General features: G+C 68.2%; 91 protein-coding genes, 1 tRNA gene and 2 pseudogenes (1 of these 94 running past the window's edge). 48 read left to right on the top strand and 46 right to left on the bottom strand.

Translation table 11 applies throughout. The features are described from left to right. Positions 1–415, bottom strand: the start of a protein-coding gene (locus tag AC1DK4_RS06000; protein WP_441614624.1) for a gamma-glutamyltransferase family protein. It extends 1415 nt beyond the left edge of the window; 415 of the gene's 1830 nt are visible here — the first part of the coding sequence; it begins with the start codon at positions 413–415; its stop codon lies beyond the left edge, outside the window. A 122-nt stretch (positions 416–537) separates the two neighbouring features. Here AC1DK4_RS06000 and AC1DK4_RS05995 point away from each other — a divergent pair, with 122 nt between their 5' ends. Continuing rightward, positions 538–1488, top strand: coding sequence for a LysR family transcriptional regulator (locus AC1DK4_RS05995; protein ID WP_441614622.1), 951 nt, complete (start codon positions 538–540; stop codon positions 1486–1488). A 78-nt stretch (positions 1489–1566) separates the two neighbouring features. On the opposite strand, the gene AC1DK4_RS05990 is transcribed toward AC1DK4_RS05995, so the two are convergent. From AC1DK4_RS05990 to AC1DK4_RS05905, 18 genes are all read right to left on the bottom strand, one after another. Beyond that, positions 1567–1884 carry a hypothetical protein gene (locus tag AC1DK4_RS05990; protein WP_441614620.1) on the bottom strand — a complete coding sequence of 106 codons (318 nt, stop codon included), beginning with the start codon at positions 1882–1884 and terminating at the stop codon, positions 1567–1569. 237 nt (positions 1885–2121) lie between these two features. Then, positions 2122–2256: a hypothetical protein gene (locus tag AC1DK4_RS05985; protein WP_441614618.1), complete on the bottom strand. Its 135-nt coding sequence runs from the start codon at positions 2254–2256 to the stop codon at positions 2122–2124. Next, the gene (locus AC1DK4_RS05980; protein WP_441614616.1) at positions 2253–2621 is read right to left on the bottom strand and encodes a 4Fe-4S binding protein; all 369 of its coding nucleotides are present in this window, start codon (positions 2619–2621) and stop codon (positions 2253–2255) included. The genes AC1DK4_RS05985 and AC1DK4_RS05980 overlap by 4 nt, the downstream gene beginning before the upstream one ends. After that, a complete protein-coding gene (locus tag AC1DK4_RS05975; RefSeq protein WP_441614614.1) occupies positions 2618–4276 on the bottom strand; it encodes an FAD-dependent oxidoreductase in 1659 nt (552 codons plus the stop codon). Before AC1DK4_RS05975 ends, AC1DK4_RS05980 begins: the two co-directional genes overlap by 4 nt. A gap of 120 nt (positions 4277–4396) precedes the next feature. Next, positions 4397–4738: an FKBP-type peptidyl-prolyl cis-trans isomerase gene (locus tag AC1DK4_RS05970; protein ID WP_477131437.1), complete on the bottom strand. Its 342-nt coding sequence runs from the start codon at positions 4736–4738 to the stop codon at positions 4397–4399. 343 nt (positions 4739–5081) lie between these two features. Continuing rightward, entirely contained in the window at positions 5082–5756 is a 675-nt protein-coding gene (locus AC1DK4_RS05965) for a hypothetical protein (RefSeq protein ID WP_441614610.1), read from the bottom strand. A 15-nt stretch (positions 5757–5771) separates the two neighbouring features. Continuing rightward, entirely contained in the window at positions 5772–7166 is a 1395-nt protein-coding gene (locus AC1DK4_RS05960) for a selenium-binding protein SBP56-related protein (protein WP_441614608.1), read from the bottom strand. A 310-nt stretch (positions 7167–7476) separates the two neighbouring features. Next, positions 7477–8550, bottom strand: a complete 1074-nt coding sequence (gene selD / locus AC1DK4_RS05955; protein WP_441614606.1) for a selenide, water dikinase SelD — start codon at positions 8548–8550, stop codon at positions 7477–7479. Positions 8551–8558: 8 nt separating this feature from the next. Beyond that, entirely contained in the window at positions 8559–9680 is a 1122-nt protein-coding gene (locus tag AC1DK4_RS05950) for a transglutaminase-like domain-containing protein (RefSeq protein WP_441614604.1), read from the bottom strand. A 634-nt stretch (positions 9681–10314) separates the two neighbouring features. After that, the gene (locus tag AC1DK4_RS05945) at positions 10315–10560 is read right to left on the bottom strand and encodes a hypothetical protein (RefSeq protein ID WP_441614602.1); all 246 of its coding nucleotides are present in this window, start codon (positions 10558–10560) and stop codon (positions 10315–10317) included. 340 nt (positions 10561–10900) lie between these two features. Then, positions 10901–10996 (bottom strand) — tRNA-Sec (locus tag AC1DK4_RS05940). Next, positions 10975–12930 carry a selenocysteine-specific translation elongation factor gene (gene selB / locus AC1DK4_RS05935; RefSeq protein WP_477131436.1) on the bottom strand — a complete coding sequence of 652 codons (1956 nt, stop codon included), beginning with the start codon at positions 12928–12930 and terminating at the stop codon, positions 10975–10977. The genes AC1DK4_RS05940 and selB overlap by 22 nt, the downstream gene beginning before the upstream one ends. After that, positions 12927–14378 carry an L-seryl-tRNA(Sec) selenium transferase gene (gene selA / locus AC1DK4_RS05930; protein ID WP_441614598.1) on the bottom strand — a complete coding sequence of 484 codons (1452 nt, stop codon included), beginning with the start codon at positions 14376–14378 and terminating at the stop codon, positions 12927–12929. The genes selB and selA overlap by 4 nt, the downstream gene beginning before the upstream one ends. After that, complete coding sequence (fdhE, locus tag AC1DK4_RS05925; protein ID WP_441614596.1) at positions 14375–15343, bottom strand: formate dehydrogenase accessory protein FdhE; 969 nt, start codon at positions 15341–15343, stop codon at positions 14375–14377. The genes selA and fdhE overlap by 4 nt, the downstream gene beginning before the upstream one ends. An 81-nt stretch (positions 15344–15424) precedes the next feature. Beyond that, positions 15425–16066 carry a formate dehydrogenase subunit gamma gene (locus AC1DK4_RS05920; RefSeq protein WP_441614594.1) on the bottom strand — a complete coding sequence of 214 codons (642 nt, stop codon included), beginning with the start codon at positions 16064–16066 and terminating at the stop codon, positions 15425–15427. Positions 16067–16077: 11 nt separating this feature from the next. Beyond that, entirely contained in the window at positions 16078–17034 is a 957-nt protein-coding gene (gene fdxH / locus AC1DK4_RS05915; protein ID WP_477131435.1) for a formate dehydrogenase subunit beta, read from the bottom strand. A 13-nt stretch (positions 17035–17047) separates the two neighbouring features. Further along, entirely contained in the window at positions 17048–20116 is a 3069-nt protein-coding gene (gene fdnG / locus AC1DK4_RS05910; protein ID WP_441614590.1) for a formate dehydrogenase-N subunit alpha, read from the bottom strand. Between the two features lie 639 nt (positions 20117–20755). Next, positions 20756–20914 carry a hypothetical protein gene (locus tag AC1DK4_RS05905; protein WP_441614588.1) on the bottom strand — a complete coding sequence of 53 codons (159 nt, stop codon included), beginning with the start codon at positions 20912–20914 and terminating at the stop codon, positions 20756–20758. A 551-nt stretch (positions 20915–21465) separates the two neighbouring features. Here AC1DK4_RS05905 and AC1DK4_RS05900 point away from each other — a divergent pair. Next, a complete protein-coding gene (locus AC1DK4_RS05900) occupies positions 21466–21936 on the top strand; it encodes a GDP-mannose mannosyl hydrolase (RefSeq protein WP_441614586.1) in 471 nt (156 codons plus the stop codon). Between the two features lie 45 nt (positions 21937–21981). Here AC1DK4_RS05900 and galU read toward each other — a convergent pair whose 3' ends face one another. Continuing rightward, the gene (gene galU, locus AC1DK4_RS05895; RefSeq protein ID WP_441614584.1) at positions 21982–22974 is read right to left on the bottom strand and encodes a UTP--glucose-1-phosphate uridylyltransferase GalU; all 993 of its coding nucleotides are present in this window, start codon (positions 22972–22974) and stop codon (positions 21982–21984) included. A gap of 281 nt (positions 22975–23255) precedes the next feature. Here galU and AC1DK4_RS05890 point away from each other — a divergent pair, with 281 nt between their 5' ends. Together AC1DK4_RS05890 and AC1DK4_RS05885 are read left to right on the top strand one after the other, a co-directional pair. After that, positions 23256–23840: a phosphatase PAP2 family protein gene (locus AC1DK4_RS05890; protein WP_441614582.1), complete on the top strand. Its 585-nt coding sequence runs from the start codon at positions 23256–23258 to the stop codon at positions 23838–23840. Between the two features lie 67 nt (positions 23841–23907). Further along, positions 23908–25866, top strand: coding sequence for a hypothetical protein (locus AC1DK4_RS05885; RefSeq protein WP_441614580.1), 1959 nt, complete (start codon positions 23908–23910; stop codon positions 25864–25866). Positions 25867–26146: 280 nt separating this feature from the next. Here AC1DK4_RS05885 and AC1DK4_RS05880 read toward each other — a convergent pair. From AC1DK4_RS05880 to AC1DK4_RS05865, 4 genes and pseudogenes are all read right to left on the bottom strand, one after another. Further along, positions 26147–26581, bottom strand: a pseudogene (locus AC1DK4_RS05880) (IS3-like element ISAzo10 family transposase); the annotation flags it as partial. A 41-nt stretch (positions 26582–26622) separates the two neighbouring features. Beyond that, complete coding sequence (locus AC1DK4_RS05875) at positions 26623–27765, bottom strand: acyltransferase family protein (RefSeq protein ID WP_441614578.1); 1143 nt, start codon at positions 27763–27765, stop codon at positions 26623–26625. A gap of 142 nt (positions 27766–27907) precedes the next feature. Further along, positions 27908–28597, bottom strand: a complete 690-nt coding sequence (locus tag AC1DK4_RS05870) for a DapH/DapD/GlmU-related protein (RefSeq protein ID WP_441614576.1) — start codon at positions 28595–28597, stop codon at positions 27908–27910. Positions 28598–28761: 164 nt separating this feature from the next. Then, positions 28762–29970 carry a glycosyltransferase family protein gene (locus AC1DK4_RS05865; protein WP_441614574.1) on the bottom strand — a complete coding sequence of 403 codons (1209 nt, stop codon included), beginning with the start codon at positions 29968–29970 and terminating at the stop codon, positions 28762–28764. A gap of 336 nt (positions 29971–30306) precedes the next feature. Between AC1DK4_RS05865 and AC1DK4_RS05860 the strand changes: the two genes are divergently transcribed. The 17 genes from AC1DK4_RS05860 to AC1DK4_RS05780 all read left to right on the top strand — a co-directional run bounded on the left by AC1DK4_RS05860 (position 30307) and on the right by AC1DK4_RS05780 (position 54230). Further along, positions 30307–31572, top strand: coding sequence for an oligosaccharide flippase family protein (locus AC1DK4_RS05860; protein ID WP_441614751.1), 1266 nt, complete (start codon positions 30307–30309; stop codon positions 31570–31572). Next, positions 31572–32648 (top strand): glycosyltransferase family 4 protein, encoded by a 1077-nt coding sequence (locus tag AC1DK4_RS05855; RefSeq protein ID WP_441614749.1) that lies wholly within the window; start codon positions 31572–31574, stop codon positions 32646–32648. The genes AC1DK4_RS05860 and AC1DK4_RS05855 overlap by 1 nt, the downstream gene beginning before the upstream one ends. Before the next feature lie 109 nt (positions 32649–32757). Beyond that, entirely contained in the window at positions 32758–33447 is a 690-nt protein-coding gene (locus tag AC1DK4_RS05850) for a PIG-L deacetylase family protein (RefSeq protein ID WP_441614572.1), read from the top strand. A 686-nt stretch (positions 33448–34133) separates the two neighbouring features. Further along, the gene (locus AC1DK4_RS05845) at positions 34134–35141 is read left to right on the top strand and encodes a GlxA family transcriptional regulator (RefSeq protein WP_441614570.1); all 1008 of its coding nucleotides are present in this window, start codon (positions 34134–34136) and stop codon (positions 35139–35141) included. A 148-nt stretch (positions 35142–35289) separates the two neighbouring features. After that, positions 35290–36807 carry a mannose-1-phosphate guanylyltransferase/mannose-6-phosphate isomerase gene (locus AC1DK4_RS05840; RefSeq protein WP_441614568.1) on the top strand — a complete coding sequence of 506 codons (1518 nt, stop codon included), beginning with the start codon at positions 35290–35292 and terminating at the stop codon, positions 36805–36807. 226 nt (positions 36808–37033) lie between these two features. Next, entirely contained in the window at positions 37034–38413 is a 1380-nt protein-coding gene (locus AC1DK4_RS05835) for an undecaprenyl-phosphate glucose phosphotransferase (protein ID WP_441614566.1), read from the top strand. Between the two features lie 56 nt (positions 38414–38469). After that, positions 38470–40695, top strand: a complete 2226-nt coding sequence (locus tag AC1DK4_RS05830) for a polysaccharide biosynthesis tyrosine autokinase (RefSeq protein WP_441614564.1) — start codon at positions 38470–38472, stop codon at positions 40693–40695. 84 nt (positions 40696–40779) lie between these two features. Then, the gene (gmd, locus tag AC1DK4_RS05825; protein ID WP_441614562.1) at positions 40780–41898 is read left to right on the top strand and encodes a GDP-mannose 4,6-dehydratase; all 1119 of its coding nucleotides are present in this window, start codon (positions 40780–40782) and stop codon (positions 41896–41898) included. 53 nt (positions 41899–41951) lie between these two features. Further along, positions 41952–42941, top strand: a complete 990-nt coding sequence (locus tag AC1DK4_RS05820; protein WP_441614560.1) for a GDP-L-fucose synthase family protein — start codon at positions 41952–41954, stop codon at positions 42939–42941. Positions 42942–42960: 19 nt separating this feature from the next. Next, positions 42961–44136 (top strand): glycosyltransferase family 4 protein, encoded by a 1176-nt coding sequence (locus AC1DK4_RS05815; RefSeq protein ID WP_441614558.1) that lies wholly within the window; start codon positions 42961–42963, stop codon positions 44134–44136. Between the two features lie 91 nt (positions 44137–44227). Then, on the top strand, positions 44228–45532 hold the full coding sequence (locus AC1DK4_RS05810) for a glycosyltransferase WbuB (protein ID WP_441614556.1): 1305 nt from the start codon (positions 44228–44230) through the stop codon (positions 45530–45532). A gap of 212 nt (positions 45533–45744) precedes the next feature. After that, positions 45745–47193 (top strand): hypothetical protein, encoded by a 1449-nt coding sequence (locus tag AC1DK4_RS05805; protein ID WP_441614554.1) that lies wholly within the window; start codon positions 45745–45747, stop codon positions 47191–47193. Next, the gene (locus AC1DK4_RS05800; protein WP_441614552.1) at positions 47190–48431 is read left to right on the top strand and encodes a glycosyltransferase; all 1242 of its coding nucleotides are present in this window, start codon (positions 47190–47192) and stop codon (positions 48429–48431) included. Before AC1DK4_RS05805 ends, AC1DK4_RS05800 begins: the two co-directional genes overlap by 4 nt. A 138-nt stretch (positions 48432–48569) precedes the next feature. Next, positions 48570–50321, top strand: coding sequence for an FAD-dependent oxidoreductase (locus AC1DK4_RS05795; protein ID WP_441614550.1), 1752 nt, complete (start codon positions 48570–48572; stop codon positions 50319–50321). Positions 50322–50509: 188 nt separating this feature from the next. Then, on the top strand, positions 50510–51322 hold the full coding sequence (locus tag AC1DK4_RS05790; protein WP_441614548.1) for a Crp/Fnr family transcriptional regulator: 813 nt from the start codon (positions 50510–50512) through the stop codon (positions 51320–51322). Next, complete coding sequence (locus tag AC1DK4_RS05785; RefSeq protein ID WP_441614546.1) at positions 51319–53757, top strand: polysaccharide biosynthesis tyrosine autokinase; 2439 nt, start codon at positions 51319–51321, stop codon at positions 53755–53757. Before AC1DK4_RS05790 ends, AC1DK4_RS05785 begins: the two co-directional genes overlap by 4 nt. 278 nt (positions 53758–54035) lie before the next feature. After that, entirely contained in the window at positions 54036–54230 is a 195-nt protein-coding gene (locus tag AC1DK4_RS05780; protein ID WP_441614544.1) for a hypothetical protein, read from the top strand. Between the two features lie 51 nt (positions 54231–54281). On the opposite strand, the gene AC1DK4_RS05775 is transcribed toward AC1DK4_RS05780, so the two are convergent. Then, a complete protein-coding gene (locus tag AC1DK4_RS05775; protein WP_441614542.1) occupies positions 54282–55007 on the bottom strand; it encodes a response regulator in 726 nt (241 codons plus the stop codon). A 389-nt stretch (positions 55008–55396) separates the two neighbouring features. On the opposite strand from AC1DK4_RS05775, the gene AC1DK4_RS05770 reads away from it, so the two are divergent. Next, positions 55397–56035: a response regulator gene (locus AC1DK4_RS05770; protein ID WP_441614540.1), complete on the top strand. Its 639-nt coding sequence runs from the start codon at positions 55397–55399 to the stop codon at positions 56033–56035. Positions 56036–56132: 97 nt separating this feature from the next. Here the strand turns inward: AC1DK4_RS05770 and AC1DK4_RS05765 are convergent, their stop codons facing one another. After that, positions 56133–59573: an ATP-binding protein gene (locus AC1DK4_RS05765; RefSeq protein WP_441614538.1), complete on the bottom strand. Its 3441-nt coding sequence runs from the start codon at positions 59571–59573 to the stop codon at positions 56133–56135. A gap of 422 nt (positions 59574–59995) precedes the next feature. Between AC1DK4_RS05765 and AC1DK4_RS05760 the strand changes: the two genes are divergently transcribed. Together AC1DK4_RS05760 and AC1DK4_RS05755 are read left to right on the top strand one after the other, a co-directional pair. Further along, positions 59996–60727 carry a glutathione peroxidase gene (locus AC1DK4_RS05760; protein WP_441614536.1) on the top strand — a complete coding sequence of 244 codons (732 nt, stop codon included), beginning with the start codon at positions 59996–59998 and terminating at the stop codon, positions 60725–60727. A gap of 207 nt (positions 60728–60934) precedes the next feature. Further along, entirely contained in the window at positions 60935–62359 is a 1425-nt protein-coding gene (locus AC1DK4_RS05755; protein ID WP_441614534.1) for a dihydrolipoyl dehydrogenase, read from the top strand. 394 nt (positions 62360–62753) lie between these two features. Here the strand turns inward: AC1DK4_RS05755 and AC1DK4_RS05750 are convergent, their stop codons facing one another. From AC1DK4_RS05750 to arsN2, 4 genes are all read right to left on the bottom strand, one after another. After that, positions 62754–63545, bottom strand: a complete 792-nt coding sequence (locus AC1DK4_RS05750; protein ID WP_477131434.1) for a fumarylacetoacetate hydrolase family protein — start codon at positions 63543–63545, stop codon at positions 62754–62756. Positions 63546–63652: 107 nt separating this feature from the next. Next, positions 63653–64096: a BLUF domain-containing protein gene (locus tag AC1DK4_RS05745; RefSeq protein ID WP_441614530.1), complete on the bottom strand. Its 444-nt coding sequence runs from the start codon at positions 64094–64096 to the stop codon at positions 63653–63655. Positions 64097–64169: 73 nt separating this feature from the next. Next, positions 64170–64895: a GTP cyclohydrolase I gene (gene folE / locus AC1DK4_RS05740; RefSeq protein ID WP_441614528.1), complete on the bottom strand. Its 726-nt coding sequence runs from the start codon at positions 64893–64895 to the stop codon at positions 64170–64172. A gap of 213 nt (positions 64896–65108) precedes the next feature. Beyond that, entirely contained in the window at positions 65109–65537 is a 429-nt protein-coding gene (gene arsN2 / locus AC1DK4_RS05735) for an arsenic resistance N-acetyltransferase ArsN2 (protein WP_441614526.1), read from the bottom strand. A gap of 331 nt (positions 65538–65868) precedes the next feature. Here arsN2 and AC1DK4_RS05730 point away from each other — a divergent pair, with 331 nt between their 5' ends. Beyond that, positions 65869–67632, top strand: coding sequence for a hybrid sensor histidine kinase/response regulator (locus AC1DK4_RS05730; protein ID WP_441614524.1), 1764 nt, complete (start codon positions 65869–65871; stop codon positions 67630–67632). Positions 67633–68005: 373 nt separating this feature from the next. Further along, positions 68006–68302, top strand: coding sequence for a nicotinamide mononucleotide transporter (locus tag AC1DK4_RS05725; RefSeq protein WP_441614522.1), 297 nt, complete (start codon positions 68006–68008; stop codon positions 68300–68302). Between the two features lie 42 nt (positions 68303–68344). Here AC1DK4_RS05725 and AC1DK4_RS05720 read toward each other — a convergent pair whose 3' ends face one another. The 3 genes from AC1DK4_RS05720 to AC1DK4_RS05710 all read right to left on the bottom strand — a co-directional run bounded on the left by AC1DK4_RS05720 (position 68345) and on the right by AC1DK4_RS05710 (position 72771). Further along, positions 68345–69613: an arsenic transporter gene (locus AC1DK4_RS05720; RefSeq protein ID WP_441614520.1), complete on the bottom strand. Its 1269-nt coding sequence runs from the start codon at positions 69611–69613 to the stop codon at positions 68345–68347. 122 nt (positions 69614–69735) lie between these two features. Next, a complete protein-coding gene (locus AC1DK4_RS05715; RefSeq protein ID WP_441614518.1) occupies positions 69736–71793 on the bottom strand; it encodes a penicillin-binding protein 1A in 2058 nt (685 codons plus the stop codon). 9 nt (positions 71794–71802) lie between these two features. Beyond that, positions 71803–72771 (bottom strand): alpha/beta hydrolase, encoded by a 969-nt coding sequence (locus tag AC1DK4_RS05710; protein ID WP_441614516.1) that lies wholly within the window; start codon positions 72769–72771, stop codon positions 71803–71805. A 164-nt stretch (positions 72772–72935) separates the two neighbouring features. Between AC1DK4_RS05710 and AC1DK4_RS05705 the strand changes: the two genes are divergently transcribed. Then, positions 72936–73190: a hypothetical protein gene (locus tag AC1DK4_RS05705; protein ID WP_441614514.1), complete on the top strand. Its 255-nt coding sequence runs from the start codon at positions 72936–72938 to the stop codon at positions 73188–73190. Positions 73191–73228: 38 nt separating this feature from the next. Here AC1DK4_RS05705 and AC1DK4_RS05700 read toward each other — a convergent pair whose 3' ends face one another. After that, entirely contained in the window at positions 73229–73636 is a 408-nt protein-coding gene (locus AC1DK4_RS05700; RefSeq protein WP_441614512.1) for a VOC family protein, read from the bottom strand. A gap of 227 nt (positions 73637–73863) precedes the next feature. On the opposite strand from AC1DK4_RS05700, the gene AC1DK4_RS05695 reads away from it, so the two are divergent. Then, positions 73864–75786 carry a sigma-54-dependent Fis family transcriptional regulator gene (locus AC1DK4_RS05695; protein ID WP_441614510.1) on the top strand — a complete coding sequence of 641 codons (1923 nt, stop codon included), beginning with the start codon at positions 73864–73866 and terminating at the stop codon, positions 75784–75786. A gap of 108 nt (positions 75787–75894) precedes the next feature. Here AC1DK4_RS05695 and AC1DK4_RS05690 read toward each other — a convergent pair whose 3' ends face one another. The 4 genes from AC1DK4_RS05690 to AC1DK4_RS05675 all read right to left on the bottom strand — a co-directional run bounded on the left by AC1DK4_RS05690 (position 75895) and on the right by AC1DK4_RS05675 (position 80200). Next, complete coding sequence (locus AC1DK4_RS05690; RefSeq protein ID WP_441614508.1) at positions 75895–76287, bottom strand: DUF779 domain-containing protein; 393 nt, start codon at positions 76285–76287, stop codon at positions 75895–75897. A gap of 20 nt (positions 76288–76307) precedes the next feature. Further along, positions 76308–77339, bottom strand: a complete 1032-nt coding sequence (adhP, locus tag AC1DK4_RS05685; RefSeq protein ID WP_441614506.1) for an alcohol dehydrogenase AdhP — start codon at positions 77337–77339, stop codon at positions 76308–76310. A gap of 122 nt (positions 77340–77461) precedes the next feature. After that, the gene (adh, locus tag AC1DK4_RS05680; protein ID WP_441614504.1) at positions 77462–78982 is read right to left on the bottom strand and encodes an aldehyde dehydrogenase; all 1521 of its coding nucleotides are present in this window, start codon (positions 78980–78982) and stop codon (positions 77462–77464) included. A gap of 270 nt (positions 78983–79252) precedes the next feature. Beyond that, the gene (locus tag AC1DK4_RS05675) at positions 79253–80200 is read right to left on the bottom strand and encodes a LysR family transcriptional regulator (protein WP_441614502.1); all 948 of its coding nucleotides are present in this window, start codon (positions 80198–80200) and stop codon (positions 79253–79255) included. A 195-nt stretch (positions 80201–80395) separates the two neighbouring features. Between AC1DK4_RS05675 and AC1DK4_RS05670 the strand changes: the two genes are divergently transcribed. Continuing rightward, positions 80396–83965 (top strand): indolepyruvate ferredoxin oxidoreductase family protein, encoded by a 3570-nt coding sequence (locus AC1DK4_RS05670; protein WP_441614500.1) that lies wholly within the window; start codon positions 80396–80398, stop codon positions 83963–83965. Between the two features lie 170 nt (positions 83966–84135). On the opposite strand, the gene AC1DK4_RS05665 is transcribed toward AC1DK4_RS05670, so the two are convergent. Further along, entirely contained in the window at positions 84136–84453 is a 318-nt protein-coding gene (locus tag AC1DK4_RS05665) for a YnfA family protein (protein ID WP_441614498.1), read from the bottom strand. Then, a complete protein-coding gene (locus AC1DK4_RS05660; RefSeq protein ID WP_441614496.1) occupies positions 84450–85451 on the bottom strand; it encodes a 5'-nucleotidase in 1002 nt (333 codons plus the stop codon). Before AC1DK4_RS05660 ends, AC1DK4_RS05665 begins: the two co-directional genes overlap by 4 nt. A 402-nt stretch (positions 85452–85853) precedes the next feature. Here AC1DK4_RS05660 and mdeB point away from each other — a divergent pair, with 402 nt between their 5' ends. Further along, positions 85854–88538 (top strand): alpha-ketoglutarate dehydrogenase, encoded by a 2685-nt coding sequence (gene mdeB / locus AC1DK4_RS05655; RefSeq protein ID WP_441614494.1) that lies wholly within the window; start codon positions 85854–85856, stop codon positions 88536–88538. Between the two features lie 118 nt (positions 88539–88656). Here the strand turns inward: mdeB and AC1DK4_RS05650 are convergent, their stop codons facing one another. Continuing rightward, complete coding sequence (locus AC1DK4_RS05650; RefSeq protein WP_441614492.1) at positions 88657–89943, bottom strand: acyltransferase family protein; 1287 nt, start codon at positions 89941–89943, stop codon at positions 88657–88659. A 206-nt stretch (positions 89944–90149) separates the two neighbouring features. Beyond that, positions 90150–90374: a hypothetical protein gene (locus tag AC1DK4_RS05645; RefSeq protein ID WP_441614490.1), complete on the bottom strand. Its 225-nt coding sequence runs from the start codon at positions 90372–90374 to the stop codon at positions 90150–90152. A 440-nt stretch (positions 90375–90814) separates the two neighbouring features. On the opposite strand from AC1DK4_RS05645, the gene AC1DK4_RS05640 reads away from it, so the two are divergent. The 3 genes from AC1DK4_RS05640 to AC1DK4_RS05630 all read left to right on the top strand — a co-directional run bounded on the left by AC1DK4_RS05640 (position 90815) and on the right by AC1DK4_RS05630 (position 94926). Continuing rightward, entirely contained in the window at positions 90815–91714 is a 900-nt protein-coding gene (locus AC1DK4_RS05640) for a LysR family transcriptional regulator (protein ID WP_441614488.1), read from the top strand. A 152-nt stretch (positions 91715–91866) separates the two neighbouring features. Continuing rightward, positions 91867–93837 carry an aconitase family protein gene (locus AC1DK4_RS05635; protein ID WP_441614748.1) on the top strand — a complete coding sequence of 657 codons (1971 nt, stop codon included), beginning with the start codon at positions 91867–91869 and terminating at the stop codon, positions 93835–93837. Between the two features lie 96 nt (positions 93838–93933). Beyond that, a complete protein-coding gene (locus AC1DK4_RS05630; protein WP_441614486.1) occupies positions 93934–94926 on the top strand; it encodes a Bug family tripartite tricarboxylate transporter substrate binding protein in 993 nt (330 codons plus the stop codon). Between the two features lie 42 nt (positions 94927–94968). On the opposite strand, the gene AC1DK4_RS05625 is transcribed toward AC1DK4_RS05630, so the two are convergent. Next, complete coding sequence (locus tag AC1DK4_RS05625) at positions 94969–95862, bottom strand: LysR substrate-binding domain-containing protein (RefSeq protein ID WP_477131433.1); 894 nt, start codon at positions 95860–95862, stop codon at positions 94969–94971. Positions 95863–95977: 115 nt separating this feature from the next. On the opposite strand from AC1DK4_RS05625, the gene AC1DK4_RS05620 reads away from it, so the two are divergent. The 6 genes from AC1DK4_RS05620 (at position 95978) to AC1DK4_RS05595 (ending at position 101696) form a co-directional block, all read left to right on the top strand. Beyond that, positions 95978–98080 (top strand): FUSC family protein, encoded by a 2103-nt coding sequence (locus AC1DK4_RS05620; RefSeq protein ID WP_441614482.1) that lies wholly within the window; start codon positions 95978–95980, stop codon positions 98078–98080. After that, a complete protein-coding gene (locus AC1DK4_RS05615) occupies positions 98074–98286 on the top strand; it encodes a DUF1656 domain-containing protein (RefSeq protein WP_441614480.1) in 213 nt (70 codons plus the stop codon). The genes AC1DK4_RS05620 and AC1DK4_RS05615 overlap by 7 nt, the downstream gene beginning before the upstream one ends. Continuing rightward, on the top strand, positions 98283–99212 hold the full coding sequence (locus tag AC1DK4_RS05610; RefSeq protein WP_441614479.1) for an efflux RND transporter periplasmic adaptor subunit: 930 nt from the start codon (positions 98283–98285) through the stop codon (positions 99210–99212). The genes AC1DK4_RS05615 and AC1DK4_RS05610 overlap by 4 nt, the downstream gene beginning before the upstream one ends. Beyond that, a complete protein-coding gene (locus AC1DK4_RS05605; RefSeq protein WP_441614477.1) occupies positions 99209–100663 on the top strand; it encodes an efflux transporter outer membrane subunit in 1455 nt (484 codons plus the stop codon). Before AC1DK4_RS05610 ends, AC1DK4_RS05605 begins: the two co-directional genes overlap by 4 nt. 267 nt (positions 100664–100930) lie before the next feature. After that, entirely contained in the window at positions 100931–101272 is a 342-nt protein-coding gene (locus AC1DK4_RS05600; protein ID WP_441614475.1) for a hypothetical protein, read from the top strand. Positions 101273–101450: 178 nt separating this feature from the next. Continuing rightward, entirely contained in the window at positions 101451–101696 is a 246-nt protein-coding gene (locus AC1DK4_RS05595; protein WP_441614473.1) for a hypothetical protein, read from the top strand. 276 nt (positions 101697–101972) lie between these two features. Here AC1DK4_RS05595 and AC1DK4_RS05590 read toward each other — a convergent pair whose 3' ends face one another. Both AC1DK4_RS05590 and AC1DK4_RS05585 read right to left on the bottom strand, forming a co-directional pair. Next, positions 101973–102404: a VOC family protein gene (locus AC1DK4_RS05590; RefSeq protein ID WP_441614471.1), complete on the bottom strand. Its 432-nt coding sequence runs from the start codon at positions 102402–102404 to the stop codon at positions 101973–101975. 20 nt (positions 102405–102424) lie between these two features. Further along, positions 102425–102589, bottom strand: coding sequence for a nuclear transport factor 2 family protein (locus AC1DK4_RS05585; RefSeq protein WP_441614746.1), 165 nt, complete (start codon positions 102587–102589; stop codon positions 102425–102427). 170 nt (positions 102590–102759) lie between these two features. Between AC1DK4_RS05585 and AC1DK4_RS05580 the strand changes: the two genes are divergently transcribed. Next, the gene (locus AC1DK4_RS05580; protein WP_441614744.1) at positions 102760–103479 is read left to right on the top strand and encodes a TetR/AcrR family transcriptional regulator; all 720 of its coding nucleotides are present in this window, start codon (positions 102760–102762) and stop codon (positions 103477–103479) included. 38 nt (positions 103480–103517) lie between these two features. Here AC1DK4_RS05580 and AC1DK4_RS05575 read toward each other — a convergent pair. Continuing rightward, positions 103518–104054, bottom strand: a pseudogene (locus AC1DK4_RS05575) (molybdopterin dinucleotide binding domain-containing protein); the annotation flags it as partial. Positions 104055–104296: 242 nt separating this feature from the next. On the opposite strand from AC1DK4_RS05575, the gene AC1DK4_RS05570 reads away from it, so the two are divergent. From AC1DK4_RS05570 to AC1DK4_RS05535, 8 genes are all read left to right on the top strand, one after another. After that, entirely contained in the window at positions 104297–104788 is a 492-nt protein-coding gene (locus AC1DK4_RS05570) for a nitrate reductase associated protein (protein ID WP_441614469.1), read from the top strand. Between the two features lie 236 nt (positions 104789–105024). Beyond that, on the top strand, positions 105025–106050 hold the full coding sequence (locus tag AC1DK4_RS05565) for an AraC family transcriptional regulator (protein WP_441614467.1): 1026 nt from the start codon (positions 105025–105027) through the stop codon (positions 106048–106050). Positions 106051–106300: 250 nt separating this feature from the next. Continuing rightward, entirely contained in the window at positions 106301–107119 is an 819-nt protein-coding gene (ppk2, locus tag AC1DK4_RS05560) for a polyphosphate kinase 2 (RefSeq protein WP_441650417.1), read from the top strand. Positions 107120–107191: 72 nt separating this feature from the next. Further along, positions 107192–107761, top strand: a complete 570-nt coding sequence (locus AC1DK4_RS05555) for a GNAT family N-acetyltransferase (protein ID WP_441614463.1) — start codon at positions 107192–107194, stop codon at positions 107759–107761. Between the two features lie 90 nt (positions 107762–107851). After that, complete coding sequence (locus AC1DK4_RS05550; protein WP_441614461.1) at positions 107852–108889, top strand: hypothetical protein; 1038 nt, start codon at positions 107852–107854, stop codon at positions 108887–108889. A 363-nt stretch (positions 108890–109252) separates the two neighbouring features. After that, the gene (locus AC1DK4_RS05545) at positions 109253–110449 is read left to right on the top strand and encodes an efflux RND transporter periplasmic adaptor subunit (RefSeq protein WP_441614742.1); all 1197 of its coding nucleotides are present in this window, start codon (positions 109253–109255) and stop codon (positions 110447–110449) included. Next, the gene (locus AC1DK4_RS05540; protein ID WP_477131432.1) at positions 110446–113625 is read left to right on the top strand and encodes an efflux RND transporter permease subunit; all 3180 of its coding nucleotides are present in this window, start codon (positions 110446–110448) and stop codon (positions 113623–113625) included. Before AC1DK4_RS05545 ends, AC1DK4_RS05540 begins: the two co-directional genes overlap by 4 nt. Next, positions 113622–115145 carry an efflux transporter outer membrane subunit gene (locus tag AC1DK4_RS05535; protein ID WP_441614457.1) on the top strand — a complete coding sequence of 508 codons (1524 nt, stop codon included), beginning with the start codon at positions 113622–113624 and terminating at the stop codon, positions 115143–115145. Before AC1DK4_RS05540 ends, AC1DK4_RS05535 begins: the two co-directional genes overlap by 4 nt. Positions 115146–115343: the final 198 nt, after the last annotated feature.

Raw genomic sequence — 115343 nt, 5'->3', positions numbered from 1 at the left:
CATAGGCGATGGCCGGCGCCAGTACGTCGGCCAGCGGCCAGGTGCCGTAGTCGCGCAGCATGGTGAGCCAGGCACCGAAGGCGCCGGGCACGGTGGCGGGCAGCAGGCCGATGCCGGGCACCAGGTCCAGTCCCATGGCGCGCAGCGCGGCGGGATCGGCCAGTGCCGGGGCGGGGCCCTGCCCGCAGATCGAGCGCACCGCGCGTTCGCGTTCGCTCCACAGCAGGATGGGCACCTCGCCGCCGGGTCCGTTGAGATGAGGCTCCACCACCTGCAGCACGAAGCCGCCCGCCACGGCCGCATCGAAGGCGTTGCCGCCGCGCTCGAGCACACTCATGGCGGTCTGCGACGCCAGCCAGTGGGTGGACGAGGCGACGCCGAAGGTACCGACGATTTCCGGGCGGGTGGTGAACATGGGGGCTCCGAGACGAGGTGGCGAAGGGGGTGATACCCGGCAAGTATAGAAGTCCCGGATAACCAATTGCAGCCGATTAATTATTGTTGTATGAAAGATTGGTTATATATGGAGGACCCGCCATGCCGACCGCCGCCGACCAGCTCCAGCACAACCTGATCTCGCGCCTGCGCCTCAAGCATCTCGCGCTGCTGCTGGCGCTGGACCGGCAGCGCTCGGTTTCGCGCGTGGCGGCGGAGATGGATCTGTCCCAGCCCGCCGTGACCAAGGCGCTGCGCGAGATCGAGGAGATCTTCATGGTGCCGCTGTTCGTGCGTTCGCGGCGCGGCCTGGAGCCCACCGATACCGGCGCGGCGGTGCTGGCGCACGCGCGGCTGGCGATGGCGGACACCGAGGCGCTGGGGCGCGAGCTGGCCGTGATCGGCGCCGGCCTGCACGGGCGGCTGCGCATTGGCGTGATTCCCTATGTGGCGCCGGTGGTGCTCGACGCGGCCTGCTCGCATGGCCTGCAGCAGCAGCCGCGCGCGGCAGTGCTGGTACGCGAAGGCACCACGGACGAACTGGTGGCGGCGCTGCGCGCGCACGAGCTGGACTGCGTGATCGCGCGCTCCTTCTACGCGCCCGGCGACGATATCGTGCAGGCGCCGCTGTACCGGGAGGAGCCGGCGCTGGTGGTGCCGGTGGCGGCCGCGGCGCGCCTGGCGCGCGGCAAGCTGGACTGGCAGCGCCTGGCTGCGCTGGACTGGATCCTGCCGCCCGGGCACACGCCGATCCGGCGAACCATCAATACGCTGTTCGCGACCGCCGGCGCGGTGCCGCCCACGCCGATGGTGGAGACCTATTCGATCAAGACTATTGCCACGCTGCTGCGCACCCAGCCGCGTGCCATCACCATCGTGCCGCGTGCCGTCGCGGCCGAACTGGCGGCCACCGGCAGCGCTGCGGTGCTGCCGCACAACCTGACCTGGGACCTGCCCGCGGTGGGCGCGATGTGGCTGCGCCGCAGCGGGCAGAGCGAGCCGCTGCTGGCGCTGGTGCGTGCGCTCCAACTGGCCGTCCCGGCAAGGGGATAGGCCGCGGGCCGCGGACGGAAAAACGGCGCCGGGATCAACCGGCGCCGCGTGCGCAGCGGGAGAAGCCTGCGGCGCGCTTCAGGCCTTGGCGCCTTCGGTGAAGACATCGACCTTGCCGCTGCGGGCGCCTTCGGTGTACGGGTCGAAGCTGCGTGCCGGCGCGGCCGAGACGCCGCTGCGGTCCAGGCCGGCGATGCGGGCGCCTTCGGTGAACGGATCGAGCTTGCCGCTGCGGGCGCCATCGGTGAAGGCGTCGTGCGTGCGGAAATCGTAGCCGTACTTGTCGCCGGCTTGGAGATCGCGGGCGGAAGCGGCGTGGGCGTTGCCGGTGGCGGCGAAGGCGGCGAACGACAGCACGAGGGTGGAAGCGAGCTTGAGGGCGAAGGTCTTGGTCATGATGGGCTCCAGTATCTGAAAATTCGTTGAATTTCGTTGATTGTTCGTTTGCATCTGCCAGGACGCTGCCGCAGTGTTTTTGCTTGTTTGCGTGCTGTCCATGTCACGAACTATAGGGGAGTCATCCAGGCCTAAGAGCGCACTTATCAGGATTTATTGTTCAGAATTTTTGAATATGGGTTTTCAGGGGATACGGCATCAACGAGCGGCATCAACGACTGGCATCAACGACTGGCATCAACGGCCGGCATCGTCACGGCCCGCCGCGTCCTTTTCCTTGCCAAGGCGCGGCGGATAGAGCGGGTGCCGCAGCGCCGCGTAGACCAGCACGGCGGTGGCAATGGCGGTGATCCAGTCGATCAGGTCCATCATGGCGTTCCCCGGCGGGCGCCGGCTGCGCGCGGGGCTGGACGGGCCAGGCCGAGCAGCGCGTGGCTGCCGTCCTGCGCGGCGGTCGGCTCTCGCCCCTTGCCCCAGCCAACTGCCGCGCGATAGCTGCCGGCGTGGTGCGGCGGCGCCGCCGCGGTGTGGTCCGCCGGCTGGCATGCATCCGCCAGGGGCGCCACATAGAGCGCATCCTCGGGGCAGTACAGCTCGCACATGAAGCAGGTCTGGCAGTCATGCTGCCGCGCGATCGACGGTACGTTGCCGGGGACGATGGCGAAGACATTGGTGGGGCACACGCGCACGCAGATATTGCAGCCAGTGCAGCGCGCGCTGTTCAGCAGTTCGATCATGCCGCGGCTCTCCACCCGGACTCCGTCCCGCCACCGGGCTCGTCGCGCACGGCTTCGCGCGTGGTCCACACCGCGTCCAGGCCGCCGCTGACCAGGCGATAGCGCTGGCTCGCATCGAGCCCGGGATGATCGGTGCGCCGGTGCATGCCGCGCGTCTCCGTGCGAGCCAGCGCGCTGCGGTACATCCAGCGCGCGGTGGCCAGCATGGCGGTGGCTTCGCGCGTGCGCAGCGCCCGTTCGCCGTCGCGTTGCGGCGCGCGCTGGCCCCACTGATGCCAGAGCGCATCGAGCCGCGTGAGCGAATCGGCCAGGGTCTCGCCGTGGCGGAACCAGTTGCGCGCATAGGGAAAGACCTCGGCCTGCACGGCGGCGACCAGTACCTGCGGATCGGGGCCGGGAGCGGGCCCGGCGGGCAGGACCTGTGCGCCGTCGCCGGCGCCGGCACCGCGCAAGGGTTCGCCCGCAGCCGCGGGCGCGTCTTGCGCGAACGCAGCCGCACCTTGGCCGGCCCACCAGCCGGACGACATTGCCCATGCCGCGTTGTGGCTACCGCCGCCGGTGAAGCCGCCGCAGATCAGTTCGCGCGTGGCGGCGTCGCCGGCGGCGTAGAGGCCGGGCACGCTGGTGGCGCATTGCGCGTCGGCAATGCGCAGGCCACCGGTGCCGCGCACCGTGCCTTCCAGCCTCAGCGTGACCGGGAAGCGCTGGGTAAAGGGATCGATGCCGAGCCGGTCGAACGGCAGGAAGAAGTTCGGCTGCGCGCTGCGCATCCACGCCCGCACCTTGGCGTCGGCGCGGTCGAGCCGTGCGTGCACGGCCTGCGTCTGCAAGGCGCGCGCGATCACGCCGCGCCCATGCGCCGAGCCCGCGCCTTCGAGTTCCTGGCCCTGCGCGTCGTAGAAGGTGGCCCACTGGTAGAACAGCGATTTGGTCACCGAGGAGAAGGCGGGCCCGAGCCCGTACGCGTTGGAGAATTCCATGCCCGACAATTCGGCGCCGGCTTCCACGGCCATCAGGTGGCCTTCGCCGGTCAGCACGTTGCACCCCAGCGCGCGGCTGAGGAACGCGCAGCCACCGGTGGCGATCACCACCGCGCCGGCGTGCACGCGCCATTGCGCGGCCTGCCCCTCGCGTGGCTGCCGGTGCAGGCCGCGCGCGCCGCGCACCCTGCCGCCGGCGTCGACCAGCAGTTCCAGCGCGGGGCTATGGTCCAGGAGGCGGCCGCCCGCCGCCTTGACGCGCTTGCGCATCAGGCGCATGTACTCGGGCCCCTGCAGCGAATTGCGCCGGCTTTGCCCGTTCTCGTCGCGCGGGAAGGGATAGCCCCATTCGGCAAGGCGTTCCAGTCCGGTCCAGGTGCGGTCCAGCACGCGGTCCATCCACGCCGGCTCCGCCAGCTCGCCGCCCAGCGTGTAGCGGCTGGCCCTGGCCGCCGCACGCGCCGCGGGTTCGGGCGCGACATGCCAGATCGCCGTGCCGGCCGCGGCGGTGGCGCCCGATGCGCCGCAGTATCCCTTGTCGGCCAGCACCACGCGCGCGCCGCGTTCGGCCGCGGCAATCGCTGCCCAGGTGCCGGCGGGCCCACCGCCGATCACCAGGACATCGGCTTCGAGCGAATGGATATCGGCGCGCTGTTCGCGCTCTCTGGATGGCATGCGACGGTTCCTCCGGATCGTGGTGTACCGGAGGACAGTAGCCACGGCGCGCCGCGCGCACAACGAAGGATTGGTGAGAACCTTATGCGGTTGTCGCGGGAGGCAGGTCCGCCGCGACGGTCAGTCATCCCGCGTCAACACCTCCAGCAGCTCGATCTCGAACACCAGGTTCGAATTCGGCCTGATATGTTCGCCCACCTGCCGCTCGCCGTAGGCGAGGTGCGCCGKGACGAACAGCCTGCGCCTGCCGCCGGTCTTCATGCCCATCAGCCCGATGTCCCAGCCCTTGATGACGCGGCCGGTGCCGATCACGCACTGGAACGGCTTGCCGCGGTCGTGCGAGGAATCGAACTTGGTGCCGTCTTCGAGGTAGCCGGTGTACTGGGTGGTGATCAGGGCGCCCTTGACCACGGCCTTGCCGGTGCCGGCTTCGATGTCTTCGATCTTCAGTTCGGTGCTCATTGCGTTGTCTTGCCTTGTCTTGCCTTGTCGTGCCCTTTCGATGCGCCGGTGCGTGCGCTATGCGGCGAAGGCCGCTGCCGCGCCCAGCGTGGCGCGGAACGGCGGTTTCCACGAAAGGATGTGTTGCGTCATGAGGGGGCCGATACTACTACGTGTTCTCCGCCGGCTCGGGCGGCAAGCATTGCGAGCGCAACCTCAGGCCGGACCATATGCAGGCCATCTGCATGTGGTTCCTGCCGGACCCTGCGCTCGTACTGCGAAGCGAAGGCACGGCAGTACGCCGCGGCAGGCTACCCGGCGGATACCGGCGGATTGCTCTGGGCGAGCCGGGCGCCCTGCTCGCTCATGCCAGCAGCAATATCGTGCCGCAGCCGACCAATGCCGCCGTCCAGACCTTGTCCAGGTTGATCCAGCCGGTACGCAGGAAGGCCACGCCAACGCGGTCGTACACCAGCAGCGCCACGGTGCCGATGGCTAGCAGCATGGCCAGCGTATGCAGGCCCAGCGCCAGCAGCGCGGGCACCAGCGCGCCGCCCGTGGCGGTGGCGGCGCCGCACAGCGGCAGCATCACCGGCACCAGCATCAGTCCCGCGCCGTGCGCGCCCGCCATCAGGAACGACCACAGTGCCAGCCCGGCCATGCCGGCCTGCATGCCCACGCGCGGGTGCCGGCGGTGCCCGCGCAGCGCGTGCCACGCGGCCCAGCCGACCAGCACCGCGCCGCCGGCGCGCGCCAGCCAGGCCGGGTCCAGCAGGCTGCCCAGGGTCAGCGTGGCGGCCAGTACCAGCGCGACCGCCAGCGCATGGCCGAGCGCGATCGGCAGCAGCGCCAGCAGCACCACCTTGCGGCGCCCGCGATGGAGCCCGAGCGCGACCGCGAACAGCCAGCCCATGGCGGGATTGATGCCGTGGAACAGCCCTAGCGCGGCGACCGCGAGCCACGGCCACCAGAGCGGCCACAGCGCGGCCCATTGCGCGGCGAGATGCGTCTGCGGCGCGATGGCCGCACCGGTGAACATGGCGGCTCCGGGCCGTTATGGATAGCAGTACGAGTCCGACGAGCAGTCGCCGCCCTCCAGCCGCACCTGGTGCGGCCGGTGGCCCGCCGGCCAGCGCAGGAAGAAGCGCGGATCGAACGCGATGCCGCCGTCGGGCGCGGCATCGAGCTTGACCATCCAGCCGTCGATGCCTTCCGGGTAGAACTGCGCATCCACCGCGCCGTACAGCGAGTTGGTGAAATAGACGCGGCGGCCGTCGCGGCTGATCTCCACCATCTGCGGGCCGCCGTTGAGCGCGGCGCCACCGGCGCCCGGATGCGTGGCGCGCGAGACGATGCCGCCGATGCGCACGCGTCCGGTCTGCTTCGGCGCGAACGGGTCGGAGACGTCGTACTGCAGCAGGTCGCCGGTGCCCCAGCACGAGACGTAGAGGAAGCGGTCGTCCATTGACAGGTCGATGTCGCTCACCAGCGGCGGCACCGCCTTGAAGCCCTTGAGGATGGGCGGCAGCAGGTCGGGGTCGGCGGGCTCGGCCGGGATATCGATGATCTTGCGCACGGCCCATTTGTCGCCGTCGCGGTACCAGGTCCAGATCGACGAGGACAGGTCCTTGAGGCTGATCACGCAGTTGACGAAGCCGTAGGCCTTGGTGGGGTTGTGCGCGGGACGCAGCTCGAACACCAGCTGGTACTCCTCGCCAAAATCGATCTCCTGCAGATGCTTGCGCTTGTTGAGATCCCAGAAATGCAGGCGGCGCCCGTAGCGCGAGCCGAGCAGGATCTCGGGCACCAGGCCGTCTTCGATCATGTCCGGCGTGCCCCATTCGCTGGTGACCAGCGTGTCGTAGCCGAGATGCCACCAGCCGTCGTAGGCGAACTGCTGCGGGCCGCGCTCCACTTCCCATTGCCCGAGGGGGTCGAAACTCTGCTGGTCCAGCAGCATGATGCCGCCCGGCCCCTTGCCTTCGCCATTGCCGAGTGCCGTCAGGAAGATGCCGCCGGGGCCACAGTGCACTGTGTGCGGGCGCGAATAGCCGGTGCGCTCGGCCAGTTCGCCCGGCTCGATCACCTTGGCGATGGCGGGCCGCAGCGGATCGGGCCTGGTGTCGATGATGTACACGCGCGAGGAGCGCAGGCCAGGCACCACCAGGTAGCGCCGTTCCATATGCGGGTGCGGCGCGTTCGGGCAGAGGCAGGAGGAACAGGCGTTCCAGCCGAAGTGATGCAGTTCGTCGCCGGCATTCGGCATGGTCACCTGCCCGACGATGGTGGCGTAGGACGGCGAGGCCGGGTCCGTATCCACCACCGCGATGCCGTCGGGCTGGCTGCGCGTGGGATCGAACATCGCCACATAGGCGAGTGATTCGGGCGGCGCCTTCGCTGCGAGGCGGGGCGACGGGTAAAAGCTGGGGTCGGGCTTCCAGGTTGCCATGATGCGCCTCCTTGTGCCTATGCCGTATATCCCCGCCTGGCCCCGCATGCCGCGCGCGTGCGCTTGACCGGCTGGACAGGGGCGGGATTTGAACTATAGGACACATCGGGGCGCAACCCGAACGCGCCGGTCCAAAGCGAAGCGCTGCACCACAAGCTGTGCCATACGCCCGGCGGCAGTTTCGGCCTGCCACACACGGAGGTGCATGCCATCCGCGCGTGCCCGGCAAAGCCGCGACCCGGCAACGCTTGCAGGACCCGTTCGACGGTTTGCGGCCGCGGTAGCCGCGCGCCGCTACGCGACCATGCCACTACGCCACGGTCACGCGGGCCGGTCCGCCGGTGGTCTCGCCGATCACGGCGGCGTGCTGGAAGCCCTCGTCGCGGAAGAGCGCAAGAACGTCGTCCACCGTGGCCGGATCGCACGCGACCAGCAAGCCGCCGCTGGTCTGCGGATCGGTGAGCAGGGCCTTCTGCGCGGCGCCGATCTGCGGCAGCAGTGTCACCTCGCCGCCGTAGCTGGCCCAGTTGCGCCCCGATGCGCCGGTGATCACGCCGTCCGCGGCCAGCGCGGCCACCCCGGGCAGCAGCGGGATCCGCTCCATCGCCAGGCGCGCGCCCACGCCGCTGCCGCGGCAGACTTCCAGCAGATGYCCGAGCAGGCCGAAGCCCGTCACGTCGGTGAGCGCATGCACGCCCGCCATGCCGGCCAGCAGGCGGCCCGGGGTATTGAGTCGCGTGGTGCTGGCGATCAATTCGCGGTAGCCGTGCGCATCCAGTCTTTCCTTCTTGATGGCGGCCGACATGATGCCCACGCCGAGCGGTTTGCCGAGCACAAGCACATCGCCGGGCCGCGCGCCGCAATTGCGCTTGACGTGGTCGGGATGCACCAGGCCCATCACGACCAGGCCGTAGATCGGCTCGACCGCATCGATGGTATGGCCACCCGCAATGGGGATGCCCGCCTGCGCGCAGATCGATTCGCCGCCGGCCAGGATGGTGCCGATGACCTCGGGCGGCAGCTTGTCCACCGGCATGCCGACCAGCGCCAGCGCCATGATCGGCGTGCCGCCCATGGCGTAGACATCCGAGATGGCGTTGGCCGCGGCAATGCGGCCGAAGTCGTAGGGGTCGTCCACCACGGGCATGAAGAAATCCGTGGTGGCGATCAGCGCCTGGGTGTCGTTGAGCTTGTAGACGGCGGCGTCGTCGCTGGTCTCTATGCCCACCATCAGGGCGGGCGGGGCCGGCAAGCCCCGCGCGTTCTTCAGGATCTCGGAGAGAACGGCGGGCGCGATCTTGCAGCCGCACCCGCCGCCGTGGGAAAAGGCCGTCAGCTTGATCGCCGTGCTGGCCGGCCGTTTGGGCATCGTCTCTTGCGTCATGAGTCTCCCTATGCAATCCGTCGTGAAGCGATGCGGTAGCCGAACGCAGCGGGATCGACGCTGTCCAGCGTGCCGGCGACGCTCTCGCCGTTCGGGTACATCAGGAACGGAACCGGGGCCTCCTTGCTGCCAGGCAGCGCCACGTCATGGCCGTGGTTGTAGGCCACCCAGTTCATTTCCCACGCGCCGAACAGCATCGCGCGCGCCGAGCGCACCTTCCAGTGCGTCATCGGCAGCCCGCCGGGCGCCTCCTCGAGCGCGACCTTGCGCACATCGGCGGGGTCTACCGGCACCCAGCCGTAGCCGGCGTTGTAGAACTCGGCCCGGCAATGCTGCGCCTTGGAGATGTCGCCGGCCTTGCCCATGGCCTTGAAGCCGTAGGCGGAGGTGTCCACGCGCACGCCGTAGGCATCGCGCGCCGGTATGCCGGAGGCGCGCGCCAGCGCCACGAACAGGCCGTTGATGTCCGCGCACTTGCCGTTCATGATGCCGCCGGTGCGCAGCATGGCCTGCACGTCGCCCACGCCGCAGCCGCGCACGCTGGCTTCGCGGCAGGTGTGGTCGATCACCCATTCGTAGAGCGCGCGGGCGCGCGTCATGTCGTCCGGCGCGCCGGCCGTGATCTGCAGCGCGGTGGCCTTGACGATGCCGTCGGTGGGCAGCAGCCGCGTGGGCCGGAGGTATTCGCGCAGGGTGGCGGCCGATTCGCGCGGCGCGCGCGCCGAAGGCGGCTGGCCAAGGTCGGTCTTGCGGTCGCGCAGGGCCACCACATTGGTCAGCGTGGCATGCAGCGGCTTGCCCTCGACGGCGTCCGGGCCGGGCCAGCGCAGCGCCAGCATGCGCGCGTCGTAGCCGGGCGCGAGGGTATCCCGGGCCATGGCGCCAGGGGCACTCCAGGTGGTGGACAAGGTTCGCTGGTAGTCATCGATGCGCGCGGCGGTCATCGGCACCCACACGCTGGCCGGCGCCGCGGCCGCGGGCAGCGTGACCTCGGTGGTCACTTCATAGATGCGCCAGCCTTCGGCCGCGGGCAGCGCCTCGGCGCCTTGCGCGCCGGCGCGGGCCAGGCCGGCTGTGCTCGCAAGGACGGGCGCGGCCGCGCCCGCTTTCAGGAAAGAACGACGGTCCATTTGCACTCCTCCCACTCAAAGCCAGGGCAATGCGCGGCAATATGCCTGCCCAATGCATAGTAGGCCGGCGCGGCACAAGCGGGGAGCACAACATGATGCGCACGCATGCTGCGGCACAGCAAATGAAAAGCGGGCGAGGAGTAGGGAGAGGAGTAAGCAGAATAGTAAGAGTAAGCATAGGCCAGCTCGGCCTAAGCCGTGCACGCCGCTGTTTCGGTGGGCGGAGGAGTTCGCCGCTAAATCCGAAGTTCCACCAGCGAATGTCTCTTCCTGGCCCGGCAAGCGACCTCCACCAGTCGTGAGCCGGTCGGCTCTTACCACAAGCGAGCTGAGCGATTCCAGGAGCGGCCCAGCGCCAAATGGATGCGCCAAGGCAACGCAGAACTGCCAACTCCACGCATCGCTAGCGAGCCCCCAAACTTCACGTTCAGGGAGAGCATGCAGATTGTCGATGCTCCTGACGTGATTGTCGAAGGACTGTTCCTTGGCCGAGAGCGGACCTCCGCTGGCAACTGCCAATTGTCCGTCCTGCCTGCATGGGTCGCTACTCGGCTGCCTTTGCCCTCCGCGCCCGGGGCGCACCCATGCGGCAGTTTCCCGACCTGGCGCAAGCTGTCGGCAAGGCCGACAGGTTTCATTCGCCGAGGGTGGGGACGTTCCCCTCCTGCACCAGGATTCGGGGCGAATTCATCTCGCCGGTTTCCTCGTCCACCAATACCTCATAGGCCGCGACGCCGGCGAAGCTTGATGCCATGGCGTTGGCAATACGGATAGCGCTGACCTCGCTCGATGCCTGGCGGATCTCACCAGGCAGGAGTGCGTCGCTCTTGCCCTTGCGGTACGGCACGATGATGTACTTGACGGCGAGAGTATCGGGCATGGCGGCAACTCCGGGCGGAGGTGGGTGCCGCGGAATGCAGCCCCTGACCTGTATGAATATACAGTGTATGGGTCATCCGAGGCCGTGGGGGTATAGTTGAGTTTACTGTATGGATATACAGTGATCCCGGTGCGGCCTCATTCTCTCCGACCTKACGCGCCGGATGAGATCCCGGCTGGAAATTGGTGGGGGCACCTTCCGATAGAGCGGGGGGTTCTAGCGCCGCCCGCCGCAGTTGTGAGTCATCCAATCTCGACGATCTGCATGGGGAAGGCAAAAAAACACGCCTCCCTTTCAAGTCTTCGCTTGTCGATATGCCCGCAAAAACCCGGAAACCTTATGGCGGAAAGCAGCAGGAGTCGAACCTACCTGGGAACGGCTAACGCCCCCAACCGGGTTTGAAGCCCGGCCGCATCACCGGATACGCATGCCTTCCTCGCAGCTGGCAACACCCGACGGCTGCCATTCACTGTCGGGGCGCAGCACGCGCGCGTTTCCGACGCGACGAGTGTATCCGACGCGATCGAAGAACTCCAGAACCTGGATGGCGCGCTTGCGGCCCAGGGCGGTGGCGTCGCGGAAGCGGATCGCGTCCACGCTGCCGTGCTGCGCGACCAGGGCCGCCAGCAGCGCGGCCAGTTCGCGCAMCTGCGTGTTGTCGTAGAACAGGTCATGCACCACCTGGTGCACCGTGCCCTGGCGCGCCATCCTGCGCAACAGGCCGCGGATGCGTTCCTCGGGCACGTTCAGCGCGGTGCCAAGCTCGCGCACCCACGGCGGATCGTATCGGCCGGCCGCCAGCATCGGCACGACGCGCAGCGCCAGGGCGAGATCGTCCTCGGACAGCGTGGCCAGGTGCGATGGCAGCTGCAGCCAGGCGCCGTTGCGGCGCAGCTCGCCGCGCTCCAGCAGCGTGTCGAGCAGCGCCGCCCAGGCGGCATGCGGCAGCGCCGGCGCACCGGCAAAGGCCACGCGCCGCAGCGAGCCGGCATCGAGCCCCGGCTCGTCCGGCATGCGCGCATGGAATGCCGCCAGCGTGTCGAGCACGGTGCGCTGCAGCGCCTGCCAGTGCGCGGCGAGGATGACGCAGGCATCGGCATGGCCGGGCGCGGGCACGACCAGCGCGTCGTCCGGCAGCCGCCAGCCGGCCGGGCCGCTGCCGCTCAGGCAGGCCAGCCGCGCCGCGGCGATGCCGTGCGTGGCCTGCATCAGCAGGGGGGCGAGGCCGGCGCCTTCGGTCATCTGCTGCAGCGCCTGCAGCCAGGCGATGCGCCGGTCGGTGCGGCGCCGGCGCTCGGGCGCGAAGGGGTCGAGCACGCGGCCGCCGCCAACGGTCAGGGTCGCCTGCGCATTGCGCACGATGAAGCGGTCGCCGGGCAGGGCGCATACCGGGGCGCCGAACACCAGCTGGGCCAGCGCCGTGCCCCCGGGCTCCAGGGCCTCGGTGCTGAGCAGCACGATGTTGGCCAGCTGGTGCAGGGTGCCGAGGTGAACGTGTAGCGGGGTCCAGTGCGTCAGGCGAAGCTCTGCCTGGGGCAGCAAGGTGAGCGAGACATCGATGCGGGCCGAGGGCGCGACCAGCGCCGGATCCGCTACCCAGTCGCCGCGGCTGACCGCTTCCTTGTCGATGCCGGCCAGGTTCAGCGCGCAGCGCTGTCCGGCAAGGCCGGTGTCGGCCGGGCGCTGCTGCGCATGGATGCCGCGCACGCGCACCGGCTTGCCCGAGGGCGCCAGGCGCATCGTGTCGCCGGCATGGACCCGGCCGCCGAGGACCGTGCCGGTGACGACCGTGCCGTGGCCCGGCAAGGTGAAGACGCGGTCCACCGCCAGCCGGAACAGGCCGTCGGTGCCGCGCGGCGGCAATTGCTGCGCGATCTCGTGCAGATAGGCGCGCAGGGCCGATACGCCGGCATCGTCGGCGCGCGTGGCGTCGAGCGCGAACACCGGCGCCTGCGCGAATGGCGTGCCGGCCAGCAGTGCCTCGATCTCGCGGCGCACCTCGGCCTGGCGCGCCTGGCCGACGCGGTCGGCTTTGGTCAGCGCCACCGCGGCGCGCGCGATGCCAAGCCGCTCGACGATGGCCGCGTGCTCGCGCGTTTGCGGCATCACGCCGTCGTCGGCGGCGATCACCAGCAGCGCCAGGTCGATGCCGCTGGCGCCGGCCGCCATGGTGTGGATCAGCCGTTCGTGCCCGGGCACGTCGACATAGCCGAGCACGTCGCCGTTGGGCAGCGGCGTGTAGGCGTAGCCCAGCGCGATGGAAATGCCGCGCTCCTTCTCTTCCTTGAGGCGGTCGGTGTCGACACCGGTCAGTGCACGCACCAGCGTGGTCTTGCCGTGGTCGATGTGTCCGGCGGTGCCGACGATCATAGGCGCAGCGCCTGCCACTGGGCGGTGAAGGCGGGCTCGTCGGCTTGCTCGAGGCAACGCAGGTCCAGCCACAGGGCCTGCCCGGCGATACGGCCGATGACTGGCCGGGGCAGTTCGCGCAGCGCGGCTTCGAGCCGCTGTAGCTGCCGTCCCGCGCCGGCGCGCCGCCCGCCCGCCGCGGTTGCGACGGGCGCGATGGCCAGGCCGTGGCTGGGCAACTGGCTGCCGGGCTGCGCGCCGCTGCCGACCTGGCTGAACATCGGCGCGTCCGAGACCAGGAACGCGTCGCCCAGCGCCGGCTGCAGCAGCGGGCACAGGCGCAGCGCCTGCGCGTGCAGGCTGGGCGCGCTGCGCGTGAGCAGGCGCAGGGTGGGCAGGCTGTCGGCCAGCAGTTCCGGCGCGCGGTAGAGCCGCAGCACCGGCTCGAGCGCGGCCAGCGTGAGCTTGCCCACGCGCAGCGCGCGCTTGAGCGGGTTCTTCTTGATCCTGCGGATCAGGTCGGCGCGCCCGACGATCAGGCCCGCCTGCGGTCCGCCGAGCAGCTTGTCGCCGCTGAAGGTCACCAGGCTGGCGCCGGCTTCGATGGTCTCGCGTACCGTGGTCTCGGCCGGCAAGCCCCAGCGGGTCAGGTCGACCAGGGTGCCGCTGCCGAGGTCCACCACCACCGGCAGGCCGTGCGGGGCGGCCAGCGCTGCCACCTCGGCTACCGCCACGCTGCGGGTAAAGCCGGTCACCTGGTAGTTGCTGCAATGGACTTTCATCAGCAGCGCGGTGCGCGGGCCGATGGCATCGGCGTAGTCGTGCGGGTGCGTGCGGTTGGTGGTGCCGACTTCGACCAGGCGCGCGCCGGCGCGCTGCATGATGTCCGGGATGCGGAAGGCGCCGCCGATCTCGACCAGTTCGCCGCGCGACACCACCACCTCGCGGCGCTGCGCCAGTGCGTTGAGCATCAGCAGCACGGCCGCGGCGTTGTTGTTGACCACCGTCGCGGCTTCGGCGCCGGTCAGCTCGCACAGCAGGTCTTCGATGAGGTCGTCGCGGTCGCCGCGCGCGCCGGTGGCCAGGTCGAACTCCAGGTTGGCGGGCGCGGTCAGCGCGCGCGCTACCGCCTGCACGGCGCTGTCGGGCAGCAGGGCGCGGCCGAGGTTGGTATGCAGCACGGTGCCGGTGAGGTTGAACACGGCGCGCAGGCGCGGCTCGCCGGCGCGGGCCAGTGCCGCGGCCAGGGCGTCGGCCAGGGCCCCGGGGGCCACGGCGTCCATGGCGAGCCTGCCGGCGATGGCCTGCGCGCGGTGGCCGTCGAGCAGCCTGCGCAGCGCGGCCGTGACCTGGGTGCGGCCGTGGCTGGCCAGCAAGGTCTGCAGTTCGGGGCCGCCGAGCAGGCGGTCGACCGAGGGGATGTCCGCCGGGCCGGCAAGGGCGGGCGCGCCGTCGTCCAGTGCGCTCAAGACTCCGCTCCCTGCCACAGCATGGGGTTGCCGCTGGCGCGCGCGTAGCCGGCTTCGCCCATCAACACGTCCAGCGCCAGCGTGGCGAGATCGTCCGCGACCGGTTCGACCTGCGCGTCCTTCTCCATGTAGCAGATCTTGCGGTAGGTCTGGCAGTGCTCGCAGGACTCGGCCTTGACGGCGTGCAGGCCGTCGTTCTTTTTGCCACCTTCGCCGCCTTCGCCAGCGCCACTGCTTTCGGCGACATGATAGGCGATGCCTTCGGTGGATTCGCAATGGCTGCACTTGATGCGCACCATATGCCATTCGGTGGCGCACAGCGCACAATGCAGGTAGCGCAGGCCCTGGTAGCGCCCGCCGATGCGCACGATGCTGGCAACGGGGAGCGTGCCGCAGACCGGGCAGACGGTGTGCACGTCGAGCGCCGGCACGTCGGCCTCGGCGAGCTGGCTGGCCTTGCAGGTCCAGCCGACCTGGAGCGCCGCCATCAGGAACGGCGCCATGGCGAGGTCCGCTTCCGCGTCGCGCCCGCTGAGCAGCGCCTGGGCCTGTACATCCAGCTCGAGCGGGGGCAGGGCCTCCAGCCGCGCCAGCGTCGCCATCACGGGTGCGGGCAGGCCGGGCGACTGGCGCAGCGTGCCGGCCAGCGCCGCCAGCGCGGCGTGCCATGCGTGCTGGCCCTGGCCGCCCGCGGCCGCCAGCGGCGGCATGCGGTGCTCGTGTGCCAGGGCGATGGCGTGCGTGTCGGGCGGCGGTACTTCCAGGGTGCGCGCGATGGCTTCCTGGGCATCGGCCACGATGGCCATCAGGCCAAGGTAGGCGCCGATCGGATTGCCTGCGGCCAGCTGGCGCAGGCGTTGCGCGCGCGCGCCGAAGGTGCCGGTGCGCTGCGGCAGGCGCAGGCGCGCCAGCGCGACGTGATCGAGCGCTTCGATTTCGTGGGGTTGGAGAATGCGCTGCACCATGGTTGTCCCGCGTCCGTGAAACCGCGTCCCCGAGGGGACGCCGGAAGCGCCGGCGGTGCGGGCGGCAGCATCCGGACGGCGCTACTTGTTGCCTTGCCTGAAGACTTCCCGGAACCACGCGCGATGGTGCTTCCAGGCCCAACCATAGGTCACCGTGCCGCGCGTCATGGCTGCGACCGATCCCTTGATCCACAACGCGGCATAGATGTGGACAATGATGCCGCAAATCAGCACGAAGGCGCAAATGGCGTGCACCACGGCGGAGAAGCGGATGATGCCGATCGGGAAGTACGCGGAGAAGTAGACCCGCCAGATCACGATGCCGGACAGCAGCAGCAACAGCATGCACAGCACCATGACGAAGAACAGCAGCTTCTGGCCGGCGTTGTAGCGTCCCACTTCGGGCAGGGCCTCCTCGCGGTTGTTGAGCACGTCGCGGATCTGCGAGAGCCAGACGCGGTCGTTGCGGTCGAGCATGTTGTGGTGCCAGAACCGCAGCGACAGCCACAGGAACGCCACGAACATCACGATGCCGATGAACGGGTGCAGGATGCGCGTCCACGTGCCGCCGCCAAACAGGTTGCTCATCCAGAACATGGACGGATGGAACATCGCCAGCCCGGACAGCGCCAGCAGGATGAACGTGATGGCGACGATCCAGTGGTTGGTGCGCTCGCCGGGGGTGTAGCGCACGATCAGGCCGGGCCTGTCTTCGGGTCTCATGGCGTTCCTCCTCAGCCGGGCAAGCCGCGCGAATCGTCCGGATCGCGCGGGTCGCGCCCGGCGCGCTCGCGCTCGCGGGCCAGTTCGGCCTGCGCGGCGGCCTCGTCCTCTGGCAGCGTCTCGTTGGGGCCCACGCGGATGTAGTGGAAGAAGCCCGCCAGCGCGGTGACGGCGATGCCGGCCACCGCCAGCGGCTTGGCCAGGCCCTTCCACAGGCCCACCAGCGGGCTGATGCGCGGCTCGTCGGGCAGGCCGTGGTAGAGCGATGGCTGGTCGGCGTGATGCAGCACGTACATCACGTGCGTGCCGCCCACGCCGGCCGGATCGTACAGGCCGGCCTTGTCGAAGCCGCGCGACTTCAGGTCGACGATGCGTTCTTCCGCATGCTGCTTCATGTCTTCCTTGGTGCCGAACACGATGGCGCCGGTCGGGCAGGTCTTCACGCAGGCGGGCTCCTGTCCCACGCCGACCCGGTCCGAGCACAGCGTGCACTTGTACGCCTTGCGGTCGTGCTTGGAGATGCGCGGGATATTGAACGGGCAGCCGGTGATGCAGTAGCCGCAGCCGATGCAGTTCTCCTCATTGAAATCGACGATGCCGTTGGTGTACTGCACGATGGCGCCCGGCGCCGGGCAGGCCTTGAGGCAGCCGGGGTCGTCGCAGTGCATGCAGCCGTCCTTGCGGATCAGCCATTCGAGGTTGCCGTTGGGGTTCTCGTACTCGGAGAAGCGCATCACGGTCCACGACTGGTCGCTGAGGTCGGCCGGGTTGTCGTACACGCCCACGTTGTGTCCGACTTCGTCGCGCAGGTCGTTCCATTCCATGCACGCGGCCTGGCAGGCCTTGCAGCCGATGCACTTGGTGGTGTCGATCAGCTTGGCCACGGAGCCGGTGACCGGCACGCGCGCCTGCGTGGATGGCGTGGTGGTAGCCGAGCGCCGGCGGATATCGAGTGATTGCAGTGYCATGGCATGCTCCTCCCTAGGCCTTCTCGACCTTCACGAGGAAGGATTTGAACTCGGGCGTCTGCGAATTGCCGTCGCCCACCACCGGTGTCAGCGTGTTGGTGATGAAGCCCGGCTTGGCCAGTCCGGTGAAGCCCCAGTGAATCGGGATGCCGACCGTGTGCAGTGTCTTGCCGTCCACCTTGAGCGGCCTGATGCGCTTGGTCACCACCGCCACGGCCTTGATGAAGCCGCGGTTGGACGACACCTTGACCCGGTCGCCCGCGCTGATGCCGATCTCCTTGGCCAGCGCCTCGCCGATCTCCACGAATTGCTCGGGCTGGAGGATGGCGTTGATGCGGGCGTGCTTGGTCCAGCCGTGGAAATGCTCGGTGAGCCGGTACGTGGTGGCGATATGCGGGAACTGCGCCACCTTGCCCATTGCCTCCAGGTCGCCCTTGAAGACGCGCGCGGCCGGGTTGCTGGTGGCCTGCGGCTGCTTGTCGTTGAGCGGGTTGTAGCCCAGCGGCGTCTCGAACGGCTCGTAGTGCTCAGGGAACGGCCCCTCGGCCATGCCGGCGCGGGCGAAGAAGCGCGCCACGCCCTCGGGGTTCATGATGAAGGGGCTCATGCCGCCCGCCGGGTCTTCGTCCGCCTTGAAGTCCGGCACGTCGGCGCCGCCCCAGCTCTTGCCGTTCCAGGCGACCAGCCGACGCGCCGGATTGAACGGCTTGCCGCTGAGGTCGCACGAGGCGCGGTTGTAGAGGATGCGCCGGTTGGCAGGCCACGCCCAGGCCCAGTTCAGGGTCTGGCCGATGCCGCTGGGGTCGGCGTTGTCGCGCCGCGCCATCTGGTTGCCGGCGGCAGTCCACGCGCCGCAGAAGATCCAGCAGCCGCTGGCGGTGCTGCCGTCGTCGCGCAGTTCCCCGAAGCCGGCCAGCTGCTCGTTGGCGCGCCGCGTGAACTTGGTGGGATCCTTTGGGTCCTGCAGGTCCGTCAGCGCGCGGCCCGAGTATTCCCTGGCCAGTTCTTCCGGGCTCGGGCTGGCCGGGTCGGCGTACTGCCAGGTCAGGTTGACGATGGGGTCGGGGTACTTGCCGCCATCGGCCTGGTACATCTTGCGCATGCGCAGGAACAGCCCGGACATGATCTCCAGGTCGCTGCGCGCTTCGCCCGGGGGCTCCGCGCCTTTCCAGTGCCATTGCAGCCAGCGCCCCGAATTGACCAGCGCGCCGTTTTCCTCGGCGAAGCAGGTGGTTGGCAGGCGAAACACCTCGGTCTGGATCTTGCCCGGATCGACGTCGTTGATCTCGCCGTGGTTGCGCCAGAACTCCGAAGTCTCGGTGGCCAGCGGATCCATGATCACCAGGAACTTCACCTTGCTCAGGCCCGCGATGAGCTTGGCCTTGTTGGGTGCGGCCACCACCGGGTTGAAGCCCTGGGCGATGTAGCCGTTCATCTTGCCCTGGTTCATCAGCTCCACCACCTGCAGCAGGTCATACGGCTTGTCGAGCTTGGGCAGGTAGTCGAAGGCCCATTGGTTGTCGGCGGTGGCGGCGTTGCCCCACCACGCCTTCATCAGGCTGACGTGGAACTTGGGGTAGTTCTGCCAGTAGCTGAGCTGGTTGGGGCGCAACGGCTTGAGCGCGCGCGCGGCGATGTACTTGTCGTAGTCCTGCTCGCCCTCGCTGGGCAGCGTCATGTAGCCGGGCAGCAGGTTCGACAGCAGCCCCAGGTCGGTCAGGCCCTGGATGTTGGAGTGCCCGCGCAGCGCGTTCATGCCACCGCCGGCGATGCCGATATTGCCCAGCAGCAGCTGCACCATGGCGCCGGTGCGGATGATCTGCGAGCCGATCGAGTGCTGCGTCCAGCCCAGCGCGTACAGGATGGTCATGGCGCGCGTGGGCGAGGCGGTGGAGGCCATCATCTCGCACACCGCCAGGAACTTGTCCTTGGGCGTGCCGCACACGCGCTCCACCATCTCGGGCGTATAGCGCGCGTAGTGCTGCTTGAGCATATTGAACACACAGCGCGGATGCGCCAGCGTGGGGTCGGTCTTGACGAAGCCGTCGTCGCCGCGCTCGTAGTCCCAGGTGGACTTGTCGTAGCTGCGCTCGCCGGCGTCGTAGCCGGAGAAGATGCCCTGGTCGAAGGCGAAGTCCTCCCGCACGATGAAGGAGAAGTCCGTGTAGTTCTTCACGTACTCGTGCTGGATCTTGTCGTTGGCCAGCAGGTAGGTGATCACGCCGCCGAGGAAGACGATGTCGCTGCCGGTGCGGATCGGCACGTACATGTCGGCCACCGAGGCCGAGCGCGTGAAGCGCGGATCGACCACGATCAGCCGGGCCTTGTTGTGCGCCTTGGCTTCGGTCACCCATTTGAAACCGCACGGGTGCGCCTCGGCCGCATTGCCGCCCATGATCAGGACCACGTCCGCGTTCTTGATGTCGACCCAATGGTTCGTCATCGCACCGCGGCCAAACGTCGGGGCAAGACCTGCCACCGTCGGGCCGTGTCAGACGCGCGCCTGATTGTCGAAGGCCAGAATCCCGAAGCTGCGGATCGTCTTCTGCGTGAGGTAGCCCACCTCGTTGCTGCTGGCGGATGCGGCCAGCATGCCGGTGGTCAGCCAGCGGTTGACCGTCTTGCCGTCCGCCGTCTTGTCGACGAAATTGGCATCGCGGTCTTCCTTCAGGAGCTTGGCGATGCGATCCAGCGCGTCGTCCCACGACATGCGCTGCCACTTGTCCGAGCCGGGCGCCCGGTACTCCGGGTATTTCAGCCGGCTGGGGCTGTGGATGAAGTCGATCAGGCCGGCGCCCTTGGGGCACAGCGTGCCGCGGTTGACCGGGTGGTCGGCGTCGCCTTCGATGTGGATCACGCTGGCGGTGGCGTTCTTGGCGCCGTCGCCCAGGCTGTACATCAGGATGCCGCAGGCCACGGAGCAGTACGGACAGGTGTTGCGGGTCTCGGTGGCGCGCGCCAGCTTGTAGGCCCGCACTTCCGCCAGCGCCTCGCCGGGGGAGAATCCCATCAGCGCCAGGCTGGAGCCTGCTAGGGATGCGCCGGTTATCTTGAGGAACTGGCGCCGGTTCATCGTTACCATGGCTACCCTCCTGGGCATGGCGACAGCGGTGGGGATTGTCTCGTCCAGTATAGGAAGCCAGATGCACAATGGCATGGCATTGCGGCTTTTTGAGGGATTTGCCGCGAGGGCGGCCTCCGCGGGGCGTTGCCGGTCGCACCGCCCTGGGCCGCTTGGGGCCGTGATGCCCCGGCCCAGGCGCCCGGAAGCCACTTCCGATCGACAACATCCCCGCGCGGGAACCGTGTCGACCAGGCTTCAACCGTGCTTCTACCTTGCTTCAACCTGCTTCAGCTTGTGCAGGACGGGTCACAACCATAAAAAAAGCCATTCCGAAGAATGGCTTTTTACACCCCGCGACATCCCGCACATCGTGACTCCAGCCCCGCGGACTCTGTGGCCTGCGTAGGCATTGCTGGAATCACACAGCGAAGACCGGCAACCAAATCGTTCCAGGCGGCAAAACCGCGCTTGGCCCAGTTCTCGGATTTATAGGTATTTGCTGCGACTTGGCACGCGACGAATCATACGTATTGCCTATAAGACATAGTATAGAGAATAGCCCCTATTTTCCGCCTCTGTTCCTGCGCTCGCGCAGGCCGGGACCGTGTACTGGTCGTGCGATTACCGCACAACGCTGGGGAGTCGGCGCGCGATGCGTCAGCGGTTGCGCAGCCGCTCGCGCAACTGCGCCTCGAGCTCGGCGATGCGCAGGTCCACGCGGGAGCGCTTGCGGATATAGCGGATGCACAGCGCAGTAAAGAGCACTGCGGTGAAGGTGCAGCACAGCGCTGCAAATTTGGTCAGTTCAGGGTGCATGGTGATTCTGCGTGCGGTCGGGCACGGTTTGCTGGCGCGCGATGATACCCGGGCGCGGGCGCCCGGCATGCGGCAGGCCAGTCCCGGCCGCATGGAAAATAACGTCAGCCGTGGTCCAGTCTGAAGGGATACCCAACGTCAGGGTGGTATGGCGCCCGCGGCGGCCTGCCGGCATGCCGTCGCCTTCCGCCAATCGTTCGCCTTCGGCAACGCCTGGTGCGCTAGCCCACGCTGCAATCGCGCGGACGCGGTTAGGCTCGAAAGGCCGCGTGCAGGTCTGACCCACTTGCGCGCGTTTTGCGCCTCGCCTATCCCCCGGTGGGCGGGGCGCCTTTCTGCGCCGGCGAGGGTGCGTCGACGTCTGCGGTCATCCCCCCTGCAGGCGCAAGCCCGGGTTCGCCTGCCCACCGCCCGAAGGCGCCTCCGCGCCGGCGCGGTACTGGTACGCTTCCCCCTTACGACGTCCCCCTTACGACTTCCCTTTTACGACTTCCCCTTTTGCTGCATGCGGCTGGCCTGGCCGCCGCATGCCATCCCAGGAGCTGCATTCGATGCTTGGCGCAATGGATTTCCTTTCCGTGGTCCGCCACGCCCCGCTGGTCTCGATCGACCTGATCGTCACCGACGCGCAGGGCCGCGCGCTGCTGGGGCGGCGGCGCAACCGCCCGGCGCGCGACACCTGGTTCGTGCCGGGCGGGCGCATCCGCAAGGACGAAAACCTGGATGCGGCATTCCGCCGCATCGTGGCGGACGAACTGGGCATCGCCGGCGTGGAGCGTGCCAGCGCCACCGCGCGCGGCGTGTTCGAGCACCTTTACCCGGACAACTTTGCCGGCGAGCCTGGCGTCACCACCCACTATGTCGTGCTGGCCTACGCCTGGACGATGCCTGCCGGGACGCAGGAGGCGAGGGAGGCTGCCGTGGGCACGCCGGGCCAGCACAGTGCATATCGCTGGATGAGCCCGGCGGAACTCCTCGGCCGCGACGATGTGCATGAAAACACCAAGGCTTACTTTCGCTGAGTGCCCTGGTGCACCAGGCGGGTGCCAGGCCGCCGCCGGGCCGGCTCACGCGGCCAGCGGGACCAGGGCGGCGTCCCGGCCGGCGGCCTTGCCATCGGCCGCGGCGGCGGGGGCATCGGCAGCGGTGCCAGCCGGGTGCGCCTGCTCGGACTGAGCGGGCTGAGCGAATAGCGCGCACTCGGTGCGCAGGTACTCGGCGAACGGCGCGGCCACCTCGGCATGGCGCAGCGCGAACTCCACCGTGGCTTTGAGGTAGCCGAGCTTGCTGCCGCAGTCGAAGCGGCGGCCTTCGTAGCGGTAAGCGAGCGCCTGTTCATGGCCGAGCAGCGCCTGGATCGCGTCCGTCAGCTGCAGCTCGCCGCCGGCGCCCGGCGTGAGCGCGTTCAGGTGCGCGAAGATGCTGGGCATCAGGACGTAGCGCCCGACCACGCCCAGGTTGGACGGCGCCGCCTCGGGCGCGGGCTTTTCCACGATGCCGGACATCTTGAACACGCGCTCGTCCCACGGCTTGCCTTCGATCACGCCGTAGGAGCGGGAATCCTCTGGCCGGATCGCTTCCACGCCGATGACGCTGCTGTGGTAGTGGTCGAAGACCTCGATCATCTGCCTGAGCACGGGTGTGCGCGCGTCCAGCAGGTCATCGGCCAGGATCACCGCGAACGCTTCGTCGCCGATGAGCTTGCTGGCGCACCGCACCGCGTGGCCGAGCCCGAGCGGCTCCGCCTGCCGCACATAGAAACAATCGACGTGGGCGGGCTTGATGCCGCGCACCAGGTCGAGCAGTGACTGTTTGCCGCGCGCCAGCAATTCCGCCTCCACTTCGTACGACTTGTCGAAGTGGTCCTCGATGGCACGCTTGCTGCGCCCGGTGACGAAGATCAGCTCGGTGATCCCGGCCGCGATGGCCTCTTCCACGGCGTACTGGACCAGCGGCTTGTCGACGACCGGCAACATCTCCTTCGGGCTTGCCTTGGTGGCGGGAAGGAAGCGCGTGCCGAGTCCGGCTACCGGAAATACGGCTTTCCTGATCTTGAGCATGGAGCGACTCCCGTAGTGTGGTTCTTCCGTTGACTTGCTGCGAGATGGGGGGCAAAACGAACTGCAAAACGGACCGCGGAACCGGCAGCGAAGCGCACTGCAAGACGGCTGCGGCCGGTCCAGGTGCAGCCAGCGTATCGCCGCGCCGATCCGGGCATCTGCCAACAGTTCGCCATATTCAGCCAGCGCGGCGGTGCGCGCGCCACAGGCCGGCGCGGCCCGACTAGAGTCGGACATGGGGCGGCACAAGCGTGCCGGCGTGCCTGTGCGCAATGGAAGGAATGATGAACTGGTACCGCATCACAGACCTCGGCGATGCCGCGGTGACGCTGCCGCTGGCGCTGGCCGTGGCCTTGTGGCTGCTGCAGGCAGACGGCTGGCGGGTCGCCTTGCGCTGGGCCGCCAGCCTCGCCGCGGGCGCGGCGCTGGTGCTGGCGAGCAAGCTGCTGAACGCCGGCTGCGGCATGTCGCTGGAGAGTTTCGACATGCGCGTGATCAGCGGCCACGCGATGTTGTCGGCGGCGGTGTGGTCGGTGTTCCTCGCCTTGCTCCTGCGCAGCATCAGGCCGGCATGGCGCGACGGCGGCTTCATGCTGGGGCTGTTGCTCGCGGCGCTGATCTGCCTGAGCCGCGTGATGCTCGCCGCGCATACCCCGACCGAAGTGATCGCGGGATGGCTGCTGGGCGGCACGATCGGAGGCTGGGTGCTGCGCGCATGCGCCGCCGCGCCCCGGCGGCTCGGCAATGGCGTGATCGCCGGGGTTGCACTACTCGGCTTGTGCACGGTTGCCTATGGACGCCATGCCCCTTTCGAGCAGATCATCTGGCACTACTCACCGTACTACGCACCGGTGATTTGTCGTTAGGGAGGCTAGTGTGCCGCTTCTTCCCCGCCTGCTTGCCGGGCCCCAGCCGTGCCGCCGCCAGCGCGCCATGGCCAGACATGTCCCGTTCCCGTTTGCCGCCTGCCTGCTCCTGTTCGCCTTCACGGCGTGCGGAGGCGACCGCAGCGCCGACAAGGCCAAGCCCCAGGCCAACGGCAGCGCGCCGCCCGCCGCCGCGGCGGGCGTGACCGACAGCGGCATCCTCAATTGCGCCGCGCCCGCCGCCAGCACCGATGCCGCGCCGGACGGCGATACCCTCGAGGCCGATACGCCGGGCAGCGACGGCACGCGGTTGTTCCCCGCAGGCAGTACCTTCCAGCTCAGCGTCACGACGCGGTCCGCCGCCGCCGATGTCGTGAACTGGACCATCGCCGACACCTGGGGCCGCTCCCGCGCCAGCGGCCAGTTCCCCGTGATCGCCGGCCCGCGCGTATCGACGCTGGACTGCAAGTCGACCATTGCCGGCTACTTCGCCGTATCGGTGAGCCTGGCGTCGGCCGGCGGCGGCGTGCGTTCGCGCGGCACCCGTCCCAACGGCATCGCCACGTTCGGCGTGCTGCCCGATATCTCCGCGGTGCTGCCGGCGGCAAGCTACGCGCGCCAGGACCTGCACCGCTTCGGCGGACAGGGCACGTCCTACCTCGCGCCGGGGCAGACGTGCTGCGACGGCGACGGCTATCGCCCGCTCTATCCCGCGCTGGGTTTGTCCTGGGCCAACGACAACCGCAACTGGTACAAGATGGAGCCCAACGGTCCCAATACCTTCAACCCGGCCACCGACCAGCTCGCGTCCTATTTCAAGCCGGGCGACCTGATGCGGCTGATCCAGCTCGACGGCATTCCCGACTGGGCCAGCCCCGTCGCCGATACCACCCACCACGCCTATGCGCCGAAATCCCTGCCGGCCTACCAGGACTACATGACGCGCGTGGGACAGGAATCGAACACGGTGCGCACGCGCTATTTCCCGGCGCAGTCGGCCAACTACTACCAGGTGACCTGGGAGCCGGACTATGACGGCGGCCTGCCGTGGAAAGACACCGACGCAAACTTCGTGGCGATGTACCGCGCCACCTGGCAGGGCATCCATGCGGGCGATCCCAGCGCCGTGGTGATGGGCACCACCAACGCCTTCCTGCGGCAGAACTCCGTCTGGATCGAGCGCCTGGTGCCGCTCGGCATCGCACAGTACCTCGATGGCGTGACCGCGCATGGCTACTACGATGCGGGCACTTCGCCGTCGCATCCGCCAGAGCGGCTGGTGGGTGCCGCCAGCGCCGACGACGCCGCGAATGCCTTGCCGGCCTCCATGCGCGAACTGCGTCACGTGATGGCCACGCGCCTCAAGCGCGGCGCCAAGCTGTTCGTCACCGAGACCGGCATCAGCTATGACATCGGCTCGACCTACGGCCCCGACTACCCGACGCAGAACATCCTCTTCGCGCACGGTGCGGTGACGGCGCGCACGCACCTGATCATGCTGGGCGAAGGCGCGGACGTGAGCTTCGTGTTCTACGCCGCCGACGCACCGATCGAGCCTGGCTACGGCATCTTCTTCGACCTGGCCAGCGCGAGCGGCAGCTTCGGCACGTCGAGCATCAGCCCCAAGCCCGCGGCGCTGGCGGTGGCGGTGATGACCCGGCTGATCGACGGCACCAATACGCTGGGTCCGCTCAAGGCCTTGCCTGCCGGCGTCTACGGCTATGCATTCCAGCGCCTGGGCAGCAATAGCGTAGTGACCGCGCTGTGGACGCACAACAATGCGAACTGGAGCGCCTCCACCGGCTTCAGCGCGACCTATAGCGTGCCTTACACGCTGCAGGTGGATGCGCCCGGCACCAGCGGCAGCGTGGCGGTGCTGGACATGATGGGCAACGTATCGACGGTGCCCTACGCCAATGGCGTGCTCACGCTCACGCTGACGGAGGCGCCGATCTACGTCATCTCGGCGAACGCCACGGTGGCGCAGGCCGGCGTGACCACGCCGGAGGGATATATCGCGCAATAGGGCGGGCGAGCCCGGCGCGGCGCCATCGGCAAGCGCCCGGCGTGGTTGCGTCGCCGCGGCAAGTCTGCCACCTGCGCCGCACGGCGGCTGCGATGGCACCGCCAGGGTGAGCGGCGCGGAGGGAAGAGAGGAACCGAGGAACGGATGGAAGCGGGCTGCGCGCCGAACGGCTGCGCATGCCTGTGCGGCGCGCAATGCGCAGCCATGCGAGATGCCGGCTGGCTATTTGTTGGCTATTTACTGGCTATTTGTCCCGGGCTTCGAACAGCGCGGTGACGTTCTTGGTCAGCACCAGCAGCGTGGCGGCTTCGGCCAGCGCCTGTTCCTTGCGGCGCAGCTCGCGCTCCAGCTCGCGGATCCTGCGCTGGTCCTGCTCGTGCAGGCGCCGCACGGCGCCCATGCCGCGGCTGTCCGACAGCGCCGCGGCGGCGCTGCGGCGCCAGTATTCCAGCTCGAGCGGGTCGACCGAGTTTTCGCGGCACCAGGCGGACTTCTGCAGCTCGCCCATGGCGCCGGTGGCCAGCACGGCTTCGAGCCGGGCTTCGCCGGCCGCAGCCGGGTCGGCCGACGGCATGGCCATGGCATCGGCGCGCCACCGCCCGAGTGCTGCCAACGAGATATGCATCTCGGTCGCGACCTGCTCGACGCTGGCATTCTCGGGAGGCAGCATCCGCGCTACCGCGAGATCCTTGATGGCCTGAGCATACCTAGCCACTGTGGTTCACCCTGTTTCTCCGTGCGACGGTATCCGGTGCGCTAGGCGGCGTGCTGTTCGCCGGGTTGCAGCGCCGGCTGGCCGCGCCGGTTGGCCGGGAAAAGTGCGTCCCGGATGCGCAAGAACGGAAATTCGATGGCCCGCGTGGCGGCATAGCCGACCAGGATGGCGACTGCGAACTGCACCACCAGCGCCAGGCCCCATAGCGGGATCGCCGGTACGCCGAACGCCGTTGCCTTGCGGATAAAGATCTCGCCGGGCGCCAGCGCCACCGAGTGCCACAGGTAGATCCCGTAGGAGTACACGCCGATCCACGCCACCGCGCGGTACAGCCGTGCGCTGCGCAGCGTGCCGGAATACTCGAGCACGAGCACGATCAGCGCGGCAAAGCCGATCGACTGGATGGTGTAGCCGATGGTTTCCTCCAGCACCAGGTTCCGCTGCAGCACCACCAGCCATACCACCGTGGCCGCGACGACCGATACCAGCACCAGCTTCCGGCTCGCTATGCGGCGGTACAGCTCGGGCTTCATCCAGTAGATCGTGGCCAGCATCACGCCGTACAGCAGGCTGTCGATGCGGTATTGCGTGTAGGCCGAAGCGCCCTCGAGGTCGCCGCTGGCCACCGCGAAGCAGCGTGCCGCCAGCACCACCACGCACAGCGCCGCCGTCACCCACAGGATGGTGCCGGCGCGCAGGCTCCAGCGCGCCACCAGCAGCAGCACCGCGGGCAGGAACAGGTAGAAGTGCTCCTCGACGGCAAGGCTCCAGGTCTGCGCGATGGAGCTGCCGAAATAGTTCTGCAAGTGCGTCAGGTTCTGGTACAGGAAGGAGCTGGTCGGGTGCCTGCCCGCGAGCACGTGGAACAGGATCAGTGCGTAGTACGCCGGCCAGATCTTGAAGATGCGGCGGATGATGAAGCGCCGCGCATCCACCTGCCCGCGCTGCGCATACTGGCGCAGYAGCAGCCCGCCGACGAGGAAGCCGCTCAGCGTAAAGAAGAGGTTGACGCCCTCGCGGCCGAAGTTCTTGAGCGGGTACTCGAGCAGCGCGATCCACTGGCTGCCGGTCGCGACCGTGTGGAAGTGCATCCCCATCACGGCAATGATGGCCAGCCCGCGAACGAAATCCAGCTCTATCGAGCGGTTTCCTATGTGCTTGCCGTGGGTGGCCGGGTTTTCCATATTGTTCTCCTCCAAGGGCGCTTCCGAAATGGTCCCGGCGGTGGTCCCGGCGCTGGTTCCGGCGGCCCCCGGCGCGGCCAGGGTGCGGGCGGCGCCTGGCTGGCCGCTGGCCACCTGGCCCGGCGTGCTGTACGCGCCAGGCTTACCGCTCGCCGTGCGTGCCAGGTTCACCTGGCGTACTGAAGCGCTTGCGGATAAACCGGCACGGATTGCCGCCGTAGATGCCTTCGGGCTCCAGCGAGCAATGCACCACCGACAGCGGCGTGACCACCGCCGAGCGCCCGATCGTGATGCCCTTCTGGACCACGCACCTGGCGGTGATCCACACGCCATCCTCGATCACGATCGGTGCGACCTGCAGGTCCATGCTGCCGTCCACTTCGTGCGAGCCGGCCGTGAGGAAGCTGCCTTGCGAGATGCACACGTTCGAGCCGATGCGGATCGGCGCCTGGTTGTAGATCCAGACGTCCACGCCGAACCAGCAACTGTCGCCGACCTCCAGGTTCCACGGCGACTTGACGCGAATCGGATGGACCAGCCGGCAGTGCCTTCCGATGCGCGCGCCGAACAGCCGCAGCAGGCCGGCGCGCAGGCCGGAAAATGGCATCAGCTTGTTGTTGATGATGAGCGCCTCGATCACGAACCAGATCGCCTCGACCAGCTGGCTGCGGCGGCGGACATAGTTGCCTTTGCCGGCGAGGTCGAGATCGATGACTCGGCCACCGGCGCGGCCTGCGTATGCCTGGCGGCTACCGTCGCGCACATCCGCTGCGCCGGCTTCGCGGCGCTTGGCCGCCCGATCCAGGTAATCTGCGTAAGCTTCGGTTTTCATGTCCGGCCCTTCGTGCTTCGCGTTCCGCTGGCGATTTCATTCATTTCGTTCCTGTCGGGAAAATTATCGAACGTGAAAACGCGGGCGCACCGCTATTTGGCCGGATTGGCCTCTGGCAAGGGGCGTTTTGGCGGCATCGCACTACGGCGCGCGGGTCGCGGGCCTCAGATGGCCGCGCGGCGCAGCGTCTGCTTGAATTCGCTCAGGGTGTTATGCGCCAGCAGGTGGGCGCGCGGTGGCCCTTGCGCAGGTACCGCCGGCTGCATTGCGCGCGCAGGCGAGGCGAGCTGGTCGAGAGCGCGCCCGATGGCCGCGACGGAGAGATCCTCCAGCACCGGCCCGAGTTCGCGGCCGTGGCAGAACCAGCCGATCAGCCCGTCGGCCGTGGCGATGACAGGCTTGCCGGCGCGGTAAGCCTGCACCAGCACTCCGCTCATGCCGTAGTGCCCCTTGTAGCCGAGCCATACCGCGTCGCAGGCGCAAAACAGGGCGGCTTCTTCCTCGTCGGTAATGAAGCGGTCCAGGATGAGCGGCGGAGGCAGCAATGCAGGCGCGGCCTCGCTCAGGAATGCGCGCATCTGCGCATCCTGCTGTCCCGCCACCACCAGGGCCGGCGCATGCGGGCGGCCCGCCAGCGCCGCCACCAGTTCGCAGATGCCCTTGCGCTCGGTGATGGCACCGTAGACCAGCAGGTGCGCGCCTTCGCCCAGCCCGAAGCGCGCCCTGGCCGCGGCGGGATCGGCCGGGAGGGCATCCGGACACGGGTCGGCAAGATAGGCGACGCAGGCAATCGAGGCGACATCCTGCGTGCGCCCGCCGGCGCGCGCGCACCATTGCGGCAGCGTCGGGTCGATCGACAGGAGCGTCTTCATGCCGCCGGTGCCGAGCGCGCGCCGGAACAGCCAGGTCTTGACCGCGTTGACCAGCGGCCGCCTGGGCGCCTTCACGCCCACCTTGCTGTGATGGAAGTTCGCGCGCATCGTGATGCCGACCCAGGGCACGGCGCCGAACGGCGAGCCCAGCAGCGGCAATATATAGAGGAAGTAGTCGGCATAGGGCACGACCACCAGCGAGGCGGCGCGCTCGGCGCTGGCGATGCGGAACGCGTGGCGGAACATGCGCCAGAAGCGCACATAGGCGATGCGGCCCAGGCCGTCGCCCGCCGCGGCCGGCGCCGGCACGAACAGGAGCGTGGTGTGCGGCTGGGGGCTGTCGAGCAGCCGCCGTGCGAGAGGGTGATCGCGGTTTGACGGATCGGTCGCTACCATGCAGTGATACCCGGCTTCGCGGTAAGCCTGCATCGCCCATTCGACATAGCGCCAGCGGTGCCCGGTAAAGTCGTGCTCGATGATCAGTGCGGTCGGGTCGGGCATGGCGTATCCAGGCCCGGCGCGGGCCGCCGTGCTGCAGGTTGCGAAAGACTCGTCCTTTTCACATTAGCACCGTGCCTGCCGCGCCAGCCGCCAATATGTGGCCACGCCTGGCGGAAAAGGACTGGGCCGGCGCGGCCGGGACGCAAGCTCGCGCCGGCGCGCTTGTCCACATGGTCATCGCCTTGGTGACGGATTAACGCTATGCCATGGCGATTCCCGCCTGCACGGCTACGGTAGATTGGGTCGCATGGCTCGCAATAGCCACCGGCGCGGCGCGTGACCATCTTTGTGCGCGTCGTCGCCGCCACCGCTGTCGCCACGGGACAACAGAGCAATATGGCCAGATCCCTGAAAGGTGTCGCATTCCTGCCACCGGGTAGCCTGGATGCGAGTTCGGCTGCGTGGGTGCTGGCGCAGCAGGTGCTGGTGCGCGGGCTGGTCGCCGTGAAGTTCCTCATGGTGGGGCGCATCCTCGGGCCGTCGGCCGTCGGCATCGCCGCGGTGGCGCTGCTGGCCGTGGCCATTGCCGAGGCCCTCAGCGACACGGGCCTGCCACAGGCCGTGGTGCAGGGCCAGCAGCCGCCCACGACCGACCAGCTCGGCGCGCTGTGGACCGTGCTGACCTGCCGCGGTGCGCTGGTGGCGTTGCTGCTGGCGGCGCTGGCGCCGGTGCTGCAGACGCAGTTCCACCTGGAGGGCGGCCTGCTGCCGCTGCTGATGGCCGCCGCGCTGCCGCTGCTGCGCGGGCTGGCCTCGCCGGCCTATTTCGTGGTCACGCGCGAGCGCGGCTTCCAGCAGATCGCCGGGGTCGAGGTGGCCGCCGCCGCCACCGACTGCGTGGTCGGCCTGGCCTGCGCGCTGGCCGGCGCCGGTGCCAGCGCCATCCTGATCGGCCTGCTGGCCGGCGAATCGCTCAAGAGCGCGCTGACCTGGCTGACCATGAAGCCCCGCCCGCCGCTGCGCCCGCGCTGGTCGGGCATCGGCCACTACATGGGATTCAGCCGCTGGATCTGGGCGGGCAGTGTGGTCAACCTGCTGCTCAACCAGTTCGACAAGGTCATCGTGGGCAAGCTGCTCGGGCCGGCCCAGCTCGGCGTGTACCAGATGTCGTCCAAGTTCGCGCAGATGCTGCTGGCCGACGCCGGGATCGCCATGTCGCAGTACCTGTTCCCCACCTTCGCCGCGCGCTTCCGCAAGCAGGACGGCTCCGACGCCACGCTGCTGCGGCGCTTCGTGCTGATCGGCGGCCTGGGGCTGGCCTGCGTGGTGGTGGTGCTGCGGCTGGTGGCGGAGCCGCTCTTCATGCTGATCCTGGGGCCGGCGTGGCTCGGCGCCGTGCCGCTGTTCCGCATCTTCACCATCTATATGGCGATCGGCGCGCTGATCGCCGTGCTGGTGGCGTACCTGCGGGCGGTGGGCCTGCCCAAGGCGGCCACGCAGGCCTCGGTGATCCAGATCGGCGTGCTGCTCGCCACGGTGCCCTTCGCCACGCACTACCGGGGCGCGATCGGCATTGCCTGGGCCATGACGCTGGGCCTGTCGTGCGCGGCCGGCTGGATGCTCTACCAGATACGCCGGCTACGGACAACGAGGAGGGCATGATGCGGATTCTCCATCTGGTGTTGACGCCGCGCCTGTCGGGCGCGGAGATGCTGGCCAAGGATCTGGCCATCCACCAGCAAGCCTATGGCGATACCGTGTGCGTGTCGGCGCTGATGCCGCAGCAGGACGATTTCCTGCCGCTGCGCGCCCAGCTCGACGCCGCCGGCGTGCGCTGCATGTTTCCCGACCAGCCGCGCCGCCTGCCCGGGCGCCTGTGGCACCTGCGCGGCGCGCTGCGCGCATACCAGCCCGACATCATCTTTGCCCACGCCACCATTCCGGCTTTCTATGCGCGCGCGCTGCCGTCGCGGGTGCCGGTGGTCTACGTGATGCACTCGGCCGCCAACGATTTCGAGAGCAAGCTGTTCCGCTGCGTCGAACGCCTGCTCTCCACGCGCGCCCGCGCGGTGATCGGCGTCTCGCAAGGGAACCTGCGCGACTACATCGGCGCGGTGGGCGAGCATCCGCTGATGGCGGTGATTCCCAACGGCGTGGACACCAGCCGTTTCTTCATCCACCCCGCGGCTACGCGCGAGGCGCCCGGCGACGCGCGCGCGCCGCTGGTGGTGCAGGTTGGGCGCTACGCGGCGATCAAGAACCAGCTGCAGACCGTGCTTGCGTTCCGCGAAGCGCTGCAGAGCGTGCCCGGCGCGCGGCTGGAAATGTATGGCGTGATCGAGGACCCGGCTTACTACGCCGAGGTCTGCGCGCTGGTGTCCAGCCTGGGGCTGGTCGACAGGGTCTGGGTCAACGGGCCGCAGAACAACGTGCCGGAGCTGCTGGCGGCGGCGAGCGTGTTCGCCATGCCGTCGGCCTCGGAGGCGCACAGCATCGCATTCCTGGAGGCGCTGGCCACGGGCGTGCCGGTGGTCGCCAGCGCCATTCCCGCCTTTGCCTTCGCACGGGACTACCCCGGCGTGCAGTTGCTCGATACCGGCGATGCCGCCGCGTATGGAGCGGCGCTGACGCGCGCGCTGGCGCAGCCGCGCGTGGCGCGCCCGCTCGACGGGCTGACGCTCAACGATACCGCCGGCCAGTACCGCCTCCTGGCGCGCAGGCTGCTGAGTTCGGCGTGACGCAGAGGTGGCAGAGGCGGGGCGCAGGTGTGATGGAGGCGTGGCGGAAGTGTGAGCGTGATGGCGCCTTGATACCAGGCAAGAGGGCGAGGGGAAAAAAGGAGGAGACATGGAACGCAAGCGCGTACTTGTATTGAGCCCGCATGCTGATGACGCCGAACTGGGCGTCGGCGGGTACCTGGCGCGGGTCGTCGACGCCGGCGGCGAAGTCCTGGTGGCCCTGGCGACGGCCGGCACCAGCCGTTCGCTGAACCTCGGGCGCGAAGTGAGCGAGCGCGAGCGGCTCGGGGAGTTCCTGGAGTCGATGAAGGTGCTGGGCGTGCAGGCAACCGAGATCCTGACCACCGGCTTCGATGGCGCGCTCGACGCCGTGCCGCGCGCGCAGATGATCCACCGCCTCGACATGTTGCAGAACCGCTTCGAACCCGACGAGGTGTTGATCCCGCTGGCCTCCTCGCACCAGGACCATCGCTACTGCTGGGAAGTCGGCCTCGCGGCTACGCGCCCGAGCCGCGCCAAGCATGCGCCTGGCCTAGTGGCCGCCTATGAGTATCCGGCGACTTGCTGGGGTGGCGGCGGCATCGTGAGCGTGGCTGGCGGCACCCTCTATATCGATGTGAGCACGACATGGCAGCGCAAGATCGATGCGCTGCGCCAGCACGTCTCGCAGATCCACGAAGGGGCCGGCCATCTGGTCGGGGTGGAAGGCGTCACCGCGCTGGCGCAGTGGCGCGGCGCCGAGTCCGGCTTCCCACTGGCCGAGGTATTGCACGTCCTGCGCATGCGCTGGGGCGCCTGACCGGCCCCGGCGGGCTGCCCGCAGGGCAGGTCGTTCCGGCCGCGCCGGAGGGCCTGCCCGTGCCTCGTCCGTCGTTCTCCTGAGTTCCATTCTCACGCTGCCGCCGCGCGAACCCGTGCGCGCCGCCGCTTGCGCGCGCCGGCGCTCGCACGCGGCGCATGCGCCATTTTCACCGCCGCGCCGGATGAAAGGCGCCGTAACAATAGAAGAATCTCGCGAACTGCGCATGTGGCTCAATCGGGATCGGATGCGACATATTAATTATTTTTTCTTAATTTTATTATTTGTAAAAAACTACAAAATGGCATTTCCGTCCGTGCGAAATTAATTGTAAGCAAAAGTTAATGTTATGACTATTGCCGTCCATGCACTTTAATAGGACCTTATGTTCGCTGGCACGCATTGTTTTTTCTGCGAAATTTGCTGCTTAGCAACATGGTGCCTACAGTGCAAGAACCTCATCCGGCGCCGTATTACAGCGGTTATGCGGGCCAGATTCTTGCTGGTGTAGTGGGAGGCGCATCCGATTTTTCAGGGATTTTTCTGATAGACGGATGCCTTCCGCCAACATCTCGCTACTTTCCGACACCGTCATATTCCTAGGGTTTCGGGATGGCTACGATGCAACGCAACACCAATTAAATATTCTCGCGGAAACGGTTCATCAATTCTTTGGGGGGAGAATCATGCCCTATGCGCAACTCGAACCGGCGACGGTTAGTTGGCTCAGTTCCTCGCTTAGCACTTCCATAAACCGTTCCAAGTGCGCCGTGCGTCGCGTTGGCATTCTCCTGTTCGACGGATTCTCCTTATTGGGGGCCGGGCTGGTGGCGGAACTGTTCCAGACCGCCAATGAATGCTCGGCCGCTGCTTCCGGAAAAGAGTCTGCCTACGACGTCCAGCTGCTTTCCGTCGATGGCGGGAGTGTCGCCTGCTCCGCCGCCATGCGGGTGTGGACGGACGGGCTCGATCCGCGTGAGTTCTCCGGCTTCGACGTCCTCTTCATCGCCGGCGGCGCGGGTGCGCGCAACGCCGCCGCCGACGAGCGGCTGCTGCGCTGGTTGCGCGTGGTGTCGCCCAGGACGGCAACCGTCAGGCCGATCGCCGAAGGGCGCGCGGTGCTGGCCGCGGCTGGCATCCTCAAGTCGCAGGGTGGCGAGCACAGCAACGTGATCTATGGCCTGCACAGCGCCGACGAGTCCGGCGAGCAGTACGAACTGGTGCGCAGCGCGCTGACGCTGATCAAGCGCGACCTGGGCCTGGACGTGGCGCGCGCGGTGGGCAGCCGCGTGATGCCGGCGTGGACCGCCCGCCTGATGCCACGGCTTGCCGACACCGGCACCACCAGCGTGGGCGACAAGATCCGCAGCGCCGCACGATGGCTCCACGAGCACTGCGAGCAGCAGATCTCCGTGTCCGACGCGGCCCAGGTGGCGACCATGAGCGAACGCAATTTCCTGCGACGCTTCAAGCTCGAAATGGGCGTGACGCCTTCTGACTACCTCCTGCACGCACGGCTCGACACCGCCTGCAGCTTCCTCGCCGAGACCGAGTTGCCGGTCGACAAGGTGGCAAGGCGCTGCGGCATGGGCAATGGCGACAGGCTGGCAAAGATCTTCCGCAAGCGCATGTCGATCTCGCCCACCGAGTACCGCCAGCGCAGCAAGTCCGGTGCCGCGGAAGCGGAGCAATGAGATGCGGGGAACCTGGCAGCAGCACAGGGCACAGCGCAGGCGCCATCGCTGCGTGTGCGCGCTGCTGCATCGGCTGGCGGCCGCCACGCACGGCGGCGCACAGCCAGGCGCAACGGGAGCACGGCTCCACTTGAAGGAGGACCGGGATATGTCGAATACGCTCGTGGAAGGCGATGCCGCGCACTTGTCGGCGCAAGCGCAGGTGCCGGATACTGCCGCGCGCTTGCGCATCACCCCGGTCGTGCTGGCGGGTGGCGCCGGTACCCGGCTGTGGCCGTTGTCGCGGGAGCACTTTCCCAAGCAGCTGATCGACCTGGTCGGCCCGGATTCGCTGCTGCAGGCCACCGTGCGCCGCATGCAAGGCTTCACGGGCAGGCATCCGGTGGAATCCACCGCCATCATCGTCTGCGGCGACGAGCACCGTTTTGTCACCGCGGAGCAATTGCAGGCCAGCGGCATGGAAGGCCGGCTGGTGGTGGAGCCGGTGCGGCGCAATACCGCGCCCGCGCTGACCCTGGCCGCGGCGCTGGCCTATGCCGGCGGCGAAGACGCGATCCTGGTGGTGATGCCGGCGGATCACGCCATCCCCGATACCGGCGCATTCCATCGCACGCTGGCGCTCGCCGCCGTCCACGCGGAGCAGGGCGCCATCGTCACGCTGGGCGTGCCGCCCACGCGCCCGGATACCGGCTACGGCTATATCAAGCTCGGCGAGCCGTTGCAGGACGGGGTGCGCCGCATGGAGCGCTTCGTCGAAAAGCCCGCGGTGGAACTGGCCACGCAATACGTGGCCAGCGGCAACTACTGGTGGAACAGCGGCATCTTCGTGGTGCGCGCAACGGTCTGGCTGAAAGCCATCGAGGTCCTGCATCCGGCCATCCACGAGATGTGCGTCGCCGCCGCCGCGGAAGGCGAGCAGGACGGCCAGTTCTTCCGGCCCTGCGCCAGGCAGTTCCTGCTGAGCCCGTCGGACTCGATCGACTATGCCGTGATGGAGCGGCTCGACAGCGCCGAGGCGCCCTGCCATGGCGTGGTGGTGCCCCTGGAGGCCGGGTGGTCCGATCTGGGCTCATGGGACGCGGTGTGGGACGCCATGGACAAGGATACGTCCGGCAATGCCGCGCGCGGCCGCGTGGTGTTCGAGGGGGCGCACTCCAGCTATGTGCACTCCGACGGCCGGCTGGTGGCCTGCGTGGGCACCAGCAATATCGTGGTGGTCGAGACCGCCGATGCGGTGCTCGTGGTGGACCGCTCGCACGTGCAGGACGTCAAGGACGTGGTTGCGCGCATGAAGATCCTGCACGCGCCGGAGGCCGATGCCCACCGCAAGGTGCGGCGCCCCTGGGGCTTCTACGACTCGATCGAGCACGGCGACCGCTTCCAGGTCAAGCGCATCGTGGTGCAGCCGGGTGCGCGCTTGTCGCTGCAGTTGCATCACCACCGCGCGGAGCACTGGGTGGTGGTCAGCGGCACCGCGCTGGTGGTGCGCGGAGATGAGAAGTTCCTGCTCAGCGAGAACCAGTCCACCTTCATTCCGCTGGGCGTGCTTCACCGCCTGGAGAACCCCGGGAAGCTGCCGCTGGAAATCATCGAGGTGCAGTCGGGCGGCTATCTCGGCGAAGACGACATCGTGCGTGTCGACGACACCTACGGGCGCTGCGCCTGACGGTCCCGCCCGGACGGCGGGCGCCGCAAGGCCGGTGCGAGCGGCCAGTGCGGGGCGAACAGCGAGGAAGGGAAGAGCGGGAAAAGAGGGAAAAGAGGGAAAAGGGACAAGCGGGCCAGGCGGGAAGAAACACGGAAACACGGGCAACAGATGCAACTGAGACGGCGGCACGGCGCGGGGCGGGGGTAGTTTCGGGCAAGGCAGGAAGGCACCGGGAGAGGGGAACATGCTGAAGATCGAAGGCTTGCTGGCACGCATGCTGGATGTCGCGCTGGTGTTCGCGGGAGCGGCCATCGCCTCGCACATCCGCTTCGACGAGATGGCGCAGCGCACCTTCTACGATGTCTTCCTCGCGCTGTCGGTGGCCTTCACGCTGGCATTGTTTCCCGCCTTCGGCATCTACGATTCCTGGCGCGGCCGCTCCAAGATCGGGCTGGCGGGGCACCTGGCGCTGGCGTGGCTGCTGGTGCAGCTGTGCGGCATCATGGTGCTGTTCTCCCTGCACCACGCCTCCATCGTCTCGCGGCTGTGGTTTGCCTACTGGACCGCTTCCACTGGCGCGCTGCTCATCCTCTCGCGCCTGCTCACGCACAGCGTGCTCGGCCAGGTGCGCAGCGCCGGCATGAACCTGCACAAGGTCGCCGTGGTGGGGTGCGGCGCGCACTGCAGCGCTGTCATCCGGCGCAGCGCAGGGGCGCCGGCCTCGGGTTTTCGCGTGGTCGCGGCGTTCAACGTGGCGCCCTCCGTGGGCAGCCTCAACGTGAAGGTGCCCACCTTCGAGGATCGGGTGGCCTTCCACCGCTACATCCGCTCGCAGGACATCCACGAAGTCTGGCTGGCGCTGCCGCTGTCGGAAGAGCGCACCATCCTGGAGTTCGTGGCGGAGTTCCGCGAGGAGCTGGTCAATGTCCGCTTCATGCCGGACCTGCGCAGCCTGGCCCTGTTCGACAGCGGCACCGTCGAGCTGATCGGCATGCCCGCCATCAACCTGGTGGCGTCGCCGCTGTCCCCCAGCGCGCTGCGGCAGAAGGATGTGTTCGACCGCCTGTTCGCCGCCGCCGCGCTGATCGGCTTGTCGCCGCTGCTGGTGGCCATCGCCATCGCCGTCAAGCTGTCCTCGCACGGGCCGGTGCTGTTCAGGCAGAAGCGCAAGAGCGCCGATGGCCGCATCTTCACCATCTACAAGTTCCGCTCGATGCGCGCGCATGCGGAGGCGGCGGGCGTGGTCACGCAGGCCACCCGCAACGATCCGCGCGTCACGCGCGTGGGGGCCTTCCTGCGCCGTACCAGCCTGGACGAGCTGCCGCAGTTCTTCAACGTGTTGCGCGGGGACATGTCGGTGGTGGGCCCGCGCCCCCATGCCATCGAGCATGACGACCAGTACCAGAAGCTGGTGAGCGGATACATCCACCGCTATCGCGTGAAGCCCGGCATCACCGGCTGGGCCCAGGTCAACGGCTTTCGCGGCGAGACCGACCGCATCGAAAAAATGGAAGGCCGCATTGCCTGCGACCTGTACTACCTGGGCAACTGGTCGTTCGCGCTGGACATGCGCATCATCGCGGCCACCGTGGTCAAGGGGCTGATTCATCGCAACGCATATTGAAGAACGCCTGCGCTGCGCCGCAGGCGGACAAGCAATGGTCACAGGGAGTCAAAGCTATGGCTGCGAAGTTCGACACCCAGTACACAGATGTCTCCGGCGGGTCGGAGCTTCGCCTTTCCGACTACCTCGTCACGCTGCTTGAGAACTGGCGCATGATCACCGCCGTCACGCTGCTGGCGCTGGCGGTGGGCACCTGCTTCGCGTTCCTGCAAAGCCCGGTCTACCGTGCCGACGCGATGATCCAGGTGGAAGACAGCAAGGGCAACCAGAACCAGAACCAGAACAATTCGCTGCAGACGCTGTCCTCGATCTTCGATTCCAAGTCCTCCGCGGCGGCCGAGACCGAGCTGATCCGCTCGCGGCTGGTGGTGGAAGAAGCCGTACGCAAGCTGCACCTGGATATCGCCGCCGGGCCGCGCTACTTTCCCGTGATCGGGCGCTGGCTGGCATCGCTCAACGGGAGCTTGGCGGCGCCGACGACGCTGCTGGGCCTGTCCGACTACGCGTGGGGCCCGGAGTCGATCACGATGTCCTCGTTCGAGACGCCGCAGAAGTCATACGGCAAGCCATTCGTGCTGGTGGTCGAGGGCGATCGCAGCTATAGCCTGCGCGACCCCGATGGCAACCCCGTGCTGCAGGGCCGCGTCGGCGAAGAGACCACCGGCACCACGCCGCTGGGTCCGGTGAGCGTGCGCATCGACCAGCTGGTGGGGCGCAAGGGCTCGCAGTTCGTGCTGGTGCGCTCATCCACCGTCGGCACCGTGGAGCGCATCCAGCGCGCGCTCTCGGTCGGCGAACTGACGCTGCAGTCGGGCATCATCCGTGCGAGCCTCGAAGGCCCGGACAGCAAGCTCACCGCCGATATCATCAACACCATCGCGCGCCAGTTCGTGCAGCAGGACATCGGGCGCCGCTCGGCCGAGGCCGAGCACACCCTGGCCTTCCTCGACCAGCAGCTGCCGGCCCTGCGCAAGCAGCTCGATCAGGCCGAGGAGCGCTACAACGCCTTCCGCAACCGCCAGGGCACCGTCAATCTCGGGGAAGAGAGCCGCCTGCTGCTGCAGCAGATCGTGGACAACAAGGCCAGCCTGGACAAGCTGCAGACGCGGCTGTCCGAGGTGCGCACGCTCTACACCGACCAGAACCCCGCCGTGCAGGCGCTGACCGCGCAGATCGCCACGCTGACCTCGCAGCAGGGCGCGCTGCGCCGCAAGGTGTCGGTGCTGCCAGATACCGAACAGGCCGCTTTGCGCCTGGAGCGCGATGTACGCGTCAACACGGAGCTGTACACCAACCTGCTCAACAATGCCCAGCAGTTGCGCGTGGTCAAGGCGGGGCAAGTCGGCAACGTGCGCGTGGTGGACTTCGCCGAGCCGGCGGACGACCCCGTGCGCCCGCAGCGCGTCGTGCTGATCCTGATCAGCGGCGGCGTCGGCCTGGTGCTGGGCGCGTTGCTGGCCTTCCTGCGCAAGGGGCTGTATGGCGGGGTGGAGCATCCGCAGGAGCTGGAGCGGATGCTGGGCGTGCCGGTTTGCGCGGTGATCCCGCGCAGCCGCACCCAGCTGCGGCTGCAGCGTGAAATCCACTCTGGCCGCAACCGCCAGGGCGTACTGGCGGCGCGCGCGCCCGACGACATCGCCGTGGAGGGCGTGCGCAGCCTGCGCACGGCCTTGCGGGGTGCGCTGGCCACCGCCAGCAACAACGTGGTGATGCTGACCGGGTCGAGCCAGGATGCCGGCAAGTCGTTCATGTCGGTCAACCTGGCCGCGCTGGTGGCATCGGGGCGCAAGCGCGTGCTCCTGATCGACGGCGACATGCGCCGCGGCGAGGTCCACGCGCATTTCGGGCTGGCGCAGGTGCCGGGCCTGTCCGATGCGCTGATGGGCACGGATATCGATTCCGTGGTGGTGCACGACGTGCTGCCCGGCCTGGATGTGCTGCCGCGCGGCACGCTGCCCGCCGATCCCGCCGAGCTCCTGATGAGCGAGCGCCTGGACTCCCTGCTCGACCACTTCAAGCAGCGCTATGACATGGTCGTCATCGACACGCCGCCGGTGCTCGCGGTGACCGATGCGGCGCTGCTGGGCCGGCATGCCGGCACCACGCTGCTGGTGGTGCGGCATGGCCGCCATTCGGCCAACGAAGTGGCCGAGACCGCGCGGCGGCTCAACAACGGCAGCGTCACGCTGCAGGGCGTGCTGCTCACCGACGTGCCCAAGCCGCCCTTGCAGCTGCGCACGGGCTACACCGATTACTACGGTTACCAGGGCAGCGCGAAGTAGCGCGCCCGCCACCGGGCGCGGCCCGGTCCGCGATGCAGATCACCAATACCAACACCAACACCAACGCACGGCGGGAGAATGACGATGACGCACAAGGTTGCTCTGATCACAGGCATTACCGGGCAGGATGGCTCTTATCTTGCGCAGCTGCTGCTGGAAAAGGGGTACGAGGTGCACGGCGTCAAGCGGCGCACCTCCCTGTTCAACACGGACCGCATCGATCATCTCTATCGCGAGCCGCACGATCCCGACCGGCACTTCTTCCTGCATCACGGCGACCTGACCGACGCGAGCAGCATGCTGCGCGTCATCCAGCAGGTGTTGCCCGACGAGATCTACAACCTGGCGGCGCAGAGCCACGTGGCGGTGTCCTTCGAGGAGCCCGAGTACACGGCCAACGCCGACGGGCTCGGCACGCTGCGGCTGCTCGAAGCCATCCGCATCCTCGGGCTGGAGAAGAAGACGCGCTTCTACCAGGCCTCGACCTCGGAGCTGTACGGGCTGGTGCAGGAAGTGCCGCAGAAGGAAACCACGCCGTTCTATCCGCGCAGCCCGTACGCGGTGGCCAAGCTCTACGCCTACTGGATCACGGTCAATTACCGCGAGGCCTATGGCATGTATGCCTGCAACGGCATCCTCTTCAACCACGAGAGCCCGGTGCGCGGCGAGACCTTCGTCACGCGCAAGATCACGCGCGCGATCTCGCGCATCGCGGTGGGGCTGCAGGACGAGTTCTACCTTGGCAACCTCTCCGCGCTGCGCGACTGGGGCCATGCGCGGGACTACGTGGAGATGCAGTGGCTGATGCTGCAGCAGGAGCATCCGGAGGATTTCGTCATCGCCACCGGCGAGCAGTACAGCGTGCGCGATTTCGTCCAGTGCGCCGCGGCGGAGCTGGGGGTGACGGTGCGCTTCGAAGGCACGGGCGTGGACGAGGTTGGCGTGGTGGAGCGGGTGCAAGGCAAGGAAACCCGTCTCGCGCCGGGCAAGGTGATCCTGCGCGTGGACCCGAAGTATTTCCGCCCCACAGAGGTGGAGACGCTGCTGGGAGACCCGTCCAAGGCCCATGAGAAGCTCGGCTGGAAGCCCACGACATCGTTCGCCAAGCTGGTCAAGGAAATGGTGCGGGCCGACTTCCAGATTGCCCGGCGCGACGCGCTGGTGACACTGGCCGGCTTCCAGGCGCTCGAGCATCACGAGTAACGCCACCCCGTCATCCACAAACGACTCCACGAGCGACTCCAACAGCAAGAGCCATGGAAAAAGACTCCGTTATCTATATCGCCGGGCACAACGGCATGGTGGGCTCGGCGCTGCTGCGGCGCCTGCGCGCCGAGGGATACAGCAACCTGGTCACGCGTGACCGCGCCGAACTGGATCTGACCGACCAGGGTGCCGTGCACCGCTTCTTCGCCGACGAGGGCATCGACGTCGTGCTGCTGGCCGCCGCGCGCGTCGGCGGGATCCTTGCCAATGCCCTGCGCCCGGTCAATTTTCTCTATGAGAACCTGGTCATCGAGACCAATGTGATCCACGCCGCGTACCAGGCCGGCGTGGGGAGGCTGGTGTTCTTCGGCTCCTCGTGCATCTATCCGCGCGAATGCCAGCAGCCCATCCGCGAGGAGTACCTGCTGGCCGGTCCGCTGGAGCGCACCAACGAGGCCTACGCGATCGCCAAGATCGCCGGGCTGAAGCTGTGCGAGGCATACAACCGCCAGTACGGCGCGCGCTATTTCAGCCTGATGCCGACCAACCTGTACGGCCCGAACGACAACTACGACCTGTCCACCAGCCACGTGCTGCCCGCGCTGATCAGCAAGGCCTACACGGCGGTGCGGGAGGGCGCATCGACCTTGCAGATCTGGGGCACCGGCACGCCGCGGCGCGAGTTCCTGCACGTGGACGACCTCGCCGCGGCCACGCTGTTCATGCTCGAGCACGACGTGGCCGAAGGCGTGTTCAACGTCGGCACCGGCACGGACCTGCCGATCCGCGAGCTGGCCGAGCGCATCTGCCGTGTCGCCGGGTTCGCGGGCACGCTGTCGTTCGACACCTCCAAGCCGGACGGCACGCCAAGCAAGCGGCTGGACATTTCCAGGCTGGCGCGGCTCGGCTGGCAGCCCGCGATCAGCCTCGACGAGGGTATCGAATCCGTCTACCAGGAGTACGCGAGTCGCAGGGATGGTGCCTTGCCCGGGGGGGCGCCGGCCGAGGCCGACGCACAGGCAAGCGCCGTCATCGAGTGACGAGATACAGGAGCGAATCATGGCAGGTTCAGTCACCATATTCCATAACATCGTCTGGTCACGTCACAAGGGCGCCGTGTTCTCGGCGTTGTACAGCCAGTCGGCGGCCAGCCCGATCCGGTACACCATGGTGCAGATCGCCGAGACCGAGCACTACCGGGTGGGCTTTTCCGATGTGGACTACTCCTTCCACAAATACCCGATGCACCAGCTGTACACCGGCTGCTACGAGGACGTGCCGCGCTGGAAGATGACAGCGCGCCTGACCTGGGAAGTGTTCAAGGCCAAGAGCGAGCTGGTGGTGCTGCCGGGCTATCACCGGCCGGAGTACTGGGCCATGCTGCTGGCTTGCATCGTCACCGGCAAGCGGCGCGCGGTGTTCTGCGATTCCACCGGGCGCGACCGGCCCCGGCGCATGCTGACCTCGATCCCCAAGCGGCTGTTCTTCTCGTTGTGCCACGGCTATTTCGGCTTCGGCGAGCGCAGCCGTGAATACCTGATGTCGCTCGGCGCCAAGCCCGAGCTGATCTTCACGCCATGCCAGGCCGCGGCGATGCCGGCCACGTACCGGCCAGAGCAGGTGGTGCGCGAACGCCTGCGCCACCGGGCCGATGGCAAGCCGGTGTTTCTCTACGTGGGCCGCCTGTCCGAGGAAAAGGGCCTCGATACCTTGCTGAGCGCGTTTGCCGGGCTGCGCAAGCAGATCCCCGCGGCCACGCTGCGCATCGTCGGCACCGGCCCGCTGGCCGGCACCTTGAGCCAGATGGCGGCCAGCCTGGGAATCGAGGATGCGGTGTGCCAGGTCGGCAGCCTGCAGGACGAGGGGCTGTCGCAGGAGTATTACCGGGCGGTCTGCATGGTGCTGCCGAGCCATAGCGAGCCGTGGGGGCTGGTGGTCAACGAGGCACTGAGCCACGGCTGCCCGACGGTCGCCAGCGATATCTGCGGGTGCGTGCCCGAGCTGGTGCTGGAGGGCGAGACCGGCTTTGCGGTGCCGGTGCGCGACGCCGCCGCGCTGCAGACCGGCATGGCGCGGGCGGTGAAGGCGTTCGCGGACACCCAGGTCACGGCGGAGCGTTGCCTTGCCGTGATCCGGCGCTTCGACCCGGCCAATGCGGCATCGAACATCGCCAGGGGCTGCGCCGCGATGCTCAGTGCGCCTGACATGCACCAGCGCACCGGGGTGCAGACCTGAAGCCATTCGCCACACAGACGCCGCGATGCCTGGCTGACGGGCAGGGCATCGCGGCCCGAGTCATTTCGCGGAAGTTCGAGGGGAGGGTCCCGTGAAAATCCTTGTTTGCGGACAGAACTATGCGCCGGAGCTGACCGGGACCGGGAAGTACACGGCCGAGATGGCGGAGGCGCTGGCGGCGGCGGGTCACGATGTCCGCGTGGTCTGCGCACCGCCCTACTATCCCGCCTGGCGCGTTGGCGAGGGCTATGCGGCCTGGCGCTTCAGCCGCGAATGGCGCGGCGGGGTACGCATCTACCGCGCGCCGCTGTGGGTGCCGCGGCGCCCCACCGGCGTCACGCGCCTGTTGCACCTCGCCAGCTTTGCGGTGTGCGCGCTGCCGGCGTTGCTGGCGCAGGTGCCGTGGCGGCCCGATGCCGTCATCGCCATCGCGCCGAGCCTGATGAGCGTGCCCGCCTCGCTGGCGCTGGCGCGCATGACCGGCGCCAGGAGCTGGCTGCATGTGCAGGACTACGAAGTGGACGCTGCCTTCGAACTGGGGCTGCTCAGGCGTGCCTGGCTGCGGCGCGCCGCGCTGTCCGTCGAGCGCTTCCTGATGCGGCGCTTCGACGTGGTGTCCACCATCTCGGAGAGGATGGCCGAGCATGCCACGCGCAAGGGCGTTCCCGCCGCGCGGGTGTTCCGCCTGCCGAACTGGGTGGATACCGGCGCGGTCTTCCCGCTTGACCGGCCCAGCACCTACCGCGAGGAACTCGGCATTGCGCCGGAGCAGATCGTGGTGCTGTACGCCGGCAACATGGGCGAGAAGCAGGGCCTGGAAGTGCTGGTGTGCGCCGTGGCGGCGCTGGCCGGCAATGCGGGCATCACCTTTGTCTTCTGCGGCAACGGCCCTGCCCGCGCCATGCTCGAGACCTACTGCGCGGGCCTGGAGAATTGCTGCTTCCTGCCGCTACAGCCCGCCGACCGTTTCAACGAGCTGCTCAACCTGGCGGATATCCATGTCCTGCCACAGCGCGGCGACGCTGCCGACCTCGTCATGCCGTCCAAGCTCACGGGCATGCTGGCCAGCGGCCGCGCGATCATTGCCATGGCCAATGTCGGCACCGAACTGTTTGCCACCGTGTCCGCGCGCGGGGTGGCGGTGCCGCCGGACGATATCGACGCCCTGGCCGGCGCGATCAAGGCGCTGGCCTCGGATCCCGCGCGCCGCGCCGAGCTCGGCGCGGCGGCGCGTGCCTACGCCGAGGCCACGCTGTCGTCCGATGCCGTGCTGTCCCGTCTCGACGCCAGGCTTCGCGCCTGGGGCGGTGACGGACCGGAGCGGCCGCAGACGGCAGAGGCGCGCGGCGCGGAGGACCTGACGGCGCATGCGCTGCAGCCCGGGAAAACGGAATAGGCCGCGGCGCCGCGCAATGCAATTGGCGCGCGGGCGCGGGTCGCAAGGGACGAGCAGGACGAGCAGGACGAGCAGGACGAGCAGGACGAGCAGCCGAGGAGGGAAGCGCGAGATGCCAGGCAGACAACAGGCAGCGGTGCAGGCAGGCGGCGCCCCGGAGGCGCCGGCGCGCTCACGCGCCGGCCTCCGGCGGGCAGGGGAGGATTGCCGCCATGCGTAACCGCTTCGCGCCGCTGTGGATCTGGATGATGCTGTTCCCGCTGGCGCTCGATTTCAAGAGCGTCGATGGACAGGGCAGCCGGATCCTGCAGATCCTGCTGGCGGTGCCCGCGCTCGGCGGGGGCATCGCGCTGGCGCTGATCGCACCGCGCTTCACCGGGCGCACCCGGCTGAGCCGGCTGGTGATGGCGGCGCTGATGCTGACGGTGCCGGGCAGTCTGGTCCCCCATCTGCTGCAAGGCAACGAGACAGGCAATTACCTGCGCGTGCTGCTGCCGTTCCTGCTGTTCCTGATCGGCTACCTGGCGGCGCGCCATCCCTGGCCGCAAGACCGGCTGGAACAGGTCGAAACGGCCATGTTTACGGGCATGGCGGTTTCGCTGCTGTTTACCTTCGGCTACGGCATGGCGGTGGGCGGCGGGCTGGAGAACGTCCGCTTCCGCATCGTCGCGCCGGCCTTTCTTGCACTGCAGGGCGTGCTGCTGCATGAGTTCGTGATTGCGCGGCGGGTGAGCAAGAGCAACCTGCTGCTCTTCATCGTCACCGTGGTGGTCGAGTTGCTGAGCGTGACCCGGAGCCTGCTGGTCGGCACGGTGTTGTTGTTCCTGTTCGCGACCTGGCTCAGCGCGCCTTCGATCCGGCACCTGCTGCGCGCCGCCTTGCGGGCGGCGGTCATCACCACGACGCTGGTGGGCGGCACGGCGCTGGTGGGCTCGGCGCTGTTCCCCGCGGTCGCGGCGCACTGGGCCCAGCGCATCGCGGCGGCCAAGGCCACCGAGTCCGGCGTGGACCCCACCACCGCGACCCGGCTTGCCGAGCTCAAGGACCAGTTCGACCAGGTCACGCAGACCAAGACCTCGATGGTGCTCGGCAAGGGCTACGGACACCATTACCGCTATTCGCCGGCCTACCTGCCCGCACTCACCGGGCAGATGACCGAGAAGGAGTTCTACGCCATCAACGAATGGACGGCCGGCCACAATTTCTGGGTCTACCAGTTCTTTGCGGGCGGCTTGCTGTTCGGCATCGCCATGCCGCTCATGGTGCTGTACGCGCTGTTTTGCGGCAGCGTCGCCTACCGGCACTGGCGACGCGTGGCGCCGGACGCGCCTTACCTGGCCGTGCTCGGGCGCGCGCTGCTGGTGCTGGCGGCGCTGCCAGCCACGTCGATCGGCGGCAATCCGCTCGGGCCGCGCTTTTCCGGCCTGCTGTACGGCGTGGCGCTGGGTCTGCTGGTAGCCACGCAYGCGCGGCTGCGCCGCGCGCAGGCCCGCAGCCAGCAAGCCCGGGAGGCCGAGGCTGCCGGCGCGGCATCCGTGCCGCCGGTGCGCCCGCCGCTGCCGCGGCCGGTGCCGTTGCCGCTGCCGGCCCCGGCTACGGCCACGGTCGCCGACCCGCAGGTGCCACGCCTGCGCTATCACTCGCGCGGAGCATCCCGATGAAGATCCTCCAGCTGCTCGCGTCGGTCGATCCGGCCTGCGGGGGGCCGGTGGAAAGCGTGCGCCAGGGCAGCGCGCAGATGATCGCGCAGGGGCATCGCGTCGAAGTGCTCTCGCTGGACGCGCCGGACGCGCCATGCGTGGCCGCTTTCGCGCTGCCGCTGCATGCGCTGGGCCCGGCGCGCGGCTTCTACCGCTATGCGCCGCGGCTGGTGCCGTGGCTGCGCGCGCATGCGGGCGAGTTCGACGCGGTGATCGTCAACGGGTTGTGGCAGTACCACGGCTTCGGGGCCTGGCGCGCGCTGCGCAAGCTGCCGGTCCCCTACTACGTCTATCCGCACGGGATGCTCGACCCGTGGTTCAAGCGCACCTACCCGCTCAAGCACCTGAAGAAATGGCTCTACTGGCCGTGGGCGGAGTACCGCGTGTTGCGCGACGCGCGGGCGGTGCTCTTCACCGCGGAGGAAGAGCGGCGTCTGGCGAGCCAGTCGTTCTGGCTATACCGGGCGCGCGCGCTGGTGGTGCGGTTCGGCACGCAGGCGCCGCCGCAGCGGGATGCGGGCGGGGTGGCGCTGCGCGAGTCGTTCCTGGCTGCGTATCCCGAACTGCGGGGCAAGCGCATCGTGCTGTTCCTCGGGCGCATTCACGAGAAGAAGGGTTGCGATCTGCTGATCGAAGCGTTCGCCCGCACCGCGGAAATGGATCCCGCCGCACACCTTGTGATCGCCGGCCCGGACAGCGCCGGCTGGCTGCCGCAGTTGCGCGCGCAGGCGGCGGCGGCCGGCGTCGGGCAGCGCGTGAGCTGGCCCGGCATGCTCAGCGGCCCGATGAAGTGGGGCGCGTTCCATGCCAGCGATGTGTTCGCCTTGCCGTCGCACCAGGAGAACTTCGGTATCGCGGTGGCGGAGGCGCTGGGCTGCGCGGTGCCCGCGCTGATCTCGGACAGGATCAACATCTGGCGCGAGATCGAGCACGACGGCGCGGGGCTGGTCGCGCCGGACACGGCCGACGGCGTCGAGACGCTGCTGCGGCGCTGGTTCGCCATGGACGAGCAGGCGCGCAGCGCCATGCGCGCAAGCGCGAAGGCCAGCTTCGAGCGGCGCTTCACGGTCGAAGGCATGGCGGGCGACCTGCTGCGCGTGCTGCAGGCGCCGGGGACCATGCAGGAGCAGGAGCAGGTGCAACAAGCCGCGCCGGCGCCCGCCGTGCCCGTGCCGGGCTGGCGCGCGGGCGATGGTTGAGGGGGGCGGGCACGAGAAGGCAAGCGCGCTTGGCCGTCGTTGGCGCAATGTTGGCGAACGTGGACGAGCGCACGGTAGGAAGATGGTTGCAGCGAGGGTTGCCGTCCGGCTCCGGGGCCGGCGCGCGAGGAGTACGCCATGTTCATCGATACGAGAAAACTGCAGGACGACACGATGGTGATTTCGACCGTCTGCATCATCGGTGGTGGTGTGGCGGGAATTACGCTGGCGCTGGAGCTACATCGCCTCGGTATCGATGCCTGCCTGCTGGAGAGCGGCGGCTATGCCCCCGACGACGAGACCCGCGACCTGTACCGTGGCGAGAACGTCGGCCTGCCCTACAGCTTTGCCGATGGCAGCCGCAGCCGCTTTCTCGGCGGCAGCAGCAATTGCTGGGGCGGGTGGTGCCGTCCGCTGGATCCATGGGATCTGGAAAAGCGCAGCTGGGTCGCGCACAGCGGCTGGCCGTTCGGGCTCGACGAACTGACGCCCTTCTATGAGCGCACCCACGACCTGCTCAAGCTCGGCCCGAACAATTTCGACCCCGCCTACTGGGAGGCCGCGATCCGCCGGCACGACGTCAGGCGCCTGCCGCTGAGCGGCGAGTATATCCGCGACACCATCTCGCAGTTCAGCCCGCCGGCGCGCTTCGGCAAGCTCTACCGTGCCCAGCTCGAGCAGTCGCACCGCATCAAGGTGTACCTCTACGCCAATGTCGTCAATATCGATGCCAACGCCGATGCGAGTTCGGTCTCGCGGGTGTCGGTGGCCACGCTCAGCGGCCGCCGCATCCGGGTGGCGGCGCGCCTGTTCGTGCTGGCCACGGGCGGCATCGAGAACGCGCGGCTGATGCTGGCCTCGAACAATGTGCAGGCGGCCGGCCTGGGCAACGGCGCGGACCTGGTGGGCCGCTACTTCATGGACCATCCACGCCTGCTGTCCGGCAGCGTGCGCTTCAGCAAGGCATGGGAGCGCAACAAGCTGTACGACATCAAGTACCACTACCAGAATGCGGCCGTCAGCGCCTATGGCACCCATGTGTCCTCGCAGTTCGCGCTCAAGCAGGCCGTGCTGGAGCGCGAGGGCTTGCTGAATTCGCGCGTATGGTTTTTCTCGCAGTTCTACGGCGAAGGCAGTACCGGCGCGGAGGCGCTGATCCGCACCAAGCAGGCGCTGCTCAAGAAGGACCAGCCGGGGCGCAAGCTCAGCGCCGACCTGCTGACGATGGCTGCCCACCCGATCGATACCGTGGGCTTTGGACTGACGCGGCTGCTGCAGCCGCGCTCGCTGATCACCGGCGTGAAGATGCAGGCCATCGTCGAGGCCGAGCCCGACCCGCACAGCAGGGTGACCCTGTGCGAGCAGCGTGACCGGCTCGGCGTGCCGCGGGTGCGCGTGCACTGGCGCGTGGGCAGCCTGGTGCAGCGTACCTTCGACCGCACCTTTGCCCTGCTGGCAGACGAACTGCAGCGCAGCGGCGTGGCGCAGGTCACGCTGGATCCGCCCATGGAAGGGCAGCCATGGCCTGCCTCGCTCGAAGGGACGTGGCACCACATGGGCACCACGCGAATGCACGATTCGCCAAATTCGGGAGTGGTGGACCGCAACTGCCGCGTGCACGGCCTGGCCAATCTCTATGTGGCCGGCAGCTCGGTGTTTCCCACGGTGGGCGCGAACTTTCCCACCATCACCATCGCCGCGCTGGCGCTGAGGCTGAGCGGCCATATCGCGCGCGAGCTCGGCATGCCATGCGCAACGTACAAAAGCGAGGCCGACGCGCCGCGCAAGGCACCTGCAACGGTGCCCGAGGACGACCTGGCGATCGCTGCTGCCGCGATCGCGCCCGTCGTGCCGGCCGTGTCGGCGGTGATGGCGATGCCCAAGGAGTAACAGGACGTAACCAGAGGTAACCAGGCGTGACAGTGTTGCCAGACAAGACGTACAGGGCACGGACGAGCCGGCATTGGCGCAGATCTTGCGGAGATTGCCGAGCCTGCGGCGTGCCTGCGCGCGCTTGCCCGGGCGCAATGGCAACCGGTCCCGCACGCATGCGGCATGGCTTTGCGGAGGAAACCAGAATGCACGGTCAGCGACTATCTCCGGACGTCAACCATCTGCTGCTCGGCTTGCCGCGCGAGGACTGGGGTGCCATCTCCGACTACGTGGAACTCGTCCGCATGCGCCCCGGGCAACTGCTCAGCGAGAGCGGCCAGCAAGCGAGCCATGTCTACTTCCCCACCACGGCGGTGGTGTCGATGCTTTCCTACCTGGAGGACGGCACCGCCATCGAGATCGCCACGGTGGGCAACGAGGGCATGATCGGGATTCCGGTGGTCACGGGCGGCTACGCCATGCCGTTCAGGCTGGAGGTGCAGACCGCCGGCTACGGCTTCCGCCTCGCGGCGAACCGGTTGCGGCAGGAATTGCTGCGCTCGCCCGCCACGCTGCGCGCGGTGTTGCTGTACGTGCAGGCGCTGATGACCCAGATCGCGCAGACCGCGGTGTGCAACCGCTACCACTCGCTGAGCCAGCAGGTCTGCCGCTGGCTCCTGCTGTCCGCCGATCGCCTCTGTTCGAACGAGATCGCCATCACGCAGCAGATGATCGCCGCCCGCCTGGGCGTGCGCCGCGAAGGCGTGACCGAGGCCGCGGGCAAGCTCGCGGAGCAGGGCCTGATCCATTACAGCCGGGGCCATATCACGGTGATCGACCGTGGCCGGCTGGAGTTGCACGCCTGCGAGTGCTACGGGCTGGTCGCGCGCGAGTACGGGCGCCTGCTGTCCGGCCGGCCTGCCGAATCCTTCCATCGCGAGGGCGCGGGTCCTGCGCGGTCTTCCGCCGCCAGCTGCGCGCATCTGCCGCAATCAGCCCATTCAGGGAGCTGCCTGTGAATACCTTTACGCAATCCGGCCCCGCGCCGGCGTTCCGCGCGCAGGCTGCGGCCGCGCGCTCTGAGCTGGCCCGCGCGCTGCATGATCAAGCCGGGATGATATTCGGCGTGACCGTCTGCGCGGCCCTGTGCGGCGCGATCTACGCCTGGTCGCTGCCGGCCGTATACCAGGCCGACGCCATGGTGCGCCCGGATGCCGGCAAGCGCGTGTCGCAGGGCGGCAGCGCGGCGCAACCCGCCAGCGAACTGCGCGCGGATGCGCTGACCAGCCGCGCGGTGCTGACCCCGGTGGTGCGCGAATCGAGGCTGGATATTGTCGCGCTGCCGCACATGCTGCCCGTCATCGGGCCCCTGTGGGCGCGCTTCGCTGGCAACGCGGAAGGCGGCCCGCTGGCGTCGCCGCTGGCCGCCTTGTCGGAGTATGCCTGGGGCGGCGAGCATATCGATGTGCTCGCGCTGAACGTGCCCGAGGCACTGCTCAACCAGCCGCTCACGCTGGTTGCGCTCGACGACGGGCAGTTCCGCCTGCAACGCGCGGACGGCTCGATGCTGCTGACCGGCAAGGTCGGCGATGTCGTGCGCGGCGACGGCGTATCGATGAAGCTGGCGCGGCTGGATGCGCGCGAGGGAACCCGGTTCGAGCTGATGCGCCGCGACCCGGTCACGGCCTACGATATGCTCGTGCGCGGCCTCAAGACGGAAGAGGTGCGCGGCACCTCGGCAAGTGCCGTGCCGGGCACGGCGAGCGCGGATGGCGGCGCGCCCCGCGCGGTGCGCATCACCTGGCGCGATGGCGACCCGGCGCGCGCCGCCGCCGTGGTGAATGCCGTTGCGCATTCGATCTCGGATACCGAAGTCATCCAGCGGCGCGAGCAGGCGGACCAGCAAATGGATTTCGTCACCGGCGAGCTGCCGCGGGTCAAGGCGCAGCTCGAACAGGCCGAAGCCGCGCTGGCGCGGCATCGGGCCCGCGTCGGCTCGATGCAGCCGGCCGAGGAGTCGCAGTCCTACCTGAGCGGCAGCATCGACTACCAGAAGCAGATCTCCGCGCTGCGGCTCGAGCGTTCGCGCCTGCTGCGCAAGTTCACCACGGAGAGCCTGGAGGTCCAGGCGGTCGACGACCAGCTCCTGCAGCTCAACAGCGACCGGCGCAACCTTGATACCCAGCGCAAGGGCCTGACCGAGGCCGAGCGCGAATCCGCGGCGCTGACCCGCGACGTGAAGGTGGCCGAGGATACCTACATGGCCTTGCGCCGGCAATCGCAGGCACTGGCGCTGGCACATTCGGACAGTACCAGCGACGTGCGCCTGGTGGACTTCGCTGTGGCCCCGACGCTGCCGGCCGGCCCGGACCGCATCTTGCTGACGGGGCTGGCGGCCTTCCTCGGCTTGCTGGGCAGCGTCGCCGTGGCCGGGTTCAAGGGCCGCGCGCGCCGGGGCATGGCGAGCGCGCCGGAGATCGAAGGCACGCTGGCGCTGCCGATGGTGGGCGAAGTGGTATTCAGTCCGGAACAGGCCGAGCTGGAGCGCCGCAGCCTGACATCGCCGCGCTCGCTGCTCGCGCCGACGCTGATCGCCACCGAGCATCCGCAAGCCATGCGCCTGCCTTCCGGTGTCGGCGTCGGCGGCGCGGCACGCGCCGGACTGCGCGGCGCCGTGGCGCCAGCATCGGCGCGCCCGGAAGTGGTGAGCGAAGAGCCGCCGCCGGCGCTGCACGACCGCTACCTGCTCGCGCGGCAATACCCGCACGCGCCGGCCGTGGAAGGGTTGCGCACCTTGCGCGCCGCCTTGCATTTCGCCATGGAGGGCGCGGTCAACCATATCGTCGCCATCACCAGTGCATCGGCAGGGGCAGGCAAGACCTTCGGCGCGGTCAACCTGGCGGTACTGGCGGCCGAAGCCGGCATGCGCGTGCTGCTCGTCGACGCCGACCTGCGCCGCTCCCGCGTGGCCAGCCAGTTCGGGCTGGAGGGTGCGCCGGGACTGGCGGACCTGCTGTGCGGCACGCTGGCCCTGCACGATGCGATCCGGCCCACATCGGTCGGCGGGCTATGGCTGCTTGCCGCCGGCACCCGGCCGGTGAATCCGTCGGAGTTGCTGATGCTGCCGGCGCTGCGCGAGCTGCTGCTGACCTGCGACGCGGGCTTCGACCTGATCCTGGTCGATACGCCGCCGATCCTCGCGGTGGCGGACGCGGCACTGGTCGGGCGCCTGGCCGGCTCGACGCTGCTGTTCGTGCGCGCGGACTGCACGCCGCAGGAGAAGGTGACGGAGGCGCTCAAGCAACTCGAGCGCGCCCGCGCCAACGTGATCGGCGGCGTGCTCAACGGGCTGCAATTGCGCAGGAGCAACCGCGAGCGCTGCGGCGAGACCATCAGCTACCTGCGCGCCACGCCGTCGGAAGAGCCCGCCGCGCCCGGATGGCGGATCTGCTGAACCCGGCACCCCGCCGGCAAGGCTGCGGACTCCCTGGCACTACAGAAGGTGCCGGGGATGTCGCGCGGGCGCGGCAGGCCGTCACCCGGGCGAATGTGAGTGAAAACGCACGCCGGCGACGCGCCACGATGAAATGTTTGTGACAACCCTCAACTGAGGCCCTCCAGCCGCCGTTATGCGGTGGAATACCTGACGGAATTCGTGGTGAAATCCAGCGATGATGCCGGGTAGTCGGCCATGGCTGGCCACGGTCGTCGGCTCGAGAATGAGGGGGGGCAATGAATCTGATAAAAGCACTCTGGTGGTGTCCGCTGTCCTTGCTGACCACCATTTCCGTGCCGTCGCCCGATCCCGGGTTCGAGATGCATGCCGCGGCAACCGCGGCGCAGGGCGGCCACGGCGGGGGGGACCAGGTCGCCGCGGCGGCCGGGAGGGCGCGCGGCACGCAGGGCTACCCGCCCGGCAACGCCTGAGTGGATGCCGCCGCCGCGCGATACGGCGGCGGGCTGCCTGGGGTGGACCACCTAAGGCTGGCTGTTGCCCTCGGTCTGGTCCGGCGCCTTGCCGCCGGTGGGCAGGCGCGTCTGGCCGAGCAGGCCGGTGGAACTCGCGTAGCTGAAGAGATCCAGGTCGCCGCGCAGTCCCAGCTTGCGCATGGCGGACATCTTCTGCGTGCTGATGGTCTTGATGCTGCGTCCGAGGTTGGCCGCGATCTGGCTGACCGACATGCCCGTCAGGTAGAGGCGGATGACGCTGATCTCGCGCGGGCTGAGCGCGCCGAACCGTACGCGCGGGTCCACCTGGGGGATGGCGCTGTCCAGCAGTGCCTGTATGGTCGGCGAGAGGTAGGGGCGCCCGGCCAGCATCTGTCCCAGCGCCGTCGCGATGTGCGATGCATCGTCGAGCTTGCTGACCACGGACAGTTTCTCGAACCTGGACAGCTTGCCGATCTGCGCGGGATTGTCCAGCATGGTGACCACCACGATCCAGAGCCCGGGGTAGTGCCGGCGCACCAGGTCCAGCATGTGCATGCCGTCGCCGTGGACGCCTCCGGGCATGGCGAAATCCGTCAGCAGGATGTCGCACGGCAGCCGGTTGAGCAGGGCGATGATCTCGGTCGAATTGCGGGCAACGCCGGCAATCTCGATGCTGTCGAACTGGGCCAGCAGGCCGCGCAGGCCGAGCAGCATGACGGGATGGTCGTCGGCGATGACGATAAGGGTTTTGGAGGACATAGCATCGGCCAGCATGGACTCATATCCGGGAGGACGCTGCGCGGGCGCGCAGTGATCGTAGGCATGGCGGCGCGGGGCGCCGGCAGGGCCGTCGGCTTCAGACTGTAGCCGCGACGGCGCGATGGCGGTTTGCGAAATTTCGGCAAATCAGGGGATATGCGGCGCTGGCGGGACCGGCGCACGGGTTCGCCGGGGCAAGGGACGGGCGGCTGTGGCGGGGGTGGCTGGCCGGAAATGGTCTATTTCGCCACGTGGCCAGTATTTTGGGAAATCTCCGACAGTTCGCGCGGAAAATTCCTCACGACTATGAAGTAACGTCATAACATAATCCGCGCTTCACCTGCGAAGGCGTGGCAGTGCCGGCGCGGGCGGGCAGAGTGTGGGAATCTTGGGGGAGAACGGGAGTGGCAACGATCCTGATCGTCGACGATCATCCGGCATTGCGCCTGGTGATCAAGACTCAGTTGTCGCAAGTGCTGGGGGTCGGCAATATTCTGGAAGCCGACAATGGGCAGGCTGCAATCGAAGCCGTGCGGCAGTTCGAGCCGGATCTCGCCATCCTGGATCTCGACATCCCGCGCATCAGCGGCCTCGACGTGATCCCGCGGCTCAAGCTGGTCCATCCGCCGATCCGCATCCTGGTGATCTCGGGGCAGGACCAGGCCACGTTCGCGCCCCGCGTGCGCCAGGCCGGCGCGCAGGGCTTCGTCAGCAAGATGCAGGACATGAAGGAGATCGTGCGCTGCGTCGAAGCGGTGATGGCCGGCTACACGGTATTTCCCGAGATGCGCCAGCAGCGCGAGTTGCCGCAGGTCATTCAGCGGGCGGACGAAGAACGGCTGATGCTGCTGTCGGACAAGGAGATCGTCATCCTGCAGATGCTGGTCCGCGGCTTGTCCAACAAGGCCATCGGCGAACTCCTGTTCATCAGCAACAAGACGGTGAGCAGTCACAAGACGCGCATCATGGGCAAGCTGCAGGTCAGCTCGCTGGTGGACCTGGTCGACTTCGCGCGGCGGTGCAGGCTGTCGCCGGGGCAGTGACGCGCGCGGGTGGCACGGGCAAGCCGTGCCGCTGCAGTGCCGCAGCGCGGCTGCCTGCCTCCGCCTTGTGCTTTCCTGCCTCCCGCCCGTTCTCGTCCTAGTTGCGCCTCGGTTGCTCTTCGCCGCTTGCTTCGGCAAGGTCTTCATGCGGGGCAACCGTGCCTTGCGCGGTCGCGCCGAGATAGCCGCGCAGCGTGCGCTCCAGCGTGGCCAGCCCGACCGGCTTGACCATCACGCCATTCATGCCGGCGGCCAGCGCGCGCTGATGGTCTTCGGACTGGCCGCTGGCGGTGCAGCCGATGATCGGGATCCGGCTCACGGCGTCCTGCCGGGCGCGGATCGCGCTGGCGAGTCCGTAGCCATCCATCACCGGCATCATGCAGTCGCAGATCACCAGGTCCGGGGGCGCGCGCAGGATGGCCTGCAAGCCGAGCGCGCCGTCTTCGGCCGTGCAAGAGGCGATGCCGAGCCGCTCTAGCTGGCGCACCAGCAGCAGGCGGTTAGGCGCGTGGTCGTCCACCACCAGCACGCGGCAGGCGGGTGGAAACGGCGCGAACCCGGTGCGCTGGCCAGGTGGCTTGGATTGTGCCGGCGCGGCGGCCGACACTTCCAGATCGAGGCGCACCACCACCCGCGTGCCTTGCCCCGGCGCGCTTTCGAGGGTGACCTCGCCGCCCATCTTGCGCACCAGGCTATGCGAGATCGACAAGCCCAGCCCGGTACCGCCGGTATTGGGGCGTCCGGCCGATTCCACCTGGACAAAGGGGCGGAACAGCTTGCCGATGGCTTCGACCGGAATGCCGATGCCGCTGTCTTCGATCACGATCTCCAGTGCCTGCCGGCCATCGCGCGCGGCGTTGCCGTGCAGCCGGACCTCGACACCACCGCGTTCCGTGAAGCGGATTGCGTTGGAGACGAAATTGCCGATGATCTGCCTGATGCGCAGCATATCCACCAGATGGGCCGGCGCCACTGCGTCGTCCACGCGGAGCTCCAGGGTCAGGCCCTTTTGCGCCGCCACCGGCCTGAACATCCGCACCACTTCATGCAGGCCCTTGCGCAGGCATGCGGCGCGCAGTTGCAAGGTGAACTGCCCCGCCTCCAGCTTGGAAAGATCGAGGATATCGTCCAGCAGCGACAGCAGCGAGGTGGCCGCGCCATGCGCCGTGCCCAGCTGCTCGCGGTCGCGGGTGCCGCGCCGGCGCGTCAGCGTCAGTTCCAGCATGCCGAGGATGGCGTTCATGGGGGTGCGGATCTCATGGCTGATCGAGGCCAGGAAGGTGGATTTGGCGCGGTTGGCCGCCTCCGCGCGGTCCTTCGCGGCGGCCAGTTCGGCCAGCATCTGTTCGCGCTCGGTCACGTCGATCCAGCCGCCTACGATGCCGGCTGTGCGGCCGTCGGCCCGGCGCAGCTGTACCGCCCAGCTGATCACGCTGCGCATCTCGCCGTTGATCACCAGGCGGCGGTCGGCGCCGAACGGCAGGCCGGTTTTCAGCACGTGCCGGTAGATGTCCCTGCATTCTTCGTGGCCGATGTCGGACGGGACCGTGGAGCGCGCGAAGCCCGGCGCGGTGCCGCGCAGCGCTTCGCGCTTCGCGCCGAGCGCGTTCTCGTAGGCGCTGTTGCAGGTGATCATGCGCAGCGCGTTGTCGCGCAGGAAGATCGGTTGCGGGATGCCGTCCAGCACCGTGGCCTGGAACGCGAGCTGGTCCAGCAAGGCATGTTCGGCCGCGGTGCGCTGCGTCACCTGGCGGCGCAGCGAAGTCACCCATGCCAGGGACAGCCCGCTTACTGCCAGCGGCAGGGCCGCGCCGGCCATCAGCCAGGGCAGCAGTTGCCGCCAGGCAAGCACCGGCGTGCGCGCCTGCGTCCAGTGGGCGCGCATGGCGCCGAGATCTTCGTGCGAGATGCTGAGCAGGGCCTTGTTGAGGATGGCGAGCAGTTCCGGATGCTTGCTGGTCACGCCAAGGCCCACTTCCAGCGGCATGCCGCCCGTGGCCGTGGCGATGCGCAGTCGGCCCGCGTAGGCACGCTTGAGCATGTAGTCGGCCATGAAGGCGCTGGCGATGGTGGCGTCAGCCTTGCCCTCGGCCACCATGCGGAACGCTTCCTCGTAGGTGCCGGTCTCGTGCCGCCTGACGGGGTAGCTGGCGCCCACCAGTTCCTGGATCCCGTTGAATGGCGGCCCCGCAATGACCTTGCCGGCAAGGTCGGGCAGGCTGTGGGTGCTGTCGTTGCCAACGTGCGTGACCACCACCCAGTTGCCTGAATAGTACGGGGCGCTCACCGTCAGTGCGCCCAGGCCGGTGGCCGGATGGTTCAGCGGCAGGACCGGCACGACGTCCAGCGTGCCGGTGTCGATGTCGGCGCTCGCGGCCGCGGCGCTGGCGGGCCAGTAGGGCACGAAGCGCAGCCCGGTGCGCTGCCCGACCAGATGCAGCACCTGCTCGGTCAGTCCTTCGAGCCGCTGCCCGGCGTCGATGAACTGGAAAGGCATGAGATCGCGCGACGCCAGGTAGCGCACGTCCGGGTGGCCGGCGAGCCAGGCGCGCTCGGCGGTGGACAGGTTGAGCTTGTCGGCGATGTTGAAATCAAGCGCAACGGGAACCCAGGCGTTGTCGATCTGGCGCTGCAGTGTCGCGGGCAGCCCGGCCAGCGCGCGGTCGACGATCCTGCCCAGCGCGGGGTCGGCGACGGCGAAGCGCACGCCATCCGGCGCGATCGGCGCGAAGTTGCGCGCGGTCAGCTCGTCATAGTTGTACTGGTCGATCAGATAGCTGGCCGCGGTCGCGCTGGTGACCATCACGAAATCCGCCTTGCGCACCAGTTCGTCGAGCGCGCCGAGCAGGTTCCCGAACGGCTGCAGCGGCGCATCCGGGTAGGCCAGCTGCAAGGCATCCGGCGATACCTCGCCGCGCAGGTAGCCGATGGTGCGCACCGCTTCGTTGTGCTCGCTGTCCCGGCGCGACACCAGCTCGACCAGCCGGTGCGCGCGGTAGGGCGCGGTGCGCAGGCCGTCGGCGTGCCCGTCCAGCGTAGTGGTAGCCAGGTCGATGGCGCCTTCGTCCAGGGCGCGCCGCGCGGCTTGCTGCGACGGATAGCGCTGGATGGACAGCGGCATGCGCAGCCGGGCGGCGAGCACGGCGAGGTAGTCGGCCGAAATCCCGCGGTATTCGCCTTCCAGGTCGATCAGGTCGAACGGCGGCAGGTAGTTGCCCACCACGCCCACCCGCAGGCTCCGCCGCGCGCGGCGCCAGGTCGCCAGTTCGGGGTCGTCGTCCAGCGGTGCGCCGCTCCATTGCGCGGGGCGGGTGCCAGGGGCCGTGGAGGCGGCCAGGGGCTGGGCCAGCCGGATCTGGGAGTTCAGCAGCAGGGCGGCGGGCGGCGCCGGTTCCGCCGCTGCGGGCATGCCGTGGCACAGCGCCAGCAGCGAAACCGCGAGGCCTCCGGCAAGGCGGCCTTGCCGCGGCGGCGACGGCAGTTGCGTTCTCCGGGGCGGCAAGCCCTTGGCGAAGCGCGGCGGAAGACAGCGGCACATAAGGGAGTCTCGTCGAAGGCCGGCAGGCCGGCAGGGTTCACGCCGGCAGCCGTGGCCGGGAGGACGCCGCGGGTTCGGGGCGGCTTTCGTGACGAATGTAAGGGCCGCCAGGACCGGCATCGCTGTGAAACATCTGAAATGATCGTCGGCACTTTCCGCTACTTGCGTACGCAATTGCCTACGCCGGGGGGGCGGCGGCGAGGGGATTGTCCGGAGCACTGGCGGCGAACAGGTGATTCATGCGTAGCGGCATCACTGCTGCGATGGCCGCGATAGGGCGGCCCTATCCAGTAACAATAGTATTTTTCAATCAGTGTATTTGTGACGATAAATTGTACAAATAAAGGGGGCGCCCTCAGAATCGGGTCTTCGCTGCAACACACGCGGCCATCCACCCCCAAGTCACCCAGGAGCTTTTCACCATGCTGCAATCCCGTGAAGGTCAACGCGTTCCCAATGTCACGTTCCGCGTCCGCGAAAACAATGAATGGAAGACCGTGACCACCGCTGACCTGTTCGAGGGCAAGACCATCGCGCTGTTCTCGCTGCCCGGCGCCTTCACCCCGACCTGTTCATCCACCCACCTGCCGCGCTACAACGAACTGGCCCCGGTCTTTGCCAAGCATGGCGTCGACGCGATCCTGTGCGTCTCGGTCAACGACACCTTCGTGATGAACGAATGGGCGAAGGACCAGGAATCCGAAAACATCGTGATGATCCCCGACGGCAACGGCGAGTTCACCGAGGGCATGGGCATGCTGGTGGACAAGACCGACCTGGGCTTCGGCAAGCGCAGCTGGCGCTATTCGATGCTGGTGAAGGACGGCGTGGTCGACAAGATGTTCATCGAGCCGGAAGAGCCGGGCGACCCGTTCAAGGTCTCGGATGCCGACACCATGCTGAACTACATCGCTCCCGGCGCGAAGAAGCCCGACCAGGTCGTGGTCTTCTCCAAGGTGGGCTGCTCGTTCTGCGCCAAGGCCAAGCAGATGCTGTCCGACAACGGCTACGAGTACATCGACGTGCCGCTCGAACACAAGATCCGCGGCAAGGTGCTGGGCGCCGTGTCCGGCAACATGACCGCGCCGCAGATCTTCATCAACGGCAGCCTGATCGGCGGCGCCGAAGCGCTCGAGACCTATCTCGTGCGCTAAGCGCGCCCGCACCGGCGGACCGGCAGACGGATCCGCCGCGCTTCACCGCCGCAAGGGCATGGCGCCGGCAATGCCGGCAGCCTCGCCCCAGTCGGCGGACCCGATGGCAGCACCAGCACCGGCACCAGCACCAGCACCAGTGCCGGCGCAAGCCGCCGCTGCCATCGGGTCCGCTGATTGAAGCAGACTCACCAGGAAAACATTCTCATGACCACCACGCAGAGCCAGCAGAAGCAGACCGCGCAGACCATCCACACCGACGTCGCAGTGATCGGCGCCGGCACCGCCGGCCTGGCTGCATACCGCGCGGCGCGCGCGGCCGGCAAGCGCGCCGTCATCATAGAAGGCGGACCGTATGGCACCACCTGCGCCCGCGTAGGCTGCATGCCCTCCAAGCTGCTGATCGCGGCGGCCGAGGCCGCGCACGAACTGCGCCACACCGCGCCGTTCGGCGTGCACGTGGACGGACAGATCCGCGTCGACGGCCGCGAGGTGATGGACCGCGTCAAGCGCGAGCGCGACCGCTTCGTCGGCTTCGTGGTGCGCGGCGTGGACGGCATTCCGGCCGAGGACAAGATCCGCGGCCATGCCCGCTTTATCGACAATACCGTGCTCGAAGTGGACGGGCACACCGTGGTGCGCGCCAGCCGCGTGGTGATCGCCACCGGCTCCAGCCCGATGGTGCCGCCGCCGCTGAAGGTGTTCGGCGAGCGCCTGGTGGTCAACGACGACGTCTTCGCCTGGGACGACCTGCCGCGCCGCGTGGCGGTGTTCGGCCCCGGCGTGATCGGCCTCGAGCTGGGCCAGGCGCTGTCCCGTCTGGGCGTGCACGTGCGCGTGTTCGGCCTGCGCGGCGGTGTCGGCCCGCTGACCGATCCGGCCATCAAGGCCAACGCCGTCGCCAGTTTCCGCGAGGAGTTCTATATCGACCCGGACGCCGCGCTCGGCGAGATGCGCCGCGATGGCGACGAGGTGGTGATCAGCTTCACCGACATCGAGGGCAGGCTTGTCACGGAGCGCTTCGACTACGCGCTGGCCGCCACCGGCCGCGTGCCTAATGTGCGTAGCCTGGGGCTGGAGAACAGCGGCCTCGAGCTCGACCCGCGCGGCGTGCCGGTGTTCGATCCGGCCACGCTGCAATGCGGCCCGGCGCCGGTCTTTATCGCCGGCGATGCCAACGATATCTTGCCGCTGCTGCACGAAGCCGCCGACGAGGGCAAGGCCGCCGGCGAGAACGCGGCCGCCTATCCCGCAGTGCGTGCGCTGTCGCGCCGCGCGCCGATCGGCGTGGTGTTCTCCGATCCGCAGATCGCCATGGTGGGACAACGTCATGCCGACCTTGCGCCGGACAGCTTCGTCACCGGCGAGGTGAGCTTCGAGGACCAGGGCCGCAGCCGCGTCATGCTCAAGAACCGCGGGCTGATGCACGTCTATGCCGACAAGCGCAGCGGCCGCTTCCTCGGCGCCGAATGGACCGGCCCGCGCGCCGAGAACATCGCGCACCTGCTGGCTTGGGCCTATCAGCAAGCGCTCACCGTGGAGCAGATGCTGGCCATGCCGTACTACCACCCGGTGGTGGAAGAGGGCCTGCGCACCGCGCTGCGCGATGCCGCCGCCAGGCTTGCTGCCTGAGATGCATCGGCCGATCTTCGCCTGACCGTCGCCTGATCCTTGCCGGCAACTGCCCGCGTCCTTCGGCGAGGACGCCGGCAGGCTAGCCTGCACTCACTTCGCGATTGTCTTGGTTGTCTTGGTTGTCGCGGCTACTTTTTCTGCCGGTCATCCCTGCGGGATCGGATGGCGTGGAGGACCTTCACATTCCTTGACGCTTGATTCGTTCCGGGGTAGGCAGCCCGCTCCTGGAGATCCGCGCGGCCGCGGAGCCGGTAGCTGCCCGTTTTGTGAGCAGTCCGATGGGGTCCGCGTGCCAGCGCCGTTTGCGGAGCTTGTCGACAGTGTTATCCACACAAAGTGTGGATAACACGGGAAGGCAAAAAACGAGAATGCGCGAAATCTTAAGGGCTTGTCAAGCCCGGCACGCGAGCTTCATCGCCAAATTTCCGCCGGCATAGGCGGCGTGGATCTCGTGGGGGCCGGCAGGCACGTCGAACGGGCGGGTGAGCGTGCCGGTGGTGACCACGGTGCCCTTGCGCAGCGTGATGCCGCGTTCGGCCGCATGTGCCAGCAAAGACCCCAGGGCCTCCAGGGGATAGATGGCGTCGTCGCCGGCAAGCGGCAGCGCGCAGACCTGGCCGACGAGCGCGACGCTGGCGCTGGCACGCACCTCTTCCATGCTCGCCGCGTCGATCTGCGGGCCGAGCACCAGCGCGTGGAAACCCACGTTGTCGCCGGCAAAGGCAGGCATGCCGACCGCGGTGCGGTCTTCGTAGCGCGACAGCACAACCTCGAAGGCGACCTGGGCGTGCCCAATCAGCGCCGCGAGTTCCGCCGGCGCGAGGGCGTCCCGTACCGGCGCCACGTCGCGCGCGAGCTGCACCGCGATCTCGAATTCGATGGTGACCACCGCGCCCGCCGGCACCGTGACCGTATCGCCCGCGGCAAGGCAGCGCGAGGCGCCGACCTGGCCTACCAGGGGGCGCGCCAGATTGGCGCGGCGCATGGCGTTGGCGCTGCCCACGCCGAGCTTCCAGCCAGCCACCGGGTCGCCGAGCGCCGCGATAAAGCTGTCCTGCACGTCATAGCCGCTGGCCAGCGTGGCGGGCTTGGCGTCGGCGGGCAGGTCGCGGAACTGTACGCCGCGCCGGCAGGCGTCGGCCAGCAGTGCTGCCGCGGTGCCGGGATTGAAGTTTGCGCTCACAGGGTTTTCCTATCGTTGGTGTCGTGAATGCGAAGCCACGCGCGCAAGATCCGGCTGCGCGCGGCCGGGCCGACAGCATAACCGGTCGGCGGGCCGGCGGGCTGCGCTCAGACGCGATGCCGCTCCGGGGTGCGCCCCACGATCGACGCGCCCGCGATCAGTTCCTTGAGCAGTGCCTGCGAGGCCAGCCCGCTGGTGCGGTAGGGATCGAGCTCGCCGTGCGCCGAGTACTTCAGGATGGTGGCCATGTTGACCTTGCCGGTATTGACCAGGCCCATTGCCCAGCCGGCGAATTCGCGCTCGAGGATTTCTTCATAGTGCAGCAGCACCACGTCTTCGTGGCGCGCATCGCGGACGATCTGCTGGTACAGGCGCGAGACTTCGGTACGGCCGCCCTCGAGCGCCTGCATGAAGATGCCGTTGCCATGGCACAGCACGCCCGTGATGCCGTGCCTCGGGTTGTTCGCGATGCTGGTCGCGATGATGTCGTCGACCAGCGCGGGATCGGCCGGCTTGCATGCGCGGCTGGCATAGAGCAGGCGTACGAGCATGTTGTCTCCAGTGGGGATCTGCGGTGTTTGTGCGTGCGTGCGTGCGTGTGTTTGTGTGTGGCGCCGTGCGCGCCTATTCCCGGTGCCGGTTGAGCAAGGTCAGGAATTCGCGGCGCAGGCTGTCGTCCTTCAGGAAGGAGCCGCGCATCACGCTGTTGGTCATCTTGGCGTCGGTATCACGCACGCCGCGCCAGTGCATGCAGAAGTGCTCGGCCTCCATGACAATGGCCAGCCCGTCCGGGCTCATCTTTTCCTGCAGCAGGTCCGCTACCTGGGTCACCGCCTCTTCCTGGATCTGCGGGCGGCACATGATCCATTCGGCCAGGCGCGCGTACTTGGACAAGCCGATCAGGTTCGAATGCTGGTTGGGCATCACGCCTACCCACAGCTTGCCGATGATCGGGCACAGGTGGTGCGAACATGCGCTGCGCACGCGCAGCGGGCCGACGATCATCAGTTCGTTGATGCGCTCCGCGTTGGGGAACTCGGTGACATTGGGCGGGCTGACATAGCGCCCCGCAAAGATCTCCTTCAGGTACATCTTGGCCACGCGGCGCGCGGTCTCGCGCGTGTTGTGGTCGCGCTCGATGTCGATCACCAGGCTGCGCAGCACGTCTTCCATGCGCGCCTGCACTTCATCGAGCAGTTCGTCGAGTTCGCCCGGCTGGACGTAGGCAGAAATATTGTCGTTGGCATGAAAACGCTCATGCGCTGCCTGCAGGCGCGACCGGATGCGGGACGACGCACTGCCCGCCGCTTCGTCGAGTTGCGCAGGGGATGCGTGGTGATCGGATTCCATATCGTGCGTTTCGTGATCGAGGAGAAAGGGTTGGCGCAAGCCCTGCCGGCATGTGGCGGCCGCCGCGCAGACTGGCTTGCGGTCCGGACAGAACGATATCCTACGCCGATCTGCGTGCCGGGGTGCGTTGCACGCAACAGAGACGGCAGCGGAGGGGGTGGCGGGGCGAAGACAGGCAGGCGCGTGTCCCCGCGCCTGCCCGCGCAGGACCGGCTACAGCGCGGCCTGCATCACGGTGGCGGGCGCGGGACCGGCCTCGCGCAGCGAAATCGCGTCCTGCAGCTCGGGCGGCATGCAGGCGCGCTCGACCTGCTCGAAGCCGAGCCGCGCGAAGTAGGCGGCCGCGGTGGTGGTCTGCAGCACCACTGACTGGGCACCGCGCGTGCGTGCCTCGGCCAGCATGGCGGCCACCAGCAGTTCGCCGAGCCCGGCCGAACGTGCGCGCTGGGCCACCGCCACGGAGCGAAGTACCGCGACGTGCCCATAGTTCTCCACGCCGGCGCAGCCAAGCAGGCCTGCGTTGTCGCGCACCACGAGGAAATTGCCGATATGACAGGCGACGCCCTCCAGCGGCAAGGCGCAAGCCCGCAGCAGATCTTCTACTTCCTCGCGGTCCTTTTCGGTTGCATTGTGCGGGCGCATCGTGCCCTCCTGTACTTCGGGCTGTTATCCCTATCTTAAGTTCAGACGGCTTCCATCGTGCCTAGGGAAACTTCTTAAGTAGATTCGCGTATCGCGTTCTCCGCACCTCTGCGTGGCGGATCGGCTGTTGCGAACTATCGCTGCCGACCCTCGATAGCGATGGCGTCGATGGCGTTGACGGTGTTGATGACGGGACGCTGGCCCGCGGGGCCGGGTGCGGTCCGGCTGGCCCGAAATCCGCTAACATTCCTTGCTGGCGGGATGTTTCGCGCGCGCCCGGCGCGCCGGTGCCTGCCACGGAACTTGTTCCGGTCCCCGGGAGCGACTTGCCATGGCGTCACCATCCCCTTCGCTGATGCGCGCGCGCAGCGCGGGCATCCTGAAGACCGACGAACTCGGCAAGCGGACGGCCCGCTCGCCCGACTACGCAGCGGAGTGCGTGGCGCTGCGCCGCCTGGCGCGCGCGCTGGTGTCGTCCGACCTGGCGCTGCTGCAATCGCTGGCCGATTCCGCGCTACAGCTTTGCGGCGCGGGCAGCGCCGGCATCTGCCTGCCGGAGCCCGGCAACGACGGCACGCCGGCATTGCGCTGGATCGCTACCGCGGGGCTCAGCGCCGCGCAGGTCGGCCATGTGGTGTCGTGCGACGCGAGCCCGTCCGGCGTGACGCTGGAACTGGGCAGCCCGCAATTGCTGGCCTATCCGCAACGGCATTTTTCCTGCTTGCCGGCCACCGTGCCGGAGGCGGTCGAAGAACTGGTCGTGCCGGTTCCCGGCGATGGCGGACCCTGGGGCACCATCTGGGTCGCGACGCACGAGCCGGGACGCTGGTTCGACGAGGAAGACTGCCGCCTGCTCGAGAGCCTGGCCAGCTTCGCCGGCGCGGTGCTCAACATGTCACGCAGCAAGGACGCAGCCATCGCCGAAGCGGCGCAGGCCAAGGCCGCGCGCGCGGCGCTGCAGTTGTCGGATACGCGCAAGGATGAATTCCTCGCCATGCTCGGGCACGAACTGCGCAACCCGATCGCCGCCATCGACAGCGCGATCAAGGTCAGCCGCCGGCTCGCGACGGCGCAGCAGTCCACCTCGGGCATGCTCGATATCGCCGAGCGCCAGATGCGCCAGCTCAAGCGGCTGACCGACGATCTGCTCGATGCCTCGCGCATCAAGCAGGGCAAGGTGCCGATCGTGCGCACCCACGCCAATATGCAGGACATCGTGGCGGATGCCCTGGCCGCGGTGGCGTCGGACATCGAATGGCACGGCAACGTGCTGACCACCTCGCTGCCCGACGCGCCGGTGACAGTGTATGCCGACGCGGCAAGGCTCACGCAGGTGTTGACCAACCTGCTGTCCAACGCGATCAAGTACACGCCGCGCGGCGGCACCATGGACCTGTCGCTGCAGGTCGAGCCGTCGCCGATGGGGGAAGCGGATGCGAACGACGAGGATGCCGGCCCGTACGACGTGCTGGTGATCACGGTCAAGGACAACGGCGTGGGTATCGATCCCGCCTTCCTGCCCAATGTGCTCGACATGTTCAGCCAGTATGCGGCCAATGCGCATGGGGGTGGCCTGGGCGTGGGGCTGGCTATCGTCAAGCGCATGGTGGAGTTGCACAACGGAACGGTCACGGTGCGCAGTGATGGCAGGGGTCTCGGTACCGAGGTGCAGGCGCGCCTGCCGGTGGTGTGCGCCGGACTGGCCGAGGTGGCCGCGCAGACCACCGGCAAGCTCGCCCCGATGCGCATCCTGCTGGTCGACGACAATGCCGAGGGCCTGCGCGCGCTCGGCATGTTGCTCGAACTCGACGGCCACGAAGTCAGGCTGGCCGTCAGCGGCGAGGACGCGCTGGAGATCGCCGCGGACTTCACGCCGGATGTCGCGCTGATCGACATTGGCCTGCCCGGCATCGACGGCTTCGAACTGGCCCGGCACCTGCGCCAGCTGCCGTCCTTCGCGGGCACCCGCCTGGTTGCGCTGAGCGGCTACGCGTCCACGGCCGACAGGGAACGCGGCGCGGCGGCCGGGTTCGACTTCCACCTGGCCAAGCCGCTGGCGCTGGAGGCCCTGGCGCAGGTCCTGGCGCGCAGCTGAGGCGTGCGTGCCGGATGCGGCCGGATGCGTGCTGGTGTGCGCGCAACGGCGGCATGTAGGAGGCCGTCTGGCCCGAATCAGCCATCGCCCTACGCCAGTGTCGTTGCGGCCACTCCATACTGGATGGAACGACAACACCACATGCTGCCGATGCTTGTTTTCCTCATGCTCACCCTGGCAGCGCTCGGGGTCATCGCCATCGTCATCTATCTGACGAAATAATCCAGCCAAGGCCCTGGGGTATTCCATCGATCGCGCAAAACCCGAGCAAAAACGCTTGCCCTGCCGCGCCCCGGCAGGCTAAGCTTCGGCCTGCATTGTATGCAAAAGATGAACACAAAATAAATCTGAAATCATTCAGGAGACAAGCGCGATGGATCTGGCGCAACAGTACATTCCCAATCTGCTCAATGGCCTCGAATGGTCCGGCTGCGCGCTGGCGATGAGCGGCTCCCTGCTGGTTGCCTTGCATAACAAGGCGTCGCGCTGGGGCTGGATCGCCTATCTCTGTTCCAACCTGGTATGGAGCGTATTCGCGCTGGTGACCGGCACCTATGGCCTGTTCGTCCAGCAGCTGGGCTTTACCGCGACCAGCATCTATGGCTTGTATCGCCACACGAAGTTTCATCGGGAGCAGGAACGCGCGCACACGCAGGCGCACCCGGCCTGAGTACTTGCTGCCGGGCAGTGCCGCGGAACGCGGCGCTGCTTCTCACCACAGCAGGCTGGCGATCGCGGGCGCCAGCGCCACCGGCATCACCAGGGCACCGAGACGCAGGAACTGCAGCGCGCCCACTTCGTGGCCCTCGCGCCGCAAGGCGGTCAGCCATAGCAAGGTGGCCAGCGAGCCGGTGACCGAGAGGTTGGGCCCCAGGTCGATGCCGATCAGCACGGCGCTGGTGAGATCGGTGGAGGCGTGTCCCGCCGCGAGCACGGACGAGGCAATGAGCCCGGCCGGCAAGTTGTTGACTACGTTCGATGCCAGCGCCACCACGGCGCCGGGCAGCCACAGCCCGGTCGTGGCCGCATGGCGGATGAGCGCCTGCATCTCCGATGCCAGCCGGCCGATGACGCCGGTCTGCTCGAGCCCCGCCACCAGCACGAACAGGCCCGCCACCATTGGCAGCACGCCCCACGAAATCTCGCGCAGCGCCGGCAGGCACAGGCCCGGCCGGCGCGCGCACACCAGCACCAGCGTGGCCAGGCCGGCCAGGAAGGTCGGCCAACCGAGTTCGGCGCCCAGCAGCGAGGCGGCCAGCAGTACCACACCCATCACCACGATCCCGGCGGCGGTGAGCCGGGCCTCGGGCGAAAGCGGCGGCACCGGCACGTCGGCCGCGATGCGCTCGTCGAGCGCGTGGCGCTGCGTCCAGTACAGGGCGGCGAAGGTGGCGGCGATCGCCAGCGCCGAAGGCAGCGCGAAGCGCGCCAGCCAGCCCAGCAACGTGGGCATGCGCTCGCCGAAGACGACCAGGTTGGCCGGGTTCGAGATCGGCAACACGAAGCTGGCGGCATTGGCGATAAAGGCGCAGATGTAGAGGTAGGGCAGCGGATGCCTGACCCTGGCGGCGCGTGTCGCGGCCAGCACGGCGGGCGTGAGCACCACCGCGGTGGCGTCGTTCGACATGAACACCGTGACCAGCGTGCCGATGCCATAGACCAGCACGAACAGGCGCCGCGCCGAACCCTTCGCCCGGCGCACCGCCACCGCCGCCAGGTGGTCGAACAGTCCGGTCTTGCGGGCCAGTTCGGCGGCCAGCATCATGCCGCCGAGAAACAGGTAGACGTCGTAGCCGCGCGCCACGGCGGCCAGCGCATCAGGCAGGGCCAGCAGCCCCGTCATGCACAGCAGCAGCGCGCCGGCCACGGCCCAGACGGCCTCGGGCAAGCGGAACGGCCGCGTGATGACGCCGACGGTGGCGGCCGCCGCAACCGCCCAGATCAGGAGGCCATTGTAGGGAGACAGGCTGGTCGGCAGCATCGTATGGGCGGCAGTTCGTGTCGTGGGTGTCGTGGCGCCGCGCCAGGGCGCGGCGGATTCGGCGGCGTCAGCTGCGGGTGCCCGCGGTGTTCAGGTACTCAGGCGCCCGGGTGCTCAGGCGCTCAGGTGCTCGACTGTGGCGCGCGGGGCACGATGGCCGATGGCGGTGCCACGGGCGCGGCAGTGCGCAGCGGGTCGGACGGCGCCGCGGGGCCAGCCGGGCCATCCTGTGCCGGGCTGGCGGCAGGCTCCTGCTCGGGCGCCGGCGCCGGGAAACCCAGCGAGGCGATACCGTGGCCGCCGTCGGCGTATTCCGGATAGATCCAGTCGTCGCCGCTGCGCACGAGGTTCGCGGGCGCGGCGAATTCCTCCTCGGGCTGGCCCGCGAGGCGGCCCTCCATGTACGCGGCCCAGATCGGCAGTGCCGTGGTCGCGCCGAATTCGTGGCGGCCCAGCGTGCGGTTGTCGTCGAAGCCCATCCAGGCCACGGTGACGATGCCCGATGCGTAGCCGGCGAACCAGCCGTCCACCGAGTCGTTGGTGGTGCCGGTCTTGCCGGCCACGTCCGCGCGCCGCAGGTAGTGCTGCAGCCCGGCCCCGGTGCCGCTGGTCACCACGCTGCGCAGCAGGTTGTTCATGACGTAGGCATTGCGCTCCGGAATCACGCGGCGCGGCTGCGGCTCGCTGGCCGCGGTGAACAGGACGTTGCCCTCGGCGTCGGCGATGCGCTCGATCAGGTAGGGCTCGGTGCGGTAGCCTTCGCTGGCGAACACGCCATATGCGGCGGCCAGCCGCAGCGGGGTGGTGGTGCCGGTGCCCAGCGCCATCGGCAGGTAGTGCGGCAGGCGTTGCTCGGCGAAGCCGAACTTGCCCGCGTAGTCCACCGCATAGGGAATGCCGATGGCCTGCAGCGTACGGATGGCAGGCAGGTTGCGCGACTCGGCCAGCGCCTGGCGCACGCTCACGGCGCCCAGGAAGCGGCCGTCGTCGTTGCCCGGCTGCCAGCGCGACGAGGCATCGAGCGGCGCGTCGTTGATCATCGTGTTGGAGGACAGGCCGCGTTCGAGCGCGGCGGAATAGATGAACGGCTTGAAGGTCGAGCCGGGTTGCCGCTCGGCCTGGGTGGCATGGTTGAAGCGGCTGGTGCCGAAGTCGGCGCCGCCGATCATGGCTTCGATGGCGCCGCTCTTGCTGTCCAGCGACACCAGCGCGGCCTGCGGCCCCGGCGCGGCGCCATGGCGCCGGCCGTACTGGTCGAGGCCGGCATGCACGGCCTCGTAGGCCAGGCTCTGCCGCACCGAGGATACCGTGGTGTAGACGTTCAGCCCGCGCGTGTAGGCATCTTCGCCGAAGCGCTCGTAGGCCAGCTGGCGCGCCAGCTCGGCGACATACTCGGCGTGGCCGTCGAAGTGGCCGTTGCGCCCGCCTGCCACCTGCAGCGTCTCCTTGCGGGCCGCCTGGTATTGCTCGTGCGTGATCATGCCCAGCGCCTGCATGCGTCCCAGCACGTATTGCTGGCGCAGCTTCGCGCGCTGGAAGTTCACCACCGGATTCATGGTCGAGGGCGCCTTGGGCAGGCCGGCCAGCATGGCCGATTCGGCCAGCGAGAGCGCATCCAGCGGCTTGCCGAAGTACGCCTGCGCGGCGCTGCCGAAGCCGTACGCGTGCTCGCCCAGGTAGACCTGGTTCATGTACAGCTCGAGGATGCGGTCCTTCGACAGCGAGTGGTCGATCTTCCAGGCCAGCAGGATTTCATACCACTTGCGCGAGAGCGTCTTCTCGCGCGACAGGTAGAAATTGCGCGCCACCTGCATGGTGATGGTGGAGGCGCCCTGCGCATAGCCCTCGCCGATATTGGCCAGGGCGGCACGGAAGATGCCGGGGATGTCCACGCCGGCGTGCTCGTAGAACTGGTCGTCCTCGGCCGCGAGCAGGGCATTGGACATCTGGCGCGGCATGCGTTCGAGCGGGACGAATTCCCGGTGCTCGTTGCCGAATTCGCCGATCAGGACGTTGTCGGCGGTGAAGATGCGCAGCGGCAGGTCCGGGCGGTAATCGCGCAGGGCGTCGACGGCGGGGAGTTGGCGCAGGCTCACGACAGCGGCGAACCCGACAAGCAGGATGGAGGCTGCAGCCAGCGCCAAAGTGGCGCTGGCTGCCTTTGCTACGACTCGTTTCATGCGCGCATTCTACCTTGGGGCCAGGGCCGCCACCGCCGACAGGCGATGCACAAGCTCGTCGGCGGGGGCCGCCGCGCCCATGCCGGCTGCTTGCGCCGGGGGTGGCGATGCCACCGGACGCATCTCCGGCGAGCCCACCTGCTGCGCGAATCCGGCCAGCGCGCGCCAGGTCTCGCGTCGCTCGATGATGGTGAAATGGTCGGTGCCCGGCACGGTTTCCTGCGCGACCGGCATGGGCCACGCTGCGATCAGGCGCTCCGAGCATTCATGCGGTACCACCTCGTCGGTCTCCGCCAGCAGCACCTTGGTGCTCTGCACCACCTTCTTGCAGTGCGAGATCGAATCGAAGTGATGGCGCATCAGTTGCCGCAGCGGCACCAGCGGGAAGCGCTTGCGCACGATTTCCAGCAGCGAATCGTAGGGCGTGATCAGTTGCAGGCTTTCGAAGTCCTGCAGGTCCGCCAGCTGGATGGCGATGCCGGTTCCGAGGCTGCGCCCGACCACGTGCACGCGCGTGCCCGGGAACACGCGGCGCACGTGCAGCAGGAACTGGCTCGCATCCGCCACCGCGGAAGCTTCCGACGGGGTGCCGTCCGAGTCGCCCACACCCCGGTAGTCCATGGTGGCAAAGCCTACCCCCGGTGGCAACCATTCCAGGTATTGCATGGTGAGCAGCACGTCCTCCCCGCGCCCGGGCAGGTAAAAGAGCAGGTCACGCACCGGCGGGGCATCGTCCTCGGGCAGCGCCGGCGAGCCGTCGGGCGCCGCCGGGGCGCCATAGACATAGCCGTGCAGCAGGCCGCCGGGCACCTCGTGCGCATAGGTGGTGATCCCGTCGGGCAGGTCGCGCGGCGGGCGGCGGCGGGCGTCGAACAGCAGTCTGTCCTGGTTCAGCGTGAGATAGGTCCAGTAGCAGGTAAAGCTGCCGGCCGTGAACAGGGCAACGGCGAGCGTCTTGCGGGAAAGGGATGACGGCATGCTTGATTCGCAAAAATGTCCGGCGCGGCCTGCGCGCAGCGGGGGAGCCCCGGGGGCATTTCCCGCGGCCACGGCATTCGACCGGGCCAGGCGGCTACAAGTTCTTGTACGATACGCTCCACATCAACGGCGGCCCGTGCGGCCGCGCACGGAGCCAAAGCAACATGAGCGAGCAAAACGATCCGGCCCTGGCCGGCCAGAGACGCGCGGAAGAAGCGCAGGCAATGGAGCGCGTGGTCAGCGCCAGCCGCCAGGTGCAGGTGGCCTTCACCTCGCTGCAAGGGCAGTTTGCGCCGCAGGGCTCGGGCAATCCGTCCAAGATGGCGCTGACGACCTTCGACGCGGCGCTGCAGGCACTCGAAGACGCCCAGGCGGCGTTCGACGAACTGCTGAACGATTTGCTCGACGGCAAGCGCTAGAAGCCGTCCGCCGCTCGGTTCGCCGCTCGGTGCGCCGCTCAGTTCGCAGGGTAGGCGGCCACCTCGATCAGGTTGCCATCCGGGTCCCGGCAATAGACCGAGGTCATCGGGCCAAGCGCGCCGGTGCGGGCAGCCGGCCCCGCCTCGATCGGCACGCGGTGCGCCAGCCAGTGCGCGATCACGCTCTCCAGCGAATTGCGCGTGATGAAGCAGAGGTCGTCGCTGCCTGGGGTGGGATGCACGCCGGTGAACCACGCCACGGTGTCGGTGCCGATCGGGCGCAGGTTGATTTTCTGCTGCCCGAAGCGCACCGAGACCCGCTTGCCGGTGCGCGAATCGAAATCCTCTCGCGTCATGCCCAGCACGCTTTCGTACCACGCGGCGCTGGTCTCGACGTCCTTCACATTGAGGACGATATGGTCGAAGCGGTCAATCACGATGCTCATCTTGCACCTTTCGGAAATGGAAATGCCGGAGGGGGTGACGCTGGTATGAAGGAAGGGGTGGGCCGGGAATGCATGTACTTTACACCCGACTTCGGACGTATGCCCGCGCGCCGCGCGCCCTGCTTGTGATAAGGTTTCGCGGCAAGGTCGCCATGCCGCCCCGACATCCGCGCATAGAGACGGCCTGACCCGGACCGACCGGGATCCATAACAGGAGACCAGCCGTCATGAGCAGCCCGCTTGCCCGCCACGCCGCGGCGTCGCCCGACGACCCGGAGCGCGGCTCCCTGATCGCCCGCGCGCACGCGCGTTCCGCCGCCTTCGGGCTCGAAGTCGCCCACGGGGCCGATTTCCACCCCTTGCCAAAGCACGCGCTGCACGAACTGGTCGACGCCAGCCAGGCGCTTTACCGGCATGCGCTGCCGGTGATGGAAACCCTGCACGCGCAGATCGCCGGCACCGAAAGCATGGTGCTGCTTACCGACAGTGGCGGCGTGATCCTGCACAGCCTGGGCGACGGCGATTTCGCCGACCAGGCCCGGCGCGTGGCGCTGGCGCCGGGCGTGTCGTGGGCGGAGTCCAGCAAGGGCACCAACGCGATCGGCACCACGCTGGCCGAGGCGCGCGCCACGGTGGTCCATGCCGATGAGCACTTCCTGCGTGCCAACCGTCTGCTGACCTGCTCGTGCGCCCCGATCGCCGGTCCGTTCGGCCAGGTCCTCGGCGCGCTCGATGTCAGCGGCGATCACCGCGGCTTTCACAAGCACACCCTGGCGCTGGTGCGCATGTCGGCGCAGATGATCGAGAACCACCTGTTCGCCACGCATTTCAGCGATGGCGTGCTGGTGCGCTTTCATGCGCGCCCGGAATTCGTCGGCACGCTGTTCGAAGGCATGGCCGCGTTTGCGCCCGACGGTACCTTTCTCGCCGCCAACCGCAGCGGCCTGTTCCAGCTGGGGCTTTCGCCCGACACGCTGGACCGCCAGGGTTTCGCCGACCTGTTCGGCATGCCGCTGGGCGCCGCGCTGAGGCAGGGCGGCGAGGCCAGCGACCAGTTGCTCACGCTCACGCTGCCGAGTCGCGTTCATGTGTTCGCGCGCACGACGCGGCTCATGCCCGCACGCCGTGCCGCTGCCGCCGCGGCGCCCGCCGCGCCGTGCAGCCAGGCCTCCGCGCTGGCCGCCCTCGACACCGGCGACGCCCGCATGGCAGCCGTGCTGCAGCGGGTGGACAAGGTGCGCGGGCGCGATATCCCGATCCTGGTGCTCGGCCGTACCGGCACCGGCAAGGAGTGGCTGGCGCGCGCCATCCATTGTGCCTCTGCGCGCGGCGACGCACCCTTCGTAGCGGTCAATTGCGCCTCGATCCCCGAGTCGCTGATCGAGGCCGAACTGTTCGGCTACGAAGACGGCGCTTTCACCGGCGCGCGGCGGCGCGGCAGTCCCGGCAAGCTGGTCCAGGCGCATGGCGGCACCCTGTTCCTCGACGAGATCGGCGACATGCCGCTGGCGCAGCAGGTGCGCCTGATGCGCGTGCTGCAGGAGCGTGCCGTGACGCCGCTCGGCGCCACGCGCGCGATTCCCGTGGACCTGCGCATCATCTGCGCCACCCACCGCGACCTGCGCGCGATGATCGCCGCCGGCACCTTCCGCGAAGACCTGTACTACCGCATCAACGCACTCGCCGTCACGCTGCCCGCCCTGCGCGAGCGTACCGACCTGCCGGCGCTGGTGGAGCGCATCCTGGCGCAGCAGCTCGCGCCGCCGGAGCAGGGCGGCGGCCCGCATGCGCTGCGCGTGTCTGCCGAAGTGCTGGAACGCTTCCAGCGGCATGCCTGGCCCGGCAACCTGCGCCAGATGGTCAATGTGCTGCGCACCGCGGCGATCATGGCCGAAGGCGAGGACGTGATCGGGGTGGCGCACCTGCCGGAGGATTTCTTCGACGAACTGGCTGCGCCCGGCCCTGCCCGTGAAGCCGCGCCATGCGCCGCGTCCGCGGCGGCGTGCGATTCACCCGAGCCCTTGCGGGATGTCGAGGCGGGCCTGATCCGCCAGGCGCTGGCGCGGCATGCGGGCAATGTCAGCCTGGCTGCGCGGGAACTGGGCGTTTCCAGGAATACCATCTACAGGCGATTGAAGAAGCGCGACTGAAGGCCGGAGGCCGACGCGCTTCCTGGCGCGGGCGCCAATGAAAAAGAGGCTGCCTTGCCGCGCCATGCGGGCGCAACGAAGCAGCCTTCTGTCCTTGCGTGTGCGCAGTCAGCGAGCGGCTTTCTCCAGTCGCGCCGCCTCCTCGTCGCTGAACAGCTCCGAGCGCGTCAGGAAGCGCAAGCCGGTCGGCCCCTCCAGCGAGAACATGCCGCCCGTGCCGGGCACCACGTCGATCACCAGTCGCGTGTGCTGCCAGTACTCGAATTGCGCGCGGGTCATGTAGAAGGGCATGCCGCCGATCTCGCCCAGGCAGACATCGGCATCGCCGATGATCAGCTCGCCGGCCGGATAGCACATCGGCGCGCTGCCGTCGCAGCAGCCGCCGGACTGGTGGAACATCAGCTCGCCATGCTGCCCGCGCAGGCGCTCGATCAGCGCCTGCGCGGCAGGCGTGGCGATCACGCGTTGCACGGCGCCGGCAGGAATGGTGGTGTCGGACATCGGGGGCGCTCCTTGCCTGGTCAGGCTGCGGAAAAGTCCATCACCACCCGGCCTTCGATGTCGCCGGAGCGCATGCGCGCGAAGATATCGTTGATCTGCTCCAGCGGCGCGGTGGAAACCGTGGCCTTGACCGCGCCGTGCGCGGCGAAGTCCAGCGATTCCTGCAGGTCGCTGCGGGTGCCGACGATGGAGCCGCGGATGGTGATGCCCCTGAGCACCACGTCGAAGATCGGCGTGGGGAAGTCGCCCGGCGGCAAGCCGTTGAGCGCGATGGTGCCGCCGCGCCGCACCATGCCGATGGCCTGGCCGAACGCCTTGGGCGAGACCGCCGTCACCAGTGCGCCGTGCGCGCCGCCGATTTCCTTCTGCAGGTAGGCCACCGGATCGGTGGTGCGCGCGTTGACGGTGACCTCGGCGCCGAGTTTGCGGGCCAGTTCGAGCTTCTTGTCGTCGATATCCACCGCCGCCACGCGCATGCCCATGGCGCGCGCATACTGCACGGCGACGTGGCCAAGGCCGCCGATGCCGGAGATCACCACCCACTGTCCCGGGCGCGTGTCGGTGACCTTGAGGCCCTTGTAGACCGTCACGCCCGCGCACAGGATCGGCGCGATCTCGACGAAGCCCACGCTGTCGGGCAGCAGGCCCACGTAGTTGGGATCGGCCACCACGTATTCGCCGTAGCCGCCGTTGACGGAGTAGCCGGTGTTCTGCTGCTTCTCGCACAGCGTCTCCCAGCCCTGCAGGCAATGCTCGCAATAGCCGCAGGCGCTGTAGAGCCAGGGCACGCCGACGCGGTCGCCTTCCTTCACGCGCGTCACGCCGGCGCCCACGGCGGAGACATAGCCCACGCCTTCGTGCCCCGGGATGAAGGGCAAGGTGGGTTTGACGGGCCAGTCGCCCTCGGCGGCGTGCAGGTCGGTGTGGCAGACCCCGGAGGCTTCGATCTTGACCTGGATCTGCCCGCGGCCGGGCTCCGGCACGGGGACCTCATCGATCGTGAGCGGGGCGCCGAATTCGCGTACCACGGCGGCTTTCATCATTGCTGTCATGTCGACTCCTGATGCTGATTCCGTTGACAGTTACGCCCGCCGCGCGCGGCCGGGCGTCAGTCCGATCATGCGCGTGCGCGCCGCGGTGCACCAGCGGCGCGCTCGCCCATGTTTGCGCTGGATCAAAAGAAACCGAGAGCGTTCGGGCTGTAGCTCACCAGGAGGTTCTTGGTCTGCTGGTAGTGGTCCAGCATCATGCGGTGGTTCTCCCGCCCGATGCCGGATTGCTTGTAGCCGCCGAAGGCCGCGTGCGCCGGATACGCGTGGTAGCAGTTGGTCCACACACGCCCGGCCTGGATGCCGCGGCCCATGCGGAAGGCACGCGCGCCGTCGCGGCTCCATACGCCGGCGCCGAGGCCGTAGAGCGTATCGTTAGCGATCTCCAGCGCCTCGTCCTCGTCCTTGAAGGTGGTCACCGACACCACCGGGCCGAAGATTTCCTCCTGGAAGATGCGCATCTTGTTGTGGCCGGCGAAGACCGTGGGCTTGACGTAGTAGCCGGTGGACAGGTCGCCGCCCAGCGCATTGCGCTCGCCGCCGATCAGGCATTGCGCGCCTTCCCGCTTGCCCAGGTCGAGGTAGGAGAGGATCTTTTCCAGTTGCTCCTGCGACGCCTGCGCGCCGATCATGGTGGTCTTGTCGAGCGGGTGGCCCTGCTTGATTGCCGCCACGCGCTTGAGCGCGCGTTCCATGAAGCGTTCGTAGATGGATTCCTGGATCAGCGCGCGCGACGGGCAGGTGCAGACCTCGCCCTGGTTCAGCGCGAACATGGCAAAGCCTTCCAGCGCCTTGTCGAAGAAGGCGTCGTCTGCGGCCATCACGTCTTCGAAGAAGATATTGGGCGACTTGCCGCCCAGCTCCAGCGTCACCGGGATGATGTTCTGCGAGGCGTACTGCATGATCAGCCGCCCGGTGGTGGTCTCGCCGGTGAAGGCGATCTTGTTGATGCGCGGGCTGGACGCCAGCGGCTTGCCTGCCTCCAGGCCGAAGCCGTTGACCACGTTGAGCACGCCCGGCGGCAGCAGGTCGCCGATCAGCTCCATCAGCACCAGGATCGAGGCCGGGGTCTGCTCGGCCGGCTTGAGCACCACGCAGTTGCCGGCGGCCAGCGCCGGCGCCAGCTTCCAGGTCGCCATCAGCAGCGGGAAGTTCCACGGAATGATCTGGCCGACCACGCCCAGCGGCTCGTGGAAGTGATAGGCCACGGTGTCGTGGTCGATCTCGGAGATGCCGCCTTCCTGCGCGCGGATGCAGCCGGCGAAGTAGCGGAAGTGATCCACCGCCAGCGGCAGGTCGGCCGCGGTGGTCTCGCGGATCGGCTTGCCGTTGTCGATGGTCTCGGCCACCGCCAGCGTGACGAGGTTGGCCTCGATGCGGTCGGCGATGCGGTTGAGGATATTGGCGCGCTCGGTGGTGGAGGTGCGGCCCCAGGCCGTCTTGGCGCGGTGGGCGGCGTCGAGCGCGGCGTCGATGTCCTTCTGGTTGGAGCGCGGCACGCGCGTGAACGGCTTGCCGGTGACGGGCGTGATCGCCTCGAAATACTGGCCGTCGACCGGGGCCACCCAGGCGCCGCCGATATAGTTCTCGTACTGGTCCTTGTAGGGATTCGCAACGCCCAGCTGGGCGATTTCCGCCATGTCCATGTCTCGCTCCGTTATTTGATTTCGCTTGGTTCCGTGCGATGTCGAAAGGACAGCGCACCGTGCGGCGATGCCGCGCGCACGGCCCCTTATCCGCAAGAGGCATGCCCGGCGAGCGGCGGCGCACGGCGGCGGCGAAAGGCAGGCAAAGACTGGCCGGCGGCCGGCTATGCCAGCCGCAGCCGATGTGTCATGCGCGGCGCAGGTGTGCCAATCTGGAACAGTGTGTGACAGCGTGTGGCAGGGTGACACGCTGCGCGCAGGCCGGCCTTGCTAGCTTCCGCTGGCGTGGATCAGGAATTCGCGCAGCGCGTCGGCCGGCGCATCCAGCTTGCGTCCCGGCTGCCACAGCAGCCCGACCTCCATGTCCGGCACACCGTCGGCAATCGGCCGGGCCTCGATCTGGCGGCCTTCGAGCGACCAGGGCCGGTACACCATGTCGGACAGCACCGTCACGCCGAAGCCGTGCGCCACCAGCCCGCGCAGCGCTTCCATCGAGCTGGTGCGGAAGGCGATCGACGGCGCCAGCCGCTTGCTGCGCCAGTAGCGCAGCGTGGCGCGCTCGCTCTCGTCCACGGTGATCAGGATATAGGGGTGCGCCGCGATATCCTTGAGCGTCAGCCTGGGCAGGGCCAGCAAGGGGTGCGACGGCGAAGCCCACAGCTGGCGCCGCGAGCGGATCAGCGTGTGATGGGCAAAGCGCTGCAGTTTCTCGATGTTGGACAGCAGGCAGATGCCAAGCTCGATGTCGCCGGACAGCACGCCCTGCTCGATGCCGGGGCGGTCCATGTCGTGCAGGTCGAAATCGATATCCGGGTAGTTGGTGCGAAAGCGCGCCAGCAGGCCCGGCAGCAGGTAGCCGAGCACGGTGTACGACGCTGCCAGCCGCACCGTGCCGCTGAGATTGTGCGCCTGGAAGCGCGGCTCGCGCAGGGTGTCCTGCACGGCGTCCAGTATCTCGCGGGCGCGCTGGTGCAGGCGGTGGCCCTCAGGCGTCAGCGTCACCCCGTGGGGCAGGCGGTCGAACAGGCGCACGCCGAGCTGCTGTTCGAGCATCAGCACGGCATTGGTGATGGCCGACTGCGACACATGCTCGGCGGTAGCCGCCATCGAGAACTGGCCGGTTTCGGCCGCCGCCGCGAAGTAGCGGAACTGCCGCAGCGTGATTTCCTTGGCCAGGCGCGGCGCGCTGTCCTGTCCCCCGGTGCGGTCCTTCGGCATGGCATCTCCTTTTCCTGCACGGCTGGTGGCGCCGCTGGTGGTGAAAGTGGCGCTTCGGCTTTGCGTCTCCGGCGCTACGGGTTAACGCTCGCTATCCGATTTTCAGATACCTGCTCTCTGAATTCATGATTTTACGATATCGAGCGGCCTTCCTACACTCAGCGCAGCCCCTGAGAGCACACGGAGACAGCATCGATGAATGCACCCCTATCCCCCGACCTGCAAGCCGCGCTGGCGTCCCTCGATAGCGTTTCGCTGGACGACAAATACACCCTCGAGAAAGGCAGGGTTTACCTGAGCGGCACCCAGGCGCTGGTGCGCTTGCCGATGCTGCAGAAGGCGCGCGACCGCGCCGCCGGCCTCAACACCGCGGGCTTTATCTCCGGCTACCGCGGCTCGCCGCTGGGTGGCGTGGACCAGGCGCTGTGGAAGGCCAAGAAGCACCTGGCCGCCAGCGACGTGGTGTTCCAGCCCGGCGTCAACGAGGACCTGGCCGCCACCGCCGTATGGGGCTCGCAGCAGGTCAACCTGTTCCCCGGCGCCACCCGCGACGGCGTGTTCTCGATGTGGTACGGCAAGGGCCCGGGCGTGGACCGCTCGATCGACGTGCTCAAGCACGCCAACTCGGCTGGCTCGGCCACGCACGGCGGCGTGCTGCTGCTGGCCGGCGACGACCACGCGGCCAAGTCCTCCACCGTGGCGCACCAGTCCGAGCATGTGCTGATGGCTGCCGGCATTCCGGTGCTGTATCCGTCCGACGTGCAGGAATACCTCGACTACGGGCTGCACGGCTGGGCCATGAGCCGCTACTCCGGCCTGTGGGTGTCGATGAAATGCGTGACCGACGTGGTGGAGTCCAACGCCTCGGTGGAGATCGATCCCGAGCGCGTGCAGATCAGGCTGCCGGAAGATTTCGCCATGCCCGAGGGTGGTCTCAATATCCGCTGGCCGGATGCGCCCCTGGTGCAGGAAGCCCGTCTGCTGGACCACAAGTGGTACGCGGCACTGGCCTATGTGCGCGCCAACAAGCTTAACCGCGTGGTGCTGGATTCTCCCAATGCGCGCTTCGGCATCATGACCGCCGGCAAGGCCTACCTCGACGTGCGCCAGGCGCTTGCCGACCTGGGCCTGGACGACGACACCTGCCGCCGCATCGGCATCCGCGTGTTCAAGGTGGGCTGCGTGTGGCCGCTCGACGCGCATGACGCGCGCGAGTTCGCCACCGGGCTGGAAGAAATCCTGGTGGTGGAAGAAAAGCGCCAGATCCTCGAGTACGCGCTCAAGGAAGAACTCTACAACTGGCGCGACGACGTGCGCCCCAAGGTCTACGGCAAGTTCGACGAGCGCGGCAACCACGGTGGCGAATGGTCGGTGCCGCGCGGCAACTGGCTGCTGCCGGCGCACTATGAACTGTCGCCGGCGCTGATCGCCAAGGCCATCGCCACCCGCCTGGAAAAGAGCGACCTGCCGTCCGACGTGCGCGAGCGCATCGCCGCGCGCCTGGCGCTGATCGAAGCCAAGGAGCGCGAGGCCGCGCGCCCGCGCATCGCGGTGGAGCGCAAGCCCTGGTTCTGCTCGGGCTGCCCGCATAACACTTCCACCCGCGTGCCCGAAGGCTCGCGCGCCATGGCCGGCATCGGCTGCCACTACATGACGCTGTGGATGGACCGCAATACCGACACCTTCAGCCAGATGGGCGGCGAAGGCGTGGCGTGGACCGGCCAGATGCACTTCACCGGTGAGAAGCATGTGTTCGTCAACCTCGGCGACGGCACCTACTTCCACTCCGGGCTGCTGGCCGTGCGCGCATCGATCGCGGCCAAGGCCAACATCACCTACAAGATCCTGTTCAACGACGCCGTGGCCATGACCGGCGGCCAGCCCGTCGACGGCGTGCTCACGGTGCCGCAGATCGCCCACCAGGTGCAGGCCGAAGGCGCCAGCAAGATCGTGGTGGTGACCGACGAGCCGGAGAAATACGGCGACGGCGGCATGCTGCCCGGCGGCGTAAGCGTGCACCACCGCGACGCGCTCGACGAAATCCAGCGCCAGCTGCGCGATACCGCCGGCGTCACCGTGCTGATCTACGACCAGACCTGCGCTACCGAAAAGCGCCGCCGCCGCAAGCGCGGCACCTATCCGGATCCGGCCAAGCGCGCCTTTATCAACGATGCGGTCTGCGAAGGCTGCGGCGATTGCTCGGTCAAGTCGAACTGCCTGTCGGTGGAGCCGCTGGAAACGCCGCTCGGCACCAAGCGCAAGATCAACCAGTCCTCCTGCAACAAGGACTTCTCCTGCGTCAACGGCTTCTGCCCGAGCTTCGTCACCGCCGAAGGCGCGCAGGTGAAGAAGCCGGCCGCCGCGGGCGGCAAGGGGGCCGGTGCCGATTTCTCGGCGTTGCCGCTGCCGGCGCTGCCGGCGCTCGAGCGCGCCTACGGCGTGCTGGTGACCGGCGTGGGCGGCACCGGCGTGGTCACCATCGGCGGCCTGCTCGGCATGGCGGCCCACCTCGAAAAGAAGGGCGTGACCGTGCTCGACATGGCCGGCCTGGCGCAGAAGGGCGGCGCCGTGATCAGCCACGTGCAGATCGCGCCGACCCCGTCCGCGCTGCATGCCACCCGCATTGCCATGGGCGAGGCGCGCCTGGTGATCGGCTGCGATGCCATCGTCTCGGCCTCGCCCGAAGTCCTGTCCAAGACCCGGGCGGGCGTGACGGCCGCCGCCATCAACAGCGCCAGCACGCCCACCGCCGAATTCATCCACAACCCGAAGTGGAAGTTCCCCGGCGCCTCGGCCGAGCAGGACCTGCGCGCGAGCGTGGGCGATGCCTGCGCCTTTATCGATGCCAACGCCTGGGCCGTGACCTTGCTGGCCGACTCGATCTACTCCAACCCGCTGCTGCTCGGCTTTGCCTGGCAGAAGGGCTGGATCCCGCTGCAGCGCGAGAGCCTGGTGCGCGCCATCGAGCTCAACGGCGTGTCGGTGGAGAAGAACCTGCTGGCCTTCGACTGGGGCCGCTACCTGGCCCATCACGGCGAAGCCGCGCTCAGCGCGCAGCTCAAGCCCGCGCCGCGCGCGCAGGTGGTGGCGATGCCGGAAACGCTCGACGGCGTGATCCGCCAGCGCGAAGCGATGCTGACGGCCTACCAGAACGCCGCCTATGCGGCCCGCTACAGCACGGTGGTGGAGCGCGTGCGCAACGCGGAGAAGGCGCTCGGCGCCGGCAGCCGCCTGCTGCTCACCGAAGCGGTGGCGCGCAACCTCGCCAAGCTGATGGCCTACAAGGATGAATACGAAGTCGCGCGCCTGTATGCCGACCCGGCCTTCCTCGACAAGCTGCGCACCCAGTTCGAAGGCGAACCCGGCCGCGACTACCAGCTAGGCTTCCACCTCGCGCCGCCGCTGCTGGCAAAGCGCGACGCGCACGGGCACCTGGTCAAGCGCCGTTTCGGGCCCGGCATGCTGAGCGTGTTCCGTCTGCTGGCACGCGCCAAGGGCTTGCGCGGCACCGCCTTCGACGTGTTCGGCAAGACCGCCGAGCGGCGCGCCGAGCGCAAGCTGGTCGCCGACTATATCGGGATGACGGAGGAACTCTGCGCTTCGCTCGACGCCGGGCGCCTGGATACGGCCGTGGCGCTGGCCAGCCTGCCGGACGATATCCGCGGCTTCGGCCACGTCAAGGAAGCCAATATGGAAAAGGTGGCTGCGCGCCAGGCGACGCTGCTGGCGCAATACCGCGAGGCGGGGGCGCGGGTGGCGGCCTGAGCGGTGGCGGGAGGCACAGCGGCCGGCGCATGGTGCGCCGCCGCCATGCCTGTCGCACCATACCGCTTCAATTTTCGGGCTGTCGCAGTCGCGGTACGCGGAGACAAGCTGGCCAAACCTTCAACGCCTCGTCCCCGCTTCCTGCGCGACGCGGCTGACCGAAAGCCCCCTCACCGCGGCTGCAACACAATAATCGCCATCCCCGCGATCGCCACCGCGACCCCGGCAATGTCCCAGGGGCTCGGCCGCACGCCATCCACCAGCCACAGCCAGGCGATCGCCACCGCGATATAGACCCCGCCATAAGCCGCGTAGACCCGCCCCGACGCGTCCGGATGCAGCGACAGCAGCCACGCGAACAGGGCCAGCGACAGCGCGCCGGGCAACAGCACCCAGGCGCCCGCATGCTGGCGCAGCCACAGATACGGCAGGTAGCACCCGAGGATTTCGGCGCAGGCGGTGATCAGGTAGAGGCCGAAGATCTTCATGCCGCCGGTTCCGCCGCCGGCATCGGCGCGGAGGCGGAGGGTGAGGCGCGCGTTTGCTTCGCCCGCTTGCGCGCCGCCGGCTTGCGCTTGCCGCCGCCAAGCTCCCCACCCTGATAAGGCACCCGCCCGGACGGCACCACGGCGGAGGCCAGTTCCACATGGCCCTCCTGGTCGTCGAAGAACATATGCGCGCCGAAGGCCTGCAGCACCTGGTCCTTGGGCAGGCCGCCCAGGAAGAAGGCTTCGTCGATGCTGACGTTCCAGGCGCGCAGGGTGTGCACCACGCGCGTATGGGCGGGGCTGTTGCGCGCGGTCACGATGGCGATCCGCACCGGGCTCTGGCCGGGCTGGAAATGCGCCTGGATCTCGGCCAGGCGCAGCAGCAGCTTGGCGAACGGGCCTTCGGCCATGGCTTTGTGGCGATGGCGCTTTTCGTTCTTGATAAAGGCTTCCAACCCCTTTTGCTTGAAGATCTGCTCGGACTCGGGCGAGAACAGCACGGCGTCGCCGTCGAAGGCGATGCGGATCTGGCCAGCCGGGGCGCGGTAGGCGGAGGGTGCGTCGTACAGCTGCGCGGCCGCCACGCCGCCGTCGATGGCGGCCTGCACGTCGGCGGCTTCGCGCGACAGGAACAGGTCGACCTTGAAGGCCTGCAGGTAGCGCGCGATCGGCTCGCCGCCGGTGAAGGCCGCGCGGGTGATGTCCAGCCCGTGGGTCTCGATGGCGTTGAAGGCGCGCAGCCCGGTGTCGGGCGAGTTGCGCGAGATCACCACCACTTCCACCAGCCGCCGCCCGGGGATCAGGCTGTTGAGTTCGAGCAGGGCCTGCACCAGCGGAAAGGCGGTGCCCTGCGGCAGGGCTTCGTCCTCGTGCTGGCGCTGGTAGGCGGAGTAGGCCGCCACGCCCTGGGATTGATAGATACCGTTCTCGTGCTCGAGGTCGAACAACGCCCGGGACGAGATGCCGATGACGAGTTTGTCGGTGAGATCGTAGGCCATGTGCGCGAGTATAAGGGCGCGCGCACGCAGCGCGTGCGGCAGCCGCCCGCGCTGCATGCCGGTGCCATGGCCAGGCAATCGACGGAGAATCGCAACCTGCAATCGCCGGCCGGCGCCGCCTCCCGGGCGGGCGCGTCTCTTATCCTGCGGCACGTCATTCCGGCATTTCCAGGCAGGGCGGCATGGACATCGCGAAATCGTGTAACTACCGGCATGTTCCACTGCCATCTCGCGGCCTGGCACGTCAATTCGGCAGCTTCTGCGGCACCCCTCTCCCTACAATGAAATCCTGCATGCGAGGTTCCTCCGGGCCCTGTCGGGGGAGGGAGCCTGCGCTGAGGCGATGCGCCGCCGTCGACGCCGTCGCCCGCCACGAAACGACGAATGCCCACGGAGATAGCCATGCACGCCCCGCAACAAGCCGCAGCCACCGATCCCGCCCACGGCGACGACACCGACCACGAGGAAACCCGGGAATGGCTCGATGCCCTGGCTGCCGTGGTCCGCGCCGAGGGCGCGCCGCGCGCGCGCTTCCTGCTGGAGCGGCTGGCCGAGCACGCCAGCCATCTCGGCCTGGGCCACCGCGCGCATCCCTACTCCGCCTACCAGAACACCATCGGCGTGGGCGAGCAGCCGCGCTACCCGGGTGACCTGGCGATGGAACAACGCCTGGGCTCGATCATCCGCTGGAACGCGCTGGCCATGGTGGTGCGCGCCAACAAGGCTTACGGCGAGCTGGGCGGGCACCTGTCGAGCTACGCGTCGGCGGCCGAGATCTTCGAGGTGGGCTTCAATCATTTCTTCCGCGCCGACGATGGCGGGCGCAAGGGCGACCTGGTCTACTTCCAGCCGCACTCCGCCCCGGGCGTCTATGCGCGCGCCTTCCTCGAAGGGCGGCTGTCCGAGGCCCAGCTCGCAAGCTACCGACAGGAGACGGGCGGCGGCGAAGGTGGCGAAGGGGGGCTTTCCTCCTATCCGCATCCCTGGCTGATGCCGGACTTCTGGCAGTTTCCGACCGGCTCGATGGGCATCGGCCCGATCAGCGCGATCTACCAGGCCCGCTTCCTGCGCTACCTCGGCCACCGCGGGATTGCCGACACTGCCGGGCGGCGCGTGTGGGGCGTGTTCGGCGACGGCGAGATGGACGAGCCGGAATCGCTCGCCGCGCTTTCGCTGGCCGCGCGCGAGCAGCTCGACAACCTGACCTTCGTCATCAACTGCAACCTGCAGCGCCTGGACGGCCCGGTGCGCGGCAATGGCCAGGTGATCAACGAGCTGGAGGCGCTGTTCGCCGGCGCCGGCTGGAACGTGGTCAAGGTGGTGTGGGGGTCGGAGTGGGACGCGCTGTTCGCGCGCGATACCAGCCACGCGCTGCTGCGCCGCTTCGCCGCGATGGTGGATGGCGAATACCAGAACCTGGGCGCCAAGGACGGTGACTACAACCTCGCCAACTTCTTCAACCGCGATCCCGAGCTCAAGGCCCTGGCCGCCAGCATGAGCAGCGCCGACATCGACGCGCTGCGCCGCGGCGGGCACGACTTGCGCAAGCTCTACGCGGCCTTCCGCGCCGCGCAGGAACACCGCGGCGCGCCCACCGTCATTCTCGCCAAGACCAAGAAGGGCTTCGGCATGGGCGAGGCCGGCGAATCGCGCATGACCGCGCACCAGCAGAAGAAGCTCGACGTGGACGCGCTGCGCGCCTTCCGCGACCGCTTCAACCTGCCGCTGGACGATGCCGCGGTGGAGGCGCTGCGCTTCTACAAGCCGGCCGAAGACAGTGCCGAGATGGCTTACCTGCATGCGCGCCGCCAGGCGCTCGGCGGCTACCTGCCGGCGCGCGCCCGCACGGCGCACGCGTTGCGCATGCCGGACCTGATGCAATACGGGCGCTTCGCCATGGAGCCGGACGAGCGCGCGGTGTCCACCACCACCGCGGTGGTGCGGCTGTTCACCAACCTGATCAAGGACAAGGAAGTCGGCCCGCGCGTGGTGCCCATCGTCGCCGACGAGGCACGCACCTTCGGCATGGCCAACCTGTTCCGCCAGATCGGCATCTACTCGCCGATGGGTCAGCTCTACGAGCCGGAAGACGCGGGCTCGATGCTGTACTACAAGGAGAGCCAGCAGGGGCAGCTGCTCGAAGAGGGCATCACCGAGGCGGGCGCGCTGGCATCGTGGACGGCGGCGGCCACCTCCTACAGCGTGAACGGCGTGGCCATGCTGCCGTTCTATATCTATTACTCGATGTTCGGCTTCCAGCGCGTCGGCGATCTGATCTGGGCCGCGGCGGACCAGCGCGCGCGCGGCTTCCTGATCGGCGCCACCGCCGGGCGCACCACGCTGGCCGGAGAGGGCCTGCAGCACCAGGATGGCACCAGCCAGCTGATCGCCTCCACGGTGCCGAACTGCCGCGCCTACGACCCTGCCTTCGCCAGCGAGGCCGCGCTCATCATCGATCACGGCGCGCGCCGCATGCTGGAAGACCAGCACGACGAGTTCTATTACCTCACCGTCAACAACGAGAACTACGCGCAGGCGCCGCTGCCGCAAGACGCGCACGACGGCGTCATCAAGGGCATGTACCGCTTCGGTTCGCGCGGCCCGGACAACGCGGCCGCGGCCGTCAGGCTGCTTGGCTCCGGGCCGATCCTGCGGGAGGTCATCGCCGCCGCCGAACTGCTCGCCGGCGACTGGGACATCAAGTCCGAGATCTGGAGCGTGACGAGCTTTTCCGAGCTGGCACGGGACGCCCGCGAATGCGAGCGCAGCAGCCTGTTCGCCAGCGGCGGCGAGACCGAAAGCCACCTGCAGCGATGCCTGCCCGGCGCTACGCCGGTGATTGCCTCGACCGACTATGTGCGCGCCTACGCGCAGCTGATTTCCTCTTATGTGAGTGCGCCCTTTACCGCGCTCGGCACGGATGGCTTCGGGCGCAGCGACACGCGCAGCGCGCTGCGGCGCTTCTTCGAGATCGACCGCTACCACATCGCGATCGCCGCGCTGCGGGCGATCTCCCCGGCGCTGCATGCCGAGGGGCTGGCGCGCTACGGGGCTCGCACGGAGATGGAGCCGCCCTGGGCGCGGTGAGCGGGGGCGTGCAGGGCGGTGCGCCCCGATCGTCGCATAGTGCGATCGCCGCGCGCCGATGGGCTCACGACGCGGGCGGGCGCCGGCCGCATGCGCTGGTTCCTGCCTGCGGCATCGGCTAGAGGTCGGGCACGGGCAAGCTGCCGCCAGCCTCTCCGCGAGGGTGACCTGGCTGTGCGGTGAAATATCGCTTGAGCCGCAGCAGCCTTGCTTCGAACAAGTGCCAGGTCGTGAGGCTGGCAAGCATGCAAAGCAGCAGCGAAGCCAGCATATAGGCCAGGTAGCCGGCTGAAAGCACGCTGCCGTTGTGCGGCAGCAGGCCGGACCGTGTGCGCACTAGCCATGCCAGGCCGTACAGGACCGGCGGGTGGAACACATAGAGCGAATAGCTGTATTTGCCGAACATCCGAAGCACGGGATGACTGGCCACCAGATTCAGGCGAGAGCCCGCCGGGAGCAGGAGCATGGCGGCAATCAGCAAGGCCGAGCATGCGCCGAGCGTGCTGAACCCGAACGTCTGCAATGCCAGCCCGTCGCGCTTCAGGCCGCCGTCAAGCACCACAACCAGCGCCGCGCTGATGGTGGCCAGCGCCGCGAGCCAGCGCAGGACCTGTCGGCCGGTGGGCAGCGCGAATCCACCCCGCGCATACGCAGCCACCAGCGCGCCGTACAGCAGGGGGTCGATATGCGTGAGCGTGGACACGTAGATCGCCATCTGATCCCATCCGTCCCTGATGAGAAGGAAGCGGAGAACCGGGGAGGCAACGCACAGGACCAGGGACACGACCACCACGCGCCGGGCGGTGCACAGAAACACGACCAGCGGCCAGACCAGGTAGAACTGCTCTTCGATCGCCAGCGACCAGAGCTGCGTGACAGGGACGGGCGAGCCTTCCCCGAGCCTTGCGAAGTACCAGTTCTGCATATAGCTCCAGAACCAGGCCTGCGCGTGCAGGAGATCGGCATAGTCATTGCCCGGCCGATAGATTTCCGCAAGAAACGGCCGCAACACCAGGAAAAACAGAATCAGGAAGAAATAGTAGAGCGGGAAAATCCGCAAGGTGCGCTTGGCATAGAAGTTGGCGAAGTACCGCTGCGTGCCCTTCGCGTCGAGCAATATGCCGGTGATGAGAAATCCGGATAGCGCAAAGAAGATGTCGACGCCGACCCATCCGGACGCCAGCAGCTTCACCACGATGTGGTCGAGTGTCCCCGTACCGCCCAGGGCTGCCGCGACCACGGAGTGATGAAAGAAGACCAGGAGGACGGCGACGCCTCGCATTCCATCGAGCGGACGAAGATGGCCGCCACCCAGCCGTTGTTTGAGGAGCGCTTGCGGGCAGGGAGCGTCAATGCCACTGTTCGGTTCGCCGGATGCCGGCGAACGGGGATACTCGATGTGCATCCAGGCCCCCATTCGGATGTGCTCCCCCGAGTGTAGAGGGGCCTTCCCGGCACCATCCGCCAAGTTCAACGCGCGGCACGCCGGGGCGTCAAAGGTAATATCGGGGCCGATGCAGTTCGGTGGGCCTGCGCAATGCAGCCCCTCGCGGCGCCGGCGGCACAGCGCGATGGCCCTGGCCCGCCTCCCGCAGCGGCTTGCCCCCGCGCTCAGCCGCCGCGCTTGTAGACCACGCCGCGCGGGGTGACCGAGTCCGGCGTGGGGGTCGCAGCGGCCAGCGGCTGGCTGGTTGCCGGCTGGGCGGCAGCCGCGCGCTGCTGGGCGCGCCGGGCTTCGCGGGCCTTTTCGATGACGGAGAAATCCGGGCCGGCGAAGGCCGAAAGCGAGCACGAGAGTGCCATCAGGCCGGCACCGATAAGGGCGATATTCTTCACGAGGGTTACCTGTTTGCGGTTGTTGCGTTGTCGCCCGGTGCGACGCGGCTGGCGCTGCGCGCTTGTTTCATTGCGAAGGGGGCGATCTGAAAAAGTCAGGGAGCAGCTTTTGGCCACTCCCTGCGGCCAGGGAAACATCAGCCGGGAAAGAAGTGGCCGCGCAATAAGCAGAGGAGGGAGCGCGCGGTCACTGGGTTCTGCATGATGGTTCATCTTCACTGGCGGGCACGGCGGCGTCCGGTGGTTCCGGTGCCTGGCGTGCTCGACGAAGGGCAGTGTATGCCCCGGTGTGCGATTCAAGAAACGATTAAAACCTATGGGTGCAAGTCGCTTTTTTCATGGTGGCTGGCTCGCCGGACCTGCTCTTCCATGGCCTGCAATCAGCGCTTCGGCGAGTCGCCTTCGGCTACGCGCCGGGCGATCGTTGTAGCATCGCTGCCATGGACAACCTGCTCAGAAAACTCGACCTCACCTCGCTGCGGCTGTTCGTCGCCGTCTGCCAGGAACAGAACATTGCCCGCGCGGCCGAGCGCGAGTTCATCGCGCCATCGGCGGTCAGCCGCCGCATCGGGGAAATCGAGGCGCTGATCGGCCTGCCCGTCATCCAGCGGCATCCGCGCGGCATCACGGTGACGCCGGTGGGCGAGGCCGTGCTGCGCCATGCGCTGGCCATCATCGGCAATATCGAGTCGCTCGGCGCGGAGCTGTCGCGCTTTAGCTCGGGCGCGCGCGGCGCAGTGCGCATGGTGTGCAACCTGGGCGCCATCGTGCAGTTCCTGCCGGAGGACCTGGCGGCCTTCGGGCGGGTCTACCCCGACATCGACATCGCGCTGGAGGAGCAGCACAGTCCCGAGGTCCTGCGGCTGGTGGGCGAGCGCAGCGCGGATTTCGGCATCTGCAACGCGATCCAGGGCGTGGAGCAGTTCGTCTCGCTGCCTTACCGCGAGGACCAGTTGTGCGTGCTGGTGCCGCGCGGGCACCGGCTGGAAGCGGCGCCGCAGGTGCGCTTTGCCGACCTGCTCGGCGAGACCTTCGTCGCGCTGCGCGACGAGAGCGCGCTGAGCCGCCTGCTGCTGGGCGAGGCCGCGCGGCTGAACGGCGCGCTGCGCATCAAGATGCGCGTGGCGAGCCTCGACGCGCTATGCCGCATGGTGCATGTGGGTCTGGGCATCGCTATCGTGCCGCGCCAGGTGGGCGAGCTTTACGTCAACACGCTCGATGTGGCGTGCCGGCCTCTGGTCGACGGCTGGGCCACGCGCCAGCTGGTGGTGGTGTTCCATTCGCGCGAGCATTTGTCGGCCAGCGCCGCGGCGCTGGTGGACTTCCTCTGCCGCCGTTAGCGCCGTTAGCGCGGGCGGCCCGCCGCCGGGCGAGCCGTCTCGAAGCGAGAGGGCTGTCGTGCCGATTCCATGCTATGCGCCGCGTGCGCCGCGCCATATAGTGGGCTGACCAGGACCTCGCCACGGCGACAATCAGATCCGGAGCCCCCATGATGGACGATACGATCCGCTTCGGCGGCCGCGTGCTTTACCTGTCGCAGGATCCCGCCTGCATGCGTGCCCAGCTCGAAGGCAAGGCCGTGAGCCTGGCCGACGCCGGCCCGCTGCGCGACAATGTTTCCACCGACGAGATCACGCCGGTGACAGTGATGCTCACCTACGACGAGCGCCTGGGCGAGTTCCCCTATGTGGGCTTCCAGGCCGGCGGGGAAATGCCGGTCGGCCGCAACGCCGTGCGCGACGGTGGCTTTGCGGTCACGGTGGCGGGCAAGCGCTACGGCAAGGGCTCCTCGCGCGAGTCCAGCCCGCTGGCAGAGCTGTCGGCCGGTATCCGCCTGATCGTGGCGGAGAGCTTCGAGCGCATCTACCAGCAGAACTGCGACAACATCGGCATCCTCACCACCACGGATTTCAGCGTGCTCGAGCGCGTGCTGGCCGGCGAGGCGATTCCCATCGAAGCCTTCCTGAGCGGGCGCGACGCGCTGACCCAGCAGGTGATCCGCGCCGGCGGCCTGCTGGCCTTCAGCCGCGCGGCGAGCTGGCCGGTCCCCGGCAGCATGCCCGCGGCGGCGGCGCCCGCCGGCGCGGCGCCGCGCACACTGGTGGAGAAGATCATCGACCGTCACCTGCTGCCCGGCACCCCGGGCGCCGGCCGTGGCCAGGGCGTGTTCGTGGCGGCCGACTGGCGTTTTTCCCACGACTATTTCACCGGCATGTGCGCGCACCTGATGCATCGCGCCTTCGGCAAGCCGGCCGCGCTGCGCGACCCGGACACCATCATTGCGTTCAAGGATCACCTGGTGCTGGCGGCGCAGAGCTATCCGCACGTGCGCGACGGCTTGCTGCCCGGCGTGGCCAACCTGATGCAAGGCCACGACAGCTTCGCCCATGACTACCCGGTGCGCTCGCACGGCGCGCTGCCCGGCGACGTGCCCGGCTCCGAAGGGATCTGCCACGCGCTGATGGCCGAGCAGTACGCGCTGCCGGGCCAGGTAGTGGTGGGGACCGATTCGCACACGCCGCATTCGGGCGCGCTCGGCTGCCTGGCCTTCGGCGCCGGCGCCACCGACCTGGCGAACAGCTGGGTCACCGGCTACGTGCGCTGCAAGGTGCCGGAGACCCTGCGCGTGGAAGTGGAGGGGGAACTGGCGCCGGGCGTGACCGCCAAGGACATCGTGCTCCACTTGCTGCAGATGGACGCGATCCGCTCGGGCGGCGCCATCGGCGTGGTGTTCGAGTACGCCGGCAGCACCGTGCGCGCGCTCTCGGTCGACGAGCGTGCCACGCTCACCAATATGGTGGCGGAACTGGGCGGCTTCACCGGCATCGTCGCGCCGGACGACAAGACCGTGGCCTTCCTCAAGGCGCGGCGCGGCGTGGATTTCGTCGTCGAGGACTGGATGCGCAGCGATGCCGGCGCCAGCTACCGCGACGTGATCCGCATCGATGCGGCCGCCATCACGCCCATGGTGGCGCGGCCCGGCGATCCCGGCAACGGCGTGGCGGCGCAGGCGCTGGGCGAGGCCGTGCCGGTGGATATTGCCTACGGCGGCTCCTGCACGGCCGGCAAGCGCGAAGATTTCGACTATTACCACGAGGTGCTGCGCTGGGGTCTGGAGCACGGCCTCAAGGTATCGCCACGCACGCGGCTGTACCTGCAATTCGGCACGCTGGGCGTGCGCGAGTATTGCGAGGCGCGCGGCTACCTGGAGACCTTTGACGCCGCCGGCGCCACGCTGGTGATGCCGGGCTGCGGCTCTTGCGCCAATTGCGGCCCCGGTGCGTCCACCAGCGGCGAGCAGGTCACCATCAGCGCCATCAACCGCAACTTCCCGGGCCGTTCGGGCCCGGGGCAGGTCTGGCTGGCCAGCCCCTACACGGTGGCGGCCAGCGCGCTGGCAGGGCAGATCAGCACCTTCGGGCAACTGCAGGCGCGCGCCCGCGAGGAGGCAGCGCCGGCCTAGCCTGAGTTTCACGCCACCGGCCCGCACCCGCGCGGGCCGGGTTCCCCAGAGCCGGGCAGCAGATTCCGGCCGGACCACAAGACACCGGAGACACCCATGTTCCATATCCCAAGCCGCGCCACGCGCGCGGCCGGGCGGCTGCTTGCCGCCCTTGCCCTGGCCTGCGGCGTGGCGGCCGCGCATGCCGCCGGCGCTTATCCCGCCAAGACCGTGCGCCTGATCGTGCCGAACTCGCCGGGCTCCACCGCGGACCTGGTTGCGCGCGTGGTTGCCGAGGGCATGGGGCACGATCTCGGGCAACCGTTCTATGTGGAGAACATCGCCGGCGCGGCCGGCATTCCGGGCACGCGCCAACTGGTGGGGGCCGCCGCCGACGGCTACACGCTGGCCGTGGTCTCCTCCAACCATGCCATCAACCCCGGCCTGTATCCCAACCTGCCCTACGACAGTCTCAAGGACATCAGCCCGGTGGCGCTGATCGGCACCACGCCGCTGGTGCTGGTGGTTGGCGCCGGCTCGCCGTACAAGACCGCGCAGGCGCTGATCGCGGCGGCGCGGGCGCAGCCGGGCCAGTTGACCTACGGCTCGTCGGGCAAGGGCAGCGTGCTTCATCTGGCGGGCGAGTTGCTCAAGTCCAGGGCCGGCATCGACATGCTCCATGTGCCCTACAAGGGGGTCAATACGCTCTTGACCGATGTGCTGGGCGGGCAGATCAGCGCCGCCTTCCTGGCCTCCCCGTCGGCGCTGCCGCAGATCAAGGCCGGCAAGCTGCGCGCGCTCGCCGTGAGCACGCCGGCGCGGCTGGAAAGCCTGCCGGGGGTGCCCACGCTGGCCGAGGCCGGCGTCAAGGACTATGCGTACGACGCCTGGATCGCGCTGGTCGGCCCGGCCGGCCTGCCCGTCGAGGTGTCCGCACGCCTGCAGCAGTCCATGGCAAAGGCGCTCGCCACCCCCAAGGCGCGCGAGCTGTTTGCCGCGCAGGGCTTCGTGGTCAGGGGCGCCGGCGCCGACGAAACGGCGCGCACCATCCGCGACGAAGTGGGCCGTAGCCGCGCCCTGATCAAGAGCGCATCGATCGCGGTGGACTGACGGCGGCAGGCGGGGGCCGCGCGCCGCACGCCGCACGCTGCCTCAGGCCCCCAGCACTTCCTCGCAGATCGAGAACCACGCGCGCGCCGCGTGGGACAGGTAGCGTCCCGGCGACCAGATATGCGCCAGCGCCCAGTCCATCGCGGGTTCGGTCAGGCGCGCCACGGCGAGCTTGTCGTCGAGCTGGACCCTGGCCAGCAGCGGCTGCGGCAGAAAGGTGGTGCCGAGCCCGGCCGCCGCCATCGAGGCGAGGAAATCCCAGTGCCCGCTTTGCGCCACGATGCGCGGCTCCACGCGGGCCTCCATGAAGGCCACGCGCAGCTTGCGCGTGAGCGAGAAGTCGTCGGTCAGCAGCAGCAGCGGCTCGTCGCGCAGCGCCGCCAGGCTGACGGTCTTGTTCCTGGCCCAGCCTGCCTTGCGCGGCCCTGCCACCCAGATCGGGTACTTGGCAAACTCGCGCGTCGCGAGCGCCAGGCCACTGTCGCCGGGCAGCACGGTCGCGCCGACCTCCAGTTCGCCGTTGGCCACCTGTTGTTCCACCGTATGCCCGCCATGCTCGGCCAGGCTCAGTTCCAGGTTGGGGTAGCGCTGGCGGAAGGCGCTCACCGCGGGGGTGAAGAAGAGGTTGGCCATCGGCGGAATGCCCACCGTGAGCTGGCCCCGCCCCAGCGAGGAAAGATCGGCCACCTCCAGCGTGAGCCGGTGCACCACGCCCAGCGCCTCCTGCCCGCGCTCGTAGACCACGCGCCCCACATCGGTCAGCCGTACCTGCTTGCCCTCGCGGATCAGCAGTGRCTGGCCGATCTCGTCCTCCAGCTGGCGCACCATCTTGCTGATGGTGGACTGGGTGACGAACAGGGAGGTGGCCGCCTGGGTGAAGCTCTGCAGGCGCACGGTCTCGACGAAATAGCGTAGGGCGCGGATATCGATGGGCACGGGCGGCTTCCTGATCCATGAAAAAAGCGAATGTGATCGTCAATTTTAAATCATGTTCGGAATGAGCGCCAGTTGGCTACACTTCCATTCCACCGCTCTTCTACAGGTTTGCGTCATGGCTTGGCCGAGCGCACGGCAATGGCTCTTTTCACTGAAGGCATTCGCCGCCTCGATGCTCGCGCTCTATATCGCGCTGGCGCTGGGTTTGCCCCGCCCTTACTGGGCCATGGCAACCGTCTATTTCGTTTCCCACCCGCTGACCGGGGCCACGCGCTCCAAGGCCGCCTACCGCGTGGCGGGCACGCTGCTTGGCGCCACCGGCGCCGTCGCCACGGTGCCGCTGCTGGTCAACGAACCGGTGCTGCTGATGGCTGCCATCGCGCTGTGGACCGGCGCCCTGCTGTATTTCTCGCTACTGCAGCGCACGCCGCGCAGCTATATCTTCCTGCTGGCCGCGTACACGCTGCCCATCGTGGCGCTGCCCGCCGTCAGCGAGCCCGCCCAGGTCTTCGCCATTGCCGTGGCGCGCATCGAAGAGATCGTGGTCGGCATCCTGTGCGCCGGGCTGGTCGGCTCGATCGTCTTCCCGGCCAAGGTGGCGCCGGCGCTGCGCGCCCGTTCCGCCACCTGGCTGGCCGATGCCGCGCTGTGGGCAACCGACATGCTCTCGCCCGAGCCCGACGCCAATGCCTCGCGCCACGGCAGCCGGCACCGCCTGGCCACCGACATCCTCGCGCTCGACCAGCTGATCGCGCAGCTTTCCTACGATACCGAGAGCGCCGACACATTGCGCCATGCGCGCGCCTTGCGCGAGCGCATGACCATGCTGCTGCCGGTGCTGTCCTCGCTGGCAGGATTGCTGCAGGCGCTGCGCGCCCATGCGCACGGCATGCCGGCGCAGCTCGCGCGCCAGATGGCCGACATGCGCGCCTGGATCCATGCCGGCTTCCACGGGCCGGCGCCCGCGCTCGGGCCGGCGGCCGCGCCCTGGCGCGAATACGGCAAGGCGCCGGGCTGGCATGCCGGCCTGGTGGCCACCGCCAACGATCAGCTGCGCACGCTCGCGGCGCTGTGCGAAGACTGCCACGCCCTGCAGCGCGGCATCGGCGACCAGCGCGGGGCGGGCCAGGCCGCCGCGCCGGTGCTGCGCTACCGCGCCCGCGCGGCGGACCGGGCGCACCATCACGACCACGGCATGCTGCTGTACTACGCCTGCTCGACCAGCCTCGCGGTGTTCTGCGCGGGCCTGCTGTGGATCGCCTCGGGCTGGGAAGACGGTGCCGGCGCCGTGGTGGTGGCCACCATCACCAGCTGCTTCTTCGCCACCGTCGAGGAGCCCAGGCCGGTGGCGCGCGCCTTCATGCGCTGGAGCGTGATCTGCTTCCTGGTGTCGTGCTTCTACCTGTTCCTGGTGGTGCCGCAGGCCCATAACTTCGAGACGCTGGTCGGCATGCTGGCGGTGCCCTATATGGCCATCGGCATGCTGATCTCGCGTCCCGGCTTCAACCTCATCGCCATGCTGCTGTCGGTCAATACGGCATCGTTCGGCAACTTCCAGAGTGTCTACGACGCCAACTTCCTCGGCACCTTCAATACGAGCCTGGCCAGCGTGGGCGGCATGCTGTTCGCGCCGCTGTGGTTCATGGCGACGCGGCCGTTCGGCGCGCGCGTGGCCGCGCACCGGCTGATCCGCGCCAGCTGGAAGGACCTGGCGCAAGCCGCCACGCGCGGGGAAGCGCCCGAGCAGGCCCGGCTCGGCAGCCGCATGCTGGACCGCCTCGGCCAGCTGGTGCCGCGCCTGGCGGCCAGCGACGACAAGATGTCCACCGACGGCTTCGCCGAACTGCAGGTCGGCTTCGGCGCGCTGGCGCTGCAGCGCAACCTGGCGGCGCTGCGTCCGGCCGCGCGGCGCGCGGTCACGCGCGTGCTCAACGGCGCCGCCGCGCATTTCCGCGCGCGCCTGAAAGCCGGGCACGCGATGGCGCCGCCCGAGGCGCTGTCCGCGCGCATCGACAAGGCCATCGGCGAGGTCGCGGCGCAGGCCGATGGCGTGGACGATGGCGTGGACAATGCGGCCGCCGGCGATGCGGTGCGCGAGACGCTGGCCGCGCTGGTCGCCCTGCAGGTCACGCTCTACCACGCCCAGCCGCACGCGCCCACTGGCAAGGTACCCGCGCCGCCGGCGCTGCCGCGCGCGCCGGTGGAGAAACCATGCTGAGCGCCGAGATCGATGTCTACGGCGTGTTCGTGCCCAGCCTGCTCGCGCTGATGCTGGTCAGCTTCGCCATGACCGCCTGCCTGCGCGCGCTGCTCGCCCGCGCTGGCTTCTACCGGCTGGTCTGGCACCGTTCCCTCTTCAACCTCGCCCTCTACCTGATCGTGCTCGGCGGCGTGGTCGCCCTGGCCCGCTGGCTGCAATCATGAAAATCAAGTTCCGTTTGTTGGTCCCCGTGGCGCTGACCTTGCTGGCTACGGTGGCAGCGCTGTTTGTCGTCAGGCATTTGTGGGACTACTACACCGTGGCGCCGTGGACGCGCGACGGCCACGTGCGTGCCGACGTGGTGCAGGTCGCGCCTGACGTGTCGGGCCTGGTCACGCAGATCCTGGTCAGGGACAACCAGCGCGTGCGGCGCGGCCAGGTGCTGTTCGTGATCGACCAGGACCGCTACCGGCTGGCGCTGCAGCAAGCGCAGGCCAACGCGGCCGCCTTGCGCGCGACGCTGGCGCAGGCGCGCCGCGAGGCCGCGCGCAACCACGCGCTGAGCGAGGTGGTCGCCACCGAGGTGGTGGAGGAAGGGCAGGCCCGCGTGCAGGAAGGCGAAGCGGCGCTGGCGCAGGCCGAGGCCGCGGTCGGGGTGGCGCGCCTGAACCTGGCGCGCACCAGCGTGGCCAGCCCGGTCGACGGTATCCTGAACGATCGCCTGCCGCGCCTGGGCGACTATGTAAGCACCGGCCGCCCGGTGCTGTCGATGGTCGATGCGGGCTCCTTCCATGTGGAAGGGTATTTCGAGGAGACCAAGCTGCACCGCATCCGCATCGGCAGCCCGGTAGCGGTGCGCATCATGGGCGAGCACGTCACGCTGCACGGCCACGTGCAGAGCATTGCAGCCGGCATCGAGGACCGCGACCGCAGCAGCGGCGCCAACCTGCTGCCCAATGTGAATCCCACCTTCAACTGGGTGCGGCTGGCGCAGCGTATCCCGGTGCGTATCGTGCTGGACGACGTCCCGGCCGACATGCAGCTCGTCTCGGGCCGCACGGCCACGGTGTCGGTGGCCGTGCCGCGCCAGGTCGTGGCCGCGCGGCGCGCACCCCCCGGCGACGGTGCCAGCGGGAGTGCGGCGCAATGAGCAAGCTCCGCCTGGCATGGCTGCCGGCGGTGATGCCGCTGCTGTTCGCCTGCACCACGGTCGGCCCCGACTACAAGGTGCCCGCGCACGCGATGATGCGCGCGCCCGAGGCCAATGGCCCGCTGCGGGGCACGCAGGATGCGGCGGTATCGGTGGCCGCCGTGCCGGACGACTGGTGGCGGCTCTATGACGACCCCAGGCTCGACCGGCTGGTGCGGCAGGCCCTCGCTGCCAATACCAGCGTGCGCGTGGCCGCCGCTAACCTGCGGCGCGCCGTGGCGGTCTACCACGAGGTGGAGGCCGAGAACCTGCCGCAGGCGGCGATCTCCGCCAAGGCCGAACGCGCGCAGGTGGCTGGCGAGAGTTTCCTGCTCAAGGAAAAGGTCCCGGTCTTCAGCCTCGGCGATGTCGGTTTCGCGGTGTCTTACCTGGTGGATTTTTTCGGCAAGCTCGCGCGCGCCGACGAGGCCGCGCTGGCCAGTGCCGAAGCCAGCCAGGCCGCGCTCGACATGACGCGCGTCGGCGTGGTGGCGCAGACCGTGCGTGCCTATGTGCAGGGCTGCGCCGCCACGCATGAACTCGACGTCGCCGGGCAGCAGCTTGCGCTGCAGGAGCGCGGCGCGGAAATTACCGGCAAGCTGGTCGCCGCCGGCCGCGGCCAGCCCGCCGATCTGCTGCGCGCGCGCGCGCAGGCCGAGACCTTGCGCGCCGCGCTGCCGCGCTTCAAGGCGGAGCAGGAAGGCGCCGCCTGGCGCCTCGCCGTCATGCTCGGCAAGCCACCCGGCGCGCTGCCTGAAGCGGAGTTCGCCTGCCATGAAGAGCCGAGGCTGCGGCAACCCTTGCCTGTCGGCGACGGCGCCGCGCTGCTCAGGCGCCGGCCCGACATCCGCCAGGCCGAGCGCGAGCTCGCCTCGGCCACCGCCAGGATCGGCGTGGCGACCGCCGATCTCTATCCCTCGATCCGCATCGGCGCATCCGCCGGCTTCAGCGGCATCCTCGGCGACCTCGGCAGCGGGCCCACGGCGCGCTGGGGCATCGGGCCGCTGATCACCTGGAACCTGCCGACCAACGGCGTGCGGCCACGCATTCACGCGATGGAAGCGGGTGCCGACGCCGCGCTGGCCAGTTTCGACGGCGTCGTGCTGAAGGCGCTGCAGGAAACGCAGGGCGCGCTCAGCGACTACACGCGCGAGCTGGAGCGCAACCATTCGCTGCGCGTGGCGCGCGATGACGCGCAAGAGGCCGCGCGGCAACACCGCCAGCTGTATCAGGCCGGGCGCACGCCGTATCTGTCCAGCCTCGATGCCGACCGGACGCTGGCAGCGGCAGAGGCGGCGCTGGCCGCGTCGGACAGCCAGGTGGCGATGGACCAGGTCAATCTGTTCCTGGCGCTCGGGGGCGGCTGGCAGAACAGCCCGAAGGTGGCGCAGAACACAGGCGAGCATCACTGACCGCGCGGAGGCGTTGCTGCGTGGGGCGCGCCCGGCTGCGCCGGCATGGCAGAGCCGCGGCCAATACTGTGAAAATTCCGACTGGAATGCAGAATATTAATTCATCACGGGAATGCTAGGCGATGGCTACACTGTCGTCTGTACCGCGCTTCCGACCGCGCCGGTACATGCAAAAAGGCGAAACAGACGACATGCGGGACGCAGATCCGCCTATCCCGCTCCACCACAAGTGGAAAGTGCCGCCCATTCTGGACTCCAGCAGCAATCATGAACAAGAAGCTCTTCACGACCCTCGTTTCCGCAGCCGCTTTTGGCCTTTGCGTCATGGCATCGACGCAAGCCAGTGCACAGGGTCCGAAAGATAGCACCAGTGCCGGCGACAAGTACGGCTACAACCTGCACAACGGCAAGCGCGACCCGTTCACCGACGGCGCCCGCGCGAATGACCGCCGCGACCCGTTTACCGACGGTGCGCGCGTCAATGACCGCCGCGATGCGTTCACCGATGGCGCCCATGGCGCCGCGGCGCTCGACCTGGCTGGCCGCGACCTGACCGGTGTGTCGGCAACGCCGTCCCACAGCGGCGTGGCAGGCAAAGCCAGCGCCTGACCGGCGCAACCGGCCCGGCCCCGGGAATCCTCCGCCCGGGGCCGGGCCGGCCGGCGAGACCGCTGCCGCCGCGTTGCGCGCAGATTGTCCCTGGCCACGCCACGCCACGCAGTTCACCGCAGTTCACCGCAGTCCCCCGCAGTCCCCCGCAGTACCAACCAACAGTCTCACCCTCCCCATGATTTCCCTGAACAAGATCGTGCTGTCGCTGGCAAGCGTCTCGGCACTCGCTGCATCATTGCCGGCATTGGCCGGTCCCGACTGGACCGTGATCGAACGCGCGCGCGCCCAGAAGCAGGCGCAGGCCAGGCGGGCAAGCGCGCAGGCGCGCTGCCCCTTGCAAGCGCAGGGGGCGGCGGCACCGGCCGCGCCGTCGGCCGTGCCCGCCGCCACAGCCGCGACCGCGCCCAGCGTCACGCCCTGAGCGTGAGACCGGCCGGATCGCAAGGCGCGCGCGGGCGCACGCTCGCGGCCAGCAAGGTGCCCGCCGGGATTCGATCGCGTAGTCACCCGCCTTGACGGCGTAGCGACGGCGCAATGAAAAGGAAAGCGGGAAGGGCTGGAAGGGCGGGAAGGGCGGGAAGGGAGAAGCCGGCGCGGCGGGCTTTACGGCCGCCGCGCAGCAAGTGGCGCCTGGATCGGGTCGGACCGGCAGAACCAGGGGCGCCGTCCGGTCAGCGCCGCCAGGCAAGGAAGTGCCTCAGGGCTTCTTCTCCGCGATTACCATCCACGACACGCCGAAGCGATCGGCGGTCATGCCGAAGCGGTGCGCGAAAAAGGTCTCGCCCAACGGCATCTGGACCTGGCCGCCTTCGGCCAGCCCGTTGAAGACGCGGTCCGCGGCAGCCGCATCGGGCACGCTTACCGACAGCGCGATGCCTTCGAAGCTCGGCTTGCCGCTGCAACGGCCGTCGGACATCATCACCGTGCTTTCGCCGATGCGCATGGCCATGTGCATCACCTTCTCTGCGTCGCCGGGGGCGGGCGCGCATCCCTCGGGCGCGCCTGCCGGTTGCGGCGGCGCTTCCTTGAAGCGCATCAGCATTTCGACTTTCGCGTCCAGTACGCGCTTGTAGAACTCCGCCGCTTCCTCGCAGCGGCCTTCGAAGAACAGGTAGGGTTGGACCAGCATTTTGTCTCCTTATGGCGTTCTCAGGGTCGTTCGGGATCGAGCGGCATCGGCACCGATGCATGCTCGTGCACCACCAGCCACCGGCCGGCGATCTTGCGAAAACACAAGGTGGCGCGCACCCAGGCCTCCTGCGGCGCGCCGCCCTGGGGGTGCTGGTCACACGCTGCGTCGATATTGCGCCGGATTTCGCCGGATTGCGTGATGGGCGCCGCTGCTGTGATCCGGCCACATCGTTGTGTACACTGTCCACTACCATAGTCGAGAAAATGGACGCTGTCCACATGGAGGAAAAATGACGGGTGCCAAGCGCACTTCCGGCACCGCGGGCCGGGCGGCTGGCAAGGGTGCCGCCGCCATGTCGGAACCAGGCGAGGCGGCGCAATCCGCACCTGCGGCGGTACCCCCGGACGCGCCGGCCGGCGCTCCGGCCCGCAATACGTATCGCCATGGCGACCTGCGGCGCGCGCTGCTCGATGCCGGCATGGACCTGGCGCGCGACGGCGGCCCGGATGCGGTCGTGCTGCGCGAGGCCACGCGGCGTGCCGGCGTGGTGCCCAATGCCGCGTACCGGCACTTCGCCAGCCGCCACGACCTGCTGCAGGCGGTGCGCTTCGCGGCCTTGTCGGCGCTGGCCATGGCGATCGAGGCCGATCTCGCCGAGGTCGACGGGACAGCGCCGCCAGCGGATGCGGCGCGCGCCAGCCTGCGCGCGGTCGGCACCGGCTATATGCGTTTCGCCCTGGCCGAGCCGGGGCTGTTCCGCACGGCCTTTTCCGTGCCGGGCGAACTGCGCGGCGTGCCCATGCCGGCCAGGGAAGGCGACAGCGGCCTGAACCCGTTCGAGCTGCTGGGCGCGGCGCTCGACAAGATGACCGCCGCCGGCCTGCTACCCGCTGCGCGCCGGCCCGGCGCGGAATACCTGGCGTGGTCCGCGGTGCACGGCCTGTCCATGCTGGTCATCGACGGGCCGCTGCACTTGCTGGCGCAGGCGCCGGGGCAGGCCTACGACATCGGGCAGCGGCTGATCGACATGGTGGAGACGGGCCTGCAGGGCGAGGGCGGCGACCCGCGTTAGCGCTGTACCGCCCACCGGCGCCGGGTACCCGTGGCCCGTCACGCCTGTCCGGCTGCCGTTGGCGCGGCGCTCCGGTGCAACAGGACCGGGACCGACTTGGAGGTCGGCGTATTGCATCCGTCGGCTACGCTGCCCAGTGGCACCAGCGGATTCGTCTCCGGATAATAGGCGCCGATGCATCCGCGCGGGATGTCGTACTCGACCAGAAGGAAGCCATCGGCGCGGCGCTCGATATTGTCTTCCCAGACCGTGGTCATATCGATCCATTCGCCGGCCTTCAGGCCGAGCATTGCAAGGTCGTCGCGGTTGATGAAGACGACGCGCCGCTGGCCGAACACGCCGCGATACCGATCGTCGAGCGCATACACCGTGGTGTTGTACTGGTCATGCGACCGCGTGGTCATCAGCGTCATCAGCCGTTCCCCGTACGCCTCGCGCGCACGCGCGATGGGCGAGTCCGGGGTCAGTGCATTGACCAGGAACACCGCCTTTCCCGAGGGCGTGTGCCACTCCCGCTCCCGCGCGGGCACCCGCAGGTGGAATCCGCCTGGATGCGCGATGCGCGCGTTGTAATCCTCCGGCGGGCACGCCCCGCCGGTTGTCGCAAATCCTCCGGCACCAGCTTTTGGCGCCAGCGCCAGGCTATCCAGCGGTATGTTGGTGGCCACCGGTGTCTCGCTGTTCCTCGTGCGAGAGGTTCCCCTTCGCGTCCTATACTCAGTCACGAAGGGATGCGGCAGTGGTATGCGTGAGGCGATCGCGAGTTCAGCGGCACGCCTGGCTTTTCACACCGACTACAAGGTCCGAGGGGATTGCCATGTTTCTCTATGAGAAATTGCCATTGTTTGTGTTTGAGATAGAGGCATGTGACAACCTGAAATACGTGCCCATGTGTCTCCGCTTCAATCTGGATTTTTACGGATACACATTCTCCCTTTTGGAATGGCAAGCCCTTCCCGTCGAGGCCCGTGAGGCGCTCGCCGGTTTTCCACCCGCCACGGCCGGCAACGCGGGTGATTTTGCCTCCAGCCTCCGGGACATCATGCAGAAGCACCTTAACAAGGTGCCAGAGACATTCCCGCCGGATGCTCAGGCGGCATGGCTCCAGGCTTCGAAAATACCTGACTCGGTCCTGGCGCAGTACGCCTTGGCCGAACTGGCGCCGATTACCGGGGAGGCTTGGTCCGGGCTTTCGATCCTCAAGCGATATGTGCTGACGAAGATGTCCCTGAGAGGGGTGAGGAACCATTGCTTTGTTCCCGCGCTGCTGGAGTTCGGGCTGGTCAGGTCAGGCATCGCAGATGCATAGACCGTGCTTCTGGCCCGGCACGGGCGACTCGTGATTCCAGATTCCCGATTCCCGATTCCCGATTCCCGGTGGGCGTGACCTGCCGGGCAGCGGCGGCCGACGCTGCTGCAGCGGAGCCGATGCGGAGAAAGCGGTTTTTCCTTGCTTCAAATATCGGCTGATGGCCAGCAGTGATTTGACCATCCGGGACATTCAATTTACATTTCGGGAGAGTCAGCGAACCCACGATTTCGGCAATGGCCTACTATCTCCGCAGTGCCAGTCTCACCCACTATGTCGAGGTGGCGCGCGCCGTCGGCCTTGATCCCTATCAGCAGCTAAGGGCGGCGAAGATCAGCCGTGCGGCGCTGCTGGATCCCGACATCCGGCTGGCGGCCGGACTGGTGGGGCGGCTGCTGGATATGTCCGCCAAGGCGGCCCGGGTTGACGACTTCGGCCTGCGCATGGCCGAGTTGCGAGAATTCTCGAATCTCGGGCCACTCGCCTTCGTGGTGCGGGAGGAGCCGACATTGCGCCGTGCGCTGGACTCCATGGTCCGCTATATGGGCCTGCAAAACGAAGCGCTGGCCATGCGCGTCGAAGAGTCCGAGGGCATGGTGATGATCCACCTGCAGGTCCTGAGTGACGAGCCCGGTACGCTGCGCCAGGCCACGGATCTGGCCGTAGGCGTGGTGTTCCGCATGCTGAGCTTGTTCCTGGGCGCATCGTGGCGTCCGCGCAGCATCTGCTTCACAAGCGCCGCGCCTGCCAGCACGGCCACGTACCTGCGCGTTTTCGGCATGCCGGTGCAGTTCAACCAGGACTTCGACGGCATCATCTGCGTGGCGTCCGACCTGGAGTCGCCCTTGCCCTCCTATGATCCGGTGATGGCGCAGCAAGTGAAGCAGTATCTCGGCACGCTGCTTGCGCAGGCCAACACCACCATGCCCGACAAGGTGAAGAAGCTGGTCTACGCCTTGCTCCCGTCCGGCGTCTGCTCGGTCGAGCGCGTGGCGCAGTTCCTCGGCGTGGACCGCCGCACGGTGCACCGGCGTCTGGCGCAGGAGGAGGCAACGTACTCCGGCATCGTCAACGACGTGCGCGCCGGCCTGGTGATCCCGTATATCGAAAACCGCGGGCGTCCGCTTTCGGAGGTGGCCACGTTGCTGGGTTTCTCTTCGCTGAGCGCGTTCTCGCGCTGGTTCGGCGGCCAGTTCGGCTGCAGTGTTTCGCAATGGCGGGCGCAGGCGCGGACCGTAAGGCACGGGGATGCCGGCCAATAGATCTCCGTCCGTTTGTGCGGTGCCCATGCACGGCGTTTGCGCCATCGCCCTGGGCGGCCCCGCCTGCAAGCAAAACGCGACCGCACGGGTGTATCACTGTTGATACAGCGTAGAAGTTATCCGTTTCGCCGACGCGTTTCGCGAGTGCTGTTTTGCCCGCAAGTAAGATTTGCAATAAGCCGGAACGCAAACTAAGGTTGTGATCTCGGAGTAGCGTGCAAGGCGAAGCGCGGGGCTGAGGAGAACGGACATGGCAAACGCGAAAAAGGCGGCTGAACACGAGCAAGCCACCGGGGACCGGCTAGGCAACAAGGAATACCTGAAGGAACTCCGGCGCTTGCATATCGAACTGGTCAAGCTGCAGGCATGGGTGCTGGCGACCGGCTGCAAGGTCTGCATCGTGTTCGAAGGCCGCGACGGCGCGGGAAAGGGCGGCACCATCAAGGCCCTCACGGAGCGCGTGAGTCCGCGCGTGTTCCGCGTGGTTGCCTTGCCGGCCCCCACGGAGCGCGAGAAGAGCCAGATGTACGTTCAGCGGTACATCTCGCACCTTCCCGCCGCCGGCGAAGTGGTGATCTTCGACCGCAGCTGGTACAACCGCGCTGGCGTGGAGCGGGTCATGGGATTCTGCTCCGAGGAGCAGGCCGAAGCGTTCCTGAGGGCCGTGCCCCTGGTCGAGAAGGCCATTATCGGTTCCGGTGTCATCCTGTTGAAATACTGGCTTGAGGTAAGCGAGGAGGAGCAGACGCGCCGCCTTGCGTCGCGCATCGACGATGGCCGCAAGACCTGGAAGCTCACGGATATGGACTTGAAATCCTACAGCCGCTGGTATGACTATTCCCGCGCGCGCGACAAGATGTTCCTCGCCAGCGATACAGACTACGCGCCCTGGTACGTGGCCAACTCGAACGACAAGCGGCGCGCCCGCCTCAACATCATCAGCCACGTGCTGGACAAGATTCCCTACGAGGCCGTGCCGCACAAGAAGGTGAAGCTGCCGGCGCGGCAAAAATCCGGCGGCTACAAGGAGGCGGATTATCCTTACAGGCATGTCCCCGAGCGGTTCTGACGGCGTCGGCCTCCGGACTGCACCCGGTTCGCGCACCAGCGCCCCCTTGATGTCAGCACCAGCGAGATCATCATGCCGGACGATTCCATCCCGGAGCCATCGCTGCCCGCCCGCGTGACACTGCGCGACGGGCGGCAGATTCTGCTGCGCCAGATCGGCGGACAAGACAAGGCAGCCCTGCTGGCCGCCTTCCACCGCCTATCGGTGGATTCCCGCTATACGCGATTCATGGCCTCCATGCGGGAACTGCCGGACGCCATGCTCGAATCGGCAACCCACCCGATGCCGGAGCGCGAGTTCGCGCTGGTGGCCGTCACAGGCAATGGCGAGGCAGAGGTCATCGTCGGCGGCGCGCGCTATGCCGCGGGTCCTGGCAGCGAGGTCTGCGAATTCGCCGTGACGATCGACGACAACTGGCATGGGCTGGGACTGGCGCGGCACCTCATGCAAACGTTGATTGGTGCCGCGAGCGCGCGGGGATACCGATGGATGGAGGGCTTCGTGTTGTCTTCCAACCATTCCATGCGCGGCCTTGCGCGCCGGCTCGGCTTCGACGATACGCCATGCCCCGACGATGCCATGCTGCGCGTGGTCAAGCTCCGGCTTGCGGTGCCGGCCGGGGCCGGCATCGCCCCTGGATAAGCCGCGGCGCGCCAGCCGCGCACAGGCCTGAGCGCGAACTGCAGCACGAACCGGTGGCGCGGGGTCGCGCGCAACGAGGGGAGCCGATCGATGAGCATACTGGACCTGCTGCGCCGGCGCGAGCCGGGCGCGCACGAGCAAGGCAAGCGCGACAAGCGGAGCAAGCACGAGATTGCCGAGATGACGGAGCGCGTCCTCGGCCTGAGTCCGCGCCTGCGCCTGGTGCCGCACTACCAGAAACGGCTCGGGCCGAAGATCGGGCTGGCGCTGGACGTTGTCCGCGGGCTGGCGGCGGGCCTTCCTGCGCCGCGCGAAGCCAGCGCGGTGGCGTGGGGATCGGATCCCTACATCCATGCCTTTTTCGGTACGGCGCACGATGTGGAGCTTGCCTTCAGCCGCTCAGCGGACCTGCGCGAGTTCTTCGAGCACGCACCGGACGCGCGGGAGGCCTATGCGGTGCTGGGCATGGCGATGGCCGAGCGGCACACGCTGGGCGTCGCGCTGGAGGGAGACGTGATGCGCACCGATGTGCAGCAAACCACGATCTGCTTCAGCGATCACCAGGTGCGGATCTGTGGCCGGACTGACGCCGGGCTGCGCGAGGAGATCGTGCGGCGAATGCTGGATCAGCTGGCGCTGGAGGGCCTGGCCCGGTTTGCCGCCGGCATGTCGCGGCGCAATGTGATCGAACGTGAGCTGGAGCTCCTGAAGGCGCGCTTGCATCTGCTGGAGCGGCGGGGCACCGGTATGCGCTCGGTGGTGGGGGGCGGTAGCGAAGTGGCGCCCGCGGAACATGCCAGGCTGCGCGAACAGATCGAGGAAAACGCTCAGGAACTCGCCCGGCTCGGCGTGGCATCCGATGCCCTGGAGCGCCAGATCGACGGACTCGGCGAAGTGTTCGAGGAGGCGGGTTCGCGGTTCTCCCTGGAGCACCGGAACATCCGCCTGAGCCGGATGAATGTGCTGCTGCCGGAACAGAGCACGGCACCGGGCGATGCAATCGATCTGCAAAGCGCCCGGGTCCCGGGCGATCCGCCGCTGGTGCGCACCTTTGCCCTGGTGCGCTTTGCGCGCGCCGGCATGCTGTCTCCGATGTCGCTCCTCGATGAAGCGGAGCGCCTGTTGTAGTGCACGCCCCGGATGCGCGCCGCAAGACCGGTCGAACAGTTCGCCGCGGCATGCTCTGCGGTCGCACTTGTGGATGGATCGCTGCCTGTGCGCTGGCGGTGACACGGCACACCTGTTTGCGCGAAACACGGCATCGAAAAAATGCAGTACGAGAATTCGGCAAGAAGCACGAGAATGATCTAAAACACACATGAGGGCGAGGGTCCCCAGGAAAAGCGGAGCCATGAGCTCCACGGGGCTCATCGATTTTCGGCAAGCGCAGATGGAGCCCCGCGGCGAGTTGACGCACCGGCACCGCGCCCTGCACCGCGGCGTACGGCAGAAAAGAAGTGATTCCACAGGATCTTGGGGGTGGGAGTCGTGATGAACAATAAACAACGAAGCTATCGCTACGTTTGCCTGTTGCTTGCGACTATCCTTGTCGCCGCCTGCCAGAAAGAGAAGCCACCACCTCCCGCCGCGGTCGCGACCGAGGTGGGCATCGTCACGGTGGCACTGCGCGACGTCCCGGTGGTGTTCGAGTTTGTCGGCGAGACGCAAAGCTCCCAGCAGGTCGAGATCCGCGCCCGCGTCAACGGGTTCCTCGAGCAGCGCCTCTACACAGAAGGCTCGCTGGTCAAGAAGGGCGACCTGCTGTTCCGGATGGACCAGAAGCCATTCCAGGCCGCGCTGACCGCGGCGGAGGCCGAACTGGCGCAACAGCAGGCCCGGCTCAGCACGGCGCGCGCCAATCTCAACCGCGTGCGGCCGCTTGCCGCGAAGAATGCACTGAGCCAGAAGGACCTCGACGACTCGGTCGGGCAGGAGCAGGCGGCCGCGGCGGCGGTCGAGGCGGCCCGCGCCAATGTTGTCAACGCCAAGCTCAATCTTGGCTATACGACGATCACCTCACCGGTGAATGGCTTGTCCAGTTTTGCGAAGAGGCAGGTCGGCTCGTATATCGACCCAACCAATAGCCTGCTGACCTATGTGGCGAAGCTCGATCCGATGTGGGTGAATTTCAGCCTGTCGGAAAACGAGGTGCTCCAGTCGCGCTCGCAGCAGCAGTCCGGTTCGCTGAAGCTGCCGGAGCGCGGGGCGCTCGAGGTCGAGATCGTCCTGGCCGACGGCACGGTGTACGGCAGCCGGGGCAGGATTGCCTTTGCCGACGCGTCGTTCAACGCGGATACCGGCACGTACCTCGTGCGCGCCGAAATGGCCAACCCGCAGGGCTTGTTGCGTCCGGGCCAGTTTGTCAGGGTCAGGCTGATTGGCGCGCAGCGGACCCAGGCGGTCGCCGTGCCGCAGGAGGCGGTGATCCAGGGCCAGCGCGGCGAGTCGGTCTGGACGGTCGACAAGGACAACAAGGCGCAGTCTCGCGTGGTCGAGGTCGGCGAGTGGTCGGGCGACAACTGGGTGATCCGCTCGGGCTTGCGGCCCGGTGACATGGTGATTGTGAATGGCGCCACCCGCCTGGCGCCCGGCGCCCCGGTGAAGCCAGTCCCGGCGGCAGCAAAGGGTGGGGCGGGCGCGCATGCCGCCAGCGCTCCCGCCGCCGGCAGCGAGGGTCGCAAGCCATGAAGATCTCCCATTTCTTCATCGACCGGCCGATCTTYGCWTCGGTGCTGTCSATCATCATCGTGGTSGGCGGRCTGGTKGCSATGTTCAAYCTGCCGGTGGCSCAGTTCCCGGASATCACGCCGCCGASCATCACCGTATCGACCACCTATCCTGGCGCCAGTGCCGAGGTGGTGGCGCAGAATGTCGCGGCGCCGATCGAGCAGCAGGTCAACGGCGCCGACAACATGCTCTACATGTCGTCCACGAGTTCCTCCACGGGGAACATGACGCTGACGGTCTTTTTCGAGATCGGGACCGACCCGTCGCTGGCGCAGGTGGATGTCCAGAATCGTGTCAACCTCGCGCTTCCGACGCTCCCGGACGCTGTCACGAAGCAAGGGGTTTCCGTGCAGAAGCGGTCCTCGGCCTTCATGATGGTCATCGCGGTCWACTCTCCGGATAACAGCTACCCGCAGAACTTCGTCGACAACTACACCAATATCTACGTGCTGGATGCGCTCAAGCGTATCCCGGGGGCCAACCAGGCATCGATCTTCGGCACGCCGGACTACGCCATGCGCATCTGGTTGCGACCCGACAGGATGGCGCGGCTGGGCATCACGGTGGATGACGTCAAGAACGCCGTCAGCGCGCAGAACCAGCAGTTCTCCGCGGGGCGCATCGGGCAGGCGCCGACGGCCGGCCCGGTCAAGCAGACCTTCCCGGTTGCCACCAAGGGCCGCATGACCGAGCCCGAGGATTTCGAGAACATCATCCTGCGCGCGGCCTCGAGCGGAGCGGCGCTGGTGCGGCTCAAGGACATCGGCCGGGCGGAGCTCGGCTCGAAGGACTATTCCCTGCGCAGCCGCTACAAGGGCAAGACCGCGACGCTGCTTGCCGTGTACCAGCAGCCGGGAGCCAACGCGCTGGCGGTGGCCGCCGGGGTGAAGAAGACGCTTGCCGACCTCAAGAAGAGCTTCCCTCCGGGCCTGCAGTACGAAATCGCCCTCGACACCACCGAGTTTGTCCAGGAATCCATCAACGAGGTGATCCACACGCTGGCGGAGGCGGTGATCCTGGTGATCCTGGTGGTCTATCTCTTCCTGCAAAGCTTCCGGGCGACGCTGGTGCCGATCCTGGCGGTGCCGGTGTCGATCATCGGCGCCTTCACGGCGATGTCGGCGTTGGGCTTCTCCGTGAACATGCTCACGCTGTTTGGCATGGTGCTGGCCATCGGSATCGTGGTGGACGATGCSATCGTGGTGATCGAGAACGTCGAGCGSAAYATGGTGGAGTTCAAGATGCCRCCCAAGGAGGCSGCCAAGSMCGCCATGGACGAGGTCGGTGGTCCGGTGGTCGCCATCGTGCTGGTCTTGCTGGCGGTCTTCATACCGGTGGCGTTTCTCTCGGGCATCACCGGSCAGCTCTACAAGCAGTTCGCCATCACGCTSGCSGTTTCCGTGCTGCTGTCCGGCGTGGTGGCACTGACGCTKTCMCCGGCSCTGGCSGCCATCCTGCTCAAGCCCGGCGAGCATGAGAAGAACCGGTTCTTCCGCTGGTTCAACAAGTCCTTCGACCGGATGGTGGAGGGGTACGGCAGCACGGTGCAGCTGGTGATCAAGCGGGTCGTCATCTCGCTGAGCCTGGTTGTCGTGATGATCGTCGTCAGCGTCTTGATGTTCACCCGCATCCCATCGTCCTTCCTCCCGGTGGAGGACCAGGGCTATCTGCTGGGCGCGGTGATCCTGCCGGACGCGGCGAGCCTCGACAGGACCAGCGAACTCTCGAAGCGGGCGGAAGAATGGCTCGCCCGCCAGCCCGGCGTGAAATCCGTGGCGACGCCGGACGGCTATAGCCTGATCGATTCCCAGAACAAGACCAACGCCGGCACGCTGTTTGTCACGCTCAAGGGCTTCAAGGAGCGCGGGAAGGGCGAGAGCGCCGAGGACCTGATCGTCAAGGCCACCCGGGAATTCTCCACGTACCGGGAGGGCCTGGTCATCCCGGTCAATCCGCCCTCCATTCCCGGACTCGGCGCCACGGGCGGCTTCGAATTCTGGCTGCAGAGCACGGGAGACGGCACGTATCAACAGCTTGAAGACAGGGTACGTGCCTTTATCGCCAAGGCGCGGCAGCGCCCCGAGTTGCGTGGCGTCAGTACCACCATCAATACGCGCTCGCGCCAGTTCCTGGTCGATGTGGATCGCGAACGCTCGGAAACGCAGGGGGTGCCGGTGGAACAGGTCTACTCGGCGCTGCAGACCATGTTCGGCTCGCTCTATGTCAGCCAGTTTCCCAAGAACAGCCGGCTGTTCCAGGTCATCCTGCAGGCCGAGCCCGAGTTCCGCTCCCGGCCGGAGGATATCGAAAAGCTCTACACGCGCAACGCGAAGGGCGACATGGTGCCGATCAAGGCGGTGACGACCTCGCGCTATGTGGCCGGCGCCGATCTGGTGACGCGATTCAATAATTTCCCGGCGGCCAAGATCACCGGCGATGCGGCGCCGGGATACAGCTCCGGCCAGGCCCTTGCCGCGATGGAGGAGGTGGCCGGCGAGGTGCTCGGCGAAGGGTATAGCTATGGCTGGAGCGGGCAGGCCTTCGAGGAGAAGAAGGCCGGGTCCACCGCCACCATGGTGTTTGGCTTCGCCCTGTTGATGGTGTTCCTGATCCTGGCCGCGCAGTACGAGAAATGGTCCCTGCCGCTTGGCGTGCTGCTCGCCGTGCCGTTCGCGCTGTTCGGCGCGCTGGTGGGCATCCTGATACGCGGCATGGAGAACGATGTGTACTTCCAGATCGGTCTTACCGTGCTGATTGCGCTGGCGGCGAAGAACGCCATCCTGATCTTCGAGTTCGCGGTGGAGATGCTCCACAAGGAGCACCTCAGTCCGTATGAGGCGGCGGTGAAGGCCGCCAAGCTGCGCCTGCGGCCGATCATCATGACGTCGCTGGCCTTCATCCTCGGGTGCATTCCGCTGGCGATCGCCTCCGGCGCGTCCGCGGCGAGCCGGCGCTCGCTCGGGACCGGGGTCATCGGCGGGATGCTGGGGGCCACGGTCATTGCCATCTTCTTCATCCCGATGTTCTTCTGGGGCCTGGAAGCCAGGGCGGCCAGGAAGGCCGCGGGGAGCGCGCCGGCGGCGCCGGCGCCCACTCCCCGTCCGGAGACGCCGGCATCGAGCGGAGGGGAGTCATGAAACCCGCCCGGAGGCGGCAGCTTGCCGCGGCCGGCGCGCTCGTGCTGGCGGGCTGCGCGGTCGGGCCGGACTACCAGCGCCCGGCGCTGGACGTGCCGGACGCGTACCGCTTTGCCCAGTCCGGCGCCGACGCAAACGCCGACGCAAACGCCAACGCCAACGCCAATGCCAGCGCCAATGCCAGCGCCAGCGCCAGCGCCAATGCCAATGCCAATGCCAATGCCAACGCGATCCCTGCCATCGACATGCACTGGTGGACCCAGTTCAACGATCCGGTGCTTGACGACCTCATCGCCAAGGCGCTGGCGCAGAACAAGGACATCCTGATCGCGCTGGCGCGTGTCGAGGAATACTACGGGCGGCTGATGTCGACTCGCGCCGGGCTCTTTCCGCAGGTCGGCGCGGAGATCGGCGGTGGCCGCCAGCGTCTGGCCACCGGGGCGGGCAACGTCGTACCTGTCAATAATCCGTTCAACCAGGTGCGGGCGGACGTATTCGCTACCTGGGAGATCGACCTGTTCGGGCGGCTCCGGCGGCAGACCGAGTCGGCACGCGCGCAGTGGGTCGCCACCGGCGAGGCCAGGCGGAGCACCCAGGTCAGCGTGGTGGCGGCGGTAGCCACGGGCTACATCAGCCTGCGCGACCTGGACAACCGCTTGCTGATCGCCCAGCAGACGCTGGCCAGTCGGCAAGGCGCGCTGACCTTGTTCCAGCAGCGCTTCGAAGGCGGCGTGGTGTCCGAACTCGAGGTCAGCCAGGCGCAGTCGGAATACGCGTCGGCGCTCACCTCCGTGGCGCTCTACGAGCAGCTCGTCGCGCAGCAGGAAAACCTGCTGTCGGTCCTGGTCGGCCAGAATCCGGCCGACATCCAGCGCGGCAAGTCCATCGGCGAGCTGACTTCGCCCGAGATTCCCGCCGGGCTGCCGTCGGCGCTGCTTGAACAGCGTCCGGACCTGCTGCAGGCCGAACAGCAACTGATCGCGGCCAACGCGCAGATCGGCGCGGCGCGCGCCGAGTACTTTCCCACGATCTCCCTGACCGGACTGTTCGGCGCGGCAAGCACGGCCTTGTCCGGCTTGTGGGTGGGCTCGGCGCGCACGTGGTCATTCGCGGGCGCCGTGAGCATGCCGATCTTCACTGCCGGCGGCATCGCGGGGGATGTCAAGCAAGCCGAAGCGCGCCAGCAGCAGGCGCTGTTCGCGTATCAGCAGGCGATCCAGACGGCCTTCCAGGAAGTCGCGGACGCGCTGGTGGGGGTGCAACGCACGCGCGAGCAGCGCGCGGCGAAGGATACGCAAGTGGACGCGCTGCAGCGCTATGTGTCGCTTGCGCAGGATCGCTATGAGGGCGGCTACACGAGCTACCTCGAAGTGCTGGATTCCCAGCGCGCGCTGTTCAATGCGCAGCTGGACCAGTCAAGCCTGCGCGGCTCGGAGTTCGGGTTGATGGTCTCGCTCTACAAGTCGCTGGGTGCCGGGTGGCCGCTGCAGCAGGCCGACACACTGGCAAACGGCAAATGAGCGAGCCCGGGGCAGTTGCAATGAAGGAGTTGTCATGAACACGTGGAACAAGCGCCTGGTTTGCGCTGCCGTCGCCGCCATGGTGCCGCTCGGGGCGCTGGCGCAATCCAAGCCGATCGCCTACCCGGCCAAGGGCCAGAGTTCGCAGCAGCAGCAAAAGGATGACGGAGCGTGCTACTCGTGGGCAAAGAGCAATAC

Source organism: Cupriavidus sp. 05N38 (assembly GCF_056397345.1).
This window is presented reverse-complemented; position numbering and strand designations above follow the sequence as displayed.

What these genes read in the sequence shown, in the direction of transcription:
- AC1DK4_RS05555 (WP_441614463.1), top strand. Translation starts at nt 107,192, where the DNA reads ATGCCGGACGATTCCATCCCGGAGCCATCGCTGCCCGCCCGCGTGACA.
- AC1DK4_RS05980 (WP_441614616.1), bottom strand. Translation starts at nt 2,621, where the DNA reads ATGATCGAACTGCTGAACAGCGCGCGCTGCACTGGCTGCAATATCTGC.
- AC1DK4_RS05985 (WP_441614618.1), bottom strand. Translation starts at nt 2,256, where the DNA reads ATGATGGACCTGATCGACTGGATCACCGCCATTGCCACCGCCGTGCTG.
- galU (WP_441614584.1), bottom strand. Translation starts at nt 22,974, where the DNA reads ATGCTCAAGATCAGGAAAGCCGTATTTCCGGTAGCCGGACTCGGCACG.
- AC1DK4_RS05660 (WP_441614496.1), bottom strand. Translation starts at nt 85,451, where the DNA reads ATGGCCTACGATCTCACCGACAAACTCGTCATCGGCATCTCGTCCCGG.
- mdeB (WP_441614494.1), top strand. Translation starts at nt 85,854, where the DNA reads ATGCACGCCCCGCAACAAGCCGCAGCCACCGATCCCGCCCACGGCGAC.
- AC1DK4_RS05815 (WP_441614558.1), top strand. Translation starts at nt 42,961, where the DNA reads ATGGCAGGTTCAGTCACCATATTCCATAACATCGTCTGGTCACGTCAC.
- AC1DK4_RS05865 (WP_441614574.1), bottom strand. Translation starts at nt 29,970, where the DNA reads ATGCCCGACCCGACCGCACTGATCATCGAGCACGACTTTACCGGGCAC.
- AC1DK4_RS05545 (WP_441614742.1), top strand. Translation starts at nt 109,253, where the DNA reads ATGAACAATAAACAACGAAGCTATCGCTACGTTTGCCTGTTGCTTGCG.
- AC1DK4_RS05795 (WP_441614550.1), top strand. Translation starts at nt 48,570, where the DNA reads ATGTTCATCGATACGAGAAAACTGCAGGACGACACGATGGTGATTTCG.
- AC1DK4_RS05695 (WP_441614510.1), top strand. Translation starts at nt 73,864, where the DNA reads ATGAGCAGCCCGCTTGCCCGCCACGCCGCGGCGTCGCCCGACGACCCG.
- AC1DK4_RS05775 (WP_441614542.1), bottom strand. Translation starts at nt 55,007, where the DNA reads ATGCTGGCCGATGCTATGTCCTCCAAAACCCTTATCGTCATCGCCGAC.
- AC1DK4_RS05830 (WP_441614564.1), top strand. Translation starts at nt 38,470, where the DNA reads ATGGCTGCGAAGTTCGACACCCAGTACACAGATGTCTCCGGCGGGTCG.
- AC1DK4_RS05605 (WP_441614477.1), top strand. Translation starts at nt 99,209, where the DNA reads ATGAGCAAGCTCCGCCTGGCATGGCTGCCGGCGGTGATGCCGCTGCTG.
- AC1DK4_RS05905 (WP_441614588.1), bottom strand. Translation starts at nt 20,914, where the DNA reads ATGCACCCTGAACTGACCAAATTTGCAGCGCTGTGCTGCACCTTCACC.
- AC1DK4_RS05565 (WP_441614467.1), top strand. Translation starts at nt 105,025, where the DNA reads ATGGCCTACTATCTCCGCAGTGCCAGTCTCACCCACTATGTCGAGGTG.
- AC1DK4_RS05855 (WP_441614749.1), top strand. Translation starts at nt 31,572, where the DNA reads ATGCGGATTCTCCATCTGGTGTTGACGCCGCGCCTGTCGGGCGCGGAG.
- AC1DK4_RS05615 (WP_441614480.1), top strand. Translation starts at nt 98,074, where the DNA reads ATGCTGAGCGCCGAGATCGATGTCTACGGCGTGTTCGTGCCCAGCCTG.
- AC1DK4_RS05885 (WP_441614580.1), top strand. Translation starts at nt 23,908, where the DNA reads ATGGCCAGACATGTCCCGTTCCCGTTTGCCGCCTGCCTGCTCCTGTTC.
- AC1DK4_RS05945 (WP_441614602.1), bottom strand. Translation starts at nt 10,560, where the DNA reads ATGCCCGATACTCTCGCCGTCAAGTACATCATCGTGCCGTACCGCAAG.
- AC1DK4_RS05675 (WP_441614502.1), bottom strand. Translation starts at nt 80,200, where the DNA reads ATGCCGAAGGACCGCACCGGGGGACAGGACAGCGCGCCGCGCCTGGCC.
- AC1DK4_RS05850 (WP_441614572.1), top strand. Translation starts at nt 32,758, where the DNA reads ATGGAACGCAAGCGCGTACTTGTATTGAGCCCGCATGCTGATGACGCC.
- AC1DK4_RS05635 (WP_441614748.1), top strand. Translation starts at nt 91,867, where the DNA reads ATGGACGATACGATCCGCTTCGGCGGCCGCGTGCTTTACCTGTCGCAG.
- adh (WP_441614504.1), bottom strand. Translation starts at nt 78,982, where the DNA reads ATGGACATGGCGGAAATCGCCCAGCTGGGCGTTGCGAATCCCTACAAG.
- AC1DK4_RS05755 (WP_441614534.1), top strand. Translation starts at nt 60,935, where the DNA reads ATGACCACCACGCAGAGCCAGCAGAAGCAGACCGCGCAGACCATCCAC.
- AC1DK4_RS05975 (WP_441614614.1), bottom strand. Translation starts at nt 4,276, where the DNA reads ATGCCATCCAGAGAGCGCGAACAGCGCGCCGATATCCATTCGCTCGAA.
- AC1DK4_RS05965 (WP_441614610.1), bottom strand. Translation starts at nt 5,756, where the DNA reads ATGTTCACCGGTGCGGCCATCGCGCCGCAGACGCATCTCGCCGCGCAA.
- AC1DK4_RS05860 (WP_441614751.1), top strand. Translation starts at nt 30,307, where the DNA reads ATGGCCAGATCCCTGAAAGGTGTCGCATTCCTGCCACCGGGTAGCCTG.
- AC1DK4_RS05570 (WP_441614469.1), top strand. Translation starts at nt 104,297, where the DNA reads ATGTTTCTCTATGAGAAATTGCCATTGTTTGTGTTTGAGATAGAGGCA.
- AC1DK4_RS05630 (WP_441614486.1), top strand. Translation starts at nt 93,934, where the DNA reads ATGTTCCATATCCCAAGCCGCGCCACGCGCGCGGCCGGGCGGCTGCTT.
- AC1DK4_RS05670 (WP_441614500.1), top strand. Translation starts at nt 80,396, where the DNA reads ATGAATGCACCCCTATCCCCCGACCTGCAAGCCGCGCTGGCGTCCCTC.
- AC1DK4_RS05995 (WP_441614622.1), top strand. Translation starts at nt 538, where the DNA reads ATGCCGACCGCCGCCGACCAGCTCCAGCACAACCTGATCTCGCGCCTG.
- AC1DK4_RS05700 (WP_441614512.1), bottom strand. Translation starts at nt 73,636, where the DNA reads ATGAGCATCGTGATTGACCGCTTCGACCATATCGTCCTCAATGTGAAG.
- AC1DK4_RS05665 (WP_441614498.1), bottom strand. Translation starts at nt 84,453, where the DNA reads ATGAAGATCTTCGGCCTCTACCTGATCACCGCCTGCGCCGAAATCCTC.
- AC1DK4_RS05870 (WP_441614576.1), bottom strand. Translation starts at nt 28,597, where the DNA reads ATGAAAACCGAAGCTTACGCAGATTACCTGGATCGGGCGGCCAAGCGC.
- AC1DK4_RS05765 (WP_441614538.1), bottom strand. Translation starts at nt 59,573, where the DNA reads ATGTGCCGCTGTCTTCCGCCGCGCTTCGCCAAGGGCTTGCCGCCCCGG.
- fdhE (WP_441614596.1), bottom strand. Translation starts at nt 15,343, where the DNA reads ATGGTGCAGCGCATTCTCCAACCCCACGAAATCGAAGCGCTCGATCAC.
- AC1DK4_RS05900 (WP_441614586.1), top strand. Translation starts at nt 21,466, where the DNA reads ATGCTTGGCGCAATGGATTTCCTTTCCGTGGTCCGCCACGCCCCGCTG.
- AC1DK4_RS05745 (WP_441614530.1), bottom strand. Translation starts at nt 64,096, where the DNA reads ATGCTCGTACGCCTGCTCTATGCCAGCCGCGCATGCAAGCCGGCCGAT.
- AC1DK4_RS05760 (WP_441614536.1), top strand. Translation starts at nt 59,996, where the DNA reads ATGCTGCAATCCCGTGAAGGTCAACGCGTTCCCAATGTCACGTTCCGC.
- AC1DK4_RS05715 (WP_441614518.1), bottom strand. Translation starts at nt 71,793, where the DNA reads ATGAAACGAGTCGTAGCAAAGGCAGCCAGCGCCACTTTGGCGCTGGCT.
- AC1DK4_RS05705 (WP_441614514.1), top strand. Translation starts at nt 72,936, where the DNA reads ATGAGCGAGCAAAACGATCCGGCCCTGGCCGGCCAGAGACGCGCGGAA.
- AC1DK4_RS05690 (WP_441614508.1), bottom strand. Translation starts at nt 76,287, where the DNA reads ATGTCCGACACCACCATTCCTGCCGGCGCCGTGCAACGCGTGATCGCC.
- AC1DK4_RS05845 (WP_441614570.1), top strand. Translation starts at nt 34,134, where the DNA reads ATGCCCTATGCGCAACTCGAACCGGCGACGGTTAGTTGGCTCAGTTCC.
- AC1DK4_RS05595 (WP_441614473.1), top strand. Translation starts at nt 101,451, where the DNA reads ATGATTTCCCTGAACAAGATCGTGCTGTCGCTGGCAAGCGTCTCGGCA.
- AC1DK4_RS05840 (WP_441614568.1), top strand. Translation starts at nt 35,290, where the DNA reads ATGTCGAATACGCTCGTGGAAGGCGATGCCGCGCACTTGTCGGCGCAA.
- AC1DK4_RS05920 (WP_441614594.1), bottom strand. Translation starts at nt 16,066, where the DNA reads ATGAGACCCGAAGACAGGCCCGGCCTGATCGTGCGCTACACCCCCGGC.
- AC1DK4_RS05620 (WP_441614482.1), top strand. Translation starts at nt 95,978, where the DNA reads ATGGCTTGGCCGAGCGCACGGCAATGGCTCTTTTCACTGAAGGCATTC.
- AC1DK4_RS05600 (WP_441614475.1), top strand. Translation starts at nt 100,931, where the DNA reads ATGAACAAGAAGCTCTTCACGACCCTCGTTTCCGCAGCCGCTTTTGGC.
- adhP (WP_441614506.1), bottom strand. Translation starts at nt 77,339, where the DNA reads ATGACAGCAATGATGAAAGCCGCCGTGGTACGCGAATTCGGCGCCCCG.
- AC1DK4_RS05800 (WP_441614552.1), top strand. Translation starts at nt 47,190, where the DNA reads ATGAAGATCCTCCAGCTGCTCGCGTCGGTCGATCCGGCCTGCGGGGGG.
- AC1DK4_RS05640 (WP_441614488.1), top strand. Translation starts at nt 90,815, where the DNA reads ATGGACAACCTGCTCAGAAAACTCGACCTCACCTCGCTGCGGCTGTTC.
- AC1DK4_RS05960 (WP_441614608.1), bottom strand. Translation starts at nt 7,166, where the DNA reads ATGGCAACCTGGAAGCCCGACCCCAGCTTTTACCCGTCGCCCCGCCTC.
- AC1DK4_RS05580 (WP_441614744.1), top strand. Translation starts at nt 102,760, where the DNA reads ATGTCGGAACCAGGCGAGGCGGCGCAATCCGCACCTGCGGCGGTACCC.
- AC1DK4_RS05835 (WP_441614566.1), top strand. Translation starts at nt 37,034, where the DNA reads ATGCTGAAGATCGAAGGCTTGCTGGCACGCATGCTGGATGTCGCGCTG.
- arsN2 (WP_441614526.1), bottom strand. Translation starts at nt 65,537, where the DNA reads ATGCGCCCGCACAATGCAACCGAAAAGGACCGCGAGGAAGTAGAAGAT.
- AC1DK4_RS05820 (WP_441614560.1), top strand. Translation starts at nt 41,952, where the DNA reads ATGGAAAAAGACTCCGTTATCTATATCGCCGGGCACAACGGCATGGTG.
- AC1DK4_RS05710 (WP_441614516.1), bottom strand. Translation starts at nt 72,771, where the DNA reads ATGCCGTCATCCCTTTCCCGCAAGACGCTCGCCGTTGCCCTGTTCACG.
- AC1DK4_RS05950 (WP_441614604.1), bottom strand. Translation starts at nt 9,680, where the DNA reads ATGGACCGTCGTTCTTTCCTGAAAGCGGGCGCGGCCGCGCCCGTCCTT.
- AC1DK4_RS05720 (WP_441614520.1), bottom strand. Translation starts at nt 69,613, where the DNA reads ATGCTGCCGACCAGCCTGTCTCCCTACAATGGCCTCCTGATCTGGGCG.
- AC1DK4_RS05730 (WP_441614524.1), top strand. Translation starts at nt 65,869, where the DNA reads ATGGCGTCACCATCCCCTTCGCTGATGCGCGCGCGCAGCGCGGGCATC.
- AC1DK4_RS05890 (WP_441614582.1), top strand. Translation starts at nt 23,256, where the DNA reads ATGATGAACTGGTACCGCATCACAGACCTCGGCGATGCCGCGGTGACG.
- AC1DK4_RS05790 (WP_441614548.1), top strand. Translation starts at nt 50,510, where the DNA reads ATGCACGGTCAGCGACTATCTCCGGACGTCAACCATCTGCTGCTCGGC.
- AC1DK4_RS05990 (WP_441614620.1), bottom strand. Translation starts at nt 1,884, where the DNA reads ATGACCAAGACCTTCGCCCTCAAGCTCGCTTCCACCCTCGTGCTGTCG.
- AC1DK4_RS05725 (WP_441614522.1), top strand. Translation starts at nt 68,006, where the DNA reads ATGGATCTGGCGCAACAGTACATTCCCAATCTGCTCAATGGCCTCGAA.
- AC1DK4_RS05590 (WP_441614471.1), bottom strand. Translation starts at nt 102,404, where the DNA reads ATGCTGGTCCAACCCTACCTGTTCTTCGAAGGCCGCTGCGAGGAAGCG.
- gmd (WP_441614562.1), top strand. Translation starts at nt 40,780, where the DNA reads ATGACGCACAAGGTTGCTCTGATCACAGGCATTACCGGGCAGGATGGC.
- AC1DK4_RS05550 (WP_441614461.1), top strand. Translation starts at nt 107,852, where the DNA reads ATGAGCATACTGGACCTGCTGCGCCGGCGCGAGCCGGGCGCGCACGAG.
- AC1DK4_RS05650 (WP_441614492.1), bottom strand. Translation starts at nt 89,943, where the DNA reads ATGCACATCGAGTATCCCCGTTCGCCGGCATCCGGCGAACCGAACAGT.
- folE (WP_441614528.1), bottom strand. Translation starts at nt 64,895, where the DNA reads ATGGAATCCGATCACCACGCATCCCCTGCGCAACTCGACGAAGCGGCG.
- AC1DK4_RS05535 (WP_441614457.1), top strand. Translation starts at nt 113,622, where the DNA reads ATGAAACCCGCCCGGAGGCGGCAGCTTGCCGCGGCCGGCGCGCTCGTG.
- AC1DK4_RS05780 (WP_441614544.1), top strand. Translation starts at nt 54,036, where the DNA reads ATGAATCTGATAAAAGCACTCTGGTGGTGTCCGCTGTCCTTGCTGACC.
- ppk2 (WP_441650417.1), top strand. Translation starts at nt 106,301, where the DNA reads ATGGCAAACGCGAAAAAGGCGGCTGAACACGAGCAAGCCACCGGGGAC.
- AC1DK4_RS05610 (WP_441614479.1), top strand. Translation starts at nt 98,283, where the DNA reads ATGAAAATCAAGTTCCGTTTGTTGGTCCCCGTGGCGCTGACCTTGCTG.